Here is a 112654-nt window from a genome sequence, read left to right on the forward strand (position 1 = left end):
CGATCATGCAGCAGGTCGGGCAGGGCGGGGATACCGCCGAGGACCACCAGCTGTCGCTCGAGGCGCTGCATAAGCTCAGCGTCGATATCAGCCGCACGGTGGAGGAGACGAGCTTTCGCTTCGCCGCGACACAGGCCTATGGCGAGGTGCTGGCGGAGCGGCTGACGCGGCTGCGTGAACACGCTATCGGCGAGTTCACCACCATCGAGCGGTTCCTCAACAATCGGGTGCAGCCGGCGCTCGCCACCTGCAAGGCGATGGAGAAGCGGCTGAGCGGCCTCACCGAGAAGGTGCGGCGCTCGATCTCGCTGCTCGACGCGCGGATCACCCTGTCGATCCAGACGCAGAACCGTTCGGTGCTCGATGCGATCAGCCAGACCGGCCGCAGCCAGTACCGGCTGCAGCTGACGGTCGAAGGGCTGTCGATCATCGCCATCTCGTATTACGCGCTGGGGATCCTGGGCTATATCTTCGAGGGGCTGCACGAGGTGCTGCCATTCACCAAGGGTGAGATGCTGGCGGTGTCGGCGCCGGTGGTGGTGGTGCTGGTGTTTCTGGGCATCCGGAGGTTGCGGAGCCGGCATTCGTGAGGGCAGGTTGGCAAACCGCCGGTGGGTGGGATGGTTGCGGCCTCGGACGCTAAGCAAGCCGCATGCCATTGGGTTGGGCGGAGGTCAGTGCCGGCGAGCCGACTCCGCCCCTGCGACGTGCGGTCGCTTGACTTGCAACCTTACGGGCCGCCAGAGATTGCCCATGTGACTAAGCCCGCGTGTCGTACGGCGGCTGTTTGGAGGAACGTTATGAAAGTCCTGGCTCTTGGTTTGGTGGTATCGGCCCTGCTGACAGGTTCGGCCTTTGCCCAAGGCGATGCGGCGGCCGGCGCCAATGTGTTCAAGAAGTGCGCGTCCTGCCACGCGGTGGGCGAAGGCGCCAAGAACAAGGTGGGGCCGGAGCTCAACGAGCTGTTCGGCCGCGTCGCCGGCACCGCCCCTGATTTCAAGTATTCCCAGGCGATGACCGATGCAGGCGCCGGTGGTTTGGTGTGGTCGTCCGAGACGCTGCACCAGTTCCTCACCAAGCCCAAGGACTTCGTGAAGGGCACCAAGATGAGCTTCCCTGGGCTCAAGGAGCAGGCCGACCTCGATAATATCGTGGCCTACCTGCAGACCTTCTCGACCGCTCCGGCCGATGCTGCGGCGCCCGCCGAGCCGGCTGCTCCCGCGGCGCAGTAAGTCGAATCTGACAGCGTTATCAACGCCCTCTCCGGAAACGGGGAGGGCGTTTCTGCGCACCCCGCAAATGGGGGGTATGCGACCTTATATTGCCTTATCGAATGTGTCGTATTGTGATGACATAAGCGCCCACCATTCAGGGCCACAATGGATATCACCCTCAAGCAGATGCAGATCTTCCGCGCCGTGGTGATCGCAGGATCGATCACCAAAGCGTCGCGGCGCGTCGGGCTGAGCCAGCCTTCGATCAGCCAGCAGCTGGCCAAGCTCGAGGAGCGGCTGGGCACGCAGCTGATCAATCGCAACCGCACCGGAACGGTCAGCCTGACGCCGTCGGGCGAGTACTGGTTCAAGTTCTCCGACGAGGTGCTCAGGAAGTTCGACCAGGCGATCGACGAACACGAGAAGCGCTATGTCGATAACCGGGTGTTCCTCAGGATCGGGCTGTCGCCCACGCTGCGCGGGCGGTTCCTGTCGGCGGCGGCGCGCATCGCCAGCGACGAGCAGGGCTTTGCCAAGTTCGAGGTGAGCTATGCCACCACCAGCAGCGAGCTGGTGGAGCAGTTGCGGCTGCACCAGCTCAACTGCGTGATCGTCAACGACGAAGCGTTGGCCGAGGACCGCTCGAGCTTTGCCACGGCCTTGCTGTTCCGCGATCCGATGGTGCTGCTGGTGCCGGCGGACCTGCCGGGCGGCATGCTGGAAAAGGCGCTGACCAAGGGGGTGAAGGCGTCGCAGCTCGATGCCTCGCTCACCCGCTATGTCGAGATCAGCGCCAATGTGCCGATGCGTCCGGTGTCGGACGCCTGGTATCGCTCGAACCTGCCCTATGCGACGCCGGCCTTCTCGGCGATGACCTATGTGGCGGCGACCGATATCGTGGCGGAGGGCCTCGCGACGACGCATGTGCCGCTGTCGCTGTTGCCGAGCCTCCCCAACTCGGTGCGGGCGCGGCTCAGGGTCTATACGCTCAGCGGCATGGACCGCTCGATCGTCCTCGCCATGCCCAAGCACCTAATGACGCTGCCGGGCTATGCCAATATCTTCAAGCGGCTGACCGACTTCTGCCGGCACGAGTACGCCCAGAACGTCCCTGCCGACAGCGTATTGGAGCTGCCGACGCCCGAGCGGGCGCGGCTGGAAAAGGAACTGGTGGGCGGGCGGGTAGCCGCCGGGGTGCAGCAGAATTTCCAATAGATGACATAGGCAAACTCCCCCGCGCATCGGTCTTATGTGGCGCCAGTGTGCCAAACAAGAACGATCCTGAAGGGGGAGACCAATGCACCTGAAACACCTGATGTCCGCCATGTTGGCTGGCAGTATGCTGGTCCTGCCGGGGCTGGCCCTCGCTGCGGATGTGACCGCCGCGCGGCTTTCCGCCGCGGGCAGCGAAGCGGAAGCCGGCAACTGGCTGATGGTGCATCGCACCTATGACGCGCACCGCTATTCACCGCTCAGCGAAATCACTCCCGAGAACGTCTCGGGCCTGAAGCTCGCCTTCGCGGTGCCGCTCGGCGGCTCGGAGCCGGCCGGGTTCGGCGCCGGCTCGATGGAAGCAACGCCGCTCGCCAAGGACGGCTTCCTCTACATCTCCGACCCCTGGGGCACGCCCTACAAGATCGACGCTTCGGACGGCAAGCAGGGCAAGACCGTGTGGGTCGGCGATACCGGCGTCGACAAGGACCCGAGCCGCGGCATCCTGCTCGCCTCGCGCGGCCTGGCGCTGGTCGACAACCTGGTGATCACCGCGCTCAATGACGGTCGCGTCATGGCGTTCGACGACGAGACCGGCGACGTGGTGTGGGACCAGCAGGTCGGCAAGGAGCCGGGCGAAGGTTTCACCAATGCGCCGCTGGTGGTGAAGGACAAGATCCTCGTCGGCCAGTCCTATGGCGACTGGGCGACCCGCGGCTGGGTGGCGGCGCTCGACGCCAAGACCGGCGAAGAAGTCTGGCGCTTCTACACGGTTCCCGAGCCCGGCCAGCCCGGCTCCGAAACCTGGTTGTGCGACCAGTCGGGCAACCCGGACTGCTGGAAGACCGGCGGCGCGGCGGCCTGGGTGACGGGTTCGTATGATGAAGCCAGCAACGTGACCTATTGGGGCACGGGCAACCCGGTGCCGATGTACGATCCGGAATATCGTCCTGGCGACAACCTCTATTCCAACTCGACCGTGGCGCTCGACGCCGATACCGGCGAGCTGAAGTGGCACTTCCAGTATACCCCCGGCGACTACATGGACTATGACGAAGTCGGCGCCCAGCTGCTCGTCGACGCCAAAGTCGACGGCGAAGACCGCAAGGTCCTGGCGCATTTCGGCCGTAACGGCATCTTCTACACGCTGGATCGCACCAATGGATCGTTCATCGCGGCCAACCCCTATGTGTCGAAGCTGAACTGGACCAAGGGCATCGACCCCAAGACTGGCAAGCCGGTTGAGTATGATGCGTCTAAGCCGCTCCAGGTCTATGCCAATGGCACGATGCGTCGTGGCGGCGAGACGGTGAATACCTGCCCGAACATCCAGGGCGGCATGAACTTCTGGCCCCCGGCGGTCGACTCGACCTCCAACATCGCCTACGGCGCCGGCATTGAAGGCTGTTCCGACCTGACCATCGAAGTGCGCGCTCCCGAAGACGTGGTGCCCGGCGCGACGACTTTCGCGGGTGGCGCGGCGGCGGCTTCCGGCGCCCAGACCGGTTCGATCTTCGCCTTCGACGTCACCACCGGCAAGCAGGTCGCCAGGATCGAGCGTCCGTATCCGAACTATGCCGGCGTGATGACCACGCCGGGCCTGGTGTGGACCGGCGAGATGGATGGCACCTTCGGCGCCTATGACGCCAAGACGCTCGAGCAGAAGTGGTCGATCAACATGGGCGGCACGTTCAGCGCTCCGCCGATCGCCTTCAAGGTCGGCGACAAGGAGTATATCGCGATCGCGGCCGGCGGCAGCGCCGTGACCACCTTCGGTTACCCCGAGCTCGCCAACCGTCCCGCGGCCAACGTGCTCTACGTGTTCGCGCTCTGACAGCGGCCCGCGACCATCCCCAAGCTAACGATGCCGGGCGGTTTCCTACCGCCCGGCACAGCTCATTGAAGAAAGAAGAGTCTTAGATGTCGCTCCTCAACCGCAAATCCCTGGCGCTGCTCGTCGCGGCCGGCCTCATCGCGGTCACCCCGTTGGCGCTCCATGCCGCGCAGCCGCCGGCCAATGCCCCGGCAGCAGAGACTGCCGCTCCCGCCGAGGCGCCGGCGGCCGATGCCGCGGCGGTCGAACTCGATCCGCTGCTGGCCGGCGCCGACATCAACCGCGGCGTCGTGGTTTATGGCAGCAAGGGCGGCAACTGCGTCTCCTGCCATGGCTGGGACGGCAATGGGTTGGGCAAGAACCCGCGCTCGGAAGGCGCCGCGGCGTTGCTGCGCGACTCCGGCCTCGATGCGCAGGGCTTCATCGAGATCATCAGCTGCGGCATCCCGGGCACGCCGATGCCCTATCACGATGCCTCGGCCTATAAGGACGATCGCTGCTACGGCATGACCAAGGCCGACTTCGAGGAAGGCCAGACGCCGCACAAGGGCAAGTCGCTGAAGAAGGAAGATATCATCAGCCTCGTCGCCTACATCCAGACCCACATCCAGGGAAAGCCCAAGGCGACCTACGAGGATTGCGCCTTCTATTTCGGCGCCTCGGCCGAGAAGGCCTGCGCCTTTTTGAAGAAGTAAGCGATGCGGCTCGGTCTGCTGCGACTTTGCCTTGGTGTGCTCGGTGCGCTGGCGGTGACCCCGCCGGCGCTGGCGCAGTTCGACGCCAACCTCGTGCCGAAATACACTATCTGGGACATCAAGTTCGGGTTGCCCGCCAGCCAGATTCCGCCGGCTGAAATCGCCGAGATCGCCTGCGGCACCAATGGCGGGCCGCCCTCGACACCGCTCAAGGATTTCTCCGAGTTCGAGAAGTGCCCGGCGGAACAGAGCGGGCTGCACGAGGTGTATTTCACCAATGACGACGAGGCCGACTACATCGCCAAGGCGCTGGAGACCGAGTATCGCGTCATGCAGGGCGGCAACTCGATCTATGCCCATCCGGTGGTGTTCTCGGTGCTGATCGACGCCGAGGGGATGGCGCGCGGCATCCGCGTCGTCACCGACGAGCGGGCGGCGGACCGCGAGCGGCGGGTGGCGATGACGCTGTCGCGCAACCTCAAGTCGCGTTATGGGCGCTGGGCGCAGAGCTGCGAGGACCTGCCGCCGGCCGATGGGCAACTGCCGGTGGGCAAGATCTTCGTGCATGAGATCTGCACCGCGGACAGCCCGGAGGGCGACGCACGGATGCGGCTCGAGGCCACCTATTTCCGCAAGAAGGGGCAGACCTCGATCAACCTCGAGACCCAGCAGATCAACAAGAACTACTTCCAGTCAGCAACGCGGCTCGAGGTGGTGCAGAAGCCGTATGAGCCGGACACGCGGCCAGTACGATGAGGAGAGACCCGATGCGCATGGGGCTGTTGGCGTTGCTGGTGCTGGTGCCGGGCGCAGCCCTGGCCAGCCCGGCGGACGAGCTGCGGAGCGGCGCGCGCACCGAGTGCCGCGGCTGCGACCTCAGCAATGAGAGCTTCAAGAAGCTCGACCTCAGCGGCGTTGATCTCAGCGGGGCCAACCTCACCAATGCCAGCTTTCACCGCACCACCCTCAAGGGCGCCAAGCTCAGCGGCGTCATGGCGGAGGGAGCCAATTTCAACCTCGCCGATCTGAGCCGTGCCGACCTGAGCGGCGGGCATTTCAAGGATGCGATGTTCTATGAGGCGCAACTGTCCGGCGCCAAGCTTGGCAAGGCGGATCTCACCGCCACGCGCATGCAGCATGCGCGGCTGACCGGCGCTGACCTCCGCGGCGCCGATCTCGACTGGGCAGTGATGAAGGAAGTGCGGCTCAATAATGCCGACCTCACCGGCGCCTCGCTGGAGCGCACCAATTTCGAGAAAGCGAGTCTCGGGCGGACGAAATTCGACGGCGCCACCATTACCAGCGCCGGGTTCCTGCAGGCGACGGCGGCGGGAGCCAGTTTCGCGGACGCCAAGGTGTCGCTGACCGACTTTTACGGCGCGGCGCTCGACAATGCCGATTTTGCCGGCGCGGTGCTGAGCGACAACCGCTTCACCCGGGCCAGGCTGAAGCTCGAGCAGTTTGCCGACGCGACGTACACACGCAACATCCTGCCGGACGGGCGGGTGCAGGGGGCGGAATGATGCATGGGAAACTGAGCCTTGCCGCGCTGGCACTGATCTCGGCGGTGTCGGGCGCTACGGCGCAGGAAGTAGTGAGCGGGGCGGCCAAGGTGGTCGATGCCGATATCGTCATGGTGGAAAAGCAGCGGGTGATCCTCTGGGCGGTGGACGCCCCGGAGCGGCCGCAGAAATGCTTTGTCGGAGACCTCCTGTGGGATTGCTATGGCGCGGCGCGGCAGGCGCTGGGCGAGCTGATTGCCTCGGGCGAAGCCAGCTGCACGCTGACGCCAGGCGAGCCGGACAAGTTCAACCGGCGTTACGGAGTGTGCATATCGGCGGGCAAGGATATCGGCGCCGAGCTGGTACGGCTCGGCATGGCGCGAGCCTTCGTCGAGCAGGGCGACGATTACTTGGCTGAGGAGGAGGAAGCCAAGGCGGCGGCGATCGGGGTGTTCCAGCCGGGGGCGAAGATCGATGCGCCGTGGGAGTTCCGGAAGACCGATCCGCGAAATTATCGGTAGGGCTGCCGCATGACGGGCCGGCGCGGGCTGACCCCCACCCCTGTCTCCTCCCCCTAAACATGGGGAGGGAGACCCTCACACCGACATTGCAGCACGCGTCTCCCTCCCCCTTGCGGGGAGGGATTAAGGGTGGGGGTCCACAGCCACCAGCGGCAACGGCTACTCCACCGCCGCAGCCACCGGCTTCACCCCGGTCAGCGCGATATAGGCATCCGCCAGCGTCTCAGCCCCTGCCGCGGCGATGATCTCCGCCGGTGTGCCCACCCGGATGATCTTGCCGGCAACTATCAGGGCGATGCGGTCGGCGTGTTCGACTTCCTCGACCAGGTGGGTGGCCCACAGGATCGAGGTCTGGTGTGTATCGCGCAGCCCGCGGATGTGCTGGCCGAGCAGTTTGCGGGTGCTGGGGTCGAGGCCGACCGAGGGTTCGTCCATCAGCAGCAGCGAGGGCATGTTGAGGGTAGCGCGGACGATCTCGATGCGGCGCTGGTTGCCGCCCGAGAGGGTGCGGACCGGTTTGTCGATCAGTTCGGTGACGGCGAAGAACGCCGCGGCGCTGTCGATGCGCTCGTTGAGCAGCTTGCCGGAGAGGCCGAACAGATTACCGTGGAATTTGAGGTTGGCGCGAACGCTCATATCGAGATCGAGCGAACGCGACTGGAACACCACGCCGAGCTGCTTGAGGATCTCGGAGGCATTGTCCTTGTAGCCCATGCCGAACAGCCTGACCGCGCCGCCATCGGGCGAGAACAGCCCCGAGCAGATCTGGAACAGCGTGGATTTGCCGGCGCCGTTGGGGCCGAGCAGGCCGACGATCTCGCCAGGGGCGATGTCGAGTGAGACGCCCTTCAGCGCTTCGTTGCTGCCGTAGGACTTTCGCACCTCGGTGAGCGCGAGGACGGGCTCGGTCATGGGGCGGCGGTCTCCACGGCAGTGACGGAGGCGGCGATCTGGTTGGCTATGGCCTCGCGCTGCTCGCGGCTGCGTTGGCCACGCGGGATATCGAAGCGGTAGTCGGCGGTGATGCGGGCGGGGCGGCCGCTCAGCACGATGGCGCGGTCGGCGAGCATCGCCGCGTCCTCGGGCAGGTGGGTGACCAGCAGTACGGTGGGGTGGCTCGCCGCGATCAGCGCGAACAGCACCTCTTCCATCTCGCGCACCAGGGTGCGGTCGAGCGAGACGAAGGGCTCGTCGAGCAGCAGGAGACGCGGATTGACCGAGAAGGCGCGAGCCAGCGCGACACGCCGCTGCATGCCGCCCGACAGCTCGTGCGGGAAGTAGTGCTCGAAACCGCTGAGGCCGACCCGGCCGAGCATCTCGATGGCCTCGGCCTCGGTGGTTTGGGGGCGGACGGCGCGGATGTTGTCGATGGCCGTGAGCCAGGGGAGGAGACGGGCATCCTGGAATACGAACCCTGCGGGAGGGGCAGCGGCAGCTGGCATCCCGTCGACACTGATGGTGCCCAAGAACAGCCTGTCGATGCCGCCGACCATGCGCAACAGGGTGGATTTGCCGACGCCGGAGGGGCCGACCAGCGCCACCACCGAGGAGGGCTCGATCATGAGCTCGAAGCGCTCGAGCAGTGGCTCGGGCAGGAAATCGAAGCGCTTGCCGGCGATGGCGATATCGAGACGGGGACCACTCATCGCGGCTGCCGCCATTTCAGCACCCGGCGCTCGAGCGGCCGGAGCATCAGGTACTCGAAGACGAAGACCACCAGGATGAAGGCGGTGGTGTAGGCGAAGATGCCCTTGATGTCGAAGAACTGGAAGAACACCGAGATGCGGAAGCCGACGCCGCCATCGGAGCCCAGCACCTCGAAGACGAGGACGATCTTCCAGATCAGGCTGAGCCCGGTGCGCGCCGCGGCGAGGACGAACGGCATCAGCTGCGGCACGGCGATCAACCGCAACTGGCGCAGGAACGGCATGCGGAAGGCGCGGCCGAGATCGTCATAGGCGGGATCGAAGCTGCGGACGCCCTCGCGGATGGTGGCGATGACCAGCGGCAGCTTGTTGAGCACCACGGCAAGGATCAGCGCGAACTCGGTGAGGCCGAGCCAGATATAGAGCACGATGGCGATGACGATCGCCGGGACGTTGAGGCCCACCACCACCCAGGCGGAGAACAGCCGGTCGGCGACGCGCGAGCGGCCGAGCCCGATGCCGATGGCGGTGCCGAGCGCCATGGCGATGACGAAGGCGATGGTGGCGCGGGTCAGGGTCTTGCCGAGATCGGGCAGGAGTTTTCCCGTCGTCGCCAGCGTCCAGACGTGGGCGCCGACATCGATCGGGGTGGGGAACAGGCGCGCCGGGAACAGCATGGCGAGGACCTGCCAGGCAGCCAGCAACAGCAGCAGGCTGACGAGCTCGAGGGGAATGCCTCGTCTCGCCACGCGCTGCTGCTGCCCCTTGGAGGTTACGGCTGCGGTCCTGCCGTCGCGCAGTTCAACGGCTATTTGCGATAGCCTTTCCAGAAGGTGCCGTCGGCCAGTTCGGTCGAGTCACCGACGACGTCGGGGCCGCCGAACTTGGCCATGACGGCGAAGGACTCTTCAGCCGGCTGCATGCTGGAGGCGGCGTATTTGGTGACGATGCCGGCGCGGTAGTCATCGCGCAGCTGGGCGAACAGTGCGTCGTCATCGCCGACATTCATCACGTCGCGGATCTTGTCCCACAGTGCATCGTCGGTGAGCAGCGCGTTCTTGGTCTCGAAGCTGGCATCGAGGAAGCCCTTGATGGCGGCCTTCTTGTCGCGACCGGTCTCGTCGAAGAAGGCCCAGCCGAGCAGCGGCGGGGTTTCGGAGACGCCGAGATCGGCGAGCATCGTGGCGACCGAGATCAGCTCGGCCTTCCCCGCCAGCTTGGCGCGCGAGTTCCAGTTCCAGAGGTTGAGCGCCGCCTGGGCCTGGCCACCGGTGATCAGCTCGTTGACCAGTGGCGGAGCGCCGAACTTGGCTTCGGCATCCTCGGTGAGGTTGCCGCCGGTCAGCTTGTTGTAATAGGCGGCGAGGATGACATAGCTCTTGTCGACCGGGCTGCCGGAGACGGCGAGGGTCTTGCCCTTGAGATCGGCGACGCTGGCGATGCCGGCGGCCGGATCGACCATCAGCCCGCCGACGGTCAGCGAGTGCGGCACCATGGTGACCATGTTACCCTGGTGGCGCTGGATCGAGACCCAGACGAAATCGGACAGGATGACGTCAACCTCCTTCGCCTGCAGGGCGATCTGGCCGGCCTTGCTGTCTGCGACGTCGCGGATGTCGAGTTTCAGGTGATGCTTCTTGTCGAGCTCGAGCGCCTGCATGGCGGCCAGCTCCCATTTCACCGTGCCGGTGGCCTGCACGCCGAGCGACAGTTTTTCCGGCTCGCCATGCTGGGCGAAGGCACCGGAGGTGAAGCCGATCGCGAGGGTCATCCCCAGCAGAGCGGCCTGTAGAATTTTGCGCATGGTTCCTCCCTGGGAACGCGAGAATAGCAGTGGTGGGTGCAGCGCTAGCACCCGGGATCATTGGGCTTGGCTATATCATGTATTGCGGCTGGCGGGTTGCTGGTGCGTGTCGGGACAGCAGATTGTAAATTGCGATAACGCTGATCGAAACTGCCTATGGGGGGCCACCAAATGCACAAACTTCTCGTCGCCGCGACTGCTGCTCTGCTGTTCACCGGTGGGGCGCAGGCGGAGGGTAATCTTGCCGCCAATGGCACCGACCTGACGCTCGAAATCAACACGGTGGATCTGAAGTTTTCGCAGGAGGTGTGGGAGCTCGAGACCGGCAAATACTACCAGCTCGATATCACCTCGGACGGCAATGAGGAGATCGCCGTGGTAGCGCCCGAGCTGTTCCGCAACTCGTGGATCAACCAGATCGTCGTCAACGACCTCGAGACCAAGGTGTGGGGCCTCTACTCTATCGAGTTCGACGATGCCGGTACCTTCAACATCTCGTTCGTGCCGATCCGGCCGGGCGAGTATGAAATCTACGTGCCGGGCTACGAGAACCGCGGCCTCAAGGGGAAGTTCATCGTCAAATGAGGTTCACCCGACGCACATTCGTCGCGACGGCGACGGCACTGCTTGCTGCAAGCGCGGTGCCGCGTGCCGTCGCCAAGGGTACGGGGATGATTTTCGTCTCCACCGAGAAGGGCAACGAAGTGGTGGTGCTCGACCAGTCGCTGGCGGTGGTGAAACGCATCGCCACCTCGCGGCGGCCGCGGGACATGCACTTCAATGCGGCCAAGGAGCTGCTCTACGTCGCCTGTGGTGACGATGACGCAATCGACGTGATCGACGTGGCGAGCCTCGAGGTGGTGGACTCGATCCCCACCGGGCCGTCGCCGGAAGTGTTCGCCTTCTCGCCGGACGAGAAGGTGATCTACGTCTCGAATGAAGAGGACTCGCGGCTCGAGGCGATCGACATGGCGACACGGGTCTCCATTCAGGACATCCCGACCGGGGCCGAGCCGGAGGGCGTGCTGGTGATGCCGGATGGCAAGACCGCTTATGTGACCTCGGAAGTCGCCGACATGGTGCATGTGGTCGACACCACCACCGGTGCGGTGACCAAGAACATCCTGGTCGGCACCCGGCCGCGCCGCTTCATCCTGACGCCGGATGGGACGGAGCTGTGGGTCAGCTGCGAGCTGTCATCGGAGATCTACATCATCGATACGGCGACCAACGAGATCAAGGGCGACAGCCTGATCTTCGTGCCGCCCGGCTTCCGCGAGGAAGACGTGACCCCGGTGGGGATGGCGGTGACCCGGGATGGTTCGAAGATCCTGCTCAGCCTGGGGCGCGCCAACCATATCGTCATCATCGACGGCAAGACGCACGACGTGTTGCAGTATGTGCTGGTGGGCAAGCGCGCCTGGTCGGTGGATCTCAGTAGCGACGAGTCCCGGGCCTACGTGGCGAACGGGCTGTCGGACGACATCACGGTGATCGACATGGCTTCGATGAAGCCGATCAAGTCGGTACCGGTGGGACGCGTGCCGCATTCGGTGGTGATCGATGACTGAACGGCTCTCGGGTTTCACCTCTCCCTTTGGGGACGCGGTAGCGCCCCGAGGGGGAAAGGTCGGCGCGAAGCGTCGGGTGAGGGGGCCTTCCTTCGCACCGCGCTTGGGGCAAGGCCCCCTCACCCTGACCCTCTCCCCCCTAGCGGACGCGGTAGCGCCGCGGGGAGAGGGGACGCTGGGGCGCCGCCGGTTCAAACCCAAGTTTTCACTGCTCCTCCCCCTGGCGGCGTCGCTGCTTTTCAGCGGCGCCGCATTTTCTGCCGAGATCAAGATCGGCTATCTGGGGCTGCAGGACGACCCGCGCTATCACCCAGACCTCGTCTATACGCGCATCGAAATCGCGCCCGGCGGCAACCCGATCGACGGGGCGACGATGGGGGTCGAGGAGATGAAGGTGGTGTCGGACGCGGTGGACCAGCAGGTGGTGCTGGATCACCAGGAAGCGACCGACGCGGCCTCGCTGGTGGCCAAACTCGACGAAATGGTGAAGGCGGGGGAGCAGTTCGTCATTCTCGACCTGCCGGCCGAGTTGGTGGACCAGGTGGCCGGGCAAACCCGCGAGTGGCCGGTGACGCTGCTCAATGCCACGGCGCCGGAGGATTACCTGCGCCAGCGCTGCTATCCGAACCTCCTCCACACTGCCGCCTCGGACCGCATGCTGTCCGACGCCATGGTGCAACTGCTCCGTACCCGCAACTGGACCAAGGTGCTGATGCTGGTGGGGGCCGAGCCGCGCGACAAGGCAATGGCGGTGGCGTTCCACGCTTCGGCCGAGCGGCAGCGCTTCAATATCGTCGACGAGCGCGAGTTCACCCTCGCCACCGACCCGGCCAATCGCGAGCGGAACAACTCGCTGCTGATCACCGGCAATGCCGACTACGACGTGGTGTTCGTCGCCGACCACCAGGGCGAGTTCTCGCGCTACCTGCCCTACGACACACAGCTGCCGCGGCTGGTGGTCGGCTCCACCGGGCTGGTCGCGTCGGAGTGGCAGTGGAGCTGGGACCGCGATGGCTCGACCCAGGTGACCTCGCGCTTCGAGACGCTAACCAAGGGGCGGCGGATGACCGGGCAGGACTGGTCGAGTTGGATCGCCGCAAAGGCCATCGTCACGGCCTACGCCAAGGCGCGGACCGGCGAGTACCAGAAGACCGCCGACTATATCCGCGGCAACCGGCTGAAGATCGATGGAGCCAAGGGCGTGCAGCTCAACTTCCGGCCGTGGGACGGGCAGATGCGGTTTCCGATCGTACTCGCGACGCATAACGCCGTCATCGCCGAGGCGCCGCTCGAAGGTTTTCTGCATCAGACCAACGTGCTCGATACGCTGGGCACCGATGAGCCGGAGCACAAGTGTCAGTAAGCGTGCAGCACCTGTGGCTTGGGGTCTACGCCATCACCTGGCGGGAGATCGCCAAGTTCCTGCGCCAGACCGAGCGGCTGCTCTCGGCGCTGGTGCGCCCGGCCTTGTGGCTCATCGTCTTCGCCACCGGCCTGCACGACCTGCTCGGCGTTTCGATCGTGCCGCCGTACCAGACCTATACGCCCTACCAGGAGTATATCCTGCCGGGGCTGGTGGGCATCGTCATCCTGTTCCAGTGCATGCAGTCGGCGCTGTCGATGGTCTATGACCGCGAGGCCGGGGTGATGCGGGTGATGCTGGTGACGCCGCTGCCGCGCGGCTTCCTGCTGTTCGCCAAGATCACCGGCGCCACGATCCTGGCGCTGCTGCAGGCCTATGCGTTCCTCATCGTCGCGCGGCTCGTCGGCTACGGGGTGCCGGATTTGGGCTACCTGACCGCCATCCCGGCGATCATCCTCGCCGGGCTGATGCTCGGCTCGATCGGGTTGCTGGTCTCGGTCTACACGCCGCAGATCGAGAACTTTGCCGGGATGATGAACTTCGTGGTGTTCCCGATGTTCTTCCTGAGCTCAGCGCTCTACCCGCTGTGGAAGCTGCGCGAATCCGGCGCCGAGATCGTCTACTGGCTGAGCGTGGTGAACCCGTTCACCCATGCGGTGGAGCTGATCCGCTTCGCCATGTACGGCCAGCTCAATCTCACCTCGCTCGGCGTCGTCGCCGGCTGCGCCGCGGTGGCGTTCCTCCTGGCGGCGCGTGGCTACGATCCGCAGGCCGGGGCGATCCGCAAGGTGAAGCGGGACTAGGCTTAGGTGCCTGCGACACGCGGCGGACAGGCCGGTGCGCACAGAGCACCCCCTCCCCTGTCCCCTCCCCGCAAGGGGGAGGGAGACGCTCCCACCAGCGTCAGTGTTTTGGTCTCCTCCCCCCTTGCGGGGAGGGACAGGGTGGGGGGCTCTTTCGGCACCGAACTAGCGATCGCGGGACGAAGGCGTCATGCGCCCACCGCAGGGGCTGCCTGTCATCCACACGTCTTTGTGACAATTGACGACAACGTTAGCAGCATTACCATCCGGGTCTCGCACTGCGACCCCGAATGCGGGACGGCGGGCTGGCGGGGCCCATCGTTCCCGCGCAGTGCGCGATACAGGAGAAGAACAGATGACATCCTTCATGACACTCTCACGCCGGCGCTTTGCGCAGGCGGCGCTGCTGCTCGTCGCGACCACCGCGCTGAGCACCCCGGTGCTGGCCGCCGATCTCAAGATCGCGATGATCCTGCCCGGTCCGATCACCGACAATGACTGGAACTCGGTGGGCTATAACGGCCTCGAAGCCGCCGGCAAGGCGCTGGGGGCGGAAGTCGCCTATGTCGAGAACGTCACCGACGCCGATGCCGAACGGCTGCTGCGCGATTTCGCCGAGCGCGGCTACAAGCTGATCTTCGCGCACAGCTTCTCGTTCGGCGATGCGGCGCTCAATGCCGCCGAGGATTTCCCCGACACCACCTTCATGGCCGGCACGGCAGCGGAACTCGCGCCGAACCTCGGCACCTATTCCAACCCCGACTACCAGGGCGCCTATCTCGCCGGGATGCTGGCGGCCGGGACCTCGAAGACCGGCTCGGTCGGCTGGGTCGGCGGCATGCCGGCGCCCAATATGCTGGCCAACCTCCACGCCTATGAGGCGGGCGCCAAGGAGGTGAAACCCGAGATCAAGGTACTGCATACATTCATCGGCTCGTGGTTCGATCCGCCCAAGGCCAAGGAAGCCGCCATTGCCCAGGTCGAGCAGGGCGCCGACGTGCTTTCCGCACAAGGCGTCGGGGTGATCGATGCGGCAATCACCAAGAAGGTGTTCGCGCTCGGCGCCATGACCGACCAGAACCATCTCGGCCCCGAAGCGGTGCTGACCAGCGTCACCTGGGACCTCGGGCCGCTGGTGACGGCAGTCGGCCAGGCGGTGCTCGACGGCACCTGGAAGAGCGAGAACTGGTCGTATGGCGTTGCCGCCAACTCGGTCGGGCTCGCCGATTTCCACGGGCTCGACAAGAATGTCGATCCGGCGGTGCTGAAGGCGGTCGAGGACAAGATCGCGGCGATCAAGGCCGGCACGTTCGAGGTGCCGCTCGATACCAGCGAAGTGCAGTAAGCGGGCAGTGTCACAACTGAACGCAGCCGCGGCGGTGGCGATGCGGAACATCCGCGTCGCCTTCGGCCCGGTGGTGGCCAATGACGATGTGAGCTTCGCCGTAGAGCCGGGAGAGATCCACGCGCTGCTCGGCGAGAACGGCGCCGGCAAGACCACGCTGATGCGGGCGCTGGCCGGGCTGCTCCAGCCGCAGGCCGGGTCGATCGAGATCGGCGGCCAGCCGGTCACGATCGACGGCCCGCTGGAGGCGCGGCGGCTCGGTATCGGCATGGTGCACCAGCACTTCATGCTGGTGCCGACGCTGACGGTCGCCGAGAACATCGCCCTGGGGCTCAAGGAGGTGCGGACCTGGTTTCCGCGCCTCGACCAACTGGCCAACGAGATCGACGCGCTGGGCGCCCGCTACGGGCTGGCGGTCGATGCGCGGGCGTTGGCCGGCGAATTGTCGGTGGCGAGCCAGCAGCGGGTGGAGATCGTCAAGGCGCTCTATCGCGGCGCAAAAATCCTGGTTCTGGACGAGCCGACCGCAGTGCTGACGCCGCAGGAGGCGGCGGCGTTGTTTCCCGTGCTGCGCTCGCTGGCGGCCGCCGGGACGGCGATCGTTTTCATCTCGCACAAGCTCAATGAAGTGATGGCGGTCACCGACCGGATCACCGTGCTCAGGCGCGGCAAGGTGGCGGGATCGCTGCGGACGGCCGAAACCGAACCGCGCGAGATCGCCCGCATGATGGTGGGCGGCGAGGTGACGCTGCCGCAGCTCGAGGGCATACCCGTTGCCGGACGGCCGCTGCTGGAGGTCGATCGGCTGGGGCTGACCGACGCGCGCGGGGTGCGGCGACTCGAGGGGGTGAGCCTCGCGGTCGGCGCCGGCGAGATCGTCGCGGTGGCGGGGGTCGATGGCAATGGCCAGCAGGAACTGGCAGAAGCGATCGTCGGGCTGCAGCGGCCCGATACCGGGCGGGTGCTGATCGACGGGATCGAGATGACGCACCGGCCGGTAGCCGAGCGGATCGCGGCGGGGCTGGCGCATATCCCGGAGGATCGGCACCGCACGGCGATCTTCGAAAAGCTGTCAGTGACCGACAATGCCGTGGCTGAAGAAGCCGGGCGGCCGCGCTTTGCCCGCTGGGGCCTGCGGCGGCAGGGCGAGACGCGGGCTTTTGCGGCGCAACTGGTGGCCGATTACGATGTTCGGCTGGGCAGCGTCGAACAGGCCATCGGTTCGCTCTCGGGGGGCAACCAGCAGAAGGTGGTGCTGGGGCGGGCGCTGAGCCGCGACCCGCGGCTGGTGGTTGCGGTGCAGCCAACGCGCGGACTGGATATCGGGGCGACGGCGTTCCTGCAGAGCCAGCTGCTGCAGCGGCGCGCCGCGGGGGCGGCGGTGCTGCTGATTTCGACCGAGCTCGACGAGGTGCTGGCGCTCGCCGACCGGATCGTCGTGCTGTTCAAGGGGCAGTTGACGGGCGTGGTGGCGCGAGCCGATTTCAGCGTCGAGAAACTGGGGCTGCTGATGGCCGGGAGGACGGCATGAGCGAGAGTGCATCCGAGGCTGCCGTCGGTCTCGCCAGGCGCTGGCTGCTGCCACGCTCGGTGCTGTCGGGCATGCTCTGCGTGCTTGCCGCCTTCGCCATCGGCGCCCTGCTGATCGCGGCGATCGGGCGCGACCCGGTGCTGGCCTATCTCAGCCTGTTCGAGGCGTCGCTGGGGAGCACCAACGGGCTCGCGGAGACGGCGATCCGCACCGTGCCGCTGGCGTTTTGCGGCATCGGCATCGCGCTGGCCTTCCGTGCCGGGGTGTTCAATGTCGGAGCCGAGGGCCAGCTGTTCATCGGCGGTGTCGCGGCAGCCTGGATGGGGCTGCAGCTTGGCGGCCAGCCGCAATGGCTGGTGCTGTCGGCCATGGCTCTCGCGGCGGCGGTCGCCGGGGCGGGCTGGTCGGCGATCGCCGGGGTACTGAAGCTGAAGTTCCGGGCGGACGAGCTGATCACCACCATCATGCTCAACTACATCGCCATCTACTTCGTCGGCTACCTGCTGCATGGGCCGCTGCAGGATCCGGGCTCGCCACTGGCGCGCACGGCGCGGCTCGCGGCGGAGGCGCGGCTGCCGATGCTGCTCGAGGGCACGCGGCTCCATGCCGGGCTGCTGCTGGTGGTCGTCGTGGCGATCGTCGCGCAGGTGTTCCTGTGGCGCTCGGTGGCGGGGTTCCGCCTGCGGGCGGTGGGGCACAATGCGCGCGCGGCCGAGAATACCGGGATGAACGTTAAGGCGGCGCTGTGGACCGGCTTCCTGATCTGCGGGGCGCTGTCGGGACTCGCCGGCTTTTCGGAAGTCGCCGGGGTGCAGCGGCGGATGATCGAGAACCTGTCGCCGGGTTTTGGCTATACGGCAATCATCGTGGCGCTGCTCGGCCAGACCAATCCGCTCGGAGTGCTGGCGGCAGCGGTGCTGTTCGCGGCGCTGCAGATCGGCTCGACCACCATGGAATCGGCGGCCGGGGTGCCGAGCGCGCTGACCACGGTGATCCAGGCGCTGGTGGTGCTGCTGCTGATCGGCCAGAACGCCCTGCCGCGGCTGTTCCGCCGCCGCGCCGTGGTGGGGAGCTGAACCATGGAGTGGCTTGCTGATCCGGTCCTCGCCGGGTTCATCGCCGCGAGCGTCCGGCTCTCGATCCCGATCCTCCTCGCGGCTCTGGGCGGGATGTTCGCCGAGAAGTCCGGAGTGCTGAATATCGGGCTCGAAGGCATGATGCTGATCGGGTGTTTTACCGGCTTCATCACCGTGCACTTCAGCGGCAACCTGTGGCTTGGCGCCGGCGTCGCGGTGCTGATCGGCGCCATCGCGGGGCTGGGACTGGCGTTCTATGCGGTGACGCTCAAATCCAACCAGGTGGTGGTGGGGATCGCCTTCAACCTGCTGATGCTCGGCGTTTCGGCGTATTTCTTCCGCCTTGCCTTCGGCTCGGGTACGGCCTCGCCGCGGATCACGCCATTCGCGCCGATCGACTTCGGGCCGCTGGGGCAAATCCCGATCCTCGGACCGCTGCTGTTCCAGCATGACCCGCTGACCTACCTGTCACTGGCGCTGGTGCTGGGCGGCTGGCTGGTGATGCAGCGCTCGACCATCGGGCTGTCGATCAAGGCGGTAGGCGAGCATCCGGAAGCGGCGGAGACGCTGGGGCTCGATCCGATCGCCATCCGCTATGCGGCGGTGGCGGTGAGCGGGGCGCTGGCCGGGCTGGGCGGTGCGTTCCTCTCGATCAGCGCCACCGGGGTGTTCCTCGACAATATGACGGCGGGTCGCGGCTATATCGCGCTTGCCATCCTGATCCTCGGGCGCCGGCATCCGTTCGGGGTGATGGTCGCAGCGCTGCTGTTCGGGGCAGCCGAAGCGCTGCAACTGAGGGCGCAGTTGCTGCCGAGCGGCGTGCCGCTGCAGTTCCTGATCATGCTGCCCTATGTGCTGACCATCGTGGTGCTGGCGGTGTCGGCAACCCGCAGTGGCGCTCCGGCGGCTTTGGGCCAACCCTATGAGAAGGGCGGCGGCTGACCTGGGGGCCTCTCCGGCAGCGGCGGAATGGGCTCGCCCTTGGCGATGCGGAGTGGGTTGGCGAGGTCGGTGGTGCCAACATAGCCGGGGTTGGGGGTTCGCCAGTCCGCTCCGTAGATGATTTCGAGCAGGCGCTCCGGCGGATCCGGGATCAGCACCTTGAGGCCGTCGAGGATTTCGATCTCGCGCAGGCGATCGAAGCTCTGGAGTGGAAAACGGGCGCCCTGGTAAACGCCATCGAGGGGGTTCAGGCAGATCATCTCGCCGCCGGCCGGATAGAATACGTCGAAATCGGCGTGCAGCACGTAATCGCGGCGCAGCAGGCGGAACTTGTAGCGCTCGTCGAGGACGAAGAAGTAGCCGCGCTCGATCATGCCGGAAACGAAGGCGACCTTATGGGCATAGTCGGCAGCGCTGAGACCGAGGTCGATATCGGTATCGTGCGGGATCGGACGGCCATCGCGCACCGCCCCCAGCAGGGTGCCCCACATCAGATAGGGACGAATGCCGACCTCGCGCGCCACCGCGTAGATGTCGGCGAGGAAGTCGCGGCCATGAATGGCGAGGCTGAAGCGGCGCAGGTTCTGGGTGTTGCGAAGGTTCATGCCGCTGCGCACCAGCTGCCAGGCCAACTGGGGATTGCGGGCGAACCCCCGGGTCAGCGTCGCGATGGGGCGCGACCAGGTGCGCCGATAGCGCGGCTTGAGCGGCTTCATCGCCCTCACCCTCGGCGGCCTGGCATTGCCGTCGGCCGATGCGACGCGAGCCACTGGCGGGAGAGCGCGAGGTCAGCCGGGGTGCCCATTTCGATCCACTGGCGGCGATCGATGCGTTGGCCGAGAACGGTGCCGCCATCGGCGATCAGGCGGTCGCAGACGTTTGAAACGAACGCCTCCCGGTCAGCCGGGGTGGCGGCGATGGCGGCCTCGGCCGCGCCGACGAACGCCGCGCCACGGCGAAAATAGAACAGTCCGGCCACGGCGTCGCCGCTGATCACCTCTTTCTCGACGATTTGCGAGAGACGTCCCTGCGGATCGACAAGGGCATAGGCATCGCTCGGCTGGGTCGAGGGGAAGATCAGCACGCCGCCATCGGCCGATGCACCACGCAGGCGGCCGAGAAAGGCTGAGACATCGATGGTGAAAAAGCAATCGCAATAGGCGACGAGCAACTCGTCATCCGGCCCGAGCAGCGGCGCCGCAAGAAGCGCTGTCGCTGCGGGGCCGCGGGTCACCGCGTCGGTGAGCACCAGTTCATGGCCGGGGGCCAGGGTGGCGAACAGTTCGGCCAGCCGGTGCCGGCGGGCGTGCTCGGCCTGGCAGACGAAGATGAAGCGGTGCGGTTCGGCGAGGCGCAGGTAATCGACCACGTACTCGATCATCCGGCGGCCGGGCTGCACCTCGATCAGCGGCTTGGGCACGCGTTCGGCGGTGCCCTCGAAACGCGAGCCGCGGCCGGCCATCGGGATGACGATGTTGATCAAGCTACGGTCCCGAGGTGATCAGGTGACTTGCCGTGCCCAGATCCGGCGCGTCGACAAGAAGTGGTAGGCGGTTGTTCGCGTGCGCACAATCGCTGAATGGCTTGGCGCCCCGGGCTGCGTCGAAGGTTGCAGTCGCGGCGGACCGGTGATGAGGTACGCTCCTCATACTCGAGGAGGATTTCATGAGTCTCAGCGTACTTTTCATCGGTGGTACCGGGCAGATTTCGCTGCCATGCGTCGAATATGCGGTCAGCCAAGGGCACAAGGTCAGTGTGTTCAACCGCGGGCAGCGCGATGCGGCGCTGCCGAAGGGGGTGACCTCGATCGTCGGCGACATGAAGGACCCGGCGGCCTACCGCGCGCTGGGCGCCCACAAGTTCGACGTGGTGGCGCAGTTCATGGTGTTCACCCCCGAGCAGATGGCCGTGGATATCGCCACCTTTGCCGGCAACACCAAGCAGTACATCTTCATCTCGTCGGCTTCGGTCTACGAGAAGCCGGCGCGGCACTACATCATCACCGAACAGACCCCGGCGGTGAACCCCTACTGGGGCTACAGCCAGGCCAAGATCGCCTGCGAAAAGCTGCTGGCCGAGGCCAAGAACCTGCCATGGACCATCGTCCGGCCGAGCCACACGGTGCGCACCGGGCTGCCGACAATGATGGGCGAGGGCGATATCGTCATCCGCCGCATGCAGCAGGGCAAACCCGTGATCGTTGCCGGCGACGGCACTTCGCCCTGGACACTGACGCGCTCGAAGGATTTCGCCGTGCCGTTCGTCAACCTGTTCGGCAAGGACGGGGCGCTGAGCGAGATTTTCCACATCACCTCGGACCGCGGCTATAGCTGGGACGACATCTATCACGCCATCGGGCGCGGCGTCGGGCTGACGCCTGATATCGTGCATGTGCCGTCCGACACGCTGGTCGCCTACAACAAGGCCTGGGAAGGGCCGCTGATCGGCGACAAGACCTGGTCGGCGCTGTTCGACAACTCCAAGGTGAAGCGTGTCGCCGGCGACTTCCAATGCTCGGAGAACCTCGACGAAGTGCTGGAGGAGTCGATCGGTTTCCTGAAGCAGCGCCTCACCGCAAACGCACCGGTCAACATGGAACTCGACCCGCTGATGGACAGGATCACCTCGGAGCAGGCAGCGCTAGGGCGGTGAGCGGCTGCAGCGATCCTCCAGTCCTCGCTTCCCTCTCGCCGCGGCGCTGCCGCGTCCGCTAGGAGGGGAGGGATTGAGGGAGGGGGTGGTGCGGTGATCGCCGATGGACCCCCACCCACCCTCAAGGGGGAGGGGAGCAGGGGGGGCACTAAAACTGGGCTGGCGCGTTCTCCTTTCACAGCAACAGGAGGATGCCATGAGCGACAAGCACAAGGCTCACAAGAAAGACGCGGCCGGACACGGCAGGCATGAAGAGGCGCAGAAGGCCAAGGACAAGCCGGTGAAGCCGGCGGCCAAGGACGAAGCACCCGACATGCCAGGCGCCGCGGGGTTCATCAGCGCCAGGGCGGACGAGGATACCTACGACTAGGACGTTCGCGATCGAGCGGCCGCCACCGGGTCATTCCCGCGAAAGCCGGAATGTGGGTCGCTCGTTGCTGAAGTGATTTAGGCGGCGTCTTTCATGCGGGCGAGGCAGCGCGCCGCGTCGCGGGGGCGGCCGAGTTCGGCGTAGCGCAAGGCGGCTTCGTCGAAGGCAGCGAGCGCCCGGACCTCGTGCCTCTGGGCGCGGCGCTGCACGCCGCGGGCTTCCCATAAAGCCGCGGCCCACGGGCCGCCATGCCACATACCGGCGATGCGTTCGGCATCGGCGAGGCGGCGATCGACCTCGTGCAGCTGTCCGGCCTCGACCAATGCGATGACTGAGGCAGTGCGGAGCGCCATCGAGCAGGGCTGGCAGGCGCCATTGGTCAGCAGCCGGTCGCCGGCAAGGATGGCTTCCGCAGCCTTCTCGCGGGTCGGCGCGGCGCGCACCGCCAGCGCCTGCATGCGCATGTTGAGGTGCGGCGACAGCCAGGTGGCTTCGGCCTCGCCGAGCCCGCGCTGGATCAGCCGATTGGCACGCCATTTCTGGCCACGTTCAAGGGCGATCTCGGCCAGTCGTTCCAGCGCCAGGACGCGGCCGGCGACGGCGCCGGCTTCCAGCAACTGGTCTTCGGCATCCTCGAGCAGTGCTTCGGCCGCATCGAGCTCACCCGAGAACAGCGCCACCTCGCCCAGCAGCAGGTTGGCGAGGCCGCGACCGGCGACGGAATCGGCCTCGGTGGCGACGGCCAGCAGCTCGCGCGACTGCGCGGCGATCCCGGCATGGCCGTGCGCGCTGCAGAGGCAGAATTCCGAGAGGCAAAGGTGGCCGTCGAACACATGCCGGACGAAGGTGGGGCGGGCCCGCACCCATTCGATGAACTCGGAGCGGAACAGCTCGGGCCAGCGCTGCTGCATATTGGCCGAGAGGCCGAGCAGCGCGCTGGCCTGGCCCACTTCTCGGGCGAGGTTGGCGGCGAGCGCCTGGTTGCGGGTGTCGCGGGCGATCTCGCTGGCGCGGTCGAATTCGCCGCTCTGCAGGTGCACCAGGCCCCAGGCGAGCGAGGCGCGGATGCGGTCCGACGGGTCCGGCTGCTCGGCGCTGGACAGCGCCAGGGCCTGCTCGTAGAGCGCGATCGCCGCGGCGCTGGGGCCGACGCCGAGCTCGGCGTGGAGGTTGTCGCGCAGCTGGTTGAACTGGCGGATCGCCTCGACCCGGTTACCGGCATCGAGGGCCCGCTGCATCAGGGCGCATTGCGCCTGTTCGTCGGTGGGGTCGTGGGCAATAAGTCGTTGCCACAGCGCGCCGGCGCGCAGCAGCTCGGTGTAGCGCTGCTGCAGCTGGGTGCGCGGGGCGTCGAGCCAATCGACATAGATGTCGTCGGGCAGCAGCTGGCCAGGATAGAGGTCGGCGGCCCGCTCGAACTCGGCGGCATCGCGGGATCTCAGCGCCGCCCTGGTCGCCGCCTCGAACTGTTCGGTGTCGACGCTGAGCTCGGCTTCCGGCGCCAGCGCAACGACGTCGTTGCCAAGGGTGATGAGTTCGTGCGCGCCAAGGGTGCGGCGGGCGAAGTGGATGGCCTTGCGCAGGTTGGCGCCGGCGGCCTCGGTATCGAGCTCGGGCCAGAACGCTTCCATCAGCTGTTCGCGATGCAGGCGATGCGCCGGGGTGATGGCGAGAAACTTCACCAGTGCGGCGGCCCGGTCGCGCCGCCAGTCAGCGGTCGGGATCGGACGGCCATCGACGCTGACGCCGAAGCGGCCGAGCAAAGTGATCGAAACACGCAAGACAGCACCGCCCCGAGCTGTTGCCGCGCCCAGTTGACGGGCCGTCACCAAGCGTTCCCCGTCGGGGAACGCTGGCGGAACATAGATTTCCTAAGGTGTCCCGGCAATCGAATTCCAGAGGCAAAGGACACCGAAATGACTCTCAATATCAACGTGATGGCTCCCGACTTCAGCGCCGATACGACGATGGGGCCGATCTCGTTCCACCAGTGGCTGGGCAATGACTGGGGGATCATGTTCTCCCACCCCAAGGATTTCACACCGGTCTGCACCACCGAGCTCGGCTACATGGCGCGGCTGAAGCCGGAATTCGACAAGCGCGGCGTCAAGGTGATCGGGCTGTCGGTCGATCCGGTGGACAAGCACGCCGGCTGGGCCAAGGACATTGCCGAAACGCAGGGCACGGCGCCGAACTTCCCGATGATCGGCGACCCGACGCTGGCCATCAGCCAGCTCTACGACATGCTGCCGGCTTCGGCGGGTTCGAGCTCGGATGGCCGTACCGCAGCCGACAACCAGACGGTGCGCAACGTCTACATCATCGGGCCGGACAAGAAGATCAAGCTGGTGATCTCCTATCCGATGACCACCGGCCGCAACTTCGACGAGGTGCTGCGGGTGATCGACTCGCTGCAGCTCACCGCCAAGCATCGCCTGGCGACGCCGGTGAACTGGAAGCCGGGCGACGACGTGATCATCGCCGGCTCGGTGTCGAACGACGAGGCCAAGACGCTCTATCCCCAGGGGTGGAAGGAGCCCAAGCCTTACATCCGGATCGTGCCGCAACCGGTACTCACCTGAGCCAACAATGCGGAGGCGCTTCCGGCGCCTCCGTCACCCCGATCAATACCAACCGGCGAGACTGATATGAGCAGCAAACCCCGCATCCTGGTGCTTGGCGCCGGCTTTGGCGGCCTCGAACTGACGACATTATTGTCCGAGCAACTGGGCGACAGCATCGACGTGACGCTGATCGACAAATCGGATTCCTTCATGTTCGGCTTTTCCAAGCTCGACGTGATGTTCGGCCATGCCGAAGCCGAGGCGGTGCGGATGCCATACAGCGCCTATGCCAAGCCGGGGGTGAAGCTGCTCAAGCGCACCATCACGGCGATCGACCCGGTGGCGCGGCGGGTCAGCACCGATAACGGCGTGTTCGAAGCGGACCATCTCGTGGTGGCGCTGGGAGCGGAGTACGACTTCGAGGCGACGCCGGGGCTCGCGGGGACCACGGAATTCTATTCGATCCCGGGGGCGGAGCGGCTGCGCGAGCTGCTGCCGAGCTTCAGCAGCGGCAACGCCATCATCGGGGTATGCGGCGCGCCCTACAAATGCCCACCGGCGCCGAGCGAATGCGCGCTGATGCTGCATGACTACCTGGTCGAGCGCGGCGTGCGGCAGAACTGCAAGATCTCGCTGGTGCTGCCGCTCGGTAGCCCGGTGCCGCCGTCGCCAGAAACGTCGCGGGCGCTGCTCGCCGCCTTCGCCGAACGCGACATCGAGTTCATCCCGAGCCGGCGCGTCGCTTCGGTCGACAATGCGCGCAATGTCGCCGTGCTGGACGACGGGCGGGAAATGCCGTTTAGCCTGTTCCTTGGCGTCCCCAAGCACCGGGTGCCGCCGGTGGTGCTCGAGAGCGGCATGTCCGAGAATGGCTGGATCCCGGTCAATCCGCGGACGCTCGAGACGAAATACGACAATGTCTACGCCGTGGGCGACGGGGCGGCGACCGGCACGCCGAAGGCCGGGGTGTTCGCAGAAGGGGCGGCCAGGGCCGTGGCGAGCGCGCTGGTGGCGAAGCTCAGGCAGGCCGGACAGGCCGTGCCCTACAACGGGTTCGGCACCTGCTATATCGAGTTCGGCGGCGGCCGTATCGGCAAGGTCGAGGTGGATTTCTTCTCCGGCCCGCAACCCACCGGCAACTACTACGAGCCCTCGGTGAGCCTCCGCACCGACAAGCAGCATTTCGGCGCATCGCGGCGGGCCCGCTGGTTCGGGTTGTGAGGGGTGAAATGGCGGGCTAGCTTCGGGCTCTGCGCCGCCACTTTCCATGGGACACCCACCTTGCTCGATCCACGCCTGACCCTCGCCCGTGATGGAATTGCTGCGCGGTCGCTCGAGGGGATCGTCCCCGCAGACCGTTATGTCGAGACCAGCGTACGGCAGGCACGAATTCCCTCGGCGGCGCTGCGCCGGGCGCCGGCGGCAGAGGCCGAGCAGCTCGATCAGCTGCTGTTCGGCGAGCTGTTCGAGGTGCTGGACGAGACCGATGGCTGGGCCTTCGGGCAGGCGCGGCGGGACGGCTATGTCGGCTATGTCGCAGCGGCGGCGTTGGGGGCGCCCGGCGCGGCGCCGACCCATACAATACGGGCACTACGGACCTATGGGTTCAGTGCGCCCAGCATCAAGGCCCCGCCGGTCGGACTCTATTCGCTGAACGCGCTGGTGGCCGAGGAGGGACGCGAGGGACGGTTTGTGAAAACCTCCGGCGGCTGGTTCGTCGCGGAGCATCTGGCGCCGGTTGGCGACCGTGCGCCGGACTATGTGGCGGTTGCCGAGCGGTTTGTCGGGACGCCCTATCAGTGGGGCGGGCGCGAAAGCCTGGGGCTCGACTGCTCGGGGCTGGTGCAGCAGGCGCTGTATGCCGCCGGGCGTGACTGTGCGCGCGACAGCGACCAGCAGGCGGCGATGGGCGATCCGGTCGCGGCCACGGCGCTGCGGCGCGGCGACCTGATGTTCTGGCGTGGGCACGTGGCGATGCTGACCAGCCCGAGCGAGATCATCCACGCCAACTCCTTCCACATGGCGGTGGCGATCGAGCCACTGGCCGAGGTGGTGGAACGGACCAGCCGCCTCGGAGGCGGCGAGCCGACGGGGTATCGGCGGATTTAACTCGGAGCCACCTCGACCGGGTGCGGTGCCTGTCCCTTCTCCCCTCAGGGGAGAAGGTGGCCGAAGGCCGGTTGAGGGGTGAAGCGGTGCAATGAGCGCTCGCTGAGAGGCTGAACCCCTCACCCGAGTTCCGCTACGGACCTGACGGTCCTAGCTCCACTACCCTCTCCCCTCAGGGGAGAGGGGCTGCGGCTGGCGCCTGGCGGTCACACCGGCATCGGCCGGATGAAGTGGTTGGGACCGATCTCCCGCACTTCCGGCTGCTCCAGTGCCGATTGGCGGCGGATCAGGTCGATGCGTTCGAGCTCGTCACTGAAGCGGGTGTCGCCGAAGCGGCGGTCGGGGTCGGGGACGGCAGAGAGGAGCAGGCGGGTATAGGGGTGCTGCGGGTTGCCGAGCACGCTTTCGGTCTCGCCCCATTCGACGATCTGGCCGGCATACATCACCATGATGTCTTCGGCGACATAGCGGGCGGTGGCGATGTCGTGGGTGATGTAGAGCACGGCGAGCTTGAGCTGCCGCTTCATGTCGTTGAGCAGGTTCAGGATGCCGAGCCGCACCGAGACGTCGAGCATCGAGGTCGGTTCGTCGGCGATGATCACCTCGGGGTTCACCGCCAGCGCCCGGGCGATGCTGATGCGCTGGCGCTGGCCACCACTCAGTTCGTGCGGGTATTTCGGCAGGATCAGCGCCGGGTCAAGCTTTACCCGCGTGAGCACTTCGGCGATGGCGGCGTCGCGCGCCGCACCCTTCAGGCTCGGCTGGTGCAGCCGCATCGGCCGCTCCAGGTGGTAGCGGATGGTGTGGACCGGGTTGAGCGAGGAGAATGGATCCTGGAACACCATCTGCACGGCGCTGCGATAGGCCTTCATGTCGCGCACCGCACTGCCCTCGATCGGCTCGCCACGGAACAGGAGGCGACCCTGGTCGGGGCGGTATTCGCGCATGATCAGGCGGGCGGCGGTGGTCTTGCCCGAGCCGGATTCGCCGACCAGCGCCAGGGTGCGGCCGGGATGGAGCGCGAACGACACGGCGCGCGCCGCATGCACGGTGCTGCCGCCGCGGTTGAAGACCTTCGAGACATTGTCGAGGGCGAGGATGGGGGCCGTGTCGGTCATGGCGTGACCTCGGCGATCGGCTTGCCGGTGAGGCGCGGGATCGAGGCCCAGAGCTTTCGCGTATAGCCGTGCTGCGGCGTGCGGTAGATCGCCTGGGCGTCGTTGACCTCGACCAGCTCGCCTTCCAGCATGATGCCGATGCGGTCGGAGACCTGCACCATCAGCGCCAGGTCGTGGGTGATGAACAGCACCGAGAAGCCGAGCTCCTGGCGCAGCTTGTGGATGCGCTCGAGGATCTCGCGCTGCACCACCACATCGAGCGCGGTGGTCGGCTCATCCATGATCAGGAGTTTTGGGTTGAGCGCGAGGCAGATGGCGATGACGACGCGCTGCCGCATGCCGCCCGAGAGCTGGTGTGGATAGGCCGAGAGCCGGTCGGCCGGGATATCGACGAGCTTGAGGAGTTCGGCGGCGCGGGCCCGGGCTGATAGCCGCGACATGCCGGTATGGGTTTTGAGCACATCGTAGAACTGGCGCTCGATTGATAGCACCGGGTTCAGCGAGTTCATGGCGCTCTGGAACACCATGGCGACCTCGCGCCAGCGCAGCTGCTTCAAAGCCTGGTCGTCGAGGGTGAGCACGTCGCGCCCATCGAGCAGGATCTGGCTGCCGGTGCGGATCAGCGCCGGTGGGCGATGCAGGCGGCTGATGGCGAAGGCGATGGTGCTCTTGCCGCATCCGGACTCGCCGGCAAGGCCGAAGAACTCGCCCTTGCCGATGTCGAAGCTGACATTTTTCACCGCATGGAAATCGGTGGTGGCGCCGATGTAGTCGATAGAGAGGTTGCGGATCGAGAGGACGGGGTCGTTCACAGCGTGCCCTCCCCACGGCGGATCAGCCCGGTCCAGCGCGCCAGCATGCCGCCGGTCCTGAGCCGCGGGTTGGCGATCTCGTCGATGGCGAAGTTGATCAGCGCGAGGCCAAGGCCGAGTACCGCCAGCGCGAAGCAGGGGGTGAGAATGTCCCACCAGGCGCCGACCGAGAGGGCCGAGGCGTTCTGGGCGTTGTAGAGCATGATGCCCCAGGAGACGGTGTTGGGGTCGCCCAGCCCGAGGAACTCGAGCGTTGCCTCAGTGATCACGGCGAACAGCACACTGCCGATGAAGTTAATGCCGACGATCGAGATCAGGTTGGGGAAGATCTCGAACGCCATGATGCGCCAGCTGGGTTCGCCCAGCATCTCGGCGGATTTGACGAAATCGCGCTGGCGGATCGACAGGGTCTCGGAGCGGGTGACCCGCACGCCCCAGGCCCAGGAGGTGAAGCCGAGGATGACGGCGATGACCAGCGGGCTCGCCTGGCCGATGAAGGCGGCGAGCACCAAGAGCAGCGGCAGGTTGGGGATGACCAGCACCATATTGGTCAGGAAGGTGATGACCTCATCGACCACGCCGCCCTTGTAGCCGGCAATGATGCCGAGCACGGTGCCGATCACCGTGATCAGCAGCCCGGCGCCGAAGCCGACGGCGAGCGAGATGCGGGCGCCGTAAAGCAGCCGGGTGAAGACGTCATGGCCGAGCCGCGTGGTGCCGAGCAGATGCTCGGCCGACGGCGCCTGATGCGGCCGGCCGACGCGCTGGGTCGGGCTGTATTCGGTGAGCAGCGGCGCGAAGATGGCGACGAGGATAACGATCGCGAGGATGGTCACCCCAACCAGGGCCTTCTTGTTGCGCAGCAATTGGGTGAGGAGGGTCATGGGTCAGGCCCGCTTCAGGCGTGGGTCGAGCAGCACGTAGCTGAGATCGACGACAAAATTGGCGGTCAGCATTGCCGCGGTCATGATCAGCAGGGCGCCCTGGATCACCGGGTAATCGCGGGCGAGGATGGCCTGGTAGAGCGTGTTGCCCATGCCGGGATAGTTGAACACCACCTCGGTCACCAGCGAGCCGCCGAGTACGGCGCCCAAGGAGATGGCGAGGGCCGAGACAGTGGGGAGCAGCGCGTTGCGCGCCGCGTACCAGAGCATGACGCCGCGGTCGGACAGTCCCTTAGCGCGGCCCATGACGATGTAATCCTCGCCGAGCAGGTTGATCATGTTGTTGCGCATGGTCACGGCGAAGCCGCCGGTCAACACGATCACCATGGTCAGCATCGGCAGGGTGCCGTGGTAGAGGACGCTCCCGACATAGTCCCACCCCCAGGATGGATCGAGCATCGGGTCGGCGGCATAGCCGTTGGGGAACCAGCCGAGCGTATAGCCGAAGGCGAACAGGGTGATCAGCGAGACCACCACTGCCGGCACCGAACTCGAAAAGATCGAGAGCAGCGAGATGATGGTGTCGAAGCGGGTGCCGCGGCGCCAGGCGGCCATGACGCCGAGCAGCGTGCCGATGGTGAAGCCGATAATGGTGGCGGTGCCGACAAGGCCGACGGTCCAGATCAGGGCGCGGCCGAGCAGCTCGGTGACCGGCAGCGGAAAGAAGCGGATGGAGCGGCCGAGATCGCCGGTGAAAACGCTCTTCAAATAAGCGAGATACTGCTCGCCGATCGGCGCGTCGATGAAGCCGAAGGTGAGCTTCAGCGCGTTGAGGTTTTCCAGCGACAGGTCGGATCCGGCGCCGGCGAACATCTTCTGGATCGGATCGCCCGGCATCAGGCGCGGCAGGAAGAAGTTGATGGTTGCCGCAGCGATGAAGGCCGCTAGGTAGAACACCAGCCGGCGGAGCAGAAAGGCCATTGGATCTCTTCGCTAGGTGGGGGAGCGAGGGCGCCTGAAGCGCCCTCGCTGGTGGCGGATTATTGCGCGACCGGACGCAGCGCCAGGAGCTGGATCAGGCGGCCCGGGTTGGCGTTGGAGACCACCGGCGAAGTGATCTGGTTCTCCGCGTTGGCCCAGCCGGTAAAGCGCTTGGTGCTGTACTGGTAGAAGGACGGGCTGTTGTAGACCGGGATCACCGGCATGGCTGCGGCCACCTTGAGCTGGATGGCATCCATGATCGACTTCTGTTCGGCCGGGTCCTTCACCTGGGTGTACTTGTTCAGCATTTCGACCACTTCCGGGTCGGTCCAGCGCTGCGCCGAGGTGCGGCTCTTGCCGAAATCGGCCGGGTTGAACGAGCGGATATAGGGGAAGTAGGGGTTGGCCGCCGAAGCGATGGCGTTGAGCGACATCGAGTACTTGGCGTCGATCAGGTCCGAAGCCCAGACCGATTCCTCGGGGGTCGACATCTTCACGTTGAGCCCGCCCTGCTTCAGCGTCTCGATGGCGATCTGCACGGCATCGATCCAGTCGGTCCAGCCGTTGGGGATCTCGATGTCGATGGCGATCGGGGTGCCGTCCGGGTTGTCGCGGAAGCCGTCACCGTCCTTATCGACATAGCCGGATTGCTCGAGCAAAGCCTTCCCGGCCTCGAGGTCGAACTTGCCGTACTGGCCGAACTGGGTGACCACCTCGGGGTTGCCGAAGGCCTTGTAGAACGAGCCGAGCATGGCCGGGTCTTCGTTGATCACCGGATAGCCGTAGCCGGCGATATCGATGATCGACTGGCGATCGATCAGCATCGAAACGGCGCGGCGGAAGTTGACGTCGTTGAACGCCTTCTTGTTGTTGGCGTCGGGGCTTTCGAGGTTCAGCGTGAAGGCGACGAGGCTCGAGGGCAGGAACCAGTAGTGGTTATGCTCGGGGTCCTTGGCGACGAAGGTGTTGTCGATATCGGGGATGAAGCTCGTCGCCCAGTCGAGCGTGCCATCGGCCAAAGCCGCCAGCACCTGCGGGTTGTCGGCGAGCTGCGGCATGCGGATGCAATCGACGTGCAGGCTCGCGGCATCCCAGTAATTGGGGTTGCGGCACTGCTCATAGACCTGCGGGGTGAAGCGGGTGATCTCGGTGAGGGGGCCGGAGCCGACCGGGTTCTCGTTGGTGAAGGTCACCGGATCGGCGACGTCCTTCCAGATGTGCTGGGGAACGATCGGCATGGCGACGATAGTGGTGGCGACCAGCGAGTTGGGCTGGGCGAGGTTGAAGCGCACGGTGCGCGCGTCGAGCTTTTCGACCGACGCCATCAGCTTGGAGACGGAGTTGAAATCGAGCGCCGGGAACTTCGTCAGGTTGGCGTAGGTAAAGACCACGTCATCGGCGGTGAGCGGCTGGCCATCCGACCATTTCAGCCCGTCGCGCAGCACGAAGGTGATCGACTTGAGGTCGTCGGCCAGCTCGAAACTCTCGGCCAGCCGGTATTCCCACTTGGCGCCGGCGAGGCGATTGAAGATCGCCAGCGGCTCGTAGATGAAATCCTTGGTGGTGGCGCGCGCCGACGTCTGGTTGAACGGGTTGAAGTTGCGCACATAGGTCGTGGTCTGCTCGGAGCTGACGGTCAGGACGACCTGCGCACTCACAGGTGCGGTCATCGCGAGCGCCAGGGCGGTGGCCGCAATCAGCTTGCTCTTTAACACTTCCAGTCTCCTCTTTATCGTGGCGCCGCCTCAGGCGAGGCCGTTCTCCCGAAAAATCCCTTCGACTTCAGCGTGCAGCGCTGTGGCATCGACGCGAAGGTTACCGCGTTTGCGCGTTGCGCGCGTGATTCGTTCGATCGTTTGCCCAGCTAGCGGGCGTGCGCCTTCGGCGGCCGAAATGCTGGCCTCGAGACCCCCCTGGGTCAGCAGCGCAATGTCGCATCCGGCAGCGAGGGCGGCGGCGACGCGCTCTCGCGGCGTGCCCTTCAGCGCCTCCATGCTGAGGCAATCGGTGATCAGCACGCCGTTATAGCCGATGTCGTTGCGGATCAGGTCGTAGAGTGCGGGCGAAACCGAGGCCGCGCGCTCCGGGTCGATCCGGGTGAAGATCAAGTGGGCGACCATGGCCCAGGGGGTGTCGCGGAGCTTGATGAAGGGCTGGAAGTCGGTGGCGCGCAGGTCGTCGAGCGCCGCATCGACCACCGGGCAATCGAAGTGCGGATCGACCGTCACCCGGCCATAGCCCGGAATGTGCTTCATGATCGGCAGCGCGCCGACCTCGAGCATGCCGTCGATCACTTCGCGGGCGAGGGTCACCACCAGCTCCGGATCGTCACCGAGGGCGCGCTGGCCGATCACGTCGTGGGTGCCGGGGCGGGCGAGATCGATCACCGGCGTGGTGCCGCTGTCGATGGTGAGGTCGGTCATGATGGCGCCCATGGCCTGGGTTGAGAGGCGCAAAGCGCGTTTGGCCAGGGCGAGATCTTTTCTGGCGAGCGCGCCGAAGGCGCCGAGGCCGCGGAAGCTCGGCCAGTTACCGTTGTCGAGCCGCTGCACGCGGCCGCCTTCCTGGTCGATGAAGATGGGCGCGTCGGGGCGGCCGACGACCTCGCGGAACTGAGCGCACAAGCGCCTGGCCTGCTCCCGATGGTCGAGGTTGCGGCGGAACAGGAACAGCCCGTAGGGGTTCGCTTCTCGGAGAAACGCGGTCTCGTCGGCGGTGAGCTCGTAGCCGGAGACACCGACGAACAGGGCCAAAGGTTCGGAGTTGGTGGTCATACGGCCTGCTCGGGATGGGTGATGTCGCGGGTGCGCTTCAGCGCGTCGATGGTCTGCTCGTAGCGCAGCCGGGCCACCCCCATGAACAGGCAATCGACCAGCGCCAGTTGCGCGATGCGGCTGACCATGGCGCCGGCGCGCAGCGTGCTTTCACGAGCGTGGGTGAAGAGGCGTTCCTCGGCGGCGCGCGCCAGCGGCGATTCCGGCGAGCCGGTGACGGCGACGGTCAGGGCGCCGTTGTCCTTGGCGAGCTTCAGGAACTGCACCGTGTCGGCAGTGGTGCCGGAATGCGAAAAGCCGATGGCGACGGTGCGGGCCGGCGACAGCAACGCCGCGGTCCAGGCCTCGTGCGCATCGGCCATCAGGAAGACGTTGCGGCCGACGCGGAACAGCTTGTGGTGCAAGTCCTGCGCGACGAAATGGCTGGCGCCGATGCCGAACAACAGGATGCGTTCGGCCTCGTCGAGGGCGGTGACCACCCGCTCCAGCGTTCTGAAATCGAGGCTCGACACCGTCTCCTCGATGGCCAGCATTTCGAGCGAGGCGACCTTGGCGGCCATTTCCTCGAGCGTATCGGTGCGGGCGATTTCGGCGCCCAGCGTCAGGCCGGAGCCGAACTGCGCCGCCTCCTTGCCGAGCTCGGTGGCGAGCGACATGCGGAGCTCGGCATAGCCGCTGACCCCGACGGCGCGGCAGAAGCGCACCACCGAGGCGACCGAGGTGCCGCAGGCCTCGGCGATCTGCGAGATGGTCTTTTCGAGGACGATCGTCGGGTTGTCGCGAATGGCCTTGGCGAGCCGCCGCATGGTCGGCGTGAAGCTCGCGGCGGACGCCTCGATGTTCGACTGAATCCCCATCGCGCCATTCATACCCACGCGAAACAAAAGTGCAATCCGTGCGTCCGCAATGAAAACAATTGACAGCGAAAGCGCGGAGTTTCTACCTTCCACCGACGCTCAGGAGTCCCGATGTCACGCACCGAATCCCCAAGCGATATTCGCCCGGATAGCCGCCCATGACCGCCGTCGTCAGCGATCGCCGGGCCTTGCTGAGCGAGCTCGAACAGCTCGTCTCGGAGGAGCGCAATCCGCGCACCATGGGCATCGACCTGATGGCAACGCCGGAGATCGTCAAGACCATCAATGCCGAGGACCGGCTGGTGCCCGAGGCGGTTGGCAAGACCCTGCCGCAGGTGGCGCTGGCGGTCGACAAGATCGTCGAGGCGTTCGGCAAGGGCGGGCGGCTGATCTATATCGGCGCCGGCACCAGCGGACGGCTGGGGGTGCTCGATGCCTCGGAATGTCCACCGACCTTCGGCGTGCCACCGACGATGGTCGTGGGGGTGATCGCCGGCGGCCTCGGGGCGCTGGTCAGCGCCGTCGAGGGCGCCGAGGACAGCACCACAGGCGGCGCGGCGGACCTCAGGGCCATCGACCTCACCAATCGCGACGTGGTGGTAGGGATCGCGGTCAGCGGCCGCACCCCGTATGTGATCGGCGCACTGAACTACGCCAAGTCGCTCGGCGCGGTAACGGTGGGGCTTACCTGCAACCCGGACTCCGCCATTGCCGGCCTCGCCGACATCTCGATTGCGCCGTTGGTCGGCGCCGAGGTGGTCACCGGCTCGACCCGGCTCAAGTCGGGCACGGCGCAAAAGCTGGTGCTCAACATGCTCTCCACCGCGAGCATGATCCGCATCGGCAAGACCTACCAGAACCTGATGGTCGACGTGCGGACCAGCAACGAGAAGCTCTTGGCGCGCGCGGTGCGCATCGTCATGCAGGCGACCGACTGCCCCGAGCAGGTCGCCGAAGCGACGCTGGAGCGCACCGGCAACGACGTGAAGCTGGCGATCCTGACCATCCTCACCGGCCTCGATGTGGCCGAGGCGCGCACCGCCATGGCGGGCGCCGGCGGGTTCCTGAGACGCGCGCTCGAAGCCGGTGCGTGAGCAGTAGACGACGATCTAGCGACTGGCCGAAGCGGCGCTGCCGTTATCAGCCGAGACTGAAAACAGAGAGGGAAACACCATGCATTTGACCACGACCAAACGATTGCTCGCCGGCCTTGCCGTCGCGGCAACGCTGACCACCGCCTTCGCCCTGCCGGTTCAGGCCGCAAGCCTCCGCATGGCGTGGTCGCAGGATGCGACCGGGCTCGACCCGCACAAGCAGACGGCGTTCTCGTCGCTGCGCCTGCTCGAATTGATCTACGAGCCGCTGGTGCGGCTCGACGCGAACTACAATGTGTCGCCCGCCATCGCCACGAGCTGGGAATTCTCGGCCGACGGGCTGACCCTCACCTTCAAGCTCGACCCGAACGCCAAATTCTCGACCGGCGACACGGTGACCTCGGCCGACGTCAAGGCCTCGTTCGAGCGCCTGCTCGACGAAGCGACCGCCGCCGCGGCGCGGGCCAACTTCACCTCGATCGCCTCGATCGACACGCCCGACCCGCAGACGGTGGTGTTCCACCTGAGCCAGCCCGACGCGCCGATCCTCGTCGCCATGTCGGGCACCAATGCCTCGATCGTTCCGGCGAGCGCGGTGACCGATGGCAGCATCGGCACCACCGCCATCGGCTCGGGCCCGTTCAAGCTCGACCAGTGGGATCCGAACGTCAAGGAAGTGCTCAGCCCCAACCCGAACTGGGCCGGCGGCAAGGTCGGCGTCGACGGCATCACTATCTCGGTGCTGCCGAGCGAGAGCGCCATCATCGACTCGATGCGCGCCAACCAGATCGATTTCGCGCTGTTCAACGACCCGACCATCGCGACGCTCATTCCGGGCGAGCAGGGCATGACCCTCAACCGCATCCCGGGCCTCGCCTATAACGTGCTGCAGATGAACCCGTCGCGGCCGCCGATGGACAACCTCAAGGTGCGGCAGGCGATCTCGTGCGCCGTCAACCGGCAGGAGATCATCGATACCGCGCTGATCGGCGAGGGCAAGGTCACCGGTCCCCTGACCATGGCAGCCTACGCCTCCGACCCCTCGACGCTGTTCTGCTATACGCAGGACGTCGACAAGGCCAAGGCGCTGATGAAGGAAGCGGGCCAGGAAGCCGGCTTCTCGGTCGATGTGATCGCCGCGACCGGCGAGCCGCCCTATGCCGCCAACGAGGCGCAGGTGCTGCAGAGCCAACTCGCCGCGATCGGCGTCAAGCTCAACATCAAGACCATGGATTTGAAGGTCTATGTCGACACCTGGCTGAAGGGCGATTTCGACATGGCGGTGGCGCAGAACGGCGGCCGGCCGGATCCGTACCCGATGTACAACCGCTACTTCACCAAGGACGGCAACCTGGTGAAGGTGTCGAACTTCTCCGATCCCGAGCTCGACAAGCTGCTGCAGGAAGGCCGGGTCGAAACCGACGTGGCGAAGCGCAAGCCGATCTTCCAGCAGTTCGAGGCGCGCCTCGCCGAGCAGGCTCCCTGGGTGTGGATCTCCAGCACGGTGACCTACACGGCCAACCTCGACAGCGTGAAGGGCTACGAGATCAACCCGAGCAACCTGCTGTTCGCGCTGAGCAAGGTGACCGTGGGTCAGTAAGCGCATAGATTTCTGTCGCGCTTTCGAACCGGAAAACTCTGCAACTTTTCCTGAAAGCGCTCCTAGGAGGCGGGCCCCAGGGCCCGCCTCACCAACAGGCGGGTGCGGCCGACATGAACTATCTCACGCAACGGCTGCTGACGTTCCCGCTGGTGTTGCTGGGCGTATCGCTGCTGGTGTTCTTTGCCATCCGGCTGGTGCCCGGCGACGCGATCATCGCCATGCTGGGGACCGAGGCGGGGTTGCTGACCGAGGCGCAGCGCGCCTCGCTGGCCGCCTATTTCGGCCTCGATCAGCCGATCGTCGTGCAATATGGCCGCTGGCTCGCCGGGCTGTTCGAGGGCAATCTCGGCATCTCCGTCACCTATGGCAAGCCGGTGCTCGAGGTGATCCTCGCCCGCTTCCCGCTCACCCTCGAATTGTCGCTTCTCTCGATGCTGATCTCGCTGGCTGTCGGCATTCCGGCCGGGGTGTTCGCCGCGACCCGCGTCGATCGGCCCTCCGACCTGGTGGTGCGGCTCTTCGCCATGCTCGGGCAATCGACGCCGAGCTTCGTCGTCGGGCTGGTGCTGATCTACTTCCTCTCGGTGACCTTCCGCATGCTGCCGGCGATGGGCTCGTTCACCCCGTTATTCGTCGACCCGATCGGCAATCTCAGCCAGATGATCCTGCCGTCGATCACGCTGGGCCTCAGCTTCGCAGCCGCGGTGACCCGCATTTCGCGCTCGGCCATGCTCGATGTGCTGAGCGACGATTATGTGCGCACAGCGCGCAGCAAGGGCGCCTCGCAGCGTGACGTGGTCTGGAAGCATGCGCTGCCCAATGCACTGATCCCGGTGGTGACGCTGTCGGGCGTCGAGTTCGGCTACCTCCTCGGTGGCGCAGTGATCGTCGAGCAGATCTTCGCCCTGCCGGGGCTCGGCCGGCTGACGCTCGACGCAATCAGCCAGCGTGACTATCCGCTGGTGCAGGGCGCCGTGCTGTTCATCGCGCTCAACTTCCTCGTCGTGAACCTCCTGGTCGATCTCGCCTATGCGGCGCTCGATCCGCGCATCCGGCTCGGGGGCAAGTGATGGGCTTGCTCAAGGCGGTGTGGCGACACCCCAGCGGCCGCATTGGTGCGGCGATCATTTTCATCTTCCTCGTACTCGCCGGGCTCGGCGTGGTGGGCCTGACGCCGCACGATCCGCTGAAGCAGTTCGTCGTCGATCGGCTGAAGCCGCCGAGCGCTACCTACTGGTTCGGCACGGACCTGCTTGGTCGCGACAATTTCAGCCGGCTGATGCTGGGGATCAGCGAGTCGTTCATCGTCGCCTTCGCCTCGGTCGCCGTCGCGGCGAGTGCCGGGGCGGTGATCGGGCTATTCGCCGCCTGGTGGGGACACCTGTGGGACGGGGTGCTGATGCGGACCATGGATGTGCTGCTGGCCTTTCCGGCGATCCTCCTCGCGCTGCTGATCGTGGCGATCGAGGGGGCGGGCATGGTGACCAGCATTGTCGCCATCGGTATCGTCTACACGCCGATCTTTGCCCGCGTGGTGCGGGCGCCGGCGCTGGCGCTCAAGGCACGCGAGTTCGTCGAAGCGGCGCGCACCTTCGGCAGTTCGCAGGGCTATATCCTGACCCGGCATTTGCTGCTCAACCTCGTCGCGCCGCTGACGGTGCAGATCACCCTGGCACTGGCCTGGGCGCTGCTGACCGAATCCGGCCTCAGCTTCCTCGGCCTCGGCACGCAGCCGCCGGCCCCATCGCTGGGGGTGATGCTGGCCGAGAGCAAGTCGATGATGACGCGCGCCCCCTGGCTGATGATTTTCCCCGGCCTCACCATCATGCTCGCCATCCTCGGCTTTAACCTGCTCGGTGATGCGCTGCGCGACATCCTCGATCCGCGCACGCAAGGGAGGGCCGCATGAGCACATTGCTCGAGGTCCGGGACCTGCATGTCGGGTTCGGCCGCGAACCCCGGGACAACGAGGTAGTGAAGGGCGTGAGCTTCGGGCTCGAGGCCGGCAAGACGCTCGCCATTGTGGGCGAGAGCGGCTCGGGCAAATCGGTGACGGCGCTGTCGGTCAACCGGCTGGTCGATTTCGGCGGCGGGCGCATCACCAAGGGCAAGATCACGCTGCAGCGCGCCGACGGCGCGGCTGTCGACATTACCTCGGCGGACGAGCCGGCGCTGCAGCGCATCCGCGGCCGCGAGATCGGCATGATCTTTCAGGAGCCGATGACCTCGCTCAACCCGGTGCACACCGTGGGGGCGCAGATCGAGGAAGCCTTCCGGCTCAATCGTGGCCTGGTCGGGGCCGCGGCAACCCGGGCGGCCCGCGAGGCGCTGGAGCGGGTGCGCATCCCCGATGCGGCGCAGCGGCTCAAATACTACCCGCACCAGCTGTCGGGCGGCATGCGGCAGCGGGTGATGATCGCCATGGTGCTGGCCAGCAACCCGCGGCTGCTGATCGCCGACGAGCCGACCACGGCGCTCGACGTGACGGTGCAGGCGCAGATCATGGCGCTGCTGGCCGAGCTCCGGGAAGAGCTTGGCATGGCGATGATCTTTATTACCCACGATATCGGGCTCGTCGCCGGCATCGCTGACGACATCATGGTGATGCAGCACGGCGTGGCGGTGGAGCAGGGGAAGCTCGACAGCGTGCTCGATAACCCGCAGCACGACTACACCCAGCACTTGCTGAAAGCGGTGCCGCACTTCACCTCCGGCAGTGCGGTGCGCAGCGATGGCGGCTCGCACGCGGCGCCGATCGTCACGGTCGATAACCTCGCCGTGCGCTTTCCGGTGCTGAAGGGGCTGTTCCGGCGCAAGACCGGCGCGGTGCATGCGGTCGACGGCGTCGATTTCGAGCTCAGGCCGGGTGAGACGCTGGCCATTGTCGGCGAAAGCGGCTCGGGCAAATCCACCACGGCGCGGGCCATTCTTGGCCTCGTCAAAGCGACGCGCGGCCGGATCGAAGCCAAGGCCGGCCGCAGCGGCCGGCCGGTGCAGATGGTGTTCCAGGACCCCTACGCCTCGCTCAATCCGCGCCTCAATGTCGAGGGCCTGCTGGCCGAACCGGCGATCGCCGCGGGCCAGCGCGTCGACGCCAAGCTGCGCCAGCGCATGGTGTTCCTGCTCGAGCGGGTCGGGCTGACCAAGGACGCGCTCAGCCGCTACCCGCACCAGTTCTCGGGCGGACAGCGGCAGCGGCTCTGCATCGCCCGGGCGCTGATGCTCAACCCCGATGTGGTGGTGCTGGACGAAGCGGTGTCGGCGCTCGATGTCAGCGTGCAGGCGCGGGTGCTCGAACTGCTGATCGACCTGCAGCGCGAGTTCGGCCTCGCTTACCTCTTCATCTCGCACGATATGGCGGTGGTGGAGCGCATCGCGCACCGGGTGGCGGTGATGTATGCCGGCCAGATCGTCGAGATCGGCAAGGCGGCGGCAGTGCTCGGCGCACCGCAGCACAGCTATACCAAGCGATTGATCGCGGCAGTGCCGGCGATCGAACGGCGGCGCCAGCATTTTGCCGTCGACGTGACCCAGGTGCCCTCGCTGGTGCGTCCAGCAGGGTTCGAACCGCCGGCAGCAAAGTGGCGCGAGGCGGGCGACGATCATCGCGTGCGCGTGGAGGAAACTGCATGAGTCTTACCGCTGTTCTCGATCGCGCTTTCGCGCCGCTGCAGGCGGCGGTAGCAGCGAAGCGGATCCCCGGCGGGGTGCTGGGTGTCGTCGACCGCGACGGCAACCGTGCCGTCCGCTCGATCGGCTCGGCGCAGCTGGTGCCGGCGGAGCGGGGGATGACTGATAACACCTGGTTCGATCTCGCCTCGCTCACCAAGGTGATCTTCACCACGCCGCGCATCCTGGCGCTGGCCGAGGCGGGCACGATCGATCTCGATGCGCCGCTGACTTCGGTGATCCCCGACTTCCGGCAGTACAACCCGGACAACAGCTGGGAGCGGAAGCTCAGCTTCCGGCAGTGCCTCGGCCACCAGACGCCGTTCCCCGGGGTGGTGCCGATCTACACCTATGGGAACGACCCGAACCTGCTGCGCGCCTGGGTGCTGCAGAACGAATGGCAGGCGGGGCCGCCGGTCTATTCCGACATCAACTTTATCCTCCTCGGCATTGCGCTCGAGCGGCTGAGCGGCAAGCTGATCCGGCAGCAGGACCCGGGTCCTGGCTTCGGCTGGTCAGCCGACCCGCAACTGAGCGCCGCCACCGAGCGGGACGCCTGGCGCGGCCGGGTCATCGTCGGCGAAGTACATGACGAGAACTGCTACGCGCTGCAGGGCTCCGGGCATGCCGGGCTGTTCGGCACGGCCAGCTCGGTGCTCGACTACGCGCAGGGCCTCCTCTCCGGCACCGGCGCCGCGCCCGGCAGCATTGCGCTGATGCGCACTGCGCTGTCGCCGCGCCGCACCCATGGCTGGGAGCGGCCCTATGAAGGCTGGTCGGGTGGCGATCACTGTTCGGCTGAGACCATCGGCCATACCGGTTTCACCGGCACGGGCCTGTGGATCGATTTCGCCACGGGACGGGCCTGGACGCTGCTCACCAACCGCGTGCACCCGACCCGACATTTTGACAGCGGCATCATCGCGCTGCGCCGCGCGGTGGGCGACCTGGTCAACGAGAACTGAGGGGAAGAACCATGCCAGCACCGATCTGGGCCGTGGGACTGATGACCGGCACCGTGCTCGACGGCAATATCGACGTGGCGCTCCTCAAAACCGACGGCGAGAGCATCGAGCGCTTCGGCGCCTATACCCTGGCACCTTATCCGCAGGCTATCCGCGATACGCTCGAAGCGACGCTGGCCGAGGCGCGCAAATGGAATTTCGACGGTCCGGATCCCGCCATCTTCGCCAAGGCGGAAGAGATGCTGACCCGGGCGCAGTCGGCGGCGGTCAAGAACCTGGTGGAGAGCGCCGGGCTCGGCATGGCCGATATCGGCGTCGTCGGCTTTCACGGCCAATCAGTGCTGCATCGCGCGCCGCAGCCGGGGCGGATCGGGGCCACCCGGCAGCTCGGCGATGGCGAACTGATGCACCAGCTGCTCGGGGTGAAGGTCGCCTATGATTTCCGCTCGGCCGACGTGCGGGCCGGCGGGCAGGGCGCGCCGCTCGCCGCGATTTACCACCAGGCGCTGCTGCGCGGGCTCGGGACACATGGCGAGACGGCCGTGCTCAACCTCGGCGGCGTCGCCAACGTCACCTATTGGGATGGCGCCGACCGGCTGGTCGCCTTCGATACCGGCCCGGCCAATGCGCCGCTCAACGATTTCATGAAGGCGCATGGGCTGGGCGAGATGGATCGCGACGGGGCGCTGGCGCGGAGTGGCACCGTCGACGAGGCGCGGCTCACAAAGCTCTTGCAGCACCCCTATCTCGGCGCGCCGCCGCCCAAATCGCTCGACCGCTTCGATTTCACTTCTGCGATGGCCGACGGGCTCGACCCGGCCACCGGCGCGGCGACACTCACCGCCTTCACGGCCGCCGCCGTCGGCAAGGGGCTCGACCTGTTGCCGACGCGACCGACGAAGCTGATCGTTTCGGGTGGCGGGCGGCATAACCCGCTGATGATGGAGATGCTGAAAGCGCGGGCCGGCGTTGAGGCCGCGCCGGCGGAAACCGTCGGCTGGCGCGGCGATGCGATCGAAGCGGAGTGTTTTGCGTTTCTCGCCGTGCGGGTGCTGCGCGGCCTGCCGATCAGTTTTCCGACGACGACCGGGGCGCCGCATCCGCTGCTGGGTGGGCGGTTGGCGGCCTGAGCGGCTCGCCGCTGCCGCCGGTGGCTGTGGACCCCCACCCCTGTCCCCTCCCCGCAAGGGGGAGGGAGACCCAGACACTGACATCGAAGCTCCATCGTCTCCCTCCCCCTTGCGGGGAGGGATCAAGGGTGGGGGTCAGCCCGCACCGGCGCTAGTCTAGAGCCGCTTCTGCAGAAACGTCCGCGTCCGCCCCGGCGGAAAATCCTCGAGCGCACCGAACGGCACGTACCCCGCCCGCTGATAGGTCTTCAGCGCCACCGGGCTGAAGGTGTCGATATAGGCGCTGTGGCAGCCGCGGGCTTTGGCGTCGGCCTCCGCCGCCGCCAGCATGCGGCCGGCGAGGCCGGCGCCGCGCTGATCCTCGGCGACCCACAGCCACTGCACGTAGAGCCAGCCCCAGGCGGTGTAGCCGGAAATGCCGGCGACAATGCTGCCGGCGTCATCACGCACCACGACGGCCAGCGGACGGCGATCCGCCGGGCCGACATCGGCTTCGTTGAAGGCGGTGAGCTGGCCGCTGATGAGTGCGAGGTCCTCGGCGGCCGGCGTTTCGGTGACGCTGATCGCAAGGTAGCTCATTGGCTCAGGGCTCGAACCGTGGACGGCAGGTCGACGCGGAGTTCTGAGGTCACCTCCAGCGTGCGATCGTCGCGGATCGGTGCGCCACCTGGCGTCTGGCGCGCCGCGAGGGTGGCGTCGCGCTGCCGGATCAGGGTGGCGATCTCGTCGGCGTAGAGCCGGAGGATGGCGCTCAGCCAGCGGTTGGTGAGGTAGGAGGGCTGCGGCATCTCAATGTCGAAGCGATCGAGCAGGGCGATGCTCGGTTCGGCATCGAGCCAGCTGTCGCCGACCACCCACTGGTTGACGGTGAACAGCCGCTGCAGCTGGCCATGCGCATCGACGCCAACGGCGATCAGGTGATGCACCGGACCATTCTTGCCGTCGGGACGAACGAAGCAATGAAAGTGGCCGTGCTCGGCCTCGGCCGCCGGGATGTGGCAGTGATAGTACCACTGGCCACCGGAGGCCGGGTCGTAGACGTCGCCGGGTGGGTAGTGGCTCCAGGCGATCACCGGCGCATCGCGCAAGGTGGCGTGCAGCACGTTATCACCGCCTTTGCGCAGCACCTCCTCGCAGAACAGCGCTTCCTGCGCCGCGCGAAGCCGGTCCGCGGCGTCGGCCATCAGAGGCTGCCTGCCGCACAGGGAGCGGCGGCCGCGCACGGGGCCGCGGCAGCACATGGAGCGGCTGCAGCGCAGGGGGCGGCCCCCGCACAAGGCGAAGCTGCGGTGCACGGAGACGAGGCCGCGCAGGGCGATTCAGCTGCGCAGGGGGATGCGGCAGCACAGGGGTTGGCAGCCGCGTCGGCGCCGGCGGTGACCGCCGTGGGGGCCGCGGCGCCGCTGCCGCGGCTGATGTGGTCGGCGGCGACGGCCGCAGTGGCGGCGAGCAGCGCGGCGCCGAACAGCAGGGTGTTACGCGAACCGCTCATTTCTTGAACCCGTCGAGACCGAACACCGGACGCAGCGCGATGCCGACAAAGCTGCCGGCGAAGGCGGCGGCGAACCACACCCAACCATGCAGGCTCCCCGAGGCGATGCCGCTGAACAGCGCGCCGATATTGCAGCCGAACGACAGCCGCGCGCCATAGCCCATCAGCAGGCCGCCAATCACCGCGGCGAGCGCCGACTTGAGCGGCAGGTCGGCCTTGGGGGCGAACTTGCCGGCGAGCCCGGCGGCGAGGGCCGCGCCGAGCAGGATGCCGAAATCCATCACCGAGGTGATGTCGAACAGCACGCTGCGGCTCAGCGCCTGGGCCTGAGCCGGGGCGGTCCAGAACGCCCAGGTTTCGACCGGCACGCCGACCGACTGGGCGAGTTTGGCGCCCCAGAGGCCAAAGCCATAGGTGATCGACCAGGGATGCCCGGCGATCAGCAGCGTGGCGATATTGAGCAGCGCCAGGAGCACCGCGGCGCCGACCAATGGCCACGGCCCCTGCAGCAGGCGCGACAGCCCGCGGGTCTTCGGCTTCGACGCCTGTTCGAGCCCGCCATGGGCGCGGCGTTCGATCAGCACAGTGATGCCGGCGACGGCAGCGAGCCCGGCAAGTGTCACGATGACGGCCAGCGGCGTGCCAAGGCTCGAACCGAGGCTGATGCTGGGGAGCGACGGCTGTGCCAGCCACCAGGGGAGGTGTGCCGTGCCGAGCAGCGCGCCGAAGATGAAGGCAGCGAGCGTCACCAGCATGCGGGCACTGCCGCCGCCGACGGTGAACAGCGTGCCCGAGCCGCAGCCGCCGCCCAGCTGCATGCCGAGCCCGAAAATGGCAGCACCAATGACGACCGAGACACCGACCGGGGCCACGGCGCCGGCCAGCGGACGGCCGAAGGCCGTGCCGAAGGCGAGCAGCGGAATGAAGACGATGGCGGCGATCGCGACCATCAGCATCTGGGCGCGCACGGCGGCGCCGCGCTTTTCGACCACCAGCCGCCGCCAGCCACCGGTGAAGCCGAACGAGGCGTGATAGAGCGTCGCGCCGAGCAATCCGCCGATCAGGAACAGCACGGTCTGGCGCAGATCGACCACCTGCCCGATCACCACGCTGCCGATGACGAACATGGCGAGCGCCACGATCACCGGGCCGCGGTCGAGCTTGGGCCAGCTGAAGGAAGGGGCCGGAGACGCGCTGATGTCTGTCACGGAAGTCTGATCCTGAACGGTCGAAAGTCTACGACCTCTGGTAAAGCGCAGCGCCCGAGATCGCAATCTCGGGCGCCATAAGTGATTGGTCGAAGGGGCGGTTAGGTCTGGTGAATTCCGACCTAACCACCGGTGAACTTGGCCTCTGGCAGAACCCCAGACTCGGTGTCATCCCAGCGAAAGCTGGGACCCAACTCACCGCCCGCACCAGCTGATAGATGGGTCCCAGCTTTCGCTGGGATGACAGCCGGTGGGTGGGCACGACTCCGCACAAGATGCAGCAGGCCGGGTGACACCGTGGGTGGTTCGAACGCCTTAGTTCTGCACCACCACGGGGCGGGCCGGGTCGAGGGTCCACTGCGACATCGAGCCGTCATAGAGGCGCACGCCCTTGAGGCCGGCGACCTCGGAGAGGCCGAACCAGGCGATCGAGGCGAGGTGCCCGGTGTTGCAGAAGGTGATCAGCCCGTCGGTGTCGGTGACGCCGGCCTGCTGCACCAGCGCATCGATCGAGGCCTTGGACGCGAACTTGCCGGCATCCTTGTCCCAGAACTTGTCGAAGTTGAGGTTTACCGCGGTCGGGATGGAGCCGAGCGACTGCACGGTGTTGGTCTTTTCCTTGCCGATGAACTGCGCCACCGAGCGGGCGTCGATCAGGTTGGTGTCGCTGGCGATCGCCTCTTCCACTTCAGCCACTTCGGCGCGCAGCTCCGGCCGCGGCTTGGCGGTGAAGCTGCCGGCCACCGGGGTGACGACGTCGGTCGAGATCGCCTGGCCGGCATCGGCCCAGGCCTTGTAGCCGCCATCGAGCACGGTGACGTTGTCGTGGCCGAGCACCTTAAAAGTCCAGTAGACGCGGGTGGCGCCGCCGAATTCGGCGACATCGCTGCCGGCCGGTACGATCACCACCTGGGTGTCGTCGCTGACGCCGAGCGCCGCGATCTTGGCCGAAATATCCTCGATCTTGGGGAGCAGGCCCGGAGCGCCGTCGATCTTGGCGCGCCAGCCATAGGCGGCGTACTGCGCTTCCACAGCGCCCGGCACGTGGCCGGCGGCATAGGGGGCAGTGCCATCCTTGGGGGTGTCGCGGATGTCGATGATCACCAGGTCGGGCTTGCCGAGCTGGCTGTTGAGCCAGGCGGCGTCGACCAGCGGCTGATCGGTCAGCCGTTCGGCCTGCGCGCTGCCGGCGGCAGCAAGGCCGAGGACGAGCGCCGTAGCGAGGACGTTGAAACGCATTTAAGTATTCTCACTTTGAGCTTGAACTTGTTGGTATCATAATCGCATCGCCCCGTGCGATGCTGCCGACAGGTTTCCAAATTGCAGGGCAAGGCAGGAATTTCCGTCGCCATGCGATGGCCTCGCGGCAATCAATTTCCTTGTGAACCCATAGGCATACGCGCAGGTGCAGGCGATAATGCCGATCAAATCGACGGCTCGTCGTGCCGGAAAACCATTTCATGCGCCCATTGCTCCGCCTGCTTCTCACCTCCCTACTCCTGCTGCTGCCTGCCACAATCGTTCCGGCATTCGCCGAAGACGCGGCTGTCGCAGCGCCTCAATCCCAGGTGCTCTCCTACGAGGGGGATGCGCAGCTCGCCGAGCTGGCCGCCAAGGGCACGACGGTGGTGTTCTTCTATGCCGCCTGGTGCCCGAACTGCCGGGCCACGGTGACCGAACTCAATGCCCGCTGGGACGAGGTGAACCCGGGCCTGACCCTGGTGATTGCCGATTATGACAAGGAGCAGGCGCTGAAGGCCCGCTTCGGCGTCACCTACCAGGATACGTTCGTGCTGCTCGACCAGGACGGCAAGGGCGTGGAGCTGTGGAACAGCGGTGGGGTCAACGGCCTCAACGCCCATACCAGCGCGCTCTGACCGCTGATGCTGGCAACCATCGCGCTCGCCTTCGTCGCGGGCGTCATCACCATTCTCTCGCCCTGCGTGCTGCCGCTGTTGCCGATGATCCTCGCGACGGCGACGCAGGAGGGCAAGGCGCGTCCGATCGGGGTGATCGTCGGCTTCGTCCTCGCCTTTACCGCGGCGACGCTGGCGCTGAGCGCGCTGGTGCGGCTCTTGGGTGTGCCGCCCGACATCAACCGCACGCTGAGTGCCGTGGTCCTCGCCATTCTCGGCCCGGTGCTGGTCATTCCCGGGCTGCAGCTGCAGTTCGAGCGGCTGGCGAGCGGGCTTGCCGGACGGGCGCCCGCCAGCCAGAGCACCGGCTTCGGCGGCGGCGTGGTGGTGGGCGTGGGGCTCGGCCTCGCCTGGAGCCCCTGCGTCGGGCCGATCATGGCGTCGGTGATCACGCTGGCGCTCAACCAGTCGGTGGGTTTTGGAGCTGTTGCGGTGACGCTCGCCTTCTCGCTCGGCACCGCCTTGCCGATGGCGGCGGTGCTGTTGGGCGGCCGGCAACTGGTGCGCCGGCTCGGCTGGTTCCAGAGCCATGCCGCCACCATCCAGCGGATCTTCGGGATCGTGCTGTTGCTGACGGCGCTCGCCATCTGGCTCGGTTGGGACCGCAACGTGCAGATTCTGCTGCTCGAATGGTTCCCGGGGTGGGAAGGGTTGCTGACGAGCTGGGAGCCGCAGGTTTCGGTGAGCTGAGGCCGTTCCGCCATTGGACAGCACAGTTCGTCCCAACAACTCGGTGTCATCCCAGCGAAAGCTGGGACCCATCTACCCGCTGGTGCTGAGGCGCGTTGGGTCCCAGCCTTCGCTGGGATGACAGCCGGTGGGGGAGGCGAGGCGGTGGCCTAACTCGAGCCCTAAGGCAGCGACGACCGTGGCGGCGCCACCGAATTCCGAACGATCAGCTCTGATCGCAGCAGCACACTGTTGCGGTCGGGGCGGTTGCCTTCGAGCAGGCCGAGCAGCATGTCCATGGCGGCCTCGCCGATCCGCAAACGCGGCTGCTTCATGGTGGTGAGCGAGGGGGTGACGAAGCTGGCGAACGAGATGTCGTCGAAGCCCATCACCGAGAACTGGCGCGGCAGGTCGTAGCGGCGGGCATTGAGGGCGATGATCACCCCGAGCGCCGTGGCGTCGTTGATGCACAGAAACGCCGTCGGCAGCACGTCGCGGACGAACATGTGCTCGGTGGCCTGCCGGCCGCTCTCGGTGGTGCCGTCGCCATCGAGGATCAGCAGCGGGTCGATGGCGATGCCGGCGGCTTCGAGCGCCGCGCGATAGCCGCGCTCGCGCAGCTGGTTCACCGCCCGGCTGCTGGAGCGGCCGATGAAGGCGATGCGGCGGTGGCCCTGCGAAATCAGGTGTTCGGCGGCGAGGCGCGAACCCTCGAAATTGTCGACGCCGACGAACGGGATGTCGCTGTCGGGCACCGGCTCGTTGACCGCGACCATCGGCGGCAGCCGGGTTTCCTGGCCAGGCTGGGCATGGCCGTAGGGCAGGTGGCCGGTGAGCAGGATCATCCCGTCGGCCTGGTTGGAACTGATGAAGCGCAGATAGTCGGCCTCGCGCTCGGCATCGTTCTGGGTATTGCCGATCAACACGCCATAGCCGCGCTTGCTGGCTTCGGTCTCGAGCCCGACAAGGATGTTGGAGAAGTTCGGGTCGCCGACATCGGGCGCCAGAATCAGGATCATGTTGGAGCGCCGCATGCGCAGCGAGCGGGCCATGGCGTTGGTGGTGTAGCCGGTGCGGGCGATGGCTTCGTTGACGCGGCGGCGCGTCTCGTCGGCGACCTTGGTGGGCTCGTTGATAGCGCGGCTGACGGTAGCGATGGAAACGCCGGCAATTGCCGCAACGTCTTCAATCGTAGCCAGTTTTTGTTGCTGCACGCGCTGCTCCGTCCACCGCCGGCAGGCGAGGTGGTCCCAAGAATCCCTTATCAGAAGGCGCGGGTTCCGCCAGTCGTCACGTCGTGAGGCTACACCAATGATGCGTCATGTAAACCTTTACATAGGTCATGAAAACCTTTACATCACCGATCACGGAAGCAGAGCCAGGAGGAACCGGCCGCTTCCCGGGGGAGAGCTCATCGATGTCGCACGCCGCTGACGCGTCAGCGCCGCCAATCCTTGCGGCGAGCCGGATTTCGAAGTCGTTCAACGACGTCCCGGTGCTGTTCAGCGTCGATTTCGAGGTTAGACGCGGCGAAGTGCATGCGCTGATCGGCGAGAATGGCGCGGGCAAATCGACCCTCATCAAGATTCTGAGCGGCATCGAGCAGCCGAGCTCCGGCACGGTGATATTCGACGGCAAGCCCGTGGTGCTGCCGCCCAACGGCCAGGCCGAGGCGATGGGGATCGTGCTGATCCACCAGGAGCTCAACCTCGCCGAGCACCTGACCGTCGCCGAGTCGATCTTTCTCGGCCGTGAGATCCGCCGTTTCGGCTTCCTCGATGTGGCAGAGATGCGGGCCAAGGCCCGCTCGATCCTCGAAACGCTGCATGTGCATGTCGATCCCGATACGCGCATCAGCACGCTGTCGGTGGCCGACAAGCAGATGGTCGAGATCGCCAAGGCGATCAGCCGCGATGCACGGGTGCTGATCATGGACGAGCCGACCGCGGTGCTGTCGGTGGGCGAGACGCAGACGCTGTTCGAGCAGATTCGCCGGCTGACGGCGCGCGGCGTCGCCATCATCTTTATCTCGCACAAGCTCGATGAGGTGATGGCGCTCGCCAGGCGCGTCACCGTGCTGCGCGACGGGCAGCTGATCGCCACGGTCGGCACCGAAGTGATGACGCCGGATTCGGCGGCGCAGATGATGGTCGGCCGCGAACTCACCAACCTCTATCCGCCCAAGCACGAGCCGGATGTCGATGCGCCCATCGTGCTATCGGTGCGCAAGCTCGAGGCGCCGGGGGTACGCAACATCTCGTTCGACATGCGGAGGGGCGAAATCCTCGGCTTTGCCGGGCTGATCGGCTCGGGCCGCACCGCGGTGGCCGAGGCGATCGTCGGGCTGGTGCACCGCACCGCGGGCGAAGTGCAGGTCAACGGCAAGCCGGTCAATTTCACCCGGGTGGCGCAATCGGTCAGCGCCGGCCTCGCCTACATGACCAAGGATCGGAAGGGCAAAGGCCTGCTGCTCAATATGGGCCTCAGGCCCAACCTGACGCTGCTGACGCTGGGCAAGCACCTCAAGGCCGGCTTTCTCGATTTTTCCAGCGAGCAGAAGGCGCTCGATCGCGCCGTGCGCCGCTTCGACATCCGGGCGCGCGACCCCTCGGTGGCGGTCGGGCGGCTGTCGGGCGGCAACCAGCAGAAGCTGATGCTGGGCAAGACGATGGAGTCGGAGCCCGACATCATCATCATGGATGAGCCGACGCGCGGCATCGATGTGGGCACCAAGCAGCAGATCTATCACATCATCGCGGCGCTGGCCGCCGAGGGTAAATCGATCATCGTGATCTCGTCGGAAATGCAGGAAGTGATCGGGCTCAGCCACCGCGTGGTGGTGATGCGCGAGGGCCGCATGGCTGGCCTCCTGGAAGGCGCCGAGATCACCGAGGCGGAAATCATGCGGTACGCCGCAGGCATCAAGCAGAGTGGGAATGATGAGCGCATCAGCGCCTGACGCAACGGTGAAGCCGGCAAGCGGCTTTCGCCTCGACCTGAAGACCGTGGGCCCGCTGCTGGCGCTGGCGCTGCTGGTGCTGCTCGGCATCTCGCTCAACGAGAATTTCCTCAGCTACTCCAACCTCACCAACGTTCTGGCGCGTTCGTCGTTCATCGGCATCATCGCCATCGGCGCGACCTTCGTCATCACTTCGGGCGGGCTCGACCTGTCGGTCGGCTCGATGGCGGCGGTGATCGCCGGCATCATGATCATCGTGATGAACTCGCTGATCCCCTCGATGGGCGTCACCTGGGGCGTCGTCCTCTTCGGCATGGCGGCGGGCCTTGTGGTCGGCGGCGGGGCCGGCATCGGCAACGGGCTGATGATCACCCGCGGCCGCATCGAGGCGTTCATCGTGACGCTCGGCACCATGGGCATCTTCCGCTCGCTGGTCACCTTCCTTGCCGATGGCGGGACGCTGTCGCTGAACTTCCAGGTCGCCGACCTCTATCGGCCGGTCTATTACGACGGGCTGTTCGGCGTGCCATGGCCGATCATCGTGTTCGCGCTGGTGGCGATCGGCGGCGAGATCGTCATGCGCCGCACCGCTTTCGGGCGCTACTGCGCGGCGATCGGCTCGAACGAGCAGGTGGCGCGCTATTCCTCGATCAATGTCGATAACGTGCGGCTCTTGACCTACATCCTGCAGGGCGTGCTGGTCGGCGTCGCGGTGCTGCTCTACGTGCCGCGGCTCGGCTCAGCCTCGAGCACCACAGGTGTGCTCTGGGAGCTCGAGGCGATCGCCGCGGTGATCATCGGCGGCACCACGCTCAAGGGCGGCTATGGCCGGATCTGGGGCACCGTGGTCGGCGTCGTGATCCTGGGGCTCATCGGCAACATCCTGAACCTCCAGAGTTTCATCAGCCCCTACCTCAACGGGGCGTTCCAGGGCGTCATCATCATTCTTGCCGTGCTGCTGCAGCGGGGTCGCCGCGCCAGCTAGGCCCAACAGGTTTCACAATGCCCGCAAGGAGCGGGCAGCAACGGGAGGACTACATGAAATTGCTGAAATCCCTCATGGGAGCGGCGGTGATCGCCGGCGCTCTCGGCGGCAGCGCTTTGGCCCAGGACAAGGTCACCATCGGCGTCTCGGTGCCGGCGGCCGACCATGGCTGGACCGGCGGCGTCAACTACTTCGCGCAGCAGGCGATCGAGCGGCTGAAGACCACCTATCCGAATGTCGATTTCGTCTTCGCTTCGGCGCCCGACGCGCCCAAGCAGATCGCCGACATCGAGGATATGGTCTCGACCCGCAACATCGACGCGCTGGTCATCCTGCCGGGTGATCCGGACGCGATGACTTCGGCGATCAAGCAGGTCAAGGACGCCGGCAAGTTCGTCACCGTCGTCGACCGGCAGCTGTCGATCAACGGCGTCGAAAACCTCTATGTCGCCGGAGACAATCCGGGGCTCGGCACCAACTCGGCCGCCTACTTCAAACAAGCGCTGCCGGAAGGCGGCAACATCGTGATCCTCCGCGGCCTGCCGATCCCGATCGACCAGCAGCGCTTCGATGCGTTCGTTGCCGGCATCGAAGGCACCAACATCAAGGTGCTGGACGACGAGTTCGCCAACTGGAACCGCGATGACGGCTTCAAGGTGATGCAGGACTTCCTGACCCGCTTCCCCGACATCAAGGCGGTGTGGGCGCAGGATGACGACATCGCGCTGGGCGCCATCGAGGCGATCAAGCAGGCCGGCCGCGAGAACGACATGTTCATCGTCGGCGGCGCCGGCATGCAGCAGATGCTGCAGCGCGTGGCGGCGGGCGACAAGCTGGTCCCCGTCGATGTCAGCTACAGCCCGGCGATGATCGCCACGGCGATCGAGCTGACCACCTCGCACTTCACCGGCGGCATCCAGGTCGCCGGCCGCTACATCCTCGACTCGACGCTGATCACCAAGGACAATGCCGCCGAGTTCCTCGACGCCGAAAGCCCGTTCTGATCGAACGTTTGAGATGTGTTGGAAGGGGCGCCTCGGCGCCCCTTTTTTTGGAAGTCCGGCGAGTAGTCAACGCCCATGGTCCGTCGCGGAACGGCAACAAGCGGAGGTCGGCGCTGAGAACACCGAGCTCAGAACTGCCAGGCCAACTCCGCCTTGGCGCCGTAGTCGTAGCCGCCTTCGCTGATCACGCCCGAGTAGGAGGCGCCGAAGGTAGCGCCGCCGGGCAGGGCGATATCGAAACCGAGATCGACAACCGCCGCATCGGCTGCCCATGGCACCCCGGCAACGGTGAAGAGTTCGCCACCGGAGAACGCCACGGTGGAGGTCGGCGTCGTGTCGCCAAGGGCGTGGCGCCACCCGAGCGAGCCTCGCAAAGTACCAGTCGCCTCGCCAAGATCGACGCTGGTCGCCGCCCGGAACCCGAGGGTGGTGAAGGTAGCAGCCAGTGCATCGGCCTCGGCCGTCAGCGCACTCGCCCCGCCTGCCTCACTGAAGCCGTCGGTTGAGTGGCTGACATAGGCGGCCGCTGCGTAGGGTTCGAACCAGGCCGGGCCGGCTTCGAACTTGTAGCCGATTTCGCCAAAGACCTGCGCGGTCCGGGAGGCATAGGCGGCGACATCCTCATCGCTGAAGCCGGTGAAGGCGATCGTCCGGTCAGTCACGATCGAGTGTACGGCGTAGTCGGCACCGAGCTTGAAGCCGAGGCCACCGGCTTCAAAACCGGTGTAGATCGCCGCGTCATAGCTCTCGGCCGACGCCGACGAGCCACGTCCCGGAACGTCATGGTTGCCAATACTGTAGCCGCCGAGCAGGCCAAGCCGCCAGCCGTCGGCAATCACGCCGTCGGCGCCGACGAACAATCCGCCGGTCGTGCGACCGAACTCCGCTGCGTTGCCATCGCTGTCGATTGTGCCCACGGCACCGAAGCCGTGGATCCAGAAGTTTGGCGCGTCAGCAGCAGGCAGCGCAAGCAGGCGATCAGTGATCGCCTCGCGCACGAAGCGGCTATCCTCGAGCCCCGCGGTCTTGATCGAGGCATGAAGCTCGCCCGAAAGCTGGTCGAGTGCGGCGCGCTTGGCGCTGTCGCTCTGCAGCGCCAGTTTCTCGGCGATGGTGTTGCCGACGGCAACGCTGTCGAGGCCAGCGCCGGCGGCCTGCTGGTTCGGCGTCTCGCCGGCATTGTTGAACATCGCGGCGTTGATGCGGTCGAGGGAGAGGAGGACGTCGTCGCCAACGTAGTCGAGCGAGGCCGCGAGGAAGGCCGAGTTCACCGTGACACCGGTAAAGGTGCCGTTGACGCCGCCGGCTGCCGTCAGGATCGTGTATTGGGTCGACGCCGCATATTGGCCAGGCGCCGCGATGGCCTGGACCGTGCCGCCGCTGATGGTCGCCGTCCCGACCGCATCGATCAGGTCGGAGGCGCCGGCGGCATTCAGTTCCACCTCGTAGTTCGAGCCGACATTGAAGGTGGTGTTGCCGGGAACATGCAGTGTGCCGATCGAGTTGCCCGGGGCCACCACGCCGCCGGAATTGACGGTCACCGACCCGACGCTGCCGGTGCCGGCGAGCGTGCCGCCGTTGATCGTCGTGCTCGACGCAATTAATCCGTCGACGACAAGTTTTCCGCCATTGATCGTTGTCGGACCGCTATAGCTCTTGACGTTGGTGAAAATGGTAGTGCCGGCCTCGACCGTCACCGACCCTGCGCCCGAAATGCCCGGTGCAAAAGTGTAATCCGATGCGGTGTGATTGAAGACAATGCGATCAGTGCCGGATGCAAACGTGACCCCTAGGGCATCCAGCGTGCCAGGCGCCACCGCCGCCTGACCGGACGCCGCGCCGATATTCAGCACGCCTGTCGAGCCTGCATTGAGGGCCACGATGACCGCGCCGACGACTTTTACGGTGCCGCCGTTCTGGATCGTCAACGTGCCGCTGCCGGAATTGCCGATATAGAGATCAGCAGCATTGTGCCACCGCGAGCCGGCGCCGCTGACCGTTACCGTGCCCGTCGATCCGGATTGGAAACCGATGTAGCCGCCGAGGTTGCGTACCACGCCGCCGCTCTCGATCGTCAGCGTGCCGGTGCCTGCATAACCCGCAAAGAGATGACTGGAACTGGCCCAGGACGAGCCGGCGTCGGTGACCGTCACCGTGCCGGTCGAACCGGAATTGTAACCGATGTAGCCGCTGGAGTCGCTGACCGTGCCGCCCTTCCTGATCGTCAGCTCGCCGGTGCCGGAATTGCCGACATGGAGACCACCTCCATTGGTCCAGGACGAGCCGGCACCATCGACCGTCACCGTGCCGGTCGAGTCGGCTTCGTAACCGATGTGGCCGATCGCGTTGCTGACCGCGCCGCCATTCTGGATCGTCAGCGTGCCGGTGGCGTCATAGCCGACTTCGAGAGTACCGGAATTGGTCCAGGACGAGCCGGCGCCGTCAACGGTAACCGTGCCGGTGGTGCCGGAATCCCTGCCGATGCGGCCGGTGTCATTGCTCACCGCGCCGCCGTTCTGGATCGTCAACGTGCCGGTGCCGGTGCCGGCATGGTCCCTGCCGACAGTGAGAAGACCATCACTGGTCCAGGACGAGCCGGCGCCGGTGACGGTCACCGTGCCGGCGCCGCCAATGGTCGCGTAGTCGTTGCTTACCATGCCACCATTCTGGATCGTCAGCGTGCCGGATCCGCCCCTGCCGATATCGAGATCACCAGAATTGATCCATGACGAGCCGGCGCCATCGACCGTCGCAATGCCAGTCGAGCCGCCGATGCGGCCCAGGTAGCCGTCCGAGTTGCTCACCTTACCGCCGTTCAGGATCGTCAGCGTGCCAGTGCCTTGCTCGCCGACGTCGAGGTCACCAGAATTGGCCCAGGACGAGCCGGCACCGGTGACGGTCACCGTGCCGGTCGTGCCGGAACCGTAACCTATGTAACCGATGACGCTGCTCACCCCGCCGCCGCTCTGGATCGTCAGCGTGCCATCGCCGATGCGGAGACTATTCGCCTGCGCCGCGGCCGCGCCGACCACCGCCGCGTTGGGAGTAGCGGTGTTGATGTTCACGATGTCTGCGCCAGTCGGAACGCCCGTCGACCAGTTCCCAGCGGTGAACCAGTCGGACGAGGCGGCGCCGGTCCAGTCAGCCGCCGTCGCCATGGACGGAAAAACGGCAATCCCCACAAGCGCGGTCGATCTGAGCAGGAACCGCAGTGAGCGCTCGGCTTGCGACATCGGAACGGCCTTTGATGTTTGACGCGCCTGCGTCGAAGTGAATCGGCTCACATACCTTTGAACGAGGCTCATACGGCAAAGAGGCTCTTGCATTGGCGGCGGGTCAGAACGCGACATCGAGGCTGGCTTTGATGGCGTGGTCGCGGGCGTCAGCGGCGATCTGGCCGGCGTAGGCGAGACCAAGCGTGGCGCCGGGGGCCAGGTTCAGGTCGAGGCCGGCTTCGATCACCGCGGTATCGGGCGCGATCGGAACGCCTGATATGAGGAAGCTATCGGAGCCGGCGAAGGCGTGGGTGCTCTCAGGCCTGGTGTCGCCGAAGGCGTGCCGCCAGCCGAGCATGCCGGACAACGTGCCGTCGATGGCGCCGAAGCTGACGCCCTGCTCGACGCGCAGGCCAAGCGTGGTGAAGCTGCTGGCCATGGTGCCGGCCGCCCCCGCAAGGGCGGCGTCGCCACCGGCTTCGGTGAAGCCATCGGTATTGAGGCTGACATAAGCAAGGTTGGCGAAGGGCGAGATGCGGGTCGCGCCGACATCGAAGCCGTAGGCCAGTTCGCCGAAGGCCTGGACGGTGCTGGCGCCGTAGCCGGCGGTCAAGGTTTCGGTGATGCCGGGAATTGCCACACCACGGCTGGTGTCGATGTCGTGACGTGCGTAAGCGAAGCCGCCACGGACGGCGAGCTTGTCCCACTCGACGCCGGCATAGACGCCGAAGTGATAGTTGGTGCTCGAAGCGGTGGAGAACGCTGACCGGCCGTAGCCGGCGAGAAGGCCGATGCGCCAATCGCCGACCGGCGCATCGAGGCCGACCAGCATGCCGCCAGTGGAGCGTTCGAGCCCCTCTGCGTTGCCGTCGCCATCGATATTGCCCCAGGCGCCGAAACCGTCGACCCAGATGGTGGGGCCGGAATGGTCGGGCTCGACCAGCAGCGGGGTTTCGCCGGCGGCATAGGACAGCACCGGGATGTAGCTCGCCCCGGCCATATCGAAAGCCGAGCGCAGGCGGTCGTTCATGGCGTCGCGGACGAAGCGGCTGTCTTCGATAAGTGCGCTCTTCAGGCTGGCGTGGATCTCGCCGGACAGGGCCTCGAAGCTGGTGCGGACGACGTCCTCGTCGCCGGTCAGTGCGATCGAGGTCCAAACCGGATTGCCGCCACCGAGCGTATCGATGGCGGCAGCTGTCGCGACCTGGTTGGGGGTGACGCCGAGTTCGGCAAAGGCGATGTCGTTGCGCTGCAGCGCCAGCGTCACGTCGTTGCCGTCGCCGCCGGCGTAATCGAGGGTGGCATCGAGGAATAACAGGTTCTGGGTGACCGTGCCGAACATGCCGGTGACGGCGCCGGCGCTCTGCTTGTCGATCAGGGTGAAGGGGCCGTTGAAGATGTTCCAGCTCGACGCCGTGGCCGGGGAGAGCAGCAGCTCTAGCGCGGCGCCGCTGATATCGACGGTGCCGGCGACCACCAGCTTGTCGGCTCCGGTCGGCTCGGCCTCGACGCTCAGGGTGCCGTGGTTGACGTAGTTGCCGGCGATGATCTGGGTGCCGATGGAGTTGCCCGGCGCATGCACGCCGCCGGCGGCGATGGTGACGGTGGAGCCGGCGGTGCCGAGCGTGCCGGTGCCGCCCAACTGGCCGCCGCTGCTGACCTGCAGGGTGCCGCCGAGCGCCTGCGCGACGATCAGCTTGCCGCCCGAGACGGTGGTGGTGCCGCTGAACAACGCGCCGTCACCGCTCAGCGTCGTCGTGCCTGTTAGGTGGGTGATCGTGTGGGTGCCAGTACCGGCGCTGGACAGGTTCGCCGAGAAGGTGGTGGTGCCGGTGTGATTGAAGTTGAGGGTGCCAGCGCCATAGCCGAACGTGACGGTCGACGCATCGAGGGTGCCCGCAGCGGTGGCAACGTCGTCAAAGGCGGCACCGATGTTGATGACGCCTTGGCTTCCGTTGAAGGAACCCAAAGAGACGCCGTTCCCCGCCCAGGCGCTGCCGCCATTCGCGAGGGTGAGTTCGCCGCTGCCGCTCCGGCCGACAACGACCTCTGCCTGGTTGTTCCAGGCGGAGCCCACGCCGGTTACGATTACCGCGCCTTTGCCGCCGGCGTCATCCGCGACCGTGCCCCACATGCTGAAGACGCCACCGCCGTTCTCGATCAGCAGCGTGGTGTCGCTGACCGAGGAGTCGCCGACCGTCACCTGGGTTGAGCCCAGGGTGCCGTGGACCCGCACGGTGCCCTGGCCGAGCATCGTGTTCCCCGTGAAGGCGCTGCCGTTACCCGTCAGCGTCCAGGTGCTGGCGCCGGCCTTGTGCAGGTCGAGGCCCTGGTACTGCGTGCCCAGGGTCGACGCGTCGAATGCGGCGTCGACGTGGCCGCCCAGCAGCAACCGGTTGCCCACGCCGGTGCCCATGACATTGCCCGTGATCACACCGCCGGCGCGAAGCTCCAAGGTGTTGGTATCGCCGCTAAAGACGACTGCGTTGCCCGCGGCCCCAGCGTTGACTCCGCCACTGCCTGCCGCGACTGTCCCGTCGACAATGACAGTATTGTGGTCACCCAGCAGCCAGATGCCGTGACCGCCACCTCCGCCGGTTGAGCCGTCGCCGCCATTGCCACCTTTCACCAGACCTCCGGCCCCAACCCGGATCAGCGAGCTAACGGTGCTCCGCAGGGTAATGCCGTTGCCACCGCCGCCACCGCCGCCCCGGTTGCCAACGCCTGGTGCGCCATCGCCGCCATTGCCACCAGATACGCTGACGGCACCGGCGACGGTGATGTTCTGGGAACCGGTATAGATCATGCCGCTGCCGCCGCCGCCGCCACCGCCGCCGCCAGGTGCGCCACCAGGACCAGAGGGTCCGCCGGCCCCACCGCCGCCCGTGGCGCCGCCCTGAATGGCGCCATAGCCGCCGCCGCGACCCCCGCCGGTTCCGGACGTAGGGGATTGGCCCAGGGTGCCTTCCGGTCCACCGAAGCCACCGTGGCCACCGGTACCGCCTTGTCCCGAACCCATGCCAGCGGAACCGCCGGCGCCAGGGGTCATGCCGATGGCGTCTGCGCCATCGCCTCCGGAAACCGGCGTGGTGATGTCGAAACTCGCTGCCGGTGCGGGGGCGACGCCAATCGCCACAAAAAGAGCGATCGACGCCGTACCGAGCAGCAGCGACCCGAAACCTCTGCCGCGCATGGGAACGGCCGGTTGCGCCACCGCATGGAATTCAGCCAATGTTCCCACTCCCTCATCCCGCAAATCGGTCGCACGATGCGGGATGCAGGATTATTTAGGAGGCGGAGCGCGACGGCGTCATCCCTACTAAACAGTGGTGGTGGTCAGGCCGCAGGACGGTTGAACCACAGGCTCATCAAGCCGGCGCGGCTACGTACGCCGAACTTGCGGAAGATGGCGACGACGTGCTGGTGCGTGGTGGATTCGGCGAGGCCGAGCTGATGGGCGACTCGCTTCTCGGTCGCCTCGGTGAGCAGCCGCTGCAGCACTTTGTGTTCGGTGGGGGTCAGCGGCGCGGAGGCGAGCAGCAGGCCATGGCTCAGCATGAGCTGGCGGTGGAACCATTTGATGCCGCGCATTGCGTAGGCGAGCAGTTCGATGGTTTCGTCGGCGACGGGCTGGCTGGCGTAAAAGCCGAAATGCGACTCGCAGTCCTCGTTGAGCGGGAAGCCGACGAATACGGCGTCATAGATGCCGGCGCCGCCATATTGCCGGCGGTAGAAGGATGACTCGAACCATGCGGCCGGCAGTTCGCGGCGCAGCGAATAGGTCCGGAACGCCCCGACATTGCGCATCGGCAGCAGGAAGCACGGATCGATGTCGCGCTCATCCCAGGCCGGCAGCACGTTGAAATGGGCCTGATCCGGGTCGAGGTCGGGATCGGTGGTCTTCACTGGCGCCACCCGCCAGCCGAACAGCGGGTCGTTCGGTCCGCCAACGCGAACAGCGCCGGCCCAGGCGGCGTTCTCTACCCCCGCCAGCCCGACGAGGCTCTGCATCAGGTGAGCGGCGGCAGCCTCTGATTGGCTGACGTCGAAATCCGACAGCTCATCCCAGAGCGCGTGGATCCGTTCGGCATTGGTGCTGTTCACGAAGCGCGCTTCCTCCCTCGCTGGGCTGCAGACAAAAGCACAGATGAGGCGGTCAGTAACCCGCGCCGCGGGCATCAGCGCAGAAAAAACCAAGGCCGAACTGTTGGGCCCGGCCTTGCCGTTGTCTCCCTTGGCGGCCTACACCGGACACGGATGGGTCCCGGCCGCGACGGCGGGGCTGCAGCGCGCTACCTTCCGTCCCACCACGCCAGGTAGTCGGAGGTGAACCTTGATGCCAGTTGGTCGGTGACATTGGGCATGATGATTGCATGTGCGTCGTCGCCGGTGCAGGCCAGTTGGTAGCGCCTGATGACATCCTCGCTCGGTTGCGGAAAGAGCACCGTCAGCGCGTGTGGGTTGAGCAATATCGGGACGCCGGCGTCGCGAAGATCCTCGGCCAGCCTGGTCGCACGGGCCGCGCAGCGCTCGGCGTCGCGTTGGAAGCCAAGGCGGCCGTGGCCGAAGAGCCGGGCCCAGAGCGCCAGTACCGCGTGCCCGTTGCGCGACCCCATGAGGGTGGTGTCATTCGACCTCAGATAAGCCACAGCGGACGCAACGCGCTCGATGTGGCGTCGCTGCGTGACCAGAACGCCGCACGGCATAGTGGTGCCGATCATCTTGTGGCCCGACGTCGATAGCGAGTTGATCCCGTGCCGGAAGCTCGGCTGCAGGCGGTCCGGCACGCCTTCGAGGAATGGCAGCACCATGGCGTTGAGCGCCCCATCGACATGAACGAAACGCCGTTGCGCCGGAAAGCCGCAATCCTCAAGGACCTCTATCGCACCTCCGATGTCGTCATGTGCGCCCTTCACCGTCGTGCCACAGGTCAGCGCCACGATGACGAAGGCGCTGCGCAGGCGGGAGAGTACGCGCCGCAGATCTGGCAATGAAACTTCGCCGGATGGTTCGCACTCGACCGTCTGCGTGGTCATCCTGAGGATGCGGGCCGACTTGGGTATCGAGTAATGGGCTTCCCGCGGATAGACCAGGATGGCATCCGGGAAGGCTTCGCGCGCCAGATAGAGGGCCCAGAAGTTGCCTTCCGTGCCGCTGGCGCCGACAGAGCCCCAGTAGTTGTCGCGATTGTCGCACTGCCACAGCTCCATCAGCCAGTCGACCACCTCGCGTTCGAGGTCGCAGACCTCTGAGCCGTAGTGCGACCCCGCGTAGGGATCGCCGAGATTGTTGACCAGGTAGCCGGCGAAGCGGGATGTCGCGGCCACATCGCCTGCGAGGTTGTAAGGGTAGCCGAGATGGTTGGCATGGGCAGTCTTCAGCCGGCTCTCGATGCGCGCCAGCGTCAGGTGATCCACGACCGGGCGAGGCAGCACTCCGGCATCCTGGGCAATGGCTTCAACGATCATTGCTTCCTCCTTTGCTTGGGCAAAGCTTCGCGGCGTGCTGCGGACAGGACGCTGCTGCATGGTGTTCCGACATTGGCTCTGGTGAGGCTTCGCTGGCCTCGAAGGGGTGCGGCACAACCTCGGAGACGAAGCTGCCGCGCTCCCGGGAATAGACGAGCCGCGTCAGGCGGCCGGCGAACTCGGTGAAGCCGCGCATCGCCGCCTCCTCAATTCGCCGCAGCGGCACGTTTGCCGCCGCCGAGCAGCAGCAGGTCGGCCTTGACCCACAGCACGTGGCAGACGATCAGCACCGTCGGCTGGATGAGGGTGATGACCGGCGCACCGCCGCCGATCTGGTAGGTCAGATCGAGCCCGGCGGCGCTGATGGCAGGGGCACGGCCAACCAGCACGGCGAGGCGGAACGGGTCGGGCCAGCTTTCCGGCCAGAGCGGCGGGGCGACGGAGTCGTCCCCGAACACGGCACTGCCGAGCTTGCCAAGGACGACGAACGCGCCGGTGGCGAGCGCCAGCAGCGGCTGGCCGAGCAGCAGCAGGCTCACCGAGAGCGCCGTCCCGCCGGCTGCCGACAGCAGATCGCCGAGACGGTTCAGTCGCTGGTCCGGCCCGGCGCCATCCTTCCAAGCTCGGTAGTAGACCTCTCCGCCGACGAGGAAGATCAGCGTCGCGATGGTGAAAGCGAGGGCCTGCGGGCTGCCGACGAAGTAGCTGAACAACAGATCTGTGCCGGTCTTCGATGATCCGGCGGCGCTGGCGAACTGCAGGCCGAGCGCCGTGGCGAGTCCGAGCACGTTGCCGACATTGTAGTAGCCGCCCGGGCCCTGCAGACGCGCGGCAAGGGCGCTGATTATGCGCGCTTGCCGCGGCAGGCGGCGGGGCGCGGAGATGTCCTGGGTAACAGTCACGATCTTCTCCCTGCTCGTTGATCGAGCGAGGGAAAGGCTAAGTCGCCGCGCCGGCATCCAAATCGGTGACGCCGCCTAGGGAGACGTGTGTCGAGCGCCCAGTATTGCCCTCGGCAACGCCCTGATTTTGCGAGTCGGGCATAGGTGGTTCCGCCTAACCGCCGCCGCGCTACCTACAACCTCCCGGCCTCGACCGGCGTCAGCAGCCAGGGCTCGGTGCGCAATCGCAGCATCACTTCGATACGGTTGGCGGCGCTGAACTTGCCCAGCACTGCCGAGACCTGGTGCTCGATGGTGCGTGGCGAGCGCGACAGGTGTCGGGCGATATCCTTGTTGGACTTGCCGTCGGCAATCAGCTGCAGCACCTGATGCTCGCTCTGCGTGAGGCCCAATGGGTGCTGCCGCGAACTGGCATAAGGCCCGCGACGCGATTTGGGCATCTCCTCACCCAGACCCAGCCGCTGCGCCAGCCGGCGCGCCAGAGCCGCCGCCTGACGCGCCTCGATAGCCTCGAACATGGCGATCGCCTGGCCAAGCGCCGTACCCGCATCCACTCCGGCGACCTGCATCGAGGCGATACCGGCTTCGTAGGGCAGCCCGAGCCCGGTCCACTCCGCCGCAGCCCGAGCGGGTTGTCCGGCAAGCTCCAGCGCCCATGGCGCCGGCAGCTCGCCCACCCGCGCCGGAACGTCGCCTGGCATCGATGAGCGGCGCCACCAGGCTGCCAGTTCGCCCAGGTCCCATGCCCTCAGCCCACTAAGGTCGATGGCGGTGAGCTCAGTGAGCTGCTGGCGCGCCGCATCCAGGTCTTCCCTAAGCCACGCGGCTTCGACCAGCGCGATGCGTACTGGAAAGATGCGTTGCGGCTCGCCCGTCGGCAGCCCCTCGTCGAGGGCCCGCAGCAAGGCCCGCTCCCCATCGGGCAGGTTCATCCGCATACGCACGCGGCCCAATACGGTGAGCGCCGGCAGATGCATGACCACCGGCAGCCGCTCCATGCCGATAACGCCCTGTGCAATGGTCTCGGCCTCGCGCAATCGGCCCTGTTCCATGCGCAACTGCGCCTGCCGGCCGAGCAGATACTGCGTCGATGAATCGAGGTCGTGCCGTGCGGCGAAGGCAATGCCCTCAGCTAGCAGGCGCTCGGCCAGCTCGAAATCTTTCGACACTACTGCGTGCTCGGCGAAGTTGGTGTAGGCGCGCGCCGCGTGGTCATGGAATCCATGCTGCAGCGCCAGGGACAGACCTTCCTCCATCACCTCGCGCCCGCCGGGACGGGTATCGAACAGCATGGCAGTGCCGACATTGTTGAGCGCGTGCACCCGCGTCTCGACAACGCCGAGTTCGTCGGCGAGGCGAATGGCCCGGCGCCCCCAGTCGATCGCTTCTGCAAACCGATAGTGCAGCATATTGAGCTGCGAGCGCGTGCTGTAAGCCATCGCCAGTTCCGGCCCGGGTCCGGTGCCTTCGACTTCTTCCACCGCGAGGTCAGCGAAGTTGCGCGCCTCTGCCCCTTCACCGCGTCGCCAGTGCAGGCGGGACAGAAGACGGTAATTGAGACTGATCTTGGCGCTGTTGCCGAGTTCGCGCCAGATGGAGATGGCGCGGTGGTGGCTCGCAATGATCGCATTGTAGTCGAACAGTCCGAGGCTCGCCTCGTAGGCCCAGCTTTCGTGCAACTGCGCGGCAACTGCCGGCTCTGCGATGTCGGCATACTCGAGAGCCGTCTGAAGGAACGAGGCCGCCTGCTGGTGAGCGCCCAGCCGCGACGCCTGCGCGGCCGCACGCGGCGCCAGATCCAGCACCCCGGCCCCGTCCTCGGCACCGGCCGCATGGTGCACACGGCGCGCCAGATGCAGCATGCTGTCCTGCCCGGGAAGGGCCGCCAGCGCGGCTTCCACTTTGGTATGCAGCGAACGCTGCAGGCTCGATGACAGGCGATCCAGTGTCGCTCGCCGCGCCAGTTCGTGTCGAAACGAGATATCGCCCTGGGGGTCGCGCCGAAGCAGGCCACGTCCCACTGCCATGTCGACCAGATCTTCGGCATCGGGGCCGAGCAGCGCCTTGATCAGGCCCAGTTCCATGTTCCCGGGGACGATGCTCATCATCTCGAGCACGTCGCGTTCGCCGGGAGTGAGGCGCGCCAGGCGCGACCACACCGCATCGCGGATGGAATCGGGGACGCTGCCTGGCTCGCCCCCTCCGGTCGCCAGCAGTTCGGTCACGAAGAAGGGATTGCCGGCCGTTACCCGGTAGAGGTCATCGCTGGATCGCCCGGCATCGATAGCCAGTTCATGCACAGCTGCAGGCGACAGTGGACCGAGCTTGATCCGGGTAACCGCCGCGGCAGGCAGGTCGCCGAGCACGTAGGACAGCGGATGGGTGGGCCCGATCTCGTCACTACGCGCGGTGAGAACCACCATGGCCCGCAGCAGGCCAATCCGCCGGCCCAGATACTTTACGAGGTCGAGGGTCGCGTTGTCGGCCCAGTGCACGTCCTCGAAGATCAGGATGAGCGGGTCGCCGTCATCCTGCAGTTTGTTGAGCAGGGCCGGGAACAAGCGATCGGGCGGAGCCGATTGCTCCAGCAGGGCGGCGATACCGGTGCCGATCGAGCGGCCCATGTCGTGCAGCGGCCCCAGCGGCCGCGGCGTGAACAGCGCTTCGCACCATCCCCACGCCACCTTGAACTCTCCGGCATGCTGTTCCGCGAACTCTTGCAGCAGCGTCGTCTTGCCGATTCCCGCCTCGCCCTCGATCAACACAGTGCCGCCATGCCCGGCCGCAGTGCGTTCTCTTACCGCACTCAAGACATCAAGCGGGGCCGACCGTTCCAGTAACTTGCTCATTGCTTGCCACGCCGCCGCCCCAAGTCGACAAGTGCGACCTATAACTTTGTTGGCAATGCGGCACCGTTACCGGGGTGCGTCGAATTTCTGTTAAGTCGGCGGGCTCTACGGGCGCTGTCCCGGAAAAACGAAGGCCGGGCTGTTGGCCCGGCCTTATCGTCACATCCCTGAGGTACAGGGAGGATATTGGAGCGGGCGAAGGGATTCGAACCCTCGACCCTAACCTTGGCAAGGTTATGCTCTACCCCTGAGCTACACCCGCACTCCATCGGCTCTTTACGATGCTTCGTTCCCGTGGGAAACTTGGCAGCGCCGAACCGCGCGCCTATATGCCCAATCGAAAGCGGGTTTGCAACCCATAATTCTGGTCTCATCACGCCCGGGAAAAAGCTTGCGTCCGATACCCATCGGGGCGCAAGAAAACCAAGGAAAGACAGGCCTCTCAGTGGCCCGTCGCGGCAGGAAAAGCACAGCATGTCCTTCAACGACCTCAACCCGGCCCTACAAAATTCGGCGGCTCCCGCGGGCGCCCTGATCAAGGATTCGACCGATCGCGCCTTCAAGGCCGACGTGATCGATGCCTCGCTGGAGGCCCCGGTGCTGGTGGATTTCTGGGCGCCGTGGTGTGGCCCGTGCCGTCAGCTGACGCCGAACCTCGAGAAGGTGATCAACGAGAAGGCCGGCAAGATCCGGCTGGTGAAGATCAATATCGACGAGAACCCCGGGGTCGCCGGGCAACTCGGCATCCAGTCGATTCCGGCCGTGTTCGCCTTTGCCGGCGGCCGGCCGGTCGATGCGTTTCTCGGGGCGATCCCCGAAAGCGAAGTGCGGCGCTTTGCCGACAAGGTGATCTCGGGGGCGCCCGCAGGCCAGCCGCAGGCCGGCTCGATCGAAGAAGAGATCGCCAATGCGCTGACCGCCGCCGGCGAGGCGCTGCAGGTCGGGGACCTCAACCAGGCGGCGCAGGTTTATGGCATGGTGCTGCAGCACCAGCCGGAAAATGCTCCGGCAATCGTCGGCATGGCCAAGGTTTTTCTCGCCGCCGGCGAGCCGGACCAGGCGCAGGCGGTGCTCGACACCATGCCGGAAGAGGGGCGCAAGGGCGACGATTACACCTCGACGCTGGCCGCGCTGAAGCTGCTCGGCGAGGCGGCGGAGCTCAGCGAAACCGACGAGCTCGCGGCGCAGCTCGAAAACAACCCTGACGATCACCAGGCGCGGTTCGACCTCGCGGTGAAGTACAATGCCGAGGGCAAGCGCCTCGAAGCCGCCGAAGCGCTGGTGGCGCTGATGCGCCGCGACCGCACCTGGAACGAGGACGGGGCGCGCAAGAAGCTGCTCGAACTGTTCGAAGCCTGGGGCCCCAAGGACCCCGCCACGTTGAAGGGCCGCCGGCTCCTGTCGGCGCTGCTGTTCAGCTGAGCTAGTTGACCCAAGCCGGAGCCGTGACGGCTCCGGCTTTTCTGGACTGCGCGAGGAGCCGGACCGGCTCCAGTTTTTGATTGTCGCGCGGTCGAACCGGAAAAGTCTTACAACTTTTCCTGACTGCGCTCCCGGAGGCGCCCGTGTTGAAGCGACCGAATTCTCCCGCCGATTTGCCCGCCAGCGTGCCGTTGTTCCCGCTGACCGGCGCTCTGCTGCTGCCCTATGCCCGGCGGCCGCTCAATATCTTCGAGCCGCGCTATGTCGAAATGATCGACCATGCGCTGAGGGGCGACCGGCTGATCGGGCTGATCCAGCCGCGCGACACGTCCGAGGAAAGTCCGAAGGGCCGGGCGCCGCTGCAGCGCATCGGCACGGTGGGGCGGATCAGCCATTTCGAGGAAGTCGAGGAAGCCCGCTACTTCGTCATCCTCGAGGGGCTGTGTCGGTTCGAGCTTTTGAAGGAAATGCCGACCATGACGCCGTTCCGGCGCGGCATGATCGCGACGGACGCCTTCGCCTCGGATTTCGACCGCGAGTTCGGCGAGGAGGCAGTGGATCGGCCGCGCTTCCTCAAGATGATGCGCGACTATGCCGAGTTCGGCAATTTCGACCTCAACTGGGACGAGATCGAGAAGACCGGCACCGCCGACCTGGTGAATTTCTGCGCCATGGTCTCGCCCTATGGGGCGGCCGAAAAGCAGGCGCTGCTCGAGGCCGATACGCTCGAGACCCGCGCCGAGACGCTGATCGCCATGGCCGAGTTCGAGATGGCCAAGGGCGACGACCGGGCCTCGCCGCTCAATTGAGCGAGAGAACTCCAGCAGAGGCCGCGACCAATCTCCGCCATGTGGTGGATGTGAAGACGCTCGAAATGCTGGTCTGTCCGCTGACCAAGACCCGGCTGACGCTCTCGGCCGACGGCACCGAGCTGATCTCGGTGGCGGCGCACCTGGCCTTCCCGATCCGCGAAGGCGTGCCGATGCTCAGCCTCGATGAGGCGCGGGAGATCGAGCAGGGCGACATGGGCCGCAACCTGCCGCGGCTGGGCTAGCGCGACTACCGGGGAAGATCACGCGGGCGAACCACGTTCACGCTCACCCACCGACGTCCAGTTTGGGGCTCTGCCTGGCGTGCCAACCGGGCGATGAAATGCTGCACTAGCGAACGACTTGATTCCCGGCCCTCCTTGCTTCATTACAGCCGGCACCGAAAGGGGTATTGCCATGGAAAAGTTCACGAGCCTGACGGGCGTCGCCGCGCCGCTGCCGATCATCAACATCGACACGGACATGATCATTCCCAAGCAGTACCTCAAGACCATCAAGCGCACCGGGCTCGGCACGGCCCTGTTCTCCGAGATGCGCTATAATGAAGATGGCACCGAGAATGAGAGCTTCGTGCTCAACAAGCCGGCCTATCGGCACGCGAAGATCATCGTCGCCGGCGACAATTTCGGCTGCGGCTCGTCACGTGAGCACGCGCCGTGGGCGCTTCTGGATTTCGGCGTGCGCTGCGTGATCTCCACCAGCTTTGCCGACATCTTCTACAATAACTGCTTCAAGAACGGCATCCTGCCGATCGTGGTGACGCCCGAGCAGCTGGCGCTGCTGATGGACGATGCCGAGCGCGGCTCGAACGCCACGATCAGCGTCGACCTCGAGAGCCAGACGATCAAAGGGCCGGACGGCGGTTCGCTGCACTTCGATATCGATCCGTCGCGCAAGCAGACGCTGCTCGAAGGGCTCGACGACATCGCGACGACGCTGAAAGCCGATCCGGCAATATCCGGGTTCGAGAAAAAGATGGGCCAGGACCGGCCCTGGCTCTGAGGCGCCGGCGATGGTCCTCCATATCTCTTCCGGCTCGCCGTTCGAAGCCAGGATCGGCTATTCGCGCGCCGTCGTCGACGGCAACATGGCCTATGTCTCGGGCACCACCGGCTATGACTACAAGACCATGGTCATGCCCGAGGATGCCGGCCAGCAGGCGCGCAACGCCTTTGCCACCATCCAGCAGGCGCTCGAGGAAGCCGGCGGCACCATCAAGGATACGGTGCGCGTCCGCTACTACATCACCGACATGGCGCATTACGACGCGCTGGTCGCGGTGGCCGGCGAGGTGTTCGCCGAGATCCGGCCGGCCGCGACCATGGTGGTGTGCGGGCTGACCCGGCCCGAGATGAAACTCGAGATCGAAGTCACCGCCCGCTTCGGTGCCCACGGGCGCTGAGGCGATGGAGATCAGGCTCAAGCTGAACCCCCTGGGTCGCGACGTGGCGGTGGTGCGCAACGGCTTGCGCGCCTACAACAAGCAGCAGACCGGCGGCATCCGGCATCAGAATGTCGCGCTGCTGCTCTACGATGCGGACGACGAGGCGGTAGGCGGGTTGACCGGCACCGCCGTGCTGGACTGGCTGTTCGTCGAGTGGCTGCACGTGCCGGCCGAGCTGCGTGGCAAGGGCCACGGGCGGGCGCTGATGGCTGAGGCCGAGGTCTTTGCGCGTCAGCGAGGCCTGCTCGGCATGTGGCTCGACACCTTTAGTTTCCAGGCTCGGCCGTTCTACGAAAAGCTCGGCTTTGCCGTGTTCGGCACGCTGGACGATCATCCGGTCGGCGGCGCCCGCTACTTCATGCAAAAGCGCTTCGAGAGCGCATCCATCCGATAACGCGAGACGTAAAGCAAAATGGCCCAGAAACTCTTCCTTCTCCCCGGCGACGGCATCGGCACCGAGATCATGAAGGAGGTCGAGAAGGTGATCGCCTGGCTGAACAGCCAGGGCGAGACGGATTTCACCTTCGACTCGGGCCTTGTCGGTGGGTGCGCCTATGACGCGCATGGCGAGGCGATCTCGGAGGAGGACATGCAGAAGGCGCTCGCCGCCGATGCAGTGATCTTCGGCGCGGTCGGTGGGCCGAAATGGGACAAGGTGCCCTATGAGAAGCGTCCGGAAGCGGGCCTGCTGCGCCTGCGCAAGGACCTGAAACTGTTCGCCAACCTCCGTCCGGCGATCTGCTATCCGGCGCTGGCCGATGCCTCGTCGCTGAAGCGCGAGCTGATCGAGGGCCTCGACATCCTGATCGTGCGCGAGCTGACGGGCGGCGTCTATTTCGGCGAGCCCAAGACCATCACCGATCTCGGCAATGGGCAGAAGCGCGCCATCGATACCCAGGTCTACGAGACCTACGAAATCGACCGGATCGTCCGCGTCGCCATGGACCTCGCCCGCACCCGCAAGAACAAGGTGCATTCGGCCGACAAGAAGAACGTCATGAAGTCGGGCGTGTTGTGGGATGAAGTCGCGCAGGCAGTGGCCAAGGACTATCCGGATGTGGAATTCCACCACATCCTCGCCGACAACGCCGCGATGCAGCTGGTGCGCAACCCCAAGCAGTTCGACGTGATGGTCACCGACAACCTGTTCGGCGATATCCTGTCGGACGCCGCGGCGATGCTCACCGGCTCGCTCGGCATGCTGCCGTCGGCGTCGCTCGGGGCGCCCGACGCGGTGACCGGCAAGCGCAAGGCGCTCTACGAGCCGGTGCATGGCTCGGCCCCCGACATTGCCGGCAAGGGCGTCGCCAACCCGATTGCCATGCTGGCCTCGTTCGCCATGGCGCTGCGCTATTCGTTCAACCTGGTGGCGCTGGCCGACCGGCTGGAAGCCGCCATCTCGAGCGTGCTGGCGGACGGCCTGCGCACCGGCGATATCGCGCAGGACAACCGCAAGACCGTCGGCACCGAAGAGATGGGCGCCGCGATCCTCAAGAAGCTCGCGGCGTAAGAGCACTGGCATTAGTTCGAGAGGGCCCGGTACCCGAGGGGGTGGCGGGCCCTTGTTCATCTTGGCTTCAGGTGCGCTATGATTTCTCCGGCATATCGGGGAGGTCATATTATGACTTACGATCTACGCACGCTGCTGAACCGCGCCGTCGACCATGCTGTCGATTATCGCGCCTCGCTCAACGAACATGCCGGCCGCCCGGACCACAGCTACGCCGAGATGCGCGACCGGCTGGTCGAGCCGGTGCCCGAACAGGGCGCGGCGCCGCTCGATGTGCTCGAGGAGCTGGTCCGGCGCAGTGAAGGCGGGCTGATGCCGATCACCGGGCCGCGGTTCTTCGGCTGGGTGATGGGCGCCTCGCACCCGGCGGGCGTGGCGGCCGACTGGCTGGTCAGCGCCTGGGGGCAGAATGCCGGCTATCACACCCCGACCCCGGCGGCGGCCGCGATGGAAGAGGTGGCGGAGCGCTGGCTGCTCGAGATCCTCGACCTGCCTCGGCAAAGTTCGATCGGCTTTACCACCGGTGCCACTGTCGCCGGCGCCGTGGGGCTCGCCGCGGCGCGCACCCGGGTGTTGCTCGATGCCGGCTGGGACCCCGATGCCGACGGGCTGTTCGGTGCGCCGCCGGTGCACGTGCTGATCGGCGACGACGCGCATTCCTCGATGTTTTCGGCGCTGCAGCTGATCGGCTTCGGCTATCGCCGGCTGATCCGCGTCGCCACCGACGGGCAGGGCCGGATGAGCGTGGCGGCGCTCGACGCGGCGCTGAGGGGCCTGACCGGCCCGAAGATCGTCATCGCGCAGGCCGGGCAGATCAATACCGGGGCCTATGATCGGTTCGACGACATCATCCCGATCGCCCATGCCGCTGGCGCCTGGGTGCATGTCGATGGGGCGTTCGGGCTCTGGGCCCGCGCCACGCCATCCCTCAGGCACCTGACCGATGGCATCGAGGCGGCGGATTCCTGGGTCACCGACGGCCATAAGTGGTTGCAGGTGCCGTACGATTCCGGCTTCGCCATCGTGCGCGACCGCGAGGCGCATCAGCGCGCCATGACGCAGTGGGCAAGCTACCTGCCGACCATCAGCCCGACCGACCGGGTGCCCTCGGCCTTCGTCCCGGAACTGTCACGCCGGGCCCGTGGCACCCCGGTCTGGGCGATGCTGAAGACGCTGGGGCGGCAGGGCGTGGCGGAGCTGGTGGAGCGCCATTGCGCGCTGACCAAGCGGATGGCGAAGCGGCTCGGCGCCGAGCCGGGCATCAACCTCAGGAACGAGGTCACCATCAACCAGCTGATCGTCGATTTCGGCGCAGGCGACGCCGCGACGCGCAAGGCGCTGACCGAGGCGGTGATCGCTGGGGTGCAGGCCGGCGGCGTGTGCTTTGCCTGCGGCGCCGCGTGGCACGGCGATTGGGTGATGCGGATCTCGGTCACCTCAGGCGCCACCACCGAAGCGGATATCGAGCTCTCGGCCGATGCCATCATCGCCGCCTGGCGGGCCGTGCGGGGTTAGCGATGGTTGGGCTTTCGCATCGGGTTGAACAGCACGGAACTGCGCTTGCCATCGAGCGCGTCGAAGATGTCGCCGGGCTCGATCCCCATGTCGCGCAGCAGATGCGGCTGCATCCGGCTGAGGCCAAGCAGCGTGGCGCGTTCCCGGCGCCGCTGTGCCCAGCGGTGCAACAGGCGCCGGATGAAGCCGGCATCGGTATTGTGGCGGATGGCCAGCGGGCTCTCGTCCAGGTCGATGGTCGTCATCGTCATATTCCTCAGCGCGCCCCGCTTTGCACAAAACATATGATGACTTCGGTCGGGAAGATAGCGAGCGCGTGGTGCGGTTCGCGCTTGGATCGAATTGGCAAGCCACAACAACTCCGTAGCCTGGCAGATGGCCGCCGGGGCGAGATGCCGGTATGGGGCGATGGGCCCGAAAACTGCACCGGCGGTACGGTTTTCTGGAGGGACCAGCATGCGTAAAGGCAATGAGACGCGCGAACGCATCCTCGACATCGCCGAAGCAGGGGTGCTCGCCAAGGGGTTTGGCGCGACCTCGATCGATGAGATCATTGCCGAGGCGGGGATCACCAAATCCGGCTTCTTCTATCATTTCCACGACAAGAACGAGTTGGCGCGCGGCCTGCTCGCCCGCCACCGTGGCCGCCTCGGGCAACTGGTCGACGAGATCTTCGGCCGGGCGGCCGAGCTCAGCGACGATCCGCTGCAGCAGCTGCTGATCGGGCTGACGCTGTTCGCCGAGCATATGGCGGCGATGCCCGGCGGGCATCCCGGTTGCCTCGTCGCGACGATGAGCTACCAGGAGCAGCTGTTCAATCGCGAGGTGCGCGCCATGGTCAGCTCGATCGTCGAGGACTGGAACGCCTTCTTCCGATCGATGATCGAGAAGATCGTCGCGGCCTATCCGCTGCGCGAACCGGTGGACCCTGGCCGCATCGCGCGCAACATCACCTGCGCCATCGATGGCGGGATCATCATGAGCAAGTCGCTCGGCGACCCCTCCGTGCTGCCCGAGCAGATGCTGATGGCGCGCAACTATGTGAAGATGCTGTTCCAGCCGGCGGCGCTGCACGCCGTGCCGCGCGAGGCGCTGGCGGCTTGAATCCCCTTGGGGACACCGTGCCTCCGCACACCCCCTCCGAGCTGCGCAAGCTGTCGCTTTGCTCGCAAGCTTCGCTTGCCTCCCCCTCGAGGGGGAGGTGGGCATCAAGTTTGGGGCGTGAGCAGACGATCAGCCCAGCCCGAATGCCTCCGCCAGCAGGCGGAACGAGCGGAGTCTGAGTTCGTAGTCGTACATGGTGGTGGTGACCATCACCTCGTCGGCGCCCGACTCCTCGACCTTGCGCTCGATCGCGGCCTTGACCGTCGACGGCGAGCCGACGATCCAGAGGGGGCGCTGGCCTTCGATGATGCGGGTTTCGTGCGGGGTGTATTGATGCGCCGCCGCTTCCTCGGGCGAGACGAGCTTCCGTATCTGGCCGGAGTGGAACAGCGCCCACATCAGCTCCTGGGAACGGGCGAGGAACTGCGCCTCCTCGTCGGTGGGCGCCACCAGCGCCGAGACGGCGATGATGGCGTGCGGCTTGGGGAAGGCATCGGTCGGGGTAAAGGCGGCCCGATAGGCGGCGAAGGCCGGGCCGGCCGGAGTGGCGCTGAAATGGGCGGCAAAGGAATAGCCGACACCAAGCTGTCCGGCCGCCTGGGCGCTGGCACCGCTCGAGCCGAGCAGGTAGACCGGCGGCAGCTCGACGCGCTCGGGCACCACCATTACCTGGTGGAACGGGTGGTCGGGGGCGAAATTGGCTTCCTCGAAGGCCAGCATCTCGGCCAGTTCCTGGGCGAAATACTCGCCGCCGACCGAACGCAGCGCTTGCAGCGTGCGGCCATCGCTGCCGCCGGCGCGGCCGATGCCGAGATCGATGCGACCGGGGTTGAGGCCATTGAGGGTCCGGTAGGTCTCGACGACGCGCAGCGGCACGTGGTTGGGCAGCATGACGCCGCCCGAGCCGACACGAATGCGCGAGGTGTTGGCGGCGGCAGTGGCGATCAGCACTTCCGGCGAGGAAGAGGCGATCGACGGCATGCCGTGATGCTCGGCATACCAGAGCCGGGTGAAGCCGAGCTCGTCGCCAAGCTTGGCGAGGGCGATGATGTTGCGCAGTGCCTCGGGCGTCGAGGTGCCTTCGGAGACTGGGGCGAGGTCGAGGATCGAGAGGGGGAGGGAAGCCATGAGGGCTTATATCGGTATTTGACGATGGATTGGAAGGGCCGGGCGTGCTGCTCCACCCCACCCAGCTTCGCTAGGCCGCGAGCGGCCAAGCTGCGCTACCCCTCCCCATCAAGGGGAGGGAGACGATGGAACCGAGACTATCAGTCAGTTCTCCCTCCCCCTTGTGGGGAGGGATCAAGGGTGGGGGTGGCCACACGCTCCGAGTGCCGATCATTTGACAGCCACCACCGACGCGCTAGCCTCCCTTGCCGAAGGGAGAGCAACTCATGCCGGGGACCAGCCGCATGGCACCGATCACCGGTACGGTGATCTTCCTGTTCGTGGCGCCCGGAATCGTCGCCGGGCTGATCCCATACTGGATTTCCGGGTGGCAGGTGGGGCCAGCGCTCGGTGGCATCGAGCCGCTGCGCTGGCTCGGCGTGCTGGTGTTGCTGCTGGGAGCGGTGCTGCTGGCCGAGACCTTTGCCCGCTTTGCACTCGTGGGACGTGGCACACCGGCGCCGGTCTATCCGACCGAGACGTTGGTGGTCACCGGCTCATACCGGTTCGTACGCAACCCGATGTATGTGGCGGTGGTGGCGCTGATCCTCGGGCAGGGCCTGCTGTTCGGCAGTCTCGCCGTCCTCGCCTATGGCGCCGCGATCTGGCTGATCGTCCACCTGTTCGTCATCGGCTACGAAGAGCCGACGCTGGCCCGTAGTTTTGGGGCGCAATACGAGCGCTACCGGGCCAATGTCCGGCGCTGGATCCCGCGGCTGACGCCGTGGAACCCGGAGCAGTGACCCGGCCCGGAAAGCCGGACCGGGTCGTGGTCGTTACTCGGCCGCCTCGAGGCCCTTGATCAGTTCCAGCGCCTGGCGTTCGAACAGCCGGCGGTAGATGCCGCCGTCGCGCTTCACCAGCTGCTCGTGCGTGCCTTCCTCAACCACCTTGCCGCCGTCGAACACCAGGAGGCGATCGAGCGCCCGCACGGTCGAGAGCCGGTGAGCGATGACGATGGTGGTGCGGCCGACCATCAGCCGCTCCATCGCCTGCTGGATCAGCAGCTCGCTTTCGCTGTCGAGGCTGGAGGTCGCTTCGTCGAGAATCAGGACGCGCGCATCGGACAGGAAGGTGCGGGCAATGGCGACGCGCTGGCGCTCACCGCCCGAGAGCTTGATGCCGCGTTCGCCCACCAGCGTCTCGTAGCCCTTGGGCAGCCTGGCGATAAAGTCGTGGGCGTTGGCGAGTTTGGCCGCCTCCTCGATCTGGGCCCGGGTGGCGCCGGGCCGGCCATAGGCGATGTTCTCGGCCAGCGAGCGGTGGAACAGCACCGGCTCCTGCTGCACGATGGCGATCTGCTGGCGCAGCGAGGCCTGCTGCACGTCGCGGATGTCGATGCCGTCGATGACGATACGGCCGCCCGAGACGTCGTGCAGGCGCTGGATCAGCTTGACGAAGGTGGTCTTGCCTGAGCCGGAATGGCCGACGAGGCCGACCTTCTCTCCCGGCGCGATATGCACGTCGAGCTGGCGATAGAGCGGCTTCAGATGCACGCCGTAATGGAAGTCGACATGCTCGAAGTCGATGGCGCCGGCCTTGACCAGCATCGGCCTGGCGCCGGGCTTATCCTCGATGCCGAGCTTCTGGTCGTCGAGCGCCACCAGCTCTTCCATGTCGTTGACGGCACGCTGCAGGTTTCGGACGTGCTGGCCGATATCGCGCAGGTACCCCTGCAGCACCAGGAAGGTGGTGATGACGAAGGTCACGTCACCGGCTGTCGCCGCGCCGCTCTGCCAGAGCAGCAGGCCCGAGCCGATGATGGCGCAGCGCAGCACCCAGAGCATGGTGTTCTGGATGGTGCCATTGAGTGTGCCGCGGTTCCAGGTGCGCGAGGTACGTCGGCGCCACTTGTCGACGACGTGGCCGAGGCGAGCCTCCTCGCGGTCCTCGGCGCCAAAGCCCTTGACCACGATATTGCAGCTCACCGCATCGGCGAGCGCGCCGCCCATGCGGGTATCCCAGGCATTGGCAAGGCTGGCGGCCGGCGCGACCCAGAGGGTCGAGAGGCTGACGGTGACGGTGATGTAGATCAGCGAGCCGACACCGATGACGAGACCCATCACCGGCCAGAACAGGCTCAGCATCACTGTGGTGCCGACCAGCATCACCAGCGAAGGCAAGAGCGCCATCATGATCACGTCGTTGAGGCTGTCGAGCGCCCACATGCCGCGAGTGATCTTGCGCACGGTGGAGCCGGCAAAGGAGTTGGCGTGCCAATCCGACGAGAAGCGCTGCACCCGGTGAAAGGCGTTCTGGGCGATATCGCTCATCATGCGCAGGGTGAGCGCGATGATGGTCTGGAACGCCAGCTGGCGGACCAGCACCGAGGCGGCGCCGAGCGCCACGATAACCAGGAAGGCGGTCATCGCGCCGTTCCAGGCGATCTCGTTGGTCGCGGCGCCGCTCGCCACTGCCTCGACCAGCCGACCGGCAAAGAACGGAGTCAGGATGTCGGCGACGGTCTCGATGAAGAACAGGCCCATGATGAGGGCAACGCGCCTGGGCTGCCGGCGCCAGTGGGCGGCGGCGAAGCCGAGCACTTTGCCATAGGCCTGGCCGCGCTGAGTTTTCTTGGAAGAAGCCATGTCGTTCGTCCGGACGCCGCACGAGGCAGCCATCCGGTCCCGGAAAAGAGCAAAACTGGAAAAGAGCCGGAGAGTCCGGCGGCTAGCAAGCGAAGCGTTCTACAGGAGGACCGCGGGCGACCTAACGGTGAAAACCGGAGGTAAGCCCTGCGAGGCGAGGTCGGAATGCTGTCATGTCGCGCCTCCCTGTGGCTGGCCGAAGGAGACGACTCATAGAGAGGTTTTTCAGTTGCGGCAAGCAGGACGGGAAACTGGTGCCGCTAGGGACTGTGTCGCGTCCGGCACCGGTCATCCCCGCGGAAGCGGGGATCTCGGTTTGGCCGCACGCTCCGCAAACGGAGGTTCCCGCTTTCGCGGGAATGACTCCGTGGTGCTGCCCCTTCAAGCTGGCCCACTCTAGACGACGAGCGCGATGGCGACTGGCACGAGGATGATCGCGATGATCAAGGCGATCGCCGGAAAATCGATGAACTTTGCCTTGCTCATGAAAGACATGGGACTCTCCTTCCGCTCTCTCAACGAGCGCGGAAGGAGAACCGTTCCCGGGTCGGCTCAGAACTCGGGTTCGGCGCCGATCGAGTGGATCGACAGGTCGGCGCCGCGGCGCTGCTGCTCGTCGCTGAGGCGGACCGGCGCGACGCGGTTGGACAGCCAGTACAGCACATAGCCGGCGGCGAAAGCATAGACGGAGACGGCGAGTGAGCCGACCAGCTGGGTAACGAACGACACCCCGCCCATGCCGCCCAGCGCTTCGAGCCCGAAAATGCCGGCGGCGATGCCGCCCCACAGGCCACACAGGCCATGCAGCGGCCAGACGCCGAGCACGTCGTCGACCTTCAGCTTCTCCTGGGTCCAGGTGAAGCCCTTGACGAAGATGACGCCCGCCACCGCACCCACGGCGAGTGCCGCCAGCGGGTGGTAGAGGTCGGAGCCGGCGCAGACGGCGACGAGGCCGGCCAGCGCGCCGTTATGGGTGAAGCCCGGATCGTTGCGGCCGATCACTACGGCGGCGATGATGCCACCGACCATGGCCATCAGCGAGTTGATGGCGACGAGCCCGGAGACGCCGGCGACCGACTGCGCCGACATGACGTTGAAGCCGAACCAGCCGATGCAGAGCAGCCAGGTGCCGAGCGCCAGCCACGGGATCGAGGATGGCGCAAACGGCCGGCCGTTCGGGCCGTAGCGGCCGATGCGGGCGCCCATGCGCAACACCGCGGCGAGCGCCAGCCAGCCGCCGAGCGCATGTACCTGGATCGAGCCGGCGAAATCGTGGAAGCGGGCGCCAAAGCTCGATTCAAGCCAGGCCTGGATGCCGTAATTGGCATTCCAGACGATGCCTTCGGAGAACGGATAGATCAGCCCGACGATGACAGCGGCAGCGATCACCTGGGGCCAGAACTTGGCGCGCTCGGCGATGCCGCCGGAGATGATGGCGGGCACCGCCGCGGCGAAGGTGGCGAGAAAGAAGAATTTCACCAGGCTGAAGCCCTGCGGCGCGAAACCGGCCCCGCCGCCCGAGAGCGTTGCGGCATTGTGGAAGAAGGTGACGCCGTAGGCGATGCTGTACCCGATGACGAAATAGGCCAGGGTCGAGAAGGCGAAGTCGACCAGGATCTTGACCAGCGCGTTGACTTGGTTCTTGCCGCGCACCGTCCCCAGCTCGAGGAAGGCGAAGCCGCCATGCATGGCGAACACCAGGATCGCGCCGACCAGCACAAAGAATACGTCGAGCCCTGCGGACTCAGCCATTGAAGCCTCCCAAGCAACACCCGGCTCGCATCCGGGTTAATTCGGGGGCACGGCAATCAAGCCGCGTGCCAGTTGAGCGGGCGGAAAGAGTGCAGCGGTTTCAGTGAGTTACGCCGCCGGGCAAGATGCGCCAGCTTCGCGGGCAGCGAAGTGCTCAAGATTTGGGCGGTCAACGACCCGGCGCTGCCCAGAATCTGGGCAGAGCGGCAATCGCCTGGCGGGGCGGGTGCCGGTCCCGTTTCCGGGCCCGGACGCCGTTGACCGGGGTGTGCAGCCCACGCGGTTTGCGAGTGGGAAGCCTCTGTGGCGGGCCAAGAGGTACGTGAGCTGCACGCCGCGATCAGCGGGAGGTCGAAGAACCGGGCTGGCGCCTGGTTTTTCGGGGTCGGAGAGCCGAGTGCGAGCCCGGCTCTCCGGGGGTGACGCGGGCGAAGGGGAGGAGGTCCTCGTCCGCGTCGTGGATCCAGGTGGTCCGGTTAGTTGTAGGCGCGCTCGCCGTGGCTCGAGAGATCGAGGCCATCGCTTTCGGCCGACTCGGTGACGCGGGCGCCGCCGAACACTGCCTTGACGATGAACATGGCGATCAGCGCCACCACGGCCGACCAGACGATGGCGATCCCGACGCCGGTCAGCTGCTTGACGAACTGGCTCCACATCTCGTAGCCGGCCAGCGGGTAACCCCCGAAGGTCGGGCTGGCGACGAACGCGGTGCCCAGGGCGCCGACGATGCCGCCGACGCCATGGATGCCGAACACGTCGAGCGAGTCGTCGTACTTGAACATCGGCTTCAGCGTCACGACGGCCCACAGGCAGACCACACCGGCGATGGCGCCGAGGACGATCGCACCGATGGTGCCGGCAAAGCCGGCGGCCGGGGTGATGGCGACGAGGCCGGCGACGGCGCCCGAGGCGAAGCCGAGCAGCGAGGCGTGACCGCGGGTGAACTTCTCAGCCAGGCCCCACGCCAGGGCCGCAGCGGCCGGGGCAGTGATGGTGTTGAGGAAGGCCTGGGCGGTGAGGCCGTTGGCTTCGAGGTTCGAGCCGGCGTTGAAGCCGAACCAGCCGAACCAGAGGAGGCCCGCGCCGATGAAGACGAAGGTCAGGTTGTGCGGGGGGATCGGTTCCTTGAGGAAGCCGGTGCGCGGCCCGAGGACGATGGCGGCGACGAGTGCGGCCACACCGGAGTTGATGTGCACCACGGTGCCGCCGGCGAAGTCATAGGCACCGAGGCCGAACAGGTAGCCGGTGCCGGCCCAGACCATGTGGGCGATCGGCAGGTAGGAGAAGGTGAACCAGAGCGCCAGGAACAGCATCACGGCGCCGAATTTCATGCGCTCGGCGATGCCGCCGACGATGAGGGTCGAGGTGATGCAGGCGAAGGTGAGCTGGAACACCACGAACACCAGTTCGGGCAGTTGGAAGCCGGCCGAGAAGGTAGCGGCGGTCGACTCGATCGTTACGCCCGACAGGAACAGCTTGGAGAAATCGCCGATGATGGGCGAGAGGCCGCCTTCGCTGCCGCCAAAGGCCAGCGTGTAGCCGTAGGCCACCCAGAGCAGGGCGATCAGGGCGACGCCACCGAGCACCTGGCTGAGGATCGACAGCACGTTCTTGGCGCGGACCAGGCCGCCGTAGAACAGGGCGAGGCCCGGCACGATCATCACGAAGACGACCATGGTCGAGACCAGCATCCAGGCGGTGTCGCCCTTGTCGATGATCGGAACGACTTCAGCGGCCGGCGCCGCGGCGTCCTGCGCGAAGGCAGGCAGAGCGAGAGCCAGCGAGGCCAGTGCCGCAGCTCCCAGGACTTTTGACAACTTCAAGTCTGTCATTGGGGTTTCTCCAGAGGGTAGCGGCATCAGAGCGCGGCCGCGCCGGTTTCGCCGGTGCGGATGCGGGTGACGGCCAACAGGTCGAGCACGAAGATCTTGCCGTCACCGATGCGGCCCGTCTGGGCGCTCTCGCGGATGGCCGAGACGATGGCGTCGGACTGGGCGTCGTCGACAGCGATCTCGATCTTGAGCTTGGGCAGGAAGTGCACGGCATACTCGGTGCCGCGGTAGATTTCGGAATGGCCCTTCTGCCGGCCATAGCCTTTGACTTCGGTCACGGTCATGCCGTGGACGTCGAGCGAGTTGAGGGCCTGGCGGACCTCCTCCAGGCGCGACGGTTTGATGATTGCGATCACCAGCTTCATGGATGCCCCTTTCGATACGTGTTGGACGGTCTCCAATCGGCTCAAACAGACTCAAGTCGCGTGCCAAACTGCGGCCGCAATCGCCAAGCTTATGATTCTATTAAGGAAAGACGGATGCACCGTGCCTAGCGACGGTGCAGCGGCCTGATCTGCACAAGGCTCATGCACAGAAGTTGGGCAGATTCGGTCAAGGTGCTGACACTTTGTGCAGCACTACGACGCGGCAAAGCATCGCCTTGCGTGGGCCGGCGAGAAGTCCGACATAGCGGGGAAGCGGAGTTCTCCTATGGCCGACAGCTTTGACATCGTGATCGTGGGCGGCGGGCCGGTGGGCCTGACCATGGCGCTTGCGTTGAGCCGCTCGATGAAGGGTCTTCGCGTCGCGCTGCTCGATCGACGGCCGTTCTCGGTGCCCAAGGACCAGCGCGCCTCGGCCATCGCCGCGGGAGTGCGCCGCATCTTCGTTGAGCTGGGCGTGTGGACGGCGATGGCGATCGGTGCCGAGCCGGTCAGACAGATGAAAATCACCGATTCCGGTACCGGCGACATTTCGCGGCCGCTGTTCTTGAGCTTTCTGGGCGACGTGGCGCCGGGCGAGCCGTTCGCCCACCTGGTGCCCAACCAGCTGGTGGCCGAGACCCTGCTCGGCGCGCTGGGCGAGGGCGTCGAGATCATCGCGCCGGTGGAAATCACCGGCTTTGCCGCCGACCCCGGCATGGCGCGGCTGAGCCTTGCCGACGGCCGCACCATCATGGCGCCGCTGGTGATCGCCTCGGACGGGGCGCAATCGGCGCTGCGGCGCATGGCCGGGATCGAGGTGATCTCGCACGATTACCGGCAATCCGGGCTGGTCACCACCATCACGCACGAACTCGACCACGAGGGCACGGCCTATGAGCATTTCCGGCCGGCCGGGCCGTTCGCCAGCCTGCCTCTGCCGGGCCGGCGCTCATCGCTGGTGTGGACCGAGAGCAGTGAGCGGGCGGCTGAGTTGAAGGGTTGGCCGGCGGAAGCGATCGCCGCCGAGATCGAGGCGGTGATGGGCTCGAGCCTCGGGCGCGTGACGCTCGAGGAAGGGCTGCAGGCGTTCCCGCTGCGCTTGCAGATCGCCAAAAGCTTCGTCGCGCCACGGCTGGCGCTGATCGGCGATGCGGCGCATGTGGTGCATCCGGTGGCCGGGCAGGGGCTGAACCTGGGGCTGAAAGACGTGGCGGCGCTGGCCGAAGTGGTGATCGATGCGATCCGGCTCGGGCAGGACCACGGCGCCGCCGACGTGCTCGAGCGCTACCAGCATTGGCGGCGCTTCGACACCGCGCTGATGGCGATGGTGACCGACGGGATGGTGCGACTGTTCTCGAACGATGTCGCGCCGGTGCGGGCGCTGCGCGATTTCGGCATGGGCGTGGTCGACCGGCTGCCGCCGGTCAAGGACCTGTTGATCGCCCGTGCCGCCGGGCTTGATCGGAATGGGCCGAAACTGCTGCGCGGGCTGCAGATTTAGGGGCTGCGTTACTGAACTGCCGGCGCGGGCTGACCCCCACCCCTGTCCCCTCCCGCAAGGGGGAGGGAGACCCTCACATTAACATCGCAGTCTGCGTCTCCCTCCCCCTTGCGGGGAGGGATCAAGGGTGGGGGGCCGCAGCCACCGGTGGGAGCTGGAAGCGTCGGCTACGCCGCCAGGCTGGTGTCGGCGGCGACGCCGAGCATCAGGTTGAGATTCTGCACCGCGGCGCCGGACGCGCCCTTGCCGAGATTGTCGTAGACCGCGACCAGCAACGCCTGGGCCTTCGCATCATTGGCGAAGACGTGCAGCCGCATGCGGTTGGTGTCGTTGTAGAGCTCGGGGTTGAGCTCGGGGCTGCGCTCGAGATCGGACAGCGGCGCGACATCGACGAAGCTCTGCGGGATTGCCGCAAAATGGTCGGCGATGGCGGCATGAAGCTCGGCGCCGGTCGGCACCTTGGCAAGGCTCCAGAGCTGCAGCGGCACCGCGGTGATCATCCCCTGCCGGAAATTGCCGACAGCGGGCTGGAACAGCGGGGTATGCGCCAGCTTGGCGTATTTCTGCAGCTCGGGCAGGTGCTTGTGCTTGAAGGTGAGGCCGTACAGCGCGAACTCATTGGCGTTCTCGCCCTGTGCCTCATAGTCCTCGATCATGGTGCGGCCGCCGCCGGAATAGCCGGAGATGCCGTTGACGGTGACCGGGAAATCGGCCGGCACGAGGCCCGCTTCTACCAGCGGCCGCAGCGTCGCGATGGCGCCCTGCGGCCAGCAGCCGGGGTTGCCGACGCGCGTGGCATTGGCGATGGCGGCAGACTGCACCTTATCCATCTCGGCGAAGCCATAGGCCCAGCCCTCGGCGATGCGGTGCGCGGTCGAGGCATCGATCACCTTGGTGGTGTCGTTCTCGATCAGCGACACGCTTTCCTTGGCCGCATCGTCAGGCAGGCAGAGGATCGCCACATCGGCGAGGTTCAGGAGGCGCTTCCGCTCCTCGAGATCCTTGCGCTTGTCGTGGGCAATGGAGATCACCTCGAGGTCGCGACGACCGGCAAGGCGCTCGCGGATCTGCAGACCCGTGGTACCGGCTTCGCCGTCGATGAAGATTTTCGCGACCATGTGAGACTCCCAATAAAGGGGTTGAATGCGCGGGGACATATAGGGGTTGCCTCTGTCATCTGCAAAGGGTTTGGTGGCGCAAACACCATCATATGAGAGGCCGAAATGACCCCGCACAATCACGCCAAGCCCGGTGACTATGCCGAGGCGGTGCTGCTGCCCGGCGACCCCTTGCGTGCCAAGTGGATCGCCGAGAACTTCTTCGAAGATGCGAGGCTGGTGAACTCGGTGCGCAATTGCCTCGGCTATACCGGCAGCTGGAAGGGCAAGCCCGTTTCGGTGCAGGCGACCGGCATGGGGCAGGCATCGCTGTCGATCTATGTGCACGAGCTGATCAACGTCTACGGCCTGCAGAAGCTGATCCGGGTCGGCACCTGCGGCGGGCTCAATGCCAAGGTGAAGGTGCGTGACCTGATCATCGCGCAGGGTGCGACGACGGATTCGGCGATTGTCCGCGACGCCTTCACGCCGTTCAACTTCGCGCCGATCGCCGATTTCGGGCTGCTGCGCGACAGCGTCGAGCGGGCCGAGAAGGCGGGGATGCGCTACCACGTCGGCAATATGCTCTCGTCCGATATATTCTACCACATCGAGCCCGGCCTCACCGGTTATGGTCGGCTGCCGGCGCATGGCATCCTCGGGGTCGAGATGGAGGCGGCGGCGCTCTATACGCTGGCGGCGCGGTTCGACCGCAAGGCGCTGGCCATCTGCACGATGACCGATTGCCTGATCACCCATGCCGAACTCAGCGCCGAGGACCGGCAGTCGTCGCTCAGGGAGATGATCACCCTGGCGCTCGATACCGCGATCGGCGCATGAGCGTCCTCGGCAAACTCGCCTCGGCGCTGGGCCGCAACGACGAGCAGCCCAATGTCGAGCTGGCGGAGGCGCTGGCGGCAAAACCGGACCCGCTGCCATCGCCGAGCTGGCCGGGGCGCTCGCGACGGGGACGACTGCCGTTTCCAACGACGCCATCAAGGTGCTGTACGAGCTCGGCGCGTTGAAGCCGGAGCTGGTGGCGCCGCACGCCCCTGCGTTCCTCAAGTTGCTTGGCGGCAAGAACAACCGCAATGTCTGGGGCGCCTTGCAGGCGATCGAGACGATCACATCGCTGCAACCCGATGCGGTGCTGGCGCAACTGCCGGCGATCCTCGTTGCGGCGGATAAGGGTTCGGTGATCGCCAAAGACAAGGCGGTGGCGATCCTCGTCAAGCTCGCCGCGGCCGGGCATGGCGGCAAGGCGCTGCCGGTGCTGCTCGAGCGGCTCGACGGCGCGGCGCCGAACCAGTTCCCGATGTACGCCGAACAGGCGCTGCCGGTGATCGACGCGGCGCATCGAGAGGCATTCGTGCGCCTGCTCGAGGCGCGCCTCACCTCGATCGAGGCCAGCGCCAAGCGGACGCGTGTGGAAAAAGTGCTGCGGCGGGCCCGCGCCTGAAGCCTCCGAAAATTGAGGAACGTGCGTCTTCAAAGCGCGATCAAGCGCTTGGCCAAGTCAAGACGCCGCGGCCCGCAGCGGGGTCTGAAGATCGGCTGCCGGAGCCGATCTCGACCTGTCATAAATGTCGCATGGGAGGGAGCCAAACTGGGCGGAACTGAACCGCCGAATTGGCGTTGGGAAGTTAGTTAGGGCATCTGAGGGGAGGCCAGAATGAATACCCACACACTCATCGAACACCGCGATATCCAGAACTGGGTGACGGCGCGTCATGGCAAGCCGGCTTTGCGCCGCGTTCCCGATCCGAACGGGCAGGTGCGGGCGCGGCTGGCGCTGAACTTCGCGCGGCCGGCGGCGCCGACCGAGACGCCGAGCCAGGACGACGGCATGAGCCCCTGCTCATGGACGGCATGGCTGGCCGAGCTCGACCGGCAGCACCTGGCGCTGCGGGTGAGCGACAAGACGGCGTTCGAGTTCGTCGAGCGGCGTGACCTGAACTAGAGCGTTTTCAGGCGGATTTGGCGAGTGAGGTGCCGGCCAGCGGATGGGCCGGCATCGCGTCGGCATGCGGATCGCCAGCCACAGCAACGCGGTCGCGGCCATCGCGCTTGGCGGTGTAGAGCGCCGCATCGGCGCGGCGGCGGAGACCGGAAAGGCTCTCGCCGTCCATGCGCTCGGCGACGCCGAAGCTGGCGGTGCAGCGCACGAAGGGCGGTAGCCCGGCCACCGGCTGTGCGGCAAAACCGGTCCGCAGCGTTTCCGCCAGGAGGCGGGCGACGGCGAGGTTGGCGCCGGGCAGGAATACTCCGAACTCCTCGCCACCCAGCCGGCCGACCACTGCTTTTGGCGGCGCGGTGTCGCGCAGCAGCGTCGCGAAGGCAATGATCACCTGGTCGCCGGTGTCGTGGCCGTAATTGTCGTTGATGGCCTTGAAGGCATCGAGGTCGGCCAGCACCAGCGCCGCCGGCACGCTTGCCTGCTGCAGGCCGGGGGCGGCGCGCTCCTCGAAGCCGCGGCGGTTGTAGACCGAGGACAGCGGATCGGTCTCCGAGCGCGCAGTGATCTCGACCAGCATGTCGCGCACCAGCAGCATCAACATCAGCAGCCCTGTTGCCACCTGGAGGATCGCGCCGAGCGATTGCGAATAGAGGGCATAGGTGGTGGCGAGGTAGGTGTAGGAGCTGTCGCCCGAACCGCCGAGCAGCACGGCGGCAAAGGGCTTTGACAGGAACTGCATGGCGCTCAGGGCGAACAGCGCCACGAGCCCGATATCGATCGGCTGGCGGCGGCGCGAGGCGAGGATGATCCAGGCGGCGCAGGCCTGCATGACGGCATAAGGCGTCTGGTAGATCAGGTTCCGCTCCACCGTATCGTGCGGCAGGGTGTAGCCGAACCAGTTGGCGGCCACCGACACGATGACGATGACGCTGACGCCGGCCCAGGGCAGCGGGCGAGCATAGCGCCGCGCCACGCCCAGGGTCACCGCGGTGACGGCGCCGAGGAAGGCGGCAAAGCCGGCGGTGTAGGCGAACTGCGGATAATCCTGCTGCGGCAGGATGAATTCCGAGGCGATGTAGACAATGCCGAAGACGTAAGCGAGGGAGAAAAACGGCGCGACCTTGTCCGCCCGGTTGGAGACGCCGACCAGGAAGAAGGCCAGCGCAAACAGCGCGGCAATGAATAGGTTGATGGCGAGTATGAAGCCCGCTCCGGCCATGCCCTGCAATCGCGTCCCTAATGATGGAATGACAGTAAGGGTGGCCCCGAAAGAACTGGTTAACAGCATGCCCACAGCACCGTGGCGCGCTGTCGCAGTTTGAGCCACCAGCGCCGTAAAGCCAAGTCCGAACAGGGCGCTCGATGGTGATCGGCACTTGGAACCGGACGGCGCCGCGACCACTTAAGCTATAGCAGTTTTCCCGCTAAGCTCGGGTTCTGAACAAGACCAGAAAGGCATCGAAATGACTCAGGTCCTCACCAAGCACGAGGATATCCGGCTCTGGGCAGCGGCGCGCTCCGGCAATCCGGCCATGGAGGACCGGTCAACCGGTATCGGCGGCCCGCCGGTGTTGCGGATCCTGTTCGACCAGCAGGCGCTGAATGCCGGCGAGAACCAGTATGGCGACCGGCTCGGCGGGCTCGACCTGGTGGCCTGGGACGAATGGTTCGAACATTTCGATGGCCAGAAATACGGGCTGCTGGTCGAGGACGAGCGCCCGGGCGTGCTGGATGACTACTACGAGTTCGTGCCGCGGGACGGCAACCAGCGGGACTGAGCGGCTAATCGACTGAGAGAGACGGCCCCCTCCCATCCTCCCCCATGAAGGGGGAGGTGCTCCGCCGCTTCACCAGGCACAATCGAAGACAGAGCCTCGACTCTTCACCTCCCCCTTCATGGGGGAGGCCGGGAGGGGGCCGTCTGCGGCCTATTGGCCCCGTTCCGCCGCCGCCTCGATGGCTTCCATGTCTTCGTCGGAAAAGCCGAAATGGTGGCCGATCTCGTGCACCAGCACGTGGGTGATGATTTCACCCAGCGTTTCCTCTGTTTCGCTTTCGGCCCAGTAGTCGAGGATGGGGCGGCGGTAGAGCCAGACCTGGTTGGGCAGTTGCCCGGTCTGCGGCGAGGCGCCGCCCTGCGGCAGGCCGATGCCGCGAAACAGCCCGAGAATGTCGAACTCGGTTTCGAGCTCCATCTCGGTCATCGTCTCTTCATCAGGGAATTCGGCCACCATGCAGGGGACGTTCCCGGCCAGCGCCTTGAACTCTCTTGGCAGCGCCTCGAAAGCCGCTGCCGCGATCTCTTCGAAATCGTCGAGGGACGGAGCTGCGCGCTCCGTCCACGGATTGGGGCTTACTGCCACTCGCGAATGTCGACGAAGTGGCCGGTGACCGCCGCGGCTGCCGCCATGGCCGGCGAGACCAGGTGGGTGCGGCCCTTGAAGCCCTGGCGGCCCTCGAAGTTGCGGTTCGAGGTCGAGGCGCAGCGCTCGTGCGGCTTCAGCTTGTCGGGGTTCATGGCAAGGCACATCGAGCAGCCCGGCTCGCGCCACTCGAAACCGGCATCCTTGAAGATCACGTCGAGACCTTCGGCTTCCGCCTGTTCCTTCACGAGGCCCGAACCCGGCACCACCATGGCGTTGACGCCGGCGGCAACCTTGCGGCCGGCCACCACCTTGGCAGCGGCGCGGAGATCCTCGATGCGGCCATTGGTGCAGGAGCCGAGGAAGACGCGCTCGACGGTGATGTCGGTGATTTTGGTGCCCGGCTCGAGGCCCATATACTCGAGCGCCCGCCACTTACTGGCGCGCTTGTTGGCGTCCTGGATGTCGTCGGGATTGGGAACCACGCCATTGACCGAGATCACGTCCTCGGGGCTCGAGCCCCAGGAAACGATCGGCGGGAGCTTCGCCGCGTCGAGGATCACCACCTTGTCGTAATGCGCGTCGGCGTCGGAATAGAGGGTCTTCCAGTACTCGACGGCATGGTCGTAGGCGGCGCCCTTCGGCGCGCGCGGCCGGCCCTTCACGTATTCGAAGGTCTTCTCGTCGGGCGCAATCAGGCCGGCGCGGGCGCCGCCCTCGATGGTCATGTTGCAGACCGTCATGCGGCCTTCCATCGACAGCGCACGGATGGCTTCGCCGGCGAACTCGATGACGTGGCCGGTGCCGCCGGCCGTGCCGATCTCGCCGATGATGGCGAGGATGATGTCCTTGGCGGTGACGCCCTCGGGCAGCTGGCCATCGACACGCACCAGCATGTTCTTGGCCTTCTGCTGGATCAGCGTCTGGGTGGCGAGCACGTGCTCGACTTCCGAAGTGCCGATGCCGTGCGCCAGTGCGCCGAACGCGCCATGCGTCGAGGTGTGGCTGTCGCCGCAGACGATGGTCATGCCGGGCAGGGTGAAGCCCTGCTCGGGGCCGACGATGTGCACGATGCCCTGACGCTTATCGAAGGGATCGTAGTACTCGATGCCGAAATCCTTGGTGTTCTCGGCCAGCGCGGCGATCTGGATGGCGCTTTCCGGGTCAGGATTGGGCAGCGAACGGTCGGTGGTGGGGACGTTGTGGTCGACCACGGCGAGGGTGCGCTCCGGCGCCCGGACCTTGCGGCCGTTCATGCGCAGACCCTCGAAGGCCTGCGGGCTCGTCACCTCGTGGACCAGGTGGCGATCAATGTAAATAAGGCTGGTCCCATCCTCGTTGTTGGAAACAAGGTGATCGTCCCAGATCTTATCGTACAGAGTTCTGCCGGCCATTTTTGCTGGAGGTTCCACTCGGGGGTTAAGGGAGTAACGGGGGGTTCTAAGCCCCGCTCGCGTGTCAGGTCAAGATTGGCAGAGGGCTCAGAGGTTACAAGGGTGCCATGCGAGCGGGTGCATCGGGGAGGCCACGCACGCGGAAGGCGCCCAGCAGCGTGGTGTCGATGCCGATGTGGCGGCGGTTCCAGCGGGCGATGGCGAGCTGCGCCACGGCGCGCGACAGGGCGTTGACCGCGGCGGCGCCGATCAGCCCAAAAACCGGAATCACTGCCAGCTCCAGCAGCAGGCCGACCAGCATGATGGCGCCCCAGATCCGCACGTAATCGCGCTCATGGCCGGTCATCATCATGACGATGCGCGACGGGCCGGTGGCGGCGTCGAACAGCAGGCCAATGCTGAGCAGGATCAGCACCCAGTAGCCGGCAATGGAGTGATCGCCGAACAGCGCAAGGATCTGGTTGCCGAAGACCAGGTAGCCGAGGAACACCGCCAGCGAAAAGGCGAAACCGGCCCAGGCACACAATGCAGTGATCGCCTGCGCCTGCTTCATTTCGCCGGCATGGTAGTGGCGCGACACCATCGGCGCGACCACGAGGGTTATGGCGAACATGAACAGGGTCAGCAGCCCGGCGGTGCGGAAGGCGTTGAAGTAAATGCCGGCGGCCTCGGCGGTGACCAGGAGGCCAATGAAGATGGTGTCCATGTTGAGCGCGGCGGAATCGATCACCGTGCCGATGAGGAACCAGCGGCTCGCCGTGCCATGCTCGCGCCAATAGGGCCGGAGCGTCGCAAAGCCCGGGGCGATCTCGTAGCGCCGGAGACGCGCGAGGGCGTATTGCAGCGCCAGCGCCACGGCCAGCAGCACGGCGGTCAGCAGCAGCGCCTGCCAGCCGGTGAGCGGGGCGTTCAAGGCGAACAGCGCCACGATGGCGAGCGGGGTGAGGACGCGCCACAGGATGTCGCGCGGCGCCAGCGCCGTCCATACTGAGCCCTGCGCCCGGAGCGCCGAAGACCAGTATTCGGCGAAGGCCATGGGCAGGATCAGGGCGGCGGCGGCATAGAGGTGCCAGGTCGCGCCGCCGAACAGGCCGGCCGCCGCCGCCCCGCCAATGGTCAGCGCGGTGAGGACGAGGCCGGCGATGAGCGTCAGCGCGCCACCCGAGCGCAGCGCCGACAAGGCCTTGTCGTGCCTCCCGGCCACATCCTCTTCCGGCCAGTAGCGCAGGACCGCCGTCTGCTGGCCCATCGAGGCGCCGATGGCGAGGATGGTGGCAAGGCTCAGGCCGAAGGCGAAATAGCCGTACTCGGCGGCGCCCATGCTGCGCGAGAGCACCACATACATCAGGTAGGTCAGCCCGGCGGTGGCGACCTTGATCAGCAGCGATGCCAGCGACCGGCTGAGGCCGGTGCGCAGCAGTGCGCGAAGGTCGGAGGGAGCGTTGGACATGGCGGGCCGTCGACGAGAGGGTTCGCGGACTATGGCAGGGGGATGCTCACAAGGTCTTACCGTCATCGTCTTGTGTTGTGGCCACTCGACAACAGCGGCGGCCGGACGCAGAGTCCCGCCACTGGGGGACGGGGAGTCAGGCGATGAATGAGGCGGCAGCTGTCGATACGCGTGCGGCGCTGATCGCGCGGGCAGAGGGCTACCAGTCGTCGGAGCCAAGCTTTGCACGGTTCCTCAGGGCAGTGGCCGAGGCGACCGATCCCGAAGACCTCGCCATGCATCCGGTCGATGTGCTGGAGGCGACGTTCCGCAAATCCTACGGCCGGTTGGGCAAACGCGAGCTCGCCAGCCACAATGTCTATGTGGTGCCGCCGGAACAGCCGGGCGAGCTCGAGATCGTCGAGGTGTTCTCGGCCGATATGCCGTTCATCGTCGATAGCGTGCTGGCGGCGATCCGGGCGCGGGGCGGGGTGATCCGCTTCATCACCCATCCGGTGCTGCAGTTCGATCCGGCGACCTACCGGGTGCTCGACGTGCCGACGCCGGGCAGCCGGCTGGAGAGCTTCCTCCATATCGAGATCGAGCCGCTCGCCGATATCGTGCTGCGCGAGGCGCTGAAGGGCGAAATCGACGATACGCTTACCGATGTCGGCCGGGCGGTCGCCGGCTGGCGGCCGATGCTGGCGCGGGTGAAGAAGGCGATGGCCGACTGGCACGCTCACGCCCCCAAGGCGCCCCCGGCCCAGGTGGCCGAGGCGATGCACTTCCTCGGCTGGCTGGCCGAGCACAATTTCACCTTCCTCGGCATGCGGGAATATAAGCTCGAGCCGGCCACGGAGGTCGATGGCGTCGCGACACCGGCCAGGCTCGTGCCGGTGCATGACAGCGAGCTCGGCATCCTCGAGGACCCGAGCGTGTTGTTCCTGCGCTCGGGGCCCAACTATGTCGAGATGACGGAGCAGCACTTCGCCTTCCTCGCCGAGCCGGCGCCGATCATGGTCAGCAAGGCCAATATCCGCTCGCGGGTGCACCGGCGCGCCTACATGGATTATGTCGGGGTGAAGCTCTACGACCGCGAGGGCGCCATTTCGGGTGAGCTGCGGATCCTCGGGCTCTTCACCTCGATGTCGCTGGCGGCGCCCAATACCGACGTGCCACTGATCAGGAAGAAAATCACCGAGGTGCTGCGCGAAGCCGGGCAGGACCCGCAGAGCCATGCCGGCAAGGCTTTGATGAATGCGCTCGATACGTTTCCGCGCGACGAGCTGTTCCAGATCTCCGAGCCGCAGCTCTACGAGTTCGCGACCATCATCGCTAGCCTCGTCGACCGGCCGCGGGTGCGGGTGCTGAGCCGCATCGACCGCTTCGACAACTTCGTCTCGGTGCTCGTGTTCGTGCCGCGCGACCGCTACGATTCCGACGTCCGGGCGGTGATCGGCAGCTATCTGGCGCAAATCTATGAGGGGCGGGTTTCGGCGTTCTATCCGAGCTTCCCCGAAGGCGAACTGGTCCGGGTGCACTTCATCATCGGGCGCAACGGTGGGGTGACACCGACGCCGAGCCGCGACGAGCTGGAGGCGGGGGTGGCGGAGCGCATCCGCACCTTCGGCGACCGGCTGGTGGCGGCGGCGCAGGATACTGCCGCCATCGCCGACTATCTCGAGGCCTTCCCGCCCGACTATCAGGCGGTGCACTCCGCCGAGGCGGCGCTTGGCGATATCGCGGTGATCCGGCTGCTGCCGGACGAGCGAGCGATTGCGCTCCGGCTCGGGGCCCGCGAGGGCCGCAGCGCCATGGGGCTGAAGGTCTACCACCGCGGCAGCCCGATCGCGCTCAGCGACCGCGTGCCGATGCTGGAGAATTTCGGCTTCCGGGTGATCGACGAGGACACCTTTACGGTCAAGCCGCTGCATGACGCCGAGACCTATGTGCACGACATGCTGCTCGAGGCCGATGACGGGCTCGACCTCGATGACCGGGCGCTGAGCGAAAAGATCGAAACCGCTATTCTCGCGGTATGGCGGCGGGAAGCGGAAAGCGACGGGCTCAACCAGCTGACGCTGAAGGCCGGGCTCGGCTGGGACGATGTCGAGGTGCTGCGGGCGCTGACCCGCTACCTCAAGCAGGTCGGCATCCCCTATTCGCGCGACTACCTCAATTCGGTGATGGCGCGACATGTCGATGTCTCGACGGCGCTGGTGACGCTGTTCCACGCCGAGAACGACCCGCATTTCGCCGGCGACCGCAAGCGCGCCACGGCCGAGGCGCGCGAGATCATCGCGGCAGCGGTGGAAGCCACCACCTCGCTCGACGAGGATCGCATCCTCCGCCGCTACCTCAACCTCACCGAAGCTGTGGTGCGCACCAATGCCTACCAGCGCGACCAGTCGGGAGCGCGGCGGCCGGCGCTGGCGCTGAAGTTCGACTGCGCCAAGGTCGAGGCGCTGCCGGAGCCAAAGCCCTATCGCGAGATCTTCGTCTATTCGCCGCGGGTCGAGGGCCTGCATCTGCGTTTCGGACCGATCGCCCGCGGCGGCTTGCGCTGGTCGGACCGGCCGGAGGATTTCCGCACCGAGGTGCTGGGGCTGGTGAAAGCGCAGCAGGTGAAGAACGCCATTATCGTGCCGGTGGGCGCGAAAGGCGCGTTCGTGCCCAAGCAGACGCCTGTCGGAGCCGATCGCGAGACGGTGCTGCGCGAGGGGACGGTCTGCTACAAGATCTTCGTCTCGACACTGCTCGACGTCACCGACAATCTCGAGGTCGATACCGTGGTGCCGCCACCCGACGTGATCCGGCGCGACGGCGACGATCCGTACCTGGTGGTGGCCGCCGACAAGGGCACGGCGAGCTTTTCCGACACCGCCAACGCCATTGCGGTTGATCGCGATTTCTGGCTCGGCGACGCCTTCGCCTCGGGCGGTTCGGCCGGCTACGACCACAAGAAGATGGGGATCACGGCGCGTGGCGGCTGGGAGGCGGTGAAGCGGCACTTCCGCGAGCTCGACCGCGAAATCCAGACGACGCCGTTCAGCGTGGTCGGTGTCGGCGACATGAGTGGCGACGTGTTCGGCAACGCCATGCTGCTGTCGCCGCAGACGCGGCTGATCGCGGCGTTCGACCATCGCGACATCTTCATCGATCCGGACCCGGATGTGGCGGTGAGCCTTGCCGAACGGCAGCGGCTGTTCGAGCTGCCGCGCTCCAGCTGGCAGGATTACAACCCCGAGCTGTTGTCGAAGGGCGGCGGGGTCTATTCGCGCAGCGTCAAGACGGTGCCGCTATTCGCCGAGGCGCGGAAATCGCTGGGGCTCAACTCCGACGCGGTGACGCCCAACGACGTGATCCGCGCCATCCTCAAGGCGCAGGTCGACCTCTTATGGTTCGGCGGCATCGGCACCTATGTGCGAGCCAGCAGCGAGACCGAGGCGCAGGCGGGCGACAAGGCCAACGATGCGGTGCGCATCGCCGGCGCCGAGATCCGGGCGCTGGTGGTGGGCGAGGGCGCTAACCTCGGAGTGACGCAGCTCGGCCGGGTCGAGTACGCGCTGAAGGGCGGGCGGATCAACACCGATGCGATCGACAATTCGGCCGGGGTGAACTCGTCCGACCTCGAGGTGAACATCAAGATCGCGCTCGGTGCGCTCACTCGCACCGGGCAGCTGACCACGCAGGTGCGCAACGAGTTCCTCGCTTCGATGACCGACGAGGTGGCGGCGCTGTGCCTGAAGAACAATTACCTGCAGACATTGGCGCTGAGCGTTGAGGAAGCGCGCGGGCTCGCGGCTTTCCCCGAGCATGTGGCGCTGATCGAGGGGCTGGAAGCCTCGGGCGAGCTGCACCGGGCGGTGGAGTTCCTGCCCGACAACGCGGCGCTGCGGCATCGGGCGCAGGGCGGCAAGGGGCTGACCCGGCCGGAACTGGCGGTGCTGCTCGCCTATGCCAAGAACGTCGCCAATGCGGACCTGCTGAAGACCGGGGTGCCGGACGATCCGTATCTGGGGCGCGAGCTCTATCGCTATTTCCCCGACCGGCTGATCGAGACTTTTGAGGATACTGTCACCAACCATCGGCTGCGCCGCGAGGTGATCGCCACGGTGCTGTCGAATGCCATGATCAACCGCGGCGGGCCGGGCTTCGTCAACGAGATGATGGCGGCTTCGAGCGCCGATGCCGGGCAGGTGGCGGCGGCCTATGCCGCGGCGCGCGACGTCTATGGCACGCCGGATCTCAACCGCGATATCGACGGGCTCGACGGTACCGTGCCGGGCAAGACCCAGCTGACGCTCTATGCCGAAGTGCAGGCGCTGCTGAAGCGCGAGACGCTGTGGTTTTTGAGGAACGGGCGGTTCGAGCATGGGCTGAGGCCGCTGGTCGATCGCTACCAGGATGGCATCGCCCAGGTACGGGCGATGATCGGCGGGCTGCTCGGCAGCTATCTGGAAAACACCATCGGCGAGCGCACGGCGCGGCTCGAAGCTGCCGGGGTGAAGCGCGAGATGGCGCGGCGCTTCGCCGAATTGCCGGTGCTGTCGCTCGGCACCGATATCGTCCTGGTGGCCGAGCGGACGCGGACGCCGGTGGCCGATACCGCCATCGCCTTTTTCGGCGTGCTCGATACGTTCAAGCTTGGCCGGGTGATCGAAGAGGGCAATGCCATTGTGCTGGGCGACAAGTTCGACCGCATGGCGCTCGACAGGGCGCTCGCCAACTTGCTCAGGGCGCAGCGCGACCTGACGGCCGATGCGCTGGCGACCAATAACGGGGCGGTCGATACCCGGCTCAAGGCCTGGCGCGACGGCCATCCCGAAGCGATCGCCCGGGTGGCCGACGCGGTGCAAGGACTGACCGAGGGCGAGATGACGGTGTCGCGCCTCTCGGTCGCTGCCGGCCTGCTCGGGGACCTGGCAAGGAGCGCCTGAGCTCAGCCGTTGGCGGCTTGCGACGGTGCAGCGAGGACTGACCAGTCGAAATCGCGCGCCCAGGCGTCGAAGGCGTGCCAGCGGACCTCGGGAAAGGCCTGGTGCAGCGCCGGGATATCGACGTCGTAGCCGACGCGGTCGAACCATTCGAACATGATGGCGCTCTCGGGATCCTGCTGCCGCGCCGCGGCGAGAGGGATCTCCTGGTAGTGCACCGGCCGGCCGGTGGCGCGCGCGAGGGTGGCGGCCTGATCGGTGCCGGAGAGCTGGTCGCCGGCGATGTCGAAGCGCTTGCCGAACAGCGAGGCGCCGCGTTCGATCACCGCGGCAACGAAGGCGCCGATATCGGCGACGGCGATCAGCTGGTTGCTGCGCTGGGCCGGCAGCCCGAACGCATAGACGCCGTTGCGCAGCGCTTCGATACCCCATGGCGCCACCACGTTTTCCATGAAGGCGACGGGCGCAACGATGGTGTGGGGGATGCCGAGCGCAGTGATCGCCTGCTCGACGCGATACTTGCTCTCGAAATGCGGGATGCCGGTGGCCTTGTTGGCGTCGGCGACCGAGGAGAACACCAGGTGCCCGACATCGGCTGCCTTGGCGGCCTGGACCGCGGCGATGCCCTGCTCGGTTTCCACTTCGGGGCCATTGCCCCAGAAGCTGGTGACGACGAACATCGCGTCGGCGCCACGAGCGGCGCGCTCGACCGAACCGGGGTCGCTGAAATCGCCGGCAACGATCTCGGCTCCGGCCGCGGCGAGGCGGCGCGCGGCCTCGGTCCCGGGGGTGCGGGTCAGGGCGCGCACCGCGTGACCCTTGCCGAGTAGGGCTCGGGCGACTGAACCGCCCTGCTGGCCGGTAGCGCCGGTAACGAGGATGGTCTTGTTGGTGGTCATTTCGATCTCCGAGTTTGGTCCCGGAGATTTCGGTACTGACGGATTGAGCGACAACGAGCTATAGTCAGGAAACATCGTACCGTTGGGAGCTACAATGGTCGACCTGAACGACGTCGCGATCTTTGCCCGGGTGGTCGAGGCCGGCAGTTTCACCGGCGCCGCCCGGCTGCTCGGGCTGCCCAAGACCAGCGTCAGCCGCCGGGTCGCCGAGCTCGAGCGGCAGGTTGGGGTGCGGTTGCTGCACCGGACCACCCGCAGCCTGAGGCCGACCGATGTCGGGCGGGTCTACTATGAGCAGAGCAGTGCGGCGCTGCGCAGCATCGAGGCGGCCAACGAGCAGCTGGCCGAGGCGCGGGCAGAACCGTCAGGAATCATTCGCGTCTCGGCGCCGGTCGGCTTTGCCGGGTTCTTCCTGATGCAGACGGTGTTCGAGTTCCTCGCTACCTACCCAAAGGCCAGCGTCGAGCTGCTGCTCACCGACGACCGGCTCAATCTCGTCGAAGCCGGCATCGATATCGCTTTCCGCACCGGATCGCTCAGCGACTCGACGCTGGTGGCGCGCAAGCTCGGAGCATCGCACAAGGTGCTGTGCGCCAGTCCCGAGTATCTGGCGAAGCGGGGAGAGCCGAAACTGCCCGCGGACCTCAGGGCGCATGATTGCATCATTGCCGGGTCGGCCATCGCAGGGGCGCAGTGGGTGCTGGAAGGACCCGACGGGACAGAGACGGTTGCGGTCAGCGGCCGCATCGCGGCAAACACCATGGAGATCGCCACGGCGGCGGTGCTCAGGGGTTTTGGGATCGCGCAGTTGCCGGCCTCGGCGGCGGCGCCGTCCATTGCCGACGGTCGGCTGCAACGCGTGCTGCCCGACTATGCGTCGGCGGTGGGCGGCGTTTACGCGCTCTACCCCTCGAGCCGGCACCTGTCGCCGGCGGTCAAGGCTTTCGTCGAACGCGCCGCCGAGCGGCTGGGCCGGGCCGCGGCGCGCGAGGGCTGCGCGCCGGAGGCGTTGGAGCTTTCTGCGGCCAGCTAGACGTGCGCTCCACGATGCCAGCCGCCGCAACGGGCGGCGGTCGACTGGGGTTGGCAAGGCGTAGACCCGCGATGTGTATATTATGGTTCAATCATACACATCGAGGGTGTGATGCGCACCAACATCGACATTGATGACGAGTTGATTGCCGAGGTGATGAAGGTCACCGGGACGACAACGAAAAAGGCGGCCGTCGAAGAGGCGCTGACGCGCGTCGCCAAGACCTACCGGCTGCGCAAGGCAATGGAGTCACTGCGTGGTATCGGTTGGGATGGCGATCTCGACGAGATCCGAGGCGGCTCGACAATTGTTGCCAAGAAGTGATCGTCGTCGACAGTTCGGTGTTTATCGCTGATTTGCGAGACGAAGCAACTCCGGCCACCCGCTTCATGCGCGCCCTTGAGGCCGAACATGAATTGGTCATTGGCGATCTGGTCGCACTCGAAGTGCTGCAGGGTATTGCCAATGAACGCGACGCGGCAGTGCTGGAGAACGCGCTGCTGAACTACGGCCTGACCACGATGCTCGATGAGCCAGTGGCCGTTGCGGCGGCGCGGAACTTTCGTACGCTGCGCCGCCGCGGTATCGCGCTCCGCAAGACGCCAGACCTGATCATCGCGACTTTTTGCATGGTGCACGGCCACCATCTACTGCACCAGGATTGCGACTTCGAGCATTTTGAGAAGCTGCTCGGCCTGCGGGTGTATCGCCCCCACTAGTGCCGGAAGTGCCTCATCCCGGTCATGATCATGGCGATGCCGGCGGCGTCCGCCGCATCGATTACCGCCTGGTCGTTCATCGAGCCGCCGGGCTGGATCACTGCGGTGGCGCCGGCTTCGACCGCCGCCAGCATGCCGTCGGGGAACGGGAAGAAGGCGTCGGAGGCGACGACCGAGTTGGCGGTGAGCGCGCCTTCGATGCCGGCGGCTTCGGCGGCGTCGATGGCCTTCCGATGCGCGACGCGGCTTGAATCGAGCCGGCTCATCTGGCCGGCGCCGATGCCGACAGTGGCGCCGTCCCTGACGTAGATGATGGCGTTCGACTTGACGTGCTTGGCGACTTTCATGGCGATCTTCAGGTCGCGCAGCTCGGCTTCGGTCGGCTGCTTTTTGGTCACCACCTTGAACTCGGTGTCATCGACATTGCGGTCGTCGCGACCCTGCACCAAGAGGCCCCCAGCCAGCGATTTCACCGTCAGGCCGCCGGCCTTGGGGTCGGCAAGCGCGCCGGTCAGCAGCAGGCGGAGGTTCTTCTTCGCCGCAATGATGCGGATCGCCTCCTCGGTGGCGTCGGGCGCGACGATCACCTCGGTGAACACCTTGACGATCTCGGTGGCGGTCGGCCCGTCGATGGTCTGGTTCAACGCCACGATGCCGCCGAAGGCCGAAACCGGGTCGGTGCGGTGGGCCAGCTGATAGGCTTCGATCAGCGTTTTGCCTATGGCGAAGCCGCAGGGGTTGGCGTGCTTGATGATGGCGACGGCCGGCACCGCCGGGTCGAACTCCGACACCAGCTCGAACGCGGCGTCGGTGTCGTTGAGGTTGTTGTAGCTCAGCGCCTTGCCCTGCACCTGGCGGGCGGTAGCGACGCCGGGGCGCTGCTCGCCGGTGGTGTAGAAGGCGGCCCACTGGTGCGGGTTCTCGCCATAGCGCATCACCTCCTTCAGCCGGCCGGCGAAGGAGCGATACGGCATCTCGGCATAGTCGAGGGTTCTGGCGAACCAGCTCGAGATCACCGAGTCATAGGCGGCGGTACGGGCATAGGCCTTGGCGGCAAGACGCTGGCGCAGCTCATAGGGCACGCCGCCCGAGGCGCGGATGTGCTCGAGCACCGCGTCATAGTCGGCGGGGTCGACGATGACGGTGACATAGGCGTGGTTCTTGGCCGCCGAGCGGATCATCGCCGGGCCGCCGATATCGATGTTCTCGATGGCCTCGTCGTAGGAGGCGCCCTTGGCGATGGTTTGCTCGAACGGGTAGAGGTTGACCACCACGAGGTCGATGGCGCCGATCTGGTGCTCGTCCATCGAGGCCTGGTGGGTGGGGTTGTTGCGCACCGAGAGCAGCCCGCCATGCACTTTGGGGTGCAGCGTCTTCACCCGGCCATCCATCATCTCGGGGAAGCCGGTGAGATCGGAGATGTCCCGCACGGCGGCGCCCGTCGAGGCGATGAGCTTGGAGGTGCCGCCGGTCGAAACCAGATCGACGCCCAGCCCGGCCAGCGCCTTGGCGAAATCGGCCATCCCGGTCTTGTCGAAGACACTGAGGAGGGCGCGCTTGATGGGAACAATGGCGTTGGACATGGGGGCTCCGTCACGGTTGAAGGGGGGCCCAGGCGAGCGGCAGCTGTCGTTCGCGTTCCCCGATGGTGGCCCATCTCTTCTCGCCAGTCGCGCGAACGCGGGCCTTATTGCAGAAACGGCCGACGTTGGGAAGGTATTCGGGAAAGATACCCGGTCAGTTCTCCTCGAGGGTAAAAATCCAGCTCACTTCGCTGGCGTCGGAGACGAGCGTATCGAGCACCAGTTGCTTGGTGCGATGGAAGCCGAAATAGGCGGATTGCCGGACGCTGTCCTCGATCCGCATCTCGGCGCCCTCCCAGAGGAAAGTCCAGACCGCGCCAGAGTTGAGGCGCAGGCGGATCAGGTCGTCGGTCAGTTGCACCTCGGTCTGATGGGCGAGGTGGAAGCGGATGGCGGCGGCACCGGAGACCCGGCTGCGATGACGCACGAAGCGATCCTGCCCGACGAGGGTCTTGCCCTCAGCGAGCAGCGTCAGGTGGCGCTCGAGGGTGACGCCGAAGCGCTCGGCATAGCCATGCGAGGTGATGATCAGCGTGTCATCGGCACTGCGCGCCTCGATTTCGCTGGGGCGGCCGAGCTGGATCAGGCGTCCGGCCAATGGACCGGACGGCGCGATCGCTGCGGCCGACTGGGCGTTGATGGTAGGCGCCGAATGGGCGATGCCCTGGCGGAACAGCAGCGCGTCGTCATAGTCGGATGGCGCCGGGCCGCAATTGCAGACCACGAGGTCGCGGCCGTGGCTGAACTCGAAGGCCATGGCGCTGGCATGAGCGTGGGCAGTGAACTCGGGATCGGCGACGAGGCCTGAATCGGCAACGACGATGGAGCGGCCGGCGATCAGGCGGCCATAGCCGCCGGCGGTGCCGGTCTGGCGGGCGCGGGCGGCGCTCTGCGCCTGGATGGCGACGATCAGGTCATGCGGCATCTGGCCGGTGCCGTTGAAATAGGCGGGCTCCCCGGTGCCGAGCGAGATGGCGTCGAGCGCCCGATGCATGCTCTCGGTCAGCTCTTCGAGGTCGCGCGAGGCCTGCTCGTGGTCGCGGCGCAGCGCCAGCTTGATGGTGATGAGCTCGATCAACAGCTGGATCTGGATCTTGGCGGAGCGGGTACGGTGCAGCCCGTCCTCGTCGATCTGGGTGTCGACGAGGTTCAGCACGTGCCGCACCCGCGCCTCGACTTCGGAATTGGGCCGGTCGGAGCACAGCGCCACGCCGACCAGCGCGATGGCGACGAGCAGCGCATCCACCGGATCGGTGGCGAGCAGCGCCCGGATCTTCAGCGACGAGATCTGGGTAGAGAGCGAGCGGGCGATCTGCTGGGTCTGCTCGAGCGAGGCGCCCTCGACGAGCAGGTTGTAGTGCCGCAGCCAGTTCAGCACGCGGCGGGCGGTGAGCGCCGGACTCCAGCTATCGCGGTCGAAATGGCCCTCGCGCCCGATCCAGTCGAGCGTCATGGTGCGGGCGAAGCGACGCTCCTCGTCGGTGCGGGCATCACGGAAATGGCGCAACCAGGCGAAGGCCTGCAGGTCGTCCTGCCAGTCGTCGTGGTCGACTTCGAGCGAAAACGGCGAGACACCGTGCGTGTCGACGAGCTTACTCGCCAGCAGGTAGCGGCCCTGCATCATCTCGAGGATGGTTTCGCGGTCGGTGGGACGGAACTCGGCCAGCGCGCCGATCAGGTCGTCATTGCTCGGGCCGGTCCAGGTCCAGCGGATCAGCGGATTGGTGACGACGTGATCGGCCGCGGACAGCAAGGTGCGGCGTGCGAGGAAACGCAGCGAATGTGCCAAGTCTACGTCCTCACATACGTTTGGCCGGCGGGCTCTGATAGGCCCGCGCGGACGACTTGCCAAGGGCCAGCCAAGTTACCTGGAAGAGGATTGCGTTTCGCTGAATCGCACTCCGCTCCATTCCCTGTTTGCCGCGAGATCGATCCCCGGATCGGGTCCGAGGAGGAAAAGTCTGCAACTTTTCCTGATCTCGCTCTAGCCACGCCGGAAGCGTGCAACGAAGAACCCATCGAGGGTGCCGCCCTTATCCCCAGGAACCAGCATGCCGGGGTGGGTACGGATGAACCCCTCTGGGGTGATGGCCTCGGGGAGGCCGGGCAGTTCGTCGGCGCCGATGGGAGCGGGCACGACGTCGTCGCGGGCAGCGAGCCAGCGGGCCTGCTCCTCGCCTTCGCCGGGTTCGAGCGAGCAGACGCAGTAGACCAGCACGCCACCGGGAGTAAGCCACCCTAGCGCGCGTTCGATGAACCGGCGCTGAAGGGCGACGCGCCCGGCGATATCGGCGGCATTGCGGTGCCAGATCACCTCCGGGTGGCGCCGGAAGGTGCCCGTTGCGGAGCAGGGCGCGTCGAGCAGGATGCCGTCGAACTTCTGGGCGGGCTCCCAACTCAGCGCATCGGCGGTAACGACTTCCGGCGTCATGGCGAGACGCGCAAAATTCTGCGCCATACGGGCGACGCGGTCGGGCTCGTTGTCGATGGCAGTGACGGCGTAGCCGGCATTGACCAGCTGCGCGGTCTTGCCACCGGGGGCGGCGCAGAGGTCGAGGACGCGAGCGCCCGGCTTGAGCTGCAGCAGCCGCGCCGGGATGGCGGCGGCGGCATCCTGCACCCACCAGCGGCCTGCTTCGAAGCCGGGCAGGGCCTCGACCGGGCGGTCGCGCTCGTCGATGCGGACGGTGTCGGCGAGCACCGGGGCGGCGCCGAGCGCCTCGATCAGTTCGGGTTCGACCGACTTGAGCGTCAGATCGAGCGGCGCGCCGTCGAGCAGGGCGTCGGCAAAGTCCTCGAGCGCCTCCTCGCCATAGCTGTCGCGCCACAGCGGGCCGAGGGTTTCGGGGAACAGCGCCTGGTAGGGCAGGTGGCGCAGCGCATGCGCCTCGCCCTGGGCGCGGCGCAGCACGGCGTTCATCAGCTTACCGAGGTGCTGGCTACGGGTGTCGCGCTTGCTGGCCTCGACGGCGAGGAAGATGGCGCTGTGGTCACCCAGTTCGGGCAGGAACACCAGGTGCGCCAAGCTCAATCGAAGGATGGCCTCGAATGGCCCAGATTTCTTCGGGATGCCGCGGTCGAGGAATCTCGCGATCATCAGGTTGAGCTGGCCGTGGCGGCGCAGCGCCACCGTCACCAGCTTGTTGGCCAGCGCCCGGTCGCGACCATCCTCGATCTCGGCGTGCGAAAAGGGGGCGAAGTTCGCCCCCTTGAGTACCTGATCGAGCCGGTCGGCCGCGAGCAGCCTCAGCTTCAGTCCAGGCGGGTGTTTCTGTTTCTTCAACGGCTCAGCCCCAGGGTCCGCGCGAGCTATTGCCATTCTCGCTCGAGCCTGTCGAGGGGACGCGCCAACCGCCGCCGGTATTGCGGGGGACGGTATCGTCGGCCGCGGGTTGCGGCACGGGCCGCCGGCCGGTGCGATCGACCTGCATTTCGCCAGCGAGGCGCTGCAGCTGGGCGATGCGGTTCTCGACGTTGGGGTGGGTCGAGAACAGGTTGTCCATGCGCTGCCCGTTGAGCGGGTTGAAGATGTACATGTGGGCCTGCGCCGGGTTGCGCTCGGCCGGGACGTTGACGGTCTGCCGCGCCAGCTGGCTGATCTTGTTGAGCGCCGAAGCGAGCCCCAGCGGGTCGCCGGAGATCTCGGCGCCGTCCTTGTCGGCCTCGTACTCGCGGGTGCGGCTCACCGCCATCTGCACCAAAGCCGCGGCGATCGGCGCAACGATCACCGCGATCAGCACGCCGATGGGCCCGAGCGGGTTATCGCGCGAATTGCCGCCGCCGAAGAACAGGCCGAACTGCGCCAGCATCGAGATGGCGCCGGCAATGGTGGCGGTCATCGTCATGGTCAGCGTGTCGCGGCTGCGGATATGCGCCAGCTCGTGCGCCACCACCGCCGCGACTTCACGCGGCTCGAGATAGCGCAGCAGCCCGGCCGAGACGGCAACCGCGGCGTTTTGCGGGTTGCGGCCGGTGGCGAAGGCGTTGGGCTGCTCGGTGTTGATGACGTAGAGTTTTGGCATCGGGATGCCGGCGCGCTGCGAGAGCGCCTCGACCGTGTTGTAAAGGTCGGGCTGGGAGCGCGGATCGACTTCGACGGCGTTCTGCATGCGCAGTACCATCTTGTCGGAGTTCCAGTAGGCGAAGAGGTTGGTGAGCGCGGCAATGATGAAGGCGATCCACATGCCGCCGGTGCCGCCGACAAAGTAGCCGACCGCCATGAAGATGGCGGTGAGGACAGCGAGCAGGACCGAAGTGCGGAGGAAGTTGAGCATTGCCGTTAAGTCTTGTACCTCGTGAGCGTCTGAACTGAAATTACATGGGATGGCGTGGGGTTCCCCACAAGGACCATGTCGAAACGGTAACCTGATGGACGAAACCCCACAAGCGAAGCCTCCCCTCAGCCCCGCAGCGCAGCGGGCGCTCGACGAGGCCGCGGCCCGCCGCGCCGAAATCGACGCTAAGGCAGCCGCCGGCAAGCGCGAGAAAGGCGGCCGCGGCGGGCTCGATCCGGCCCGCTACGGCGACTGGGAAATCAAAGGCCTGACCGCGGACTTTTGATCTCGTCGTTCCCGCATGATATACGTGAGGTCGATGTATATCATGGAGTTCCGGATGAAGGTCTCGAAATGGGGAAACAGCTTGGCGGTTCGCATCCCCACGGACGTGGTAGACAGCCTGAATCTCAAGGAGGGCGATGAGATCGAGCTGAGGCCAGTGGAGGGACTGCAGTTCGATGTGATCCGACAGGCAAGTCCCGAGGAAAGGCTTCGGCGGTTGCGTGAACTGATGCGCGGCACACTGCCAGCCGATTTCAAGTTCAATCGCGACGAAGCCAATGAGCGCTGACTTCGTCGATACAAACATTCTCGTCTACTTTGCGGAGGATCAGGAGGCGCGATCGCCGATCGCCGCTCGCATCCTGGCAGCGGGTTGTGTCGCCAGCGTTCAGGTTCTCAACGAGTTCGCCAATGTCGCGACGCGTCGGCTTGGCTATGACTGGGCTCGAACGAGGGAGACGCTGCAGCTGATCCGCAGCTTCCTTGACGTCCGCTCGGTCGACCTTGCAACGCACGAGGCCGCCATCCAGTTGGCCGAACGTCATGCTTTCCACGTCTATGACGCAACGATCATCGCGTCGGCCCTCGAGGCCGGCTGCACCACGCTCTACTCCGAAGATATGCAGCACGGCCAGCTGATCGCCGGCCGCCTGCGTATCGTCAATCCGTTCCGCTAGGCTGCCGCCGGCATCGCGCCGCCGCCGAACAGGCCGATGACGATACCCTGGATCACCAGCACGGCGAGGCCATAGCCGCCATCGATGGCGGTCAGCCGCCAGGGCAGGCCCTGGTAGCGGTGGTTGAGGATCAGGAAGGTGAGCACGAAGCCGGCCCACATGTGCACGCCGGCGAGAATGCCGTTCCACACATCGGTCGAGCCAAACAGCGCCGGGGTGATCAGCGCGATGAAGTAGGCCATCACCAGCTGCACCGCAAAGCCCCAGGCGAAGGGCGTCCAGTCGGCGGGGTTGAGTTGTTCGCGAGTCTTGCCGATGGCGCTCAGCCATTGCTTGCCGAGCACGTTGTACCAGATGGCGCCAAACCCCATGCTAGCGACGGCGGCAACGACGACGGCCAGCCAATTGACGGCGAAATGCATGATCGATCCCCCTCCGCTTAGTGCGGAACCCGAACTTACGGCGATTTGGGGGATTTGGGGAGATGGCCAGCGCACTGGCCACCCCTACACCCGGTGCTTACAGCCCACCCATCTTGCAGATCAGCTTCCACTCGGCCTCGGTGACGGGGCCGACGGAAAGGCGGGAGAGCTTCACCAGCGCCATGTTGGCGAGCTCCGGGGTCTTCTTGATGGTCTCGAGTGTCACCGGCTTGGGCAGTTTCTTCACCGGCAGCACGTCGACGCACTCCCAGACGATGTTGCCCTTCTCGTTCGGCTCGGCGGTGGAATCGGGGTGGGCCAGCGCCACCACCTTGATGATGCCGACGATCTCCTTGCCGATGTTGGAGTGGTAGAAGAACGCCTCGTCGCCGAGCTTCATCGCCTTCATGTTGTTGCGCGCGGTATAGTTGCGCACGCTGTGCCACTCCTCGGGAACGCCGCGCGCCACCACGTCATCGTAGGAATTGACGTCGGGTTCCGATTTCATCAGCCAGTAGGCCATCGCCGCCTCACTTGTTGGTGTTGTTGATCCCGAGGTGCCAGCGCTTGATGGTGATCTGATCGAACACGCCCTTCACCACGAACGGGTCGTGGCTGAAGGTTGCCTGCGCCTCTTCGAGGTTCTCGGCTTCGATCACCACGATCGAGCCGGTCATGTCGCCATTGTCGTCGAGGAACGGGCCGGCCAGCACCAGGCGGCTGCCGAGGCTATCGAGATGCTTCAAATGTTCGGGGCGCACTTCCTGGCGGCGGGCGAGGCCGTTGGGCCGGTCATGCGCGATCAAGGCATAAAGCAAAGTCATTCCTCCCGTTTGAGCGGCCGCGACATGAGGCCGGCTACGATATCTGCAATGGTGGTGGTGCCGCCGAGCAGCAGGTTTACCGCATCGATGAGCGGGGCGTCGATCAGCAGTTGGTCGGCCAGTTGCTTAGCCACCGGGGCGGTGAGCGCCCCCTCGGCGAGGTCGGTGCCGGGGCTCTCGCCGCGGCCGAGGCTCACGCCATAGCGGTAGTTGCGCGACTGGGTCGAGGTGCAGCTCAGCGTCAGGTCGCCGAGGCCTGCGAGGCCGGTGAGGGTCGAGGCGCTGCCACCCATGCGGACGACGAGGCGGGTCAGTTCGGCGAAGGCGCGGGCGAGCAGCGCCGAGCGGGCCGAAGCGCCGAGCCCGGCGCCGTCGACGGCGCCACAGCCGAGCGCGTAAACGTTCTTCAGCGCGCCGGCCAGCTCGACGCCGAGCCGGTCGTCGGCGGCGTAGAGCCGGAAGGTCGGGCCGGCGAGCGCAGCGGCGACCTCCGAGGTCCCCCTGGGGTCGTCGCCGGCGAGGGTGACGGCGGTGGGCCGTCCGGCCGCGACATCGGCGGCAAAGCTCGGGCCGCTCAGCACATAGGGAATGGCGGTGGGGGAGACGTCGGCGAGCACTTCGCTCTGCCGCTTCAGTGAGCCGTGCTCAAGCCCCTTGGCGGTCAGTACCACCGGCAGGTGCGCCAAGGCCGCGGCGATCGGCTTGAGCGCGGCGCGGCTCGCCTGCGCCGGTACGGCGACGATGACGAGGTCGACGTCCGGCAGCGCCAGCGCGCCGGTGATGCGGTCCGACAGCAGTTGGTTGCCCAGGTGCGCGCTGTTGCGGCGGTTGCGGTTGATGTCGTCGATCGCCGTGGGGTCGCGGCCGACCAGCGTCACGCTGCGCCCGGCGATAGCGGCGGCTTGCGCCAGCGCGGTGCCCCAGGCGCCAGCGCCGACGACGGCGACGCGTTCAAGCGCCATGGTTGAGCCCCATATCGGCGCTGTCGAGCGGCCAGCGCGCCTTAGCGGCGACATCGAGCGGATCGGCGGCGCCGAGCGCCAGCCGTTCGGCCCCGGCCCAGGCGACCATGGCACCATTATCGGTGCAGAGCGGGATCGGCGGGATGATCAGCACGGCGCCGGCCTTGTCGGCCGCCTCGCGCAGGGCCGCGCCGATCGCCTGGTTGGCGGCGACCCCGCCGGCAACGACCAGCCGAAGCGGCTGGCCGGGGAGCTCGGCGGCGTATTTTTCGAGCGCCGAGCGGGCGCGAACGGCGACGATTTCGGCCACGGTGCGCTGGAAGCTGGCGCAGATATCGGCGACGTCCTGGTCGGTCAGCGGCGCCTGCTGCTCGGCGGCGAGGCGCACGGCGGTCTTCAAACCGGAGAAGGAGAAGTCGAGCCGATCTTCCTTGAGCAGCGGTTTGGGGAAATTGAAGCGACGCGGGTCGCCGTGCACCGCCAGCTTCTCTACTTCCGGCCCGCCCGGATTGCCGAGCCCGAGGAGCTTGGCCACCTTGTCGAAGGCTTCGCCCAGCGCGTCGTCGATGGTGGTGCCCCAGCGCTCATAGTCGCCGACCCCGCGCACCAGCACGAACTGGCTGTGCCCGCCCGAAACCAGCAGCATCAGGTAAGGGAAGGCGATGCCGTCGGTTAGCCGGGCGGTGAGCGCATGCGCCTCGAGGTGGTTCACCGCGATCAGTGGCTTGCCGAGCGCCGCGGCGATCGCCTTGGCGGTGGTGAGGCCAACCAGCACGCCGCCGATCAAGCCGGGGCCGGCGGTGGCGGCGACGGCGTCGACCTCGCTGAGCTTGATCCCGGCGCTGGCCGCAGCGCGCGCGATGATGTGATCGAGATGGCTGACATGGGCGCGCGCCGCCAGTTCGGGCACCACGCCGCCATAGGGCGCGTGCTCCTCGAGCTGGCTGCGCACGATGTTCGATAGAATGGTCGCATGCCCGCTGGCATCGCGCTCGACGATCGAGGCGGCGGTTTCGTCGCAGCTGGTTTCGATGCCGAGCACTCTCATCAAACTTGTCCGTTACCTGTCTAAGGGGTAAGCCCAGCCCGGCTTTGGCCTACAATAGGTATGAACTGAAATGCAATCGGCGCCGTTCCTCCGCATCGGGACCCGGGGCTCCATGCTGGCGCTGGCCCAGGCGCAGCTGACGCAGCGGCTGCTGGCCGAAGCGCATGGCGTGGCGCTCGAGCGCATCGAGATCCGCGTCATCACCACCAGCGGTGACAGGCTCACCGACCGGCCGCTCAGTGAAGCGGGCGGCAAGGGGCTGTTCTCGCGTGAGATCGAGGCGGCGCTGGCCGCCGGCGAGGTCGATCTCGGGGTGCATTCGAGCAAGGATCTCGGGTCGTGGTTGCCCGATGGCATGGTGCTGGCGGCGTTCCTCGAACGGGAAGACGTGCGCGATGCGTTCGTCTCGCTGAAATACCCAGGCGTCTCCGAGCTGCCGCAGGGAGCAAAGCTCGGCTCGTCCTCGATCCGCCGCGCCGCGCAGATGCTGCGGGTGCGGCCCGACCTCGAGGTGGTGCAGTTCCGCGGCAATGTCGATACGCGGCTAGCGAAGCTCGAAGCCGGGGTGGCGGATGCGACGCTGCTGGCGGTGGCGGGTCTTAACCGGCTGGGTAAGCAGGACAAGATCACCGCCTATCTCGATCCCAGAGAGTTCCTGCCGGCGCCGGCGCAGGGCGCCATCGGCATCGAGATTCGCGAAGCCGATGCGCGGACCGCCGAACTGGTCGGCGTGCTGAACCACTTGCCGACCGCCACCACCATCGCGGCCGAGCGGGCGCTGCTCGCTACGCTCGATGGTTCGTGTCGAACGCCGATCGGGGCGTTTACCGAATTGAATGGGGTTTGGTGCAGGTTGACCGCCGAAATCCTCAGCCCGGACGGCCATGAATTCTATCGCGGCGCGGTTGAAGGTGCGGCAGCGGATGCCGCCAAACTCGGAACGCAACTGGGTGCGACGTTGCTGGAGCAGGCAGGGCCCGAGTTCCAGCGGCAGTTCAAAGGATAGGCTCGACTTGAAAATGCTCGTGACCCGGCCAGACCCCGACGCGAGCGATACCGCCGCAAGGCTCGGTGCGCTCGGGATCGAGGGCGTGCCGTGTCCATTGCTGGTGCACCAGACACTCGAGGTGAGCCTGCCCGAGCCGAAGGGCTTTGCGGGCCTGGTGCTGACCAGCGCCAATGCGCTGCGCGCGCTGGACGAGCGCGGCGTGCTCGCTCGGTACCATCAACTTCCGGTCTACGCAGTGGGCAACCGCACGGCCGCGCTGGCGCGCGACATGGGGTTCGCGACAGTGACCAGCGCCGACGGCGCCTTCGCCGACCTGGTGGAGCTCCTGGCGCATGCGCCGCTGACGGGGCCGCTGTTCTACCCGGCGGCACGCGACATGTCGGCGGATCTGGGCAAATCGCTGGCCTCGTTCGGGCGCATGGTGATCACCGCCGAAATCTACGCCATGAACCCGGTAACGGCACTGCCCGATGGCGTCGCGGAGCGGCTCAGCACCGGCGAGATCGAGGCGGCTCTGTTCTATTCCAAGCGCACCGCGCAGACCTTCGTGCGGCTCACGGAGCGCGGGCTGGAAAAGTCGGCGCGGGCGCGCTTCGGCGTGCTTTGCCTGTCCGAGGCGGTTGCCGCGCCGCTGCTCGATGCCCATTTCGTGCGGGTCGGGCTCTGTGACCATCCCAGCGAGGAGGCAATGATGGGACTTGCCTTGTCGTTCGCCCGCGACCAAAACCCATGATGACCGGAACAAGCAAGGAATTGCCGCATGGCTGAACGCAAGTCGGGGCCCGTCAAGCCGCCGGTCATCGAGCTCACGGCGCGGGAGGCCGAGAAGCCGGCCGCTGCGACGACGACGAGCGGCAAGGCGGCCGAGGCGGCGGAAGAAGCCGCAGCCGAGACACCCCCTGCTGCGGAAGAGCCGGTCCGTCCGATGCCCCCGCCGCCACGTCCGCAGGCGCGCCTTGCCATGCCGTGGAGCGCTATCTCCATTGCTGCAGTCGCCGGCGCGCTGCTCGGCGCGGGGATCGTCTACGGGCTCGGCAACTGGCTGCCGCTGCCAAACCAGCGCCCGGTGATCGCCGATCCCGCGGCGCGGCTCGATGCGACCGACAGCAGCCTCAACGAGATCGAAACCCGGCTCGCCGCCATCGAAGAGCACGCGAAGAGCCGAGAGGTCAGCCTCGACGCCAGCATCGCGCAGCTCGATGGCGGACTGACCGAGATGCGGCAGGCGATCGCCGCCGTGCCGGCGGCCGAACCGGTCGACCTGGCGCCGCTCGAAACCCAGCTCAAGGGCCTCGAGGATCGGGTGACGGCGATCGGCGCCGGCGCCTCCTCGGCCGATGCGACGGCGCTGGCAGAAACGATCAGCAGCATCGAGGCGGGGATCGCCGAGCTTCGCACCCAGTTGACGGCGCTCGACCAGCGGGTGATTGCCACCGACAGCGCGATCAGTGGCCTCAAGGGCGATGTCTCGGCCACGCAGACGGCGATCTCGACGCAGAACCAGACGCTCGGCGGCGCCGATATCGGCCCGGCAGTGCGCCTGCCGCTGATGGTGTCGGGGCTCGAAACCGCCATCGCCAATGGCCGGCCGTTCGCCGCCGAGCTTACCGGCCTCAAGGCGCTGCTGCCCGACCTCGCCGTACCGGGGCCGGTCGAAGCCGCGGCGGCAGAAGGTCTGCCCCGGCCCGATGTGGTGGTGGCGCAGTTCACTGCCGCGGTGCCCAACGTGCTGGCCGGCCGCGCCGCCGTCAGCACCGGCGACATGGGCGAAGATGCGCTCGAATGGATGAAGGGGCTACTGGCCCTCAGGCCGGTTGGCGAAGTGGCGGGTGATGCGCCCGAAGCGATCGTCTCGCGGCTCGAGGCAGCCGTGGGCCGGCATGATTTCAAGGCGGCGGCGGAGCTGTTGGCGCAATTGCCGCCGGCGATGCAGGCCGGTGCCGGCACGTCGGGGGGCGATATCACCAAGCTCGCCGCGGCCGAGGGTTTCGTTGCTGAATTGCGCAACCGGGCGCTGGCGCCGACGGCGGAGGCCAATCCGTGATCCGGCTCGCCTACTGGCTCATCGTCAGCCTCCTGGTCACCGCCGGCATCGCCTGGCTGATCAGCCTGCCGGGGACGCTCACCATCGAGTTCCTGGATTTCCGCATGCAGCCGCGGTTGGGCGTCGCCGCCTTCCTCGCGGTGGCGGGTGTGGTGCTGATCATCCTCGTCTGGGGCATCGTCAAGCGCGTCATCGCGGCGCCCTATTATCTCGCCCGGCAATCGCGCGAACGGCGCAAGGATGCCGGTTACATGGCGCTGTCGGACGGTTTCATCGCGCTGCAGGCCGGCGACGCCAATCGGGCCCGGCAACTGGCGCGCGAAGCGCGCGGCAACCTGCCGCGCAATGCCGCGGCGCAACTGCTCGAGGCGCGCGCCGACCTGGCGCTGGGCGACATGCATTCGGCCCGCGAGCACTACCGGGCGCTGATCACCAATCGCAAGACCGCTCTCGCCGCGCTCTCCGGCCTCTACGACCAGGCGCGCCAGCAGGGCCGGCCCGATGCGGCGCTGACCTTCGCGCAGAAAGCCATCGACATCTCGCCGCAGGCGCCATGGGCCCGCGAGGCGGTGTTCGACGATTTGACCCGCAACGGCCGTTGGGACGATGCCTACCGGATGATCGCCGATGAGCAGGCGGTGACGCGCGAGGAAAAGACCCGCAAGCGCCGCCGCCAGGCGGTGGTTGAAGCGGCGCGGGCGCAACTCGCCGAAGGCACCGACCCGCATGCGGCGCTCGAACATGCGCTCGCCGCGCTGAAGCTGGTGCCGGATTTCGTGCCGGCAGCGCTGATCGCAGCCCGCATCTACTCCAACCGCAACGAAGCCCGCCGGGCGATGAGCCTGCTGCGCCGAGTGTGGCGGGCCACCTCGCATCCCGATATCGCGACGCTGTTCGCCAATTCGGTGCCGGGCGTTTCCGCCGTCGAGCGGCTGAAACGCATCGGGGAACTGATCGATACCCCGCCCCCCAACAAGGCGAGCGCGCTGGTCTTGGCGCGCGCCTCGATCGATGCCTTCGACTGGGTCGGGGCGCGGCAGGCGCTGGCCGGCTACTCCAACGCCAACCCCTCGCAGGCGGTGTGCCTGTTGATGGCGGAGATCGAAGAGGGCCAGTCGGGCGACAAGGGCAAGGCGCGCGACTGGCTGAACCGCGCCGTGCGGGCGCCGCGCGATCCGGTATGGACCGCCGACGGCATCACCGCCGAGGAGTGGGAGCCACTGTCGCCGGTGACCGGCAAGCTCGATGCGTTCGAGTGGCGGGTGCCGACCAGCGCAGTGGCGACGCGCACCGGCACCACCACCCCTATGCTGCCCGAGGGCGCTTCGGCGCCGGCGGCAGCCGAACCGGAAAAGCCGCA

General features: G+C 66.5%; 107 protein-coding genes, 1 tRNA gene and 1 riboswitch (2 of these 109 running past the window's edge). Of the genes, 60 read left to right on the top strand and 48 right to left on the bottom strand.

Annotation, left to right across the window (positions count from 1 at the left end; translation table 11 throughout):
• The 8 genes from ASC68_RS03935 to ASC68_RS03970 all read left to right on the top strand — a co-directional run.
• Positions 1-590: the 3' end of a DUF3422 domain-containing protein gene (locus ASC68_RS03935; protein ID WP_055875011.1), read on the top strand. It extends 658 nt beyond the left edge of the window; 590 of the gene's 1248 nt are visible here — the last part of the coding sequence; the start codon falls outside the window, past its left edge; the stop codon is at positions 588-590.
• A 210-nt stretch (positions 591-800) separates the two neighbouring features.
• Entirely contained in the window at positions 801-1232 is a 432-nt protein-coding gene (locus ASC68_RS03940) for a cytochrome c family protein (RefSeq protein WP_055875014.1), read from the top strand.
• A 147-nt stretch (positions 1233-1379) separates the two neighbouring features.
• Entirely contained in the window at positions 1380-2429 is a 1050-nt protein-coding gene (locus tag ASC68_RS03945) for a LysR family transcriptional regulator (RefSeq protein ID WP_055875017.1), read from the top strand.
• An 82-nt stretch (positions 2430-2511) separates the two neighbouring features.
• Complete coding sequence (locus ASC68_RS03950) at positions 2512-4260, top strand: PQQ-binding-like beta-propeller repeat protein (protein WP_055875020.1); 1749 nt, start codon at positions 2512-2514, stop codon at positions 4258-4260.
• Positions 4261-4346: 86 nt separating this feature from the next.
• Complete coding sequence (locus tag ASC68_RS28905) at positions 4347-4955, top strand: cytochrome c (RefSeq protein WP_055875023.1); 609 nt, start codon at positions 4347-4349, stop codon at positions 4953-4955.
• 3 nt (positions 4956-4958) lie between these two features.
• Positions 4959-5711 (top strand): hypothetical protein, encoded by a 753-nt coding sequence (locus ASC68_RS03960; RefSeq protein WP_055875027.1) that lies wholly within the window; start codon positions 4959-4961, stop codon positions 5709-5711.
• 11 nt (positions 5712-5722) lie between these two features.
• Positions 5723-6478, top strand: coding sequence for a pentapeptide repeat-containing protein (locus ASC68_RS03965; RefSeq protein ID WP_055875030.1), 756 nt, complete (start codon positions 5723-5725; stop codon positions 6476-6478).
• Entirely contained in the window at positions 6478-6978 is a 501-nt protein-coding gene (locus ASC68_RS03970; protein ID WP_197421033.1) for a thermonuclease family protein, read from the top strand. Before ASC68_RS03965 ends, ASC68_RS03970 begins: the two co-directional genes overlap by 1 nt.
• A gap of 159 nt (positions 6979-7137) precedes the next feature.
• On the opposite strand, the gene ASC68_RS03975 is transcribed toward ASC68_RS03970, so the two are convergent.
• The 4 genes from ASC68_RS03975 to ASC68_RS03990 are packed head-to-tail and all read right to left on the bottom strand — an operon-like array spanning position 7138 to position 10428.
• Positions 7138-7890 (bottom strand): ATP-binding cassette domain-containing protein, encoded by a 753-nt coding sequence (locus tag ASC68_RS03975; RefSeq protein ID WP_055875035.1) that lies wholly within the window; start codon positions 7888-7890, stop codon positions 7138-7140.
• A complete protein-coding gene (locus ASC68_RS03980; protein WP_197421035.1) occupies positions 7887-8624 on the bottom strand; it encodes an ABC transporter ATP-binding protein in 738 nt (245 codons plus the stop codon). The genes ASC68_RS03975 and ASC68_RS03980 overlap by 4 nt, the downstream gene beginning before the upstream one ends.
• A complete protein-coding gene (locus tag ASC68_RS03985) occupies positions 8621-9373 on the bottom strand; it encodes an ABC transporter permease subunit (protein ID WP_197421037.1) in 753 nt (250 codons plus the stop codon). The genes ASC68_RS03980 and ASC68_RS03985 overlap by 4 nt, the downstream gene beginning before the upstream one ends.
• A gap of 59 nt (positions 9374-9432) precedes the next feature.
• A complete protein-coding gene (locus ASC68_RS03990; protein WP_055875040.1) occupies positions 9433-10428 on the bottom strand; it encodes an ABC transporter substrate-binding protein in 996 nt (331 codons plus the stop codon).
• A 171-nt stretch (positions 10429-10599) separates the two neighbouring features.
• On the opposite strand from ASC68_RS03990, the gene ASC68_RS03995 reads away from it, so the two are divergent.
• From ASC68_RS03995 to ASC68_RS04030, 8 genes are all read left to right on the top strand, one after another.
• Positions 10600-11013, top strand: coding sequence for a hypothetical protein (locus ASC68_RS03995; RefSeq protein WP_055875042.1), 414 nt, complete (start codon positions 10600-10602; stop codon positions 11011-11013).
• Positions 11010-11999 carry a PQQ-dependent catabolism-associated beta-propeller protein gene (locus tag ASC68_RS04000; RefSeq protein ID WP_055875045.1) on the top strand — a complete coding sequence of 330 codons (990 nt, stop codon included), beginning with the start codon at positions 11010-11012 and terminating at the stop codon, positions 11997-11999. Before ASC68_RS03995 ends, ASC68_RS04000 begins: the two co-directional genes overlap by 4 nt.
• A 103-nt stretch (positions 12000-12102) precedes the next feature.
• Positions 12103-13362, top strand: coding sequence for a hypothetical protein (locus ASC68_RS04005; RefSeq protein ID WP_055875049.1), 1260 nt, complete (start codon positions 12103-12105; stop codon positions 13360-13362).
• Positions 13353-14165 carry an ABC transporter permease gene (locus ASC68_RS04010; RefSeq protein WP_055875051.1) on the top strand — a complete coding sequence of 271 codons (813 nt, stop codon included), beginning with the start codon at positions 13353-13355 and terminating at the stop codon, positions 14163-14165. Before ASC68_RS04005 ends, ASC68_RS04010 begins: the two co-directional genes overlap by 10 nt.
• 355 nt (positions 14166-14520) lie before the next feature.
• Positions 14521-15510 (top strand): BMP family protein, encoded by a 990-nt coding sequence (locus tag ASC68_RS04015; RefSeq protein ID WP_055875054.1) that lies wholly within the window; start codon positions 14521-14523, stop codon positions 15508-15510.
• A gap of 7 nt (positions 15511-15517) precedes the next feature.
• Entirely contained in the window at positions 15518-17041 is a 1524-nt protein-coding gene (locus tag ASC68_RS04020; RefSeq protein WP_156387228.1) for an ABC transporter ATP-binding protein, read from the top strand.
• Positions 17038-18117 carry an ABC transporter permease gene (locus tag ASC68_RS04025; RefSeq protein WP_055875065.1) on the top strand — a complete coding sequence of 360 codons (1080 nt, stop codon included), beginning with the start codon at positions 17038-17040 and terminating at the stop codon, positions 18115-18117. Before ASC68_RS04020 ends, ASC68_RS04025 begins: the two co-directional genes overlap by 4 nt.
• Before the next feature lie 3 nt (positions 18118-18120).
• Entirely contained in the window at positions 18121-19059 is a 939-nt protein-coding gene (locus tag ASC68_RS04030; RefSeq protein ID WP_055875068.1) for an ABC transporter permease, read from the top strand.
• Here the strand turns inward: ASC68_RS04030 and ASC68_RS04035 are convergent.
• Together ASC68_RS04035 and ASC68_RS04040 are read right to left on the bottom strand one after the other, a co-directional pair.
• Positions 19038-19775: a LicD family protein gene (locus tag ASC68_RS04035; protein WP_055875071.1), complete on the bottom strand. Its 738-nt coding sequence runs from the start codon at positions 19773-19775 to the stop codon at positions 19038-19040. The two genes, ASC68_RS04030 and ASC68_RS04035, sit on opposite strands and share 22 nt — an antisense overlap.
• Positions 19776-19780: 5 nt before the next feature.
• The gene (locus ASC68_RS04040) at positions 19781-20542 is read right to left on the bottom strand and encodes a sugar phosphate nucleotidyltransferase (protein ID WP_055875074.1); all 762 of its coding nucleotides are present in this window, start codon (positions 20540-20542) and stop codon (positions 19781-19783) included.
• A gap of 182 nt (positions 20543-20724) precedes the next feature.
• Here ASC68_RS04040 and ASC68_RS04045 point away from each other — a divergent pair, with 182 nt between their 5' ends.
• Together ASC68_RS04045 and ASC68_RS28565 are read left to right on the top strand one after the other, a co-directional pair.
• Entirely contained in the window at positions 20725-21711 is a 987-nt protein-coding gene (locus tag ASC68_RS04045) for an SDR family oxidoreductase (protein ID WP_055875079.1), read from the top strand.
• A 196-nt stretch (positions 21712-21907) separates the two neighbouring features.
• A complete protein-coding gene (locus tag ASC68_RS28565; RefSeq protein ID WP_156384448.1) occupies positions 21908-22081 on the top strand; it encodes a hypothetical protein in 174 nt (57 codons plus the stop codon).
• Between the two features lie 77 nt (positions 22082-22158).
• Here the strand turns inward: ASC68_RS28565 and ASC68_RS04050 are convergent, their stop codons facing one another.
• On the bottom strand, positions 22159-23862 hold the full coding sequence (locus tag ASC68_RS04050) for a BTAD domain-containing putative transcriptional regulator (protein WP_055875082.1): 1704 nt from the start codon (positions 23860-23862) through the stop codon (positions 22159-22161).
• 135 nt (positions 23863-23997) lie between these two features.
• Between ASC68_RS04050 and ASC68_RS04055 the strand changes: the two genes are divergently transcribed.
• The 3 genes from ASC68_RS04055 to ASC68_RS04065 all read left to right on the top strand — a co-directional run bounded on the left by ASC68_RS04055 (position 23998) and on the right by ASC68_RS04065 (position 26754).
• On the top strand, positions 23998-24663 hold the full coding sequence (locus tag ASC68_RS04055) for a peroxiredoxin (RefSeq protein ID WP_055875084.1): 666 nt from the start codon (positions 23998-24000) through the stop codon (positions 24661-24663).
• A gap of 66 nt (positions 24664-24729) precedes the next feature.
• Positions 24730-25866 carry an FAD/NAD(P)-binding oxidoreductase gene (locus tag ASC68_RS04060; RefSeq protein WP_055875087.1) on the top strand — a complete coding sequence of 379 codons (1137 nt, stop codon included), beginning with the start codon at positions 24730-24732 and terminating at the stop codon, positions 25864-25866.
• Positions 25867-25926: 60 nt separating this feature from the next.
• Positions 25927-26754 (top strand): NlpC/P60 family protein, encoded by an 828-nt coding sequence (locus ASC68_RS04065; protein ID WP_055875090.1) that lies wholly within the window; start codon positions 25927-25929, stop codon positions 26752-26754.
• A gap of 206 nt (positions 26755-26960) precedes the next feature.
• On the opposite strand, the gene ASC68_RS04070 is transcribed toward ASC68_RS04065, so the two are convergent.
• The 7 genes from ASC68_RS04070 to ASC68_RS04100 form a co-directional block, all read right to left on the bottom strand.
• A complete protein-coding gene (locus ASC68_RS04070) occupies positions 26961-27872 on the bottom strand; it encodes an ATP-binding cassette domain-containing protein (RefSeq protein WP_055875093.1) in 912 nt (303 codons plus the stop codon).
• Positions 27869-28684, bottom strand: coding sequence for an ABC transporter ATP-binding protein (locus tag ASC68_RS04075; protein WP_055875096.1), 816 nt, complete (start codon positions 28682-28684; stop codon positions 27869-27871). Before ASC68_RS04075 ends, ASC68_RS04070 begins: the two co-directional genes overlap by 4 nt.
• Positions 28681-29568 (bottom strand): ABC transporter permease, encoded by an 888-nt coding sequence (locus tag ASC68_RS04080; RefSeq protein WP_055875098.1) that lies wholly within the window; start codon positions 29566-29568, stop codon positions 28681-28683. The genes ASC68_RS04075 and ASC68_RS04080 overlap by 4 nt, the downstream gene beginning before the upstream one ends.
• A gap of 3 nt (positions 29569-29571) precedes the next feature.
• A complete protein-coding gene (locus ASC68_RS04085; RefSeq protein ID WP_055875101.1) occupies positions 29572-30549 on the bottom strand; it encodes an ABC transporter permease in 978 nt (325 codons plus the stop codon).
• Between the two features lie 59 nt (positions 30550-30608).
• On the bottom strand, positions 30609-32219 hold the full coding sequence (locus ASC68_RS04090; RefSeq protein WP_156387257.1) for an ABC transporter substrate-binding protein: 1611 nt from the start codon (positions 32217-32219) through the stop codon (positions 30609-30611).
• Between the two features lie 75 nt (positions 32220-32294).
• Positions 32295-33323, bottom strand: coding sequence for a beta-N-acetylhexosaminidase (nagZ, locus tag ASC68_RS04095; RefSeq protein WP_055875106.1), 1029 nt, complete (start codon positions 33321-33323; stop codon positions 32295-32297).
• Positions 33320-34180: a MurR/RpiR family transcriptional regulator gene (locus ASC68_RS04100; RefSeq protein ID WP_055876001.1), complete on the bottom strand. Its 861-nt coding sequence runs from the start codon at positions 34178-34180 to the stop codon at positions 33320-33322. Before ASC68_RS04100 ends, nagZ begins: the two co-directional genes overlap by 4 nt.
• A 158-nt stretch (positions 34181-34338) precedes the next feature.
• On the opposite strand from ASC68_RS04100, the gene murQ reads away from it, so the two are divergent.
• The 7 genes from murQ (at position 34339) to ASC68_RS04135 (ending at position 42641) form a co-directional block, all read left to right on the top strand.
• Positions 34339-35274, top strand: coding sequence for an N-acetylmuramic acid 6-phosphate etherase (gene murQ, locus ASC68_RS04105; protein ID WP_055875109.1), 936 nt, complete (start codon positions 34339-34341; stop codon positions 35272-35274).
• Between the two features lie 79 nt (positions 35275-35353).
• Positions 35354-36874 carry an ABC transporter substrate-binding protein gene (locus ASC68_RS04110; RefSeq protein ID WP_055875112.1) on the top strand — a complete coding sequence of 507 codons (1521 nt, stop codon included), beginning with the start codon at positions 35354-35356 and terminating at the stop codon, positions 36872-36874.
• A gap of 113 nt (positions 36875-36987) precedes the next feature.
• Positions 36988-37947 (top strand): ABC transporter permease, encoded by a 960-nt coding sequence (locus tag ASC68_RS04115; RefSeq protein WP_055875114.1) that lies wholly within the window; start codon positions 36988-36990, stop codon positions 37945-37947.
• Positions 37947-38786, top strand: coding sequence for an ABC transporter permease (locus tag ASC68_RS04120; RefSeq protein WP_055875117.1), 840 nt, complete (start codon positions 37947-37949; stop codon positions 38784-38786). Before ASC68_RS04115 ends, ASC68_RS04120 begins: the two co-directional genes overlap by 1 nt.
• Positions 38783-40510 carry an ABC transporter ATP-binding protein gene (locus ASC68_RS04125; RefSeq protein ID WP_055875120.1) on the top strand — a complete coding sequence of 576 codons (1728 nt, stop codon included), beginning with the start codon at positions 38783-38785 and terminating at the stop codon, positions 40508-40510. The genes ASC68_RS04120 and ASC68_RS04125 overlap by 4 nt, the downstream gene beginning before the upstream one ends.
• Complete coding sequence (locus ASC68_RS04130; protein ID WP_055875123.1) at positions 40507-41511, top strand: serine hydrolase domain-containing protein; 1005 nt, start codon at positions 40507-40509, stop codon at positions 41509-41511. The genes ASC68_RS04125 and ASC68_RS04130 overlap by 4 nt, the downstream gene beginning before the upstream one ends.
• Before the next feature lie 11 nt (positions 41512-41522).
• A complete protein-coding gene (locus ASC68_RS04135) occupies positions 41523-42641 on the top strand; it encodes an anhydro-N-acetylmuramic acid kinase (RefSeq protein ID WP_055875125.1) in 1119 nt (372 codons plus the stop codon).
• A 156-nt stretch (positions 42642-42797) separates the two neighbouring features.
• On the opposite strand, the gene ASC68_RS04140 is transcribed toward ASC68_RS04135, so the two are convergent.
• The 4 genes from ASC68_RS04140 to ASC68_RS04155 form a co-directional block, all read right to left on the bottom strand.
• Positions 42798-43220: a GNAT family N-acetyltransferase gene (locus ASC68_RS04140; RefSeq protein ID WP_055875127.1), complete on the bottom strand. Its 423-nt coding sequence runs from the start codon at positions 43218-43220 to the stop codon at positions 42798-42800.
• A complete protein-coding gene (locus tag ASC68_RS04145) occupies positions 43217-43825 on the bottom strand; it encodes a hypothetical protein (RefSeq protein WP_055875129.1) in 609 nt (202 codons plus the stop codon). Before ASC68_RS04145 ends, ASC68_RS04140 begins: the two co-directional genes overlap by 4 nt.
• A gap of 304 nt (positions 43826-44129) precedes the next feature.
• Positions 44130-45341, bottom strand: coding sequence for a YeeE/YedE family protein (locus ASC68_RS04150; RefSeq protein ID WP_055875133.1), 1212 nt, complete (start codon positions 45339-45341; stop codon positions 44130-44132).
• 315 nt (positions 45342-45656) lie between these two features.
• Entirely contained in the window at positions 45657-46580 is a 924-nt protein-coding gene (locus ASC68_RS04155) for a sulfurtransferase (protein ID WP_055875136.1), read from the bottom strand.
• Positions 46581-46801: 221 nt separating this feature from the next.
• Between ASC68_RS04155 and ASC68_RS04160 the strand changes: the two genes are divergently transcribed.
• Both ASC68_RS04160 and ASC68_RS04165 read left to right on the top strand, forming a co-directional pair.
• Positions 46802-47218, top strand: coding sequence for a thioredoxin family protein (locus ASC68_RS04160; protein ID WP_055875139.1), 417 nt, complete (start codon positions 46802-46804; stop codon positions 47216-47218).
• Positions 47219-47224: 6 nt separating this feature from the next.
• Positions 47225-47947, top strand: coding sequence for a cytochrome c biogenesis protein CcdA (locus ASC68_RS04165; protein WP_055875142.1), 723 nt, complete (start codon positions 47225-47227; stop codon positions 47945-47947).
• Positions 47948-48108: 161 nt separating this feature from the next.
• On the opposite strand, the gene ASC68_RS04170 is transcribed toward ASC68_RS04165, so the two are convergent.
• A complete protein-coding gene (locus ASC68_RS04170) occupies positions 48109-49140 on the bottom strand; it encodes a LacI family DNA-binding transcriptional regulator (RefSeq protein WP_055875145.1) in 1032 nt (343 codons plus the stop codon).
• Positions 49141-49343: 203 nt separating this feature from the next.
• Here ASC68_RS04170 and ASC68_RS04175 point away from each other — a divergent pair, with 203 nt between their 5' ends.
• The 3 genes from ASC68_RS04175 to ASC68_RS04185 are packed head-to-tail and all read left to right on the top strand — an operon-like array spanning position 49344 to position 52874.
• A complete protein-coding gene (locus ASC68_RS04175) occupies positions 49344-50885 on the top strand; it encodes a sugar ABC transporter ATP-binding protein (protein ID WP_055875149.1) in 1542 nt (513 codons plus the stop codon).
• Positions 50863-51870: an ABC transporter permease gene (locus tag ASC68_RS04180; protein ID WP_055875152.1), complete on the top strand. Its 1008-nt coding sequence runs from the start codon at positions 50863-50865 to the stop codon at positions 51868-51870. Before ASC68_RS04175 ends, ASC68_RS04180 begins: the two co-directional genes overlap by 23 nt.
• A gap of 53 nt (positions 51871-51923) precedes the next feature.
• Entirely contained in the window at positions 51924-52874 is a 951-nt protein-coding gene (locus ASC68_RS04185) for a substrate-binding domain-containing protein (RefSeq protein WP_055875154.1), read from the top strand.
• A gap of 128 nt (positions 52875-53002) precedes the next feature.
• Here ASC68_RS04185 and ASC68_RS04190 read toward each other — a convergent pair whose 3' ends face one another.
• The 8 genes from ASC68_RS04190 to ASC68_RS04220 all read right to left on the bottom strand — a co-directional run bounded on the left by ASC68_RS04190 (position 53003) and on the right by ASC68_RS04220 (position 65570).
• Positions 53003-56107: an autotransporter domain-containing protein gene (locus tag ASC68_RS04190; RefSeq protein ID WP_055875157.1), complete on the bottom strand. Its 3105-nt coding sequence runs from the start codon at positions 56105-56107 to the stop codon at positions 53003-53005.
• 103 nt (positions 56108-56210) lie between these two features.
• On the bottom strand, positions 56211-59321 hold the full coding sequence (locus ASC68_RS29110; protein ID WP_156387229.1) for an autotransporter domain-containing protein: 3111 nt from the start codon (positions 59319-59321) through the stop codon (positions 56211-56213).
• Between the two features lie 104 nt (positions 59322-59425).
• Positions 59426-60193, bottom strand: coding sequence for a helix-turn-helix transcriptional regulator (locus tag ASC68_RS04200; protein WP_055875161.1), 768 nt, complete (start codon positions 60191-60193; stop codon positions 59426-59428).
• A 188-nt stretch (positions 60194-60381) separates the two neighbouring features.
• Positions 60382-61557 (bottom strand): histidine decarboxylase, encoded by a 1176-nt coding sequence (locus ASC68_RS04205; protein WP_197421039.1) that lies wholly within the window; start codon positions 61555-61557, stop codon positions 60382-60384.
• Positions 61547-61753 carry a hypothetical protein gene (locus tag ASC68_RS28915; protein WP_162247883.1) on the bottom strand — a complete coding sequence of 69 codons (207 nt, stop codon included), beginning with the start codon at positions 61751-61753 and terminating at the stop codon, positions 61547-61549. The genes ASC68_RS04205 and ASC68_RS28915 overlap by 11 nt, the downstream gene beginning before the upstream one ends.
• A 10-nt stretch (positions 61754-61763) precedes the next feature.
• Positions 61764-62459: a hypothetical protein gene (locus ASC68_RS04210; RefSeq protein ID WP_055875164.1), complete on the bottom strand. Its 696-nt coding sequence runs from the start codon at positions 62457-62459 to the stop codon at positions 61764-61766.
• A 173-nt stretch (positions 62460-62632) separates the two neighbouring features.
• Complete coding sequence (locus ASC68_RS04215; RefSeq protein ID WP_055875168.1) at positions 62633-65308, bottom strand: AAA family ATPase; 2676 nt, start codon at positions 65306-65308, stop codon at positions 62633-62635.
• Positions 65309-65495: 187 nt separating this feature from the next.
• Positions 65496-65570: transfer RNA gene (locus ASC68_RS04220), tRNA-Gly, on the bottom strand.
• A 212-nt stretch (positions 65571-65782) separates the two neighbouring features.
• Here ASC68_RS04220 and ASC68_RS04225 point away from each other — a divergent pair.
• From ASC68_RS04225 to ASC68_RS04260, 8 genes are all read left to right on the top strand, one after another.
• Positions 65783-66730, top strand: coding sequence for a co-chaperone YbbN (locus ASC68_RS04225; protein ID WP_055875172.1), 948 nt, complete (start codon positions 65783-65785; stop codon positions 66728-66730).
• A 143-nt stretch (positions 66731-66873) separates the two neighbouring features.
• Positions 66874-67539, top strand: a complete 666-nt coding sequence (locus ASC68_RS04230) for an LON peptidase substrate-binding domain-containing protein (RefSeq protein WP_069910998.1) — start codon at positions 66874-66876, stop codon at positions 67537-67539.
• A 41-nt stretch (positions 67540-67580) separates the two neighbouring features.
• A complete protein-coding gene (locus ASC68_RS04235) occupies positions 67581-67784 on the top strand; it encodes a Trm112 family protein (RefSeq protein WP_055875178.1) in 204 nt (67 codons plus the stop codon).
• A 172-nt stretch (positions 67785-67956) separates the two neighbouring features.
• Positions 67957-68562 (top strand): 3-isopropylmalate dehydratase small subunit, encoded by a 606-nt coding sequence (leuD, locus tag ASC68_RS04240; RefSeq protein ID WP_055875181.1) that lies wholly within the window; start codon positions 67957-67959, stop codon positions 68560-68562.
• A gap of 10 nt (positions 68563-68572) precedes the next feature.
• Complete coding sequence (locus tag ASC68_RS04245) at positions 68573-68962, top strand: RidA family protein (protein ID WP_055875184.1); 390 nt, start codon at positions 68573-68575, stop codon at positions 68960-68962.
• Between the two features lie 4 nt (positions 68963-68966).
• Positions 68967-69398: a GNAT family N-acetyltransferase gene (locus ASC68_RS04250; protein ID WP_055875187.1), complete on the top strand. Its 432-nt coding sequence runs from the start codon at positions 68967-68969 to the stop codon at positions 69396-69398.
• 18 nt (positions 69399-69416) lie between these two features.
• Entirely contained in the window at positions 69417-70514 is a 1098-nt protein-coding gene (leuB, locus tag ASC68_RS04255; RefSeq protein WP_055875189.1) for a 3-isopropylmalate dehydrogenase, read from the top strand.
• Between the two features lie 111 nt (positions 70515-70625).
• Entirely contained in the window at positions 70626-72029 is a 1404-nt protein-coding gene (locus ASC68_RS04260) for an aminotransferase class V-fold PLP-dependent enzyme (protein ID WP_055875191.1), read from the top strand.
• Here ASC68_RS04260 and ASC68_RS04265 read toward each other — a convergent pair.
• Entirely contained in the window at positions 72026-72274 is a 249-nt protein-coding gene (locus ASC68_RS04265; RefSeq protein WP_197421041.1) for a DUF1127 domain-containing protein, read from the bottom strand. The two genes, ASC68_RS04260 and ASC68_RS04265, sit on opposite strands and share 4 nt — an antisense overlap.
• A 211-nt stretch (positions 72275-72485) precedes the next feature.
• Here ASC68_RS04265 and ASC68_RS04270 point away from each other — a divergent pair, with 211 nt between their 5' ends.
• On the top strand, positions 72486-73133 hold the full coding sequence (locus ASC68_RS04270; RefSeq protein ID WP_055875195.1) for a TetR/AcrR family transcriptional regulator: 648 nt from the start codon (positions 72486-72488) through the stop codon (positions 73131-73133).
• Between the two features lie 129 nt (positions 73134-73262).
• Here ASC68_RS04270 and ASC68_RS04275 read toward each other — a convergent pair whose 3' ends face one another.
• Positions 73263-74261: an LLM class flavin-dependent oxidoreductase gene (locus ASC68_RS04275; protein ID WP_055875198.1), complete on the bottom strand. Its 999-nt coding sequence runs from the start codon at positions 74259-74261 to the stop codon at positions 73263-73265.
• Positions 74262-74545: 284 nt separating this feature from the next.
• Between ASC68_RS04275 and ASC68_RS04280 the strand changes: the two genes are divergently transcribed.
• A complete protein-coding gene (locus tag ASC68_RS04280) occupies positions 74546-75043 on the top strand; it encodes an isoprenylcysteine carboxylmethyltransferase family protein (protein WP_248310487.1) in 498 nt (165 codons plus the stop codon).
• A 33-nt stretch (positions 75044-75076) separates the two neighbouring features.
• Here the strand turns inward: ASC68_RS04280 and ASC68_RS04285 are convergent, their stop codons facing one another.
• The 4 genes from ASC68_RS04285 to ASC68_RS04300 all read right to left on the bottom strand — a co-directional run bounded on the left by ASC68_RS04285 (position 75077) and on the right by ASC68_RS04300 (position 80837).
• Positions 75077-76888 carry an ABC transporter ATP-binding protein gene (locus ASC68_RS04285; RefSeq protein ID WP_055875206.1) on the bottom strand — a complete coding sequence of 604 codons (1812 nt, stop codon included), beginning with the start codon at positions 76886-76888 and terminating at the stop codon, positions 75077-75079.
• 552 nt (positions 76889-77440) lie between these two features.
• Complete coding sequence (locus ASC68_RS04290; protein ID WP_055875209.1) at positions 77441-78640, bottom strand: ammonium transporter; 1200 nt, start codon at positions 78638-78640, stop codon at positions 77441-77443.
• A 476-nt stretch (positions 78641-79116) separates the two neighbouring features.
• A complete protein-coding gene (locus ASC68_RS04295) occupies positions 79117-80472 on the bottom strand; it encodes an ammonium transporter (RefSeq protein WP_055875212.1) in 1356 nt (451 codons plus the stop codon).
• Positions 80473-80498: 26 nt separating this feature from the next.
• A complete protein-coding gene (locus ASC68_RS04300) occupies positions 80499-80837 on the bottom strand; it encodes a P-II family nitrogen regulator (RefSeq protein WP_055046886.1) in 339 nt (112 codons plus the stop codon).
• 286 nt (positions 80838-81123) lie between these two features.
• Between ASC68_RS04300 and ASC68_RS04305 the strand changes: the two genes are divergently transcribed.
• On the top strand, positions 81124-82338 hold the full coding sequence (locus tag ASC68_RS04305; protein ID WP_055875216.1) for an FAD-dependent oxidoreductase: 1215 nt from the start codon (positions 81124-81126) through the stop codon (positions 82336-82338).
• 167 nt (positions 82339-82505) lie between these two features.
• Here ASC68_RS04305 and argC read toward each other — a convergent pair whose 3' ends face one another.
• Positions 82506-83456 carry an N-acetyl-gamma-glutamyl-phosphate reductase gene (gene argC, locus ASC68_RS04310; RefSeq protein ID WP_055875220.1) on the bottom strand — a complete coding sequence of 317 codons (951 nt, stop codon included), beginning with the start codon at positions 83454-83456 and terminating at the stop codon, positions 82506-82508.
• 105 nt (positions 83457-83561) lie between these two features.
• Here argC and deoD point away from each other — a divergent pair, with 105 nt between their 5' ends.
• From deoD to ASC68_RS04325, 4 genes are all read left to right on the top strand, one after another.
• Positions 83562-84275, top strand: coding sequence for a purine-nucleoside phosphorylase (gene deoD, locus ASC68_RS04315; protein WP_055875224.1), 714 nt, complete (start codon positions 83562-83564; stop codon positions 84273-84275).
• The gene (locus ASC68_RS28570) at positions 84272-84460 is read left to right on the top strand and encodes a hypothetical protein (protein WP_156387230.1); all 189 of its coding nucleotides are present in this window, start codon (positions 84272-84274) and stop codon (positions 84458-84460) included. Before deoD ends, ASC68_RS28570 begins: the two co-directional genes overlap by 4 nt.
• Complete coding sequence (locus ASC68_RS04320) at positions 84436-84894, top strand: hypothetical protein (RefSeq protein WP_156387231.1); 459 nt, start codon at positions 84436-84438, stop codon at positions 84892-84894. Before ASC68_RS28570 ends, ASC68_RS04320 begins: the two co-directional genes overlap by 25 nt.
• Before the next feature lie 213 nt (positions 84895-85107).
• Complete coding sequence (locus ASC68_RS04325) at positions 85108-85395, top strand: hypothetical protein (RefSeq protein ID WP_055875231.1); 288 nt, start codon at positions 85108-85110, stop codon at positions 85393-85395.
• A gap of 7 nt (positions 85396-85402) precedes the next feature.
• Here the strand turns inward: ASC68_RS04325 and ASC68_RS04330 are convergent, their stop codons facing one another.
• A complete protein-coding gene (locus ASC68_RS04330; protein ID WP_055875234.1) occupies positions 85403-86611 on the bottom strand; it encodes a GGDEF domain-containing protein in 1209 nt (402 codons plus the stop codon).
• A 244-nt stretch (positions 86612-86855) separates the two neighbouring features.
• On the opposite strand from ASC68_RS04330, the gene ASC68_RS04335 reads away from it, so the two are divergent.
• The gene (locus tag ASC68_RS04335; protein WP_055875237.1) at positions 86856-87170 is read left to right on the top strand and encodes a hypothetical protein; all 315 of its coding nucleotides are present in this window, start codon (positions 86856-86858) and stop codon (positions 87168-87170) included.
• 150 nt (positions 87171-87320) lie between these two features.
• Here the strand turns inward: ASC68_RS04335 and ASC68_RS04340 are convergent, their stop codons facing one another.
• The 3 genes from ASC68_RS04340 to ASC68_RS04350 all read right to left on the bottom strand — a co-directional run bounded on the left by ASC68_RS04340 (position 87321) and on the right by ASC68_RS04350 (position 90599).
• Positions 87321-87755 carry a metallopeptidase family protein gene (locus ASC68_RS04340; RefSeq protein ID WP_055875240.1) on the bottom strand — a complete coding sequence of 145 codons (435 nt, stop codon included), beginning with the start codon at positions 87753-87755 and terminating at the stop codon, positions 87321-87323.
• The gene (gene leuC / locus ASC68_RS04345) at positions 87746-89149 is read right to left on the bottom strand and encodes a 3-isopropylmalate dehydratase large subunit (protein ID WP_055875242.1); all 1404 of its coding nucleotides are present in this window, start codon (positions 89147-89149) and stop codon (positions 87746-87748) included. Before leuC ends, ASC68_RS04340 begins: the two co-directional genes overlap by 10 nt.
• Before the next feature lie 94 nt (positions 89150-89243).
• A complete protein-coding gene (locus ASC68_RS04350; protein WP_055875245.1) occupies positions 89244-90599 on the bottom strand; it encodes an oligosaccharide flippase family protein in 1356 nt (451 codons plus the stop codon).
• A 143-nt stretch (positions 90600-90742) separates the two neighbouring features.
• Between ASC68_RS04350 and ASC68_RS04355 the strand changes: the two genes are divergently transcribed.
• The gene (locus ASC68_RS04355; protein ID WP_055875249.1) at positions 90743-95518 is read left to right on the top strand and encodes an NAD-glutamate dehydrogenase; all 4776 of its coding nucleotides are present in this window, start codon (positions 90743-90745) and stop codon (positions 95516-95518) included.
• A 2-nt stretch (positions 95519-95520) separates the two neighbouring features.
• Here ASC68_RS04355 and ASC68_RS04360 read toward each other — a convergent pair whose 3' ends face one another.
• Positions 95521-96414, bottom strand: a complete 894-nt coding sequence (locus tag ASC68_RS04360) for an NmrA/HSCARG family protein (RefSeq protein WP_055875252.1) — start codon at positions 96412-96414, stop codon at positions 95521-95523.
• 94 nt (positions 96415-96508) lie between these two features.
• On the opposite strand from ASC68_RS04360, the gene ASC68_RS04365 reads away from it, so the two are divergent.
• From ASC68_RS04365 to ASC68_RS04375, 3 genes are all read left to right on the top strand, one after another.
• A complete protein-coding gene (locus ASC68_RS04365) occupies positions 96509-97447 on the top strand; it encodes a LysR family transcriptional regulator (RefSeq protein WP_055875255.1) in 939 nt (312 codons plus the stop codon).
• A gap of 111 nt (positions 97448-97558) precedes the next feature.
• Complete coding sequence (locus tag ASC68_RS04370) at positions 97559-97771, top strand: type II toxin-antitoxin system VapB family antitoxin (protein ID WP_055875258.1); 213 nt, start codon at positions 97559-97561, stop codon at positions 97769-97771.
• Positions 97768-98166, top strand: a complete 399-nt coding sequence (locus ASC68_RS04375) for a PIN domain nuclease (protein ID WP_055875261.1) — start codon at positions 97768-97770, stop codon at positions 98164-98166. The genes ASC68_RS04370 and ASC68_RS04375 overlap by 4 nt, the downstream gene beginning before the upstream one ends.
• Here ASC68_RS04375 and purH read toward each other — a convergent pair.
• The 4 genes from purH to htpX form a co-directional block, all read right to left on the bottom strand.
• Entirely contained in the window at positions 98163-99749 is a 1587-nt protein-coding gene (purH, locus tag ASC68_RS04380) for a bifunctional phosphoribosylaminoimidazolecarboxamide formyltransferase/IMP cyclohydrolase (protein WP_055875263.1), read from the bottom strand. The two genes, ASC68_RS04375 and purH, sit on opposite strands and share 4 nt — an antisense overlap.
• Positions 99750-99768: 19 nt before the next feature.
• Positions 99769-99850: riboswitch (ZMP/ZTP riboswitch) on the bottom strand.
• Between the two features lie 53 nt (positions 99851-99903).
• Positions 99904-101538 (bottom strand): heparinase II/III family protein, encoded by a 1635-nt coding sequence (locus tag ASC68_RS04385; protein WP_055875265.1) that lies wholly within the window; start codon positions 101536-101538, stop codon positions 99904-99906.
• Positions 101539-101733: 195 nt separating this feature from the next.
• On the bottom strand, positions 101734-103032 hold the full coding sequence (locus ASC68_RS04390; protein ID WP_055875267.1) for an RsmB/NOP family class I SAM-dependent RNA methyltransferase: 1299 nt from the start codon (positions 103030-103032) through the stop codon (positions 101734-101736).
• A 4-nt stretch (positions 103033-103036) separates the two neighbouring features.
• Positions 103037-104023: a zinc metalloprotease HtpX gene (gene htpX / locus ASC68_RS04395; RefSeq protein ID WP_055875269.1), complete on the bottom strand. Its 987-nt coding sequence runs from the start codon at positions 104021-104023 to the stop codon at positions 103037-103039.
• 94 nt (positions 104024-104117) lie between these two features.
• Here htpX and ASC68_RS04400 point away from each other — a divergent pair, with 94 nt between their 5' ends.
• From ASC68_RS04400 to ASC68_RS04410, 3 genes are read left to right on the top strand one after another with little or no spacing between them, the layout of a single operon-like run.
• Positions 104118-104309, top strand: coding sequence for a DUF1674 domain-containing protein (locus ASC68_RS04400; RefSeq protein WP_055875272.1), 192 nt, complete (start codon positions 104118-104120; stop codon positions 104307-104309).
• Between the two features lie 54 nt (positions 104310-104363).
• Complete coding sequence (locus tag ASC68_RS04405; RefSeq protein ID WP_055876010.1) at positions 104364-104597, top strand: AbrB/MazE/SpoVT family DNA-binding domain-containing protein; 234 nt, start codon at positions 104364-104366, stop codon at positions 104595-104597.
• A complete protein-coding gene (locus tag ASC68_RS04410) occupies positions 104587-104985 on the top strand; it encodes a PIN domain-containing protein (protein WP_055875275.1) in 399 nt (132 codons plus the stop codon). The genes ASC68_RS04405 and ASC68_RS04410 overlap by 11 nt, the downstream gene beginning before the upstream one ends.
• Here ASC68_RS04410 and ASC68_RS04415 read toward each other — a convergent pair.
• The 5 genes from ASC68_RS04415 to tsaD form a co-directional block, all read right to left on the bottom strand.
• Positions 104982-105407: a DUF1761 domain-containing protein gene (locus ASC68_RS04415; protein WP_055875278.1), complete on the bottom strand. Its 426-nt coding sequence runs from the start codon at positions 105405-105407 to the stop codon at positions 104982-104984. The two genes, ASC68_RS04410 and ASC68_RS04415, sit on opposite strands and share 4 nt — an antisense overlap.
• Positions 105408-105504: 97 nt before the next feature.
• Positions 105505-105930: an EVE domain-containing protein gene (locus tag ASC68_RS04420; RefSeq protein WP_055875281.1), complete on the bottom strand. Its 426-nt coding sequence runs from the start codon at positions 105928-105930 to the stop codon at positions 105505-105507.
• A 7-nt stretch (positions 105931-105937) separates the two neighbouring features.
• Positions 105938-106231, bottom strand: coding sequence for a YciI family protein (locus tag ASC68_RS04425; protein WP_197421043.1), 294 nt, complete (start codon positions 106229-106231; stop codon positions 105938-105940).
• Complete coding sequence (locus ASC68_RS04430; protein WP_055875285.1) at positions 106228-107193, bottom strand: NAD(P)H-dependent glycerol-3-phosphate dehydrogenase; 966 nt, start codon at positions 107191-107193, stop codon at positions 106228-106230. The genes ASC68_RS04425 and ASC68_RS04430 overlap by 4 nt, the downstream gene beginning before the upstream one ends.
• A complete protein-coding gene (gene tsaD / locus ASC68_RS04435; RefSeq protein ID WP_055875288.1) occupies positions 107183-108241 on the bottom strand; it encodes a tRNA (adenosine(37)-N6)-threonylcarbamoyltransferase complex transferase subunit TsaD in 1059 nt (352 codons plus the stop codon). Before tsaD ends, ASC68_RS04430 begins: the two co-directional genes overlap by 11 nt.
• 70 nt (positions 108242-108311) lie before the next feature.
• Here tsaD and hemC point away from each other — a divergent pair, with 70 nt between their 5' ends.
• The 4 genes in view from hemC to ASC68_RS04455 are tightly spaced (at most 27 nt apart) and all read left to right on the top strand, a layout consistent with a single transcriptional unit that may run on beyond the window.
• A complete protein-coding gene (hemC, locus tag ASC68_RS04440) occupies positions 108312-109247 on the top strand; it encodes a hydroxymethylbilane synthase (protein WP_055875291.1) in 936 nt (311 codons plus the stop codon).
• A 13-nt stretch (positions 109248-109260) separates the two neighbouring features.
• Positions 109261-109983 carry a uroporphyrinogen-III synthase gene (locus tag ASC68_RS04445; RefSeq protein ID WP_055875294.1) on the top strand — a complete coding sequence of 241 codons (723 nt, stop codon included), beginning with the start codon at positions 109261-109263 and terminating at the stop codon, positions 109981-109983.
• A 27-nt stretch (positions 109984-110010) separates the two neighbouring features.
• Positions 110011-111294 carry a hypothetical protein gene (locus tag ASC68_RS04450; protein ID WP_055875297.1) on the top strand — a complete coding sequence of 428 codons (1284 nt, stop codon included), beginning with the start codon at positions 110011-110013 and terminating at the stop codon, positions 111292-111294.
• Positions 111291-112654: the 5' portion of a heme biosynthesis HemY N-terminal domain-containing protein gene (locus tag ASC68_RS04455; RefSeq protein ID WP_055875300.1), read on the top strand. 31 nt of this gene lie beyond the right edge of the window; only the first 1364 of its 1395 coding nucleotides appear in the window; the start codon lies at positions 111291-111293; its stop codon lies off the right edge, out of view. The genes ASC68_RS04450 and ASC68_RS04455 overlap by 4 nt, the downstream gene beginning before the upstream one ends.

Origin of the sequence: Devosia sp. Root105 (assembly GCF_001424865.1) — a bacterium.
Lineage (GTDB): Bacteria > Pseudomonadota > Alphaproteobacteria > Rhizobiales > Devosiaceae > Devosia_A.

Bases quoted from the DNA above. Each gene is read 5' to 3' on its own strand.
- ASC68_RS04130 (WP_055875123.1), top strand. From the start codon at position 40,507: ATGAGTCTTACCGCTGTTCTCGATCGCGCTTTCGCGCCGCTGCAGGCG.
- ASC68_RS04180 (WP_055875152.1), top strand. From the start codon at position 50,863: ATGATGAGCGCATCAGCGCCTGACGCAACGGTGAAGCCGGCAAGCGGC.
- ASC68_RS04125 (WP_055875120.1), top strand. From the start codon at position 38,783: ATGAGCACATTGCTCGAGGTCCGGGACCTGCATGTCGGGTTCGGCCGC.
- ASC68_RS04160 (WP_055875139.1), top strand. From the start codon at position 46,802: ATGCGCCCATTGCTCCGCCTGCTTCTCACCTCCCTACTCCTGCTGCTG.
- ASC68_RS04120 (WP_055875117.1), top strand. From the start codon at position 37,947: ATGGGCTTGCTCAAGGCGGTGTGGCGACACCCCAGCGGCCGCATTGGT.
- ASC68_RS04260 (WP_055875191.1), top strand. From the start codon at position 70,626: ATGACTTACGATCTACGCACGCTGCTGAACCGCGCCGTCGACCATGCT.
- ASC68_RS04165 (WP_055875142.1), top strand. From the start codon at position 47,225: ATGCTGGCAACCATCGCGCTCGCCTTCGTCGCGGGCGTCATCACCATT.
- ASC68_RS04135 (WP_055875125.1), top strand. From the start codon at position 41,523: ATGCCAGCACCGATCTGGGCCGTGGGACTGATGACCGGCACCGTGCTC.
- ASC68_RS04015 (WP_055875054.1), top strand. From the start codon at position 14,521: ATGACATCCTTCATGACACTCTCACGCCGGCGCTTTGCGCAGGCGGCG.
- nagZ (WP_055875106.1), bottom strand. From the start codon at position 33,323: ATGACCACCAACTCCGAACCTTTGGCCCTGTTCGTCGGTGTCTCCGGC.
- ASC68_RS04025 (WP_055875065.1), top strand. From the start codon at position 17,038: ATGAGCGAGAGTGCATCCGAGGCTGCCGTCGGTCTCGCCAGGCGCTGG.
- purH (WP_055875263.1), bottom strand. From the start codon at position 99,749: ATGTCCAACGCCATTGTTCCCATCAAGCGCGCCCTCCTCAGTGTCTTC.
- ASC68_RS04300 (WP_055046886.1), bottom strand. From the start codon at position 80,837: ATGAAGCTGGTGATCGCAATCATCAAACCGTCGCGCCTGGAGGAGGTC.
- ASC68_RS04030 (WP_055875068.1), top strand. From the start codon at position 18,121: ATGGAGTGGCTTGCTGATCCGGTCCTCGCCGGGTTCATCGCCGCGAGC.
- ASC68_RS04305 (WP_055875216.1), top strand. From the start codon at position 81,124: ATGGCCGACAGCTTTGACATCGTGATCGTGGGCGGCGGGCCGGTGGGC.
- ASC68_RS04085 (WP_055875101.1), bottom strand. From the start codon at position 30,549: ATGGCCTTTCTGCTCCGCCGGCTGGTGTTCTACCTAGCGGCCTTCATC.
- ASC68_RS04265 (WP_197421041.1), bottom strand. From the start codon at position 72,274: ATGACGACCATCGACCTGGACGAGAGCCCGCTGGCCATCCGCCACAAT.
- ASC68_RS04250 (WP_055875187.1), top strand. From the start codon at position 68,967: ATGGAGATCAGGCTCAAGCTGAACCCCCTGGGTCGCGACGTGGCGGTG.
- ASC68_RS04400 (WP_055875272.1), top strand. From the start codon at position 104,118: ATGGACGAAACCCCACAAGCGAAGCCTCCCCTCAGCCCCGCAGCGCAG.
- ASC68_RS04285 (WP_055875206.1), bottom strand. From the start codon at position 76,888: ATGGCTTCTTCCAAGAAAACTCAGCGCGGCCAGGCCTATGGCAAAGTG.
- ASC68_RS03995 (WP_055875042.1), top strand. From the start codon at position 10,600: ATGCACAAACTTCTCGTCGCCGCGACTGCTGCTCTGCTGTTCACCGGT.
- ASC68_RS04110 (WP_055875112.1), top strand. From the start codon at position 35,354: ATGCATTTGACCACGACCAAACGATTGCTCGCCGGCCTTGCCGTCGCG.
- ASC68_RS03990 (WP_055875040.1), bottom strand. From the start codon at position 10,428: ATGCGCAAAATTCTACAGGCCGCTCTGCTGGGGATGACCCTCGCGATC.
- ASC68_RS04325 (WP_055875231.1), top strand. From the start codon at position 85,108: ATGAATACCCACACACTCATCGAACACCGCGATATCCAGAACTGGGTG.
- ASC68_RS04410 (WP_055875275.1), top strand. From the start codon at position 104,587: ATGAGCGCTGACTTCGTCGATACAAACATTCTCGTCTACTTTGCGGAG.
- ASC68_RS04445 (WP_055875294.1), top strand. From the start codon at position 109,261: ATGCTCGTGACCCGGCCAGACCCCGACGCGAGCGATACCGCCGCAAGG.
- ASC68_RS04035 (WP_055875071.1), bottom strand. From the start codon at position 19,775: ATGAAGCCGCTCAAGCCGCGCTATCGGCGCACCTGGTCGCGCCCCATC.
- ASC68_RS04450 (WP_055875297.1), top strand. From the start codon at position 110,011: ATGGCTGAACGCAAGTCGGGGCCCGTCAAGCCGCCGGTCATCGAGCTC.
- ASC68_RS04185 (WP_055875154.1), top strand. From the start codon at position 51,924: ATGAAATTGCTGAAATCCCTCATGGGAGCGGCGGTGATCGCCGGCGCT.
- ASC68_RS04205 (WP_197421039.1), bottom strand. From the start codon at position 61,557: ATGATCGTTGAAGCCATTGCCCAGGATGCCGGAGTGCTGCCTCGCCCG.
- ASC68_RS04370 (WP_055875258.1), top strand. From the start codon at position 97,559: ATGCGCACCAACATCGACATTGATGACGAGTTGATTGCCGAGGTGATG.
- ASC68_RS04080 (WP_055875098.1), bottom strand. From the start codon at position 29,568: ATGACCCTCCTCACCCAATTGCTGCGCAACAAGAAGGCCCTGGTTGGG.
- ASC68_RS04225 (WP_055875172.1), top strand. From the start codon at position 65,783: ATGTCCTTCAACGACCTCAACCCGGCCCTACAAAATTCGGCGGCTCCC.
- tsaD (WP_055875288.1), bottom strand. From the start codon at position 108,241: ATGAGAGTGCTCGGCATCGAAACCAGCTGCGACGAAACCGCCGCCTCG.
- ASC68_RS04335 (WP_055875237.1), top strand. From the start codon at position 86,856: ATGACTCAGGTCCTCACCAAGCACGAGGATATCCGGCTCTGGGCAGCG.
- ASC68_RS04090 (WP_156387257.1), bottom strand. From the start codon at position 32,219: ATGACCGCACCTGTGAGTGCGCAGGTCGTCCTGACCGTCAGCTCCGAG.
- ASC68_RS04115 (WP_055875114.1), top strand. From the start codon at position 36,988: ATGAACTATCTCACGCAACGGCTGCTGACGTTCCCGCTGGTGTTGCTG.
- ASC68_RS28905 (WP_055875023.1), top strand. From the start codon at position 4,347: ATGTCGCTCCTCAACCGCAAATCCCTGGCGCTGCTCGTCGCGGCCGGC.
- murQ (WP_055875109.1), top strand. From the start codon at position 34,339: ATGACCGCCGTCGTCAGCGATCGCCGGGCCTTGCTGAGCGAGCTCGAA.
- ASC68_RS04405 (WP_055876010.1), top strand. From the start codon at position 104,364: ATGAAGGTCTCGAAATGGGGAAACAGCTTGGCGGTTCGCATCCCCACG.
- ASC68_RS28565 (WP_156384448.1), top strand. From the start codon at position 21,908: ATGAGCGACAAGCACAAGGCTCACAAGAAAGACGCGGCCGGACACGGC.
- ASC68_RS04290 (WP_055875209.1), bottom strand. From the start codon at position 78,640: ATGGCTGAGTCCGCAGGGCTCGACGTATTCTTTGTGCTGGTCGGCGCG.
- ASC68_RS04270 (WP_055875195.1), top strand. From the start codon at position 72,486: ATGCGTAAAGGCAATGAGACGCGCGAACGCATCCTCGACATCGCCGAA.
- ASC68_RS04155 (WP_055875136.1), bottom strand. From the start codon at position 46,580: ATGCGTTTCAACGTCCTCGCTACGGCGCTCGTCCTCGGCCTTGCTGCC.
- ASC68_RS04140 (WP_055875127.1), bottom strand. From the start codon at position 43,220: ATGAGCTACCTTGCGATCAGCGTCACCGAAACGCCGGCCGCCGAGGAC.
- ASC68_RS04430 (WP_055875285.1), bottom strand. From the start codon at position 107,193: ATGGCGCTTGAACGCGTCGCCGTCGTCGGCGCTGGCGCCTGGGGCACC.
- ASC68_RS03975 (WP_055875035.1), bottom strand. From the start codon at position 7,890: ATGACCGAGCCCGTCCTCGCGCTCACCGAGGTGCGAAAGTCCTACGGC.
- ASC68_RS04175 (WP_055875149.1), top strand. From the start codon at position 49,344: ATGTCGCACGCCGCTGACGCGTCAGCGCCGCCAATCCTTGCGGCGAGC.
- ASC68_RS04100 (WP_055876001.1), bottom strand. From the start codon at position 34,180: ATGGGGATTCAGTCGAACATCGAGGCGTCCGCCGCGAGCTTCACGCCG.
- ASC68_RS04060 (WP_055875087.1), top strand. From the start codon at position 24,730: ATGAGCAGCAAACCCCGCATCCTGGTGCTTGGCGCCGGCTTTGGCGGC.
- htpX (WP_055875269.1), bottom strand. From the start codon at position 104,023: ATGCTCAACTTCCTCCGCACTTCGGTCCTGCTCGCTGTCCTCACCGCC.
- ASC68_RS04280 (WP_248310487.1), top strand. From the start codon at position 74,546: ATGGCACCGATCACCGGTACGGTGATCTTCCTGTTCGTGGCGCCCGGA.
- argC (WP_055875220.1), bottom strand. From the start codon at position 83,456: ATGGTCGCGAAAATCTTCATCGACGGCGAAGCCGGTACCACGGGTCTG.
- ASC68_RS04145 (WP_055875129.1), bottom strand. From the start codon at position 43,825: ATGGCCGACGCCGCGGACCGGCTTCGCGCGGCGCAGGAAGCGCTGTTC.
- ASC68_RS03980 (WP_197421035.1), bottom strand. From the start codon at position 8,624: ATGAGTGGTCCCCGTCTCGATATCGCCATCGCCGGCAAGCGCTTCGAT.
- ASC68_RS03960 (WP_055875027.1), top strand. From the start codon at position 4,959: ATGCGGCTCGGTCTGCTGCGACTTTGCCTTGGTGTGCTCGGTGCGCTG.
- deoD (WP_055875224.1), top strand. From the start codon at position 83,562: ATGACCCCGCACAATCACGCCAAGCCCGGTGACTATGCCGAGGCGGTG.
- leuD (WP_055875181.1), top strand. From the start codon at position 67,957: ATGGAAAAGTTCACGAGCCTGACGGGCGTCGCCGCGCCGCTGCCGATC.
- ASC68_RS03970 (WP_197421033.1), top strand. From the start codon at position 6,478: ATGCATGGGAAACTGAGCCTTGCCGCGCTGGCACTGATCTCGGCGGTG.
- ASC68_RS03945 (WP_055875017.1), top strand. From the start codon at position 1,380: ATGGATATCACCCTCAAGCAGATGCAGATCTTCCGCGCCGTGGTGATC.
- leuC (WP_055875242.1), bottom strand. From the start codon at position 89,149: ATGGCCGGCAGAACTCTGTACGATAAGATCTGGGACGATCACCTTGTT.
- ASC68_RS03965 (WP_055875030.1), top strand. From the start codon at position 5,723: ATGCGCATGGGGCTGTTGGCGTTGCTGGTGCTGGTGCCGGGCGCAGCC.
- ASC68_RS04045 (WP_055875079.1), top strand. From the start codon at position 20,725: ATGAGTCTCAGCGTACTTTTCATCGGTGGTACCGGGCAGATTTCGCTG.
- ASC68_RS04420 (WP_055875281.1), bottom strand. From the start codon at position 105,930: ATGGCCTACTGGCTGATGAAATCGGAACCCGACGTCAATTCCTACGAT.
- ASC68_RS04070 (WP_055875093.1), bottom strand. From the start codon at position 27,872: ATGACCGACACGGCCCCCATCCTCGCCCTCGACAATGTCTCGAAGGTC.
- ASC68_RS04355 (WP_055875249.1), top strand. From the start codon at position 90,743: ATGAATGAGGCGGCAGCTGTCGATACGCGTGCGGCGCTGATCGCGCGG.
- ASC68_RS04425 (WP_197421043.1), bottom strand. From the start codon at position 106,231: ATGACTTTGCTTTATGCCTTGATCGCGCATGACCGGCCCAACGGCCTC.
- ASC68_RS03940 (WP_055875014.1), top strand. From the start codon at position 801: ATGAAAGTCCTGGCTCTTGGTTTGGTGGTATCGGCCCTGCTGACAGGT.
- ASC68_RS04330 (WP_055875234.1), bottom strand. From the start codon at position 86,611: ATGGCCGGAGCGGGCTTCATACTCGCCATCAACCTATTCATTGCCGCG.
- hemC (WP_055875291.1), top strand. From the start codon at position 108,312: ATGCAATCGGCGCCGTTCCTCCGCATCGGGACCCGGGGCTCCATGCTG.
- ASC68_RS04275 (WP_055875198.1), bottom strand. From the start codon at position 74,261: ATGGCTTCCCTCCCCCTCTCGATCCTCGACCTCGCCCCAGTCTCCGAA.
- ASC68_RS04215 (WP_055875168.1), bottom strand. From the start codon at position 65,308: ATGAGCAAGTTACTGGAACGGTCGGCCCCGCTTGATGTCTTGAGTGCG.
- ASC68_RS04245 (WP_055875184.1), top strand. From the start codon at position 68,573: ATGGTCCTCCATATCTCTTCCGGCTCGCCGTTCGAAGCCAGGATCGGC.
- ASC68_RS04350 (WP_055875245.1), bottom strand. From the start codon at position 90,599: ATGTCCAACGCTCCCTCCGACCTTCGCGCACTGCTGCGCACCGGCCTC.
- ASC68_RS28570 (WP_156387230.1), top strand. From the start codon at position 84,272: ATGAGCGTCCTCGGCAAACTCGCCTCGGCGCTGGGCCGCAACGACGAG.
- ASC68_RS04295 (WP_055875212.1), bottom strand. From the start codon at position 80,472: ATGACAGACTTGAAGTTGTCAAAAGTCCTGGGAGCTGCGGCACTGGCC.
- ASC68_RS04365 (WP_055875255.1), top strand. From the start codon at position 96,509: ATGGTCGACCTGAACGACGTCGCGATCTTTGCCCGGGTGGTCGAGGCC.
- ASC68_RS04415 (WP_055875278.1), bottom strand. From the start codon at position 105,407: ATGCATTTCGCCGTCAATTGGCTGGCCGTCGTCGTTGCCGCCGTCGCT.
- ASC68_RS04000 (WP_055875045.1), top strand. From the start codon at position 11,010: ATGAGGTTCACCCGACGCACATTCGTCGCGACGGCGACGGCACTGCTT.
- ASC68_RS28915 (WP_162247883.1), bottom strand. From the start codon at position 61,753: ATGCGCGGCTTCACCGAGTTCGCCGGCCGCCTGACGCGGCTCGTCTAT.
- ASC68_RS04190 (WP_055875157.1), bottom strand. From the start codon at position 56,107: ATGTCGCAAGCCGAGCGCTCACTGCGGTTCCTGCTCAGATCGACCGCG.
- ASC68_RS04360 (WP_055875252.1), bottom strand. From the start codon at position 96,414: ATGACCACCAACAAGACCATCCTCGTTACCGGCGCTACCGGCCAGCAG.
- ASC68_RS03950 (WP_055875020.1), top strand. From the start codon at position 2,512: ATGCACCTGAAACACCTGATGTCCGCCATGTTGGCTGGCAGTATGCTG.
- leuB (WP_055875189.1), top strand. From the start codon at position 69,417: ATGGCCCAGAAACTCTTCCTTCTCCCCGGCGACGGCATCGGCACCGAG.
- ASC68_RS04055 (WP_055875084.1), top strand. From the start codon at position 23,998: ATGACTCTCAATATCAACGTGATGGCTCCCGACTTCAGCGCCGATACG.